The sequence below is a fragment of the Enterobacter cloacae complex sp. S2 genome, assembly GCF_015159675.1.
In the GTDB taxonomy this organism is placed as follows: Bacteria; Pseudomonadota; Gammaproteobacteria; order Enterobacterales; family Enterobacteriaceae; genus Enterobacter; species Enterobacter intestinihominis.
Map to the genome: position 1 here is coordinate 57,672 of NZ_JADDTS010000009.1, position 113,292 is coordinate 170,963.

A 113,292-nucleotide genomic window follows, 5' to 3' on the forward strand; every position below is an offset into this window, starting at 1 on the left:
TTATAGACGCCCTGGCTCAGGGCCGCTTCGTCACCGCCGCCGGTCCAGACGCGCTGGCCTTTTTTGCCCATGATGATCGCGGTGCCGGTATCCTGACAGGTTGGCAGCACGCCTTTTGCGGCGATTTCAGAGTTACGCAGGAACTGGAGGGCAACGTATTTGTCGTTCTGGCTGGCTTCCGGGTCGTTGAGAATGGCGGCAACCTGCTTCTGGTGGGAAGGGCGCAGCATAAACGCGGCATCGTGGAAGGCCTGCTGTGCCAGCAGGGTCAGGGCTTCAGGCTCCACTTTCAGGACTTCCTGACCGTCGAACTCGGCAACGGAAACGTGCTCTTTGGTCAGCAGATAGTATTCGGTGTCATCGTGCGCAAGAGGGAAGGGGTTTTGGTAGATAAACGGTTTGTTTGACATAGCGTATTGCTCCACAAAAATAAAACCGCCGGAGGAGAAGTCCGGCGGTCAGGAATCAGAACATCATGGACATCCACGGATAACCAATCAGCAGCAGGGCCGCCAGGAAGATGGCACCGAAGATGGTGCCGAGGCGCCAGTAGTCTTTGGTTGGCAGGTAGCCGCTACCGTAGTAAATCGGGCTTGGACCGGTACCGTAGGGGGTAATGATCCCCATTACGCCCAGCGAGGTCACCATCAGCAGAACGAACACTTCCATATTCATGCCCGGAATGGTGGAGGCGATGGTCAGCATCGCAGGCAGCAGCGCCGTGGTGTGCGCGGTGGTGCTGGCGAACAGGTAGTGCAGCAGGTAGAACGCCAGCAGCAGCACGATGGTGGCGACACCCGGAGAAATACCGCTCATCAGCAGGCCGCCTTCTTTACCCAGCCAGCTGATAAAACCGGTGGAGGAGAGGCCATCCGCCAGCGCCACCAGGGTGGCGAACCAGACGAAGGTATTCCACGCGGCTTTGTTACCGGTGATATCGTTCCACTCCAGCACGCCGGTCCACAGCATCAGGCCAACGATCAGCAGGGCAGCCATGGCCGGTTCAATCCACGCCGCGGCGAAGATCCACATCAGCAGCGCACAGCACACGAACACCAGCAGCAGGATCTCATTGCGCGACAGTTTGCCCAGTTTTTCCAGTTCACGGGTCGCCCACAGCGGTACTTCGTTATTCACTTTTACTTCCGGCGGGTAGAACCAGTAGGCCAGCAGCGGCATGGTCAGGATCAGCAGGATGCCCAGCGGCAGGAAGGCGAGGAACCAGGTCCCCCAGGAGATATCAATTCCAACCGTGCTTTTTACCAGCGCCAGCGCCAGCAGGTTAGGTGCCAGAGCGGAAAGGAACATCGAGCTGGTGATACAGGCCGCGGTGATGGCTACCCACATCAGATACGAACCGATTTTGCGCGCGCTTGGGTCATTGGGTTTTGAACCGTACAGCGGCGGCAGGTTGGCGATGATCGGGTAGATGGTCCCGCCGCTGCGCGCGGTGTTGGATGGGGTGAACGGGGCCAGCAGCAGGTCCGCAAACGTAATGGCGTAACCGAGCGTCAGGCTGCGACGGCCCAGGTACTTCACCAGAATCAGTGCCAGACGGCGGCCGAAGCGGGTTTTGTCGTAGCCTGCGGCGAACATAAAGGCACCGAAAATCAGCCAGACGGTGGAGTTACCAAACCCGCTGACCGCCCATTTAAAGGAGGCGCCCGCCAGCTTGAATTTTGGGTCAGCCAGCTGTTCCGGGCTAAAGAGTACCCACTGGCTGCACAGCGCAATCGCCACGACGCCGGTAAGACCGATCACGGCGCCCGGCAGCGGTTCGAAAATTAAGCCGACGATGACGCCGACAAAGATGGCGAAGTAGTGCCACGCATAAGGCGGCAGCCCTTCCGGAACGGGGACAAACAACAGCAGGACGGCAACAATGACGGGCAAAGCCATCATCAGCAGTCGTTTTGCTGTTCCATTTGATGCCAGATTCGCCGCAGGAGGCGTTACAGCAGTTTTTGTATTCATAGTTTCACGTCTTAAGTTGTCAAAAATTCGTCGCCCGGCGAAAACACAAATTCGATTGAAATATCCTTTTTGCTTTTTTTAGTTATTTAAGGTGCGGATTTGTGTTTTCACTAATAGCGATTTAACGCATTTTGGTTTGCGCTAAATAAAAAATGATGATGGTTTTATATTGCTCTTTTGAATGCCATAACTATTGATCGCGATCAAAAAAACGGAACTGAATGGCTATTTTTATATTTTTTATAATAACCACTCTGAGTAGTGTGGTTATTCGCTAATTTTACGCATCTTATGTATCAAAACTATAACATTTTAATTCTGGTGCTTTTGTTTTTCATTGTTTTGTAAGGTTTTTTGATGGGTTTGGTGTATTGGTTTGACCTTTTATAATTTAACTTTTTTTAAATTCTTGTGAACGAGTGAAACATTCCCGCTAACACCAATGTGTTATTAATGTTATCGAAGGGATTAAATAGTTTATTAACTAACGTAATGACTTTAGAAACTAAAAAAAGCTTTATATTACTATCATGACATCGGCAAAAAACACGAAATAAAAAATCATTCCGATAACGAATTCTTAATTTTTAAAGTTTGGAGTTTCTATTATGAGCACTAACGAACGTATTTTAAGCCCCTTCACATTACCGAATGGTACTGAACTGAAAAACCGTTTGTTAATGGCCCCGATGACAACCTGTACCGGTTATTACGATGGCACCGTGACCAGCGAGCTGGTGGAGTACTACCGCGCCCGTGCGGGCAGCATCGGCACCATCATCGTTGAGTGCTGTTTTGTTGACGATCTCGGCCTGGCGTTCCCGGGCGCAATTGGTATTGATAACGACGAGAAAATCGCCGGGCTGGCAAAAATCGCTGACGCCATCAAGTCCAAAGGCTCTAAAGCCCTGCTGCAAATCTACCACGGCGGCCGTATGGTCGACCCAAAACTGATTGGGGGTCGCACGCCGGTTGGCCCAAGCGCCGTTGCCGCGCCGCGTGACGGTGCCGCCACGCCGGTTGCCCTGACCGCGGAAGAGGTGGAAGGCATGATCGGCAAGTTCGGCGAAGCCGTGCGCCGCGCAATTCAGGCCGGGTTCGACGGCGTCGAAATCCACGGGGCGAATACCTATCTGATCCAGCAGTTCTTCTCCCCGAACTCTAACCAGCGCGACGACGAGTGGGGCGGCAGCCGCGAAAACCGCGCGAAATTCCCGCTGGCGGTGCTGGACATTACCCACAAGATGGTGCGCCAGTACGCGGACGACGCGTTTATCATTGGCTACCGTTTCTCTCCGGAAGAGCTTGAAGTCCCGGGCATTCGCTTCGAAGACACCCTGTATCTGCTGGAAAAACTGGCCGCGCGCGGGGTAGATTATCTCCACTTCTCCCTTGGCGCCGCCCTGCGTCCTTCTATCGTCGATACTCAGGACCCGACGCCACTTATCGAAAAATACTGCGCCATGCGCTCTGACACGCTGGCGCAGGTACCGGTAATGGGCGTTGGCGGCGTGGTGAATGCCACGGATGTGAATGAAGCGCTGGATCACGGTTACGACCTGATTGCCGTTGGCCGCGCCACCATCGCCTATCCGAACTGGACCGATCGCATCGCGGCGGGCGAAAGCCTGGAGCTGTTTATGGACAGTACCCGACGCGAAGAACTGAGCATCCCGGAACCGCTGTGGCGCTTCTCGCTGGTAGAAGCGATGATCCGCGACATGAGCATGGGCGAATCGAAATTCAAACCGGGCACCTTTATTGAAAAAGTGCAGGACGATGCTAACGAGCTGGTGATTAACGTCAGCCTCGAAACCGACCGCATCGCCGATATCGAACTGGCCTCCGGCCCGAGTGAAGACGTCGAGTTTGTCACCAGCTTCGAAGAGATCCGTACCCGTATTCTGGATGCCAACACCCCGCACGTGGACGCGATTACGGGCGCGACCAGCCAGAGCGAGGCGGTGAAAAAAGCGGTCTCGAAGGCGATGCTGAAATCCAGCAAAGCGCTGGCGGCGGAAGAGGGCGCAGACCCGAATGAGACTAAAAGCGTGGATGTGGTGGTGGTCGGCAGCGGCGGCGCCGGTCTGGCAGCGGCGATTCAGGCGCATGACGAAGGCGCGAACGTGCTGATCGTCGAGAAAATGCCCACCATCGGCGGGAACACCATTAAAGCCTCGGCCGGGATGAACGCGGCGGAGACCCGCTTCCAGCGCGTGAAAGGTATTCAGGACAGCAAAGAGCTGTTCTACCAGGAAAGTCTGAAAGGCGGTGGCAACAAGAACGACCCTGAACTGCTGCGTCGCTTTGTCGAGAACGCGCCGCAGGCCATCGAATGGCTGGCCACGCGCGGCATTATGCTGAACGACATTACCACCACCGGCGGGATGAGCATCGACCGTACGCACCGTCCGAAAGACGGTTCCGCAGTGGGCGGGTATCTGATCAGCGGCCTGGTGCGTAACGTCAACAAGCGCAACATCGAGGTGATGCTGGATACCTCCGTGAGCGACATCATTTTCGAAAACGGCGAAGTGACCGGCGTGCGTCTGACCACCGAAGAGAACGAAACCCTCACCGTGGCAACTAAAAGCGTGATTGTGGCAACGGGCGGCTTCAGCGCCAACAGCAAGATGGTGGTGAAATACCGTCCGGATCTGGCAGGGTTCGTTACCACCAACCACAAAGGGGCGACCGGAGGCGGTATCGCGCTGCTGGAGCGTATCGGTGCGGGCACCGTGGATATGGGCGAAATTCAGATCCACCCAACCGTTGAGCAGAAAACGTCGTATCTGATTTCCGAATCCATCCGCGGCGGCGGGGCGATTCTGGTAAACCAGCAGGGCAACCGCTTCTATAACGAAATGTCGACCCGCGACAAAGTCTCGGCGCAGATCATCGCGCTGCCGGAGAAATACGCTTACATCGTCTTTGACGAGCATGTTCGCGCCAAAAACAAAGCCGCGGATGAGTACATCGCAAAAGGGTTTGTTACCAGCGCCAGCTCGCCAAAAGCCCTGGCGGAAGCGCTGGGGATGGATCACCACCAGTTCCTGGCAACGCTGGAACGCTACAACGGCTTTGTGGAGAAACAGCACGACGATGATTTCGGTCGCACCACCGCGCTGCGTGCGCCAATCAACGAAGGGCCGTTCTACGCCATTCAGATTGCACCGGGCGTTCACCACACCATGGGCGGCGTGACCATTAACACAGAAACCTGCGTGCTGGACAGCAACCACAACGTATTGCCGGGAGCGTTTGCTGCGGGTGAGGTTGTCGGGGGCATCCATGGCGGTAACCGCATCGGCGGTAACGCGGTGGCAGATATCATTATTTTTGGTACGCTTGCAGGACATCAGGCGGCTATGCGTTCGAAAACACGGTAAGGCTCCTGTTTCCCCGGCGGCGCGGTGCCTGCCGGGGCTACATCTGAGGACTCATGAAATGCCTGATAGCCATCGCGTTTACAGCTACTCCGCCGTTCTGATGGGATCGCCCATCCTCCTGAAACTCTTTTCCCATGACGAAGCGCTTGCCTCTCGCGTGTTTCGCCTGATCAAACAGTACGAAGATCTGCTTACCGTTAACCGAGCGCACTCCCAGGTAATGGACATCAACCATGCGGCCGGTCAGCATCCGGTTGCCGTCAGTCGCCCGGTGTTCGAGCTGATCCGCTGCGCGAAAGCGGCCAGCCTGCTTAAAGACAGCGCCTTTAACCTGGCGATCGGCCCGCTGGTGAAATGCTGGAAAATTGGCTTTAAGGGGGACGCTGTACCGCCCGCGGACGAGATCGCCGCCTTGCTGGGCATCACGCATCCTGCGGACGTGGTGCTGGATGAAGCCAACAGCAGCGTGTTCCTTACTCGCCAGGGAATGGAGATCGATCTGGGGGCCATTGCTAAAGGCTATATCGCCGACAGGGTGCGGGATCACCTCCTTAAAGAGGGCGTTGAACTTGGGCTGATCAACCTTGGCGGCAACGTCCAGACGTTAGGCTCGCCGGAGGGCGGCTGGCGCGTCGGCCTGAAAAAACCGTTCGCCGGTGACGCGCTGATTGGCGCCATGACGGTCGAAAACCGGTCGGTGGTGACGTCAGGCACCTATGAGCGCTACTTCGAGCTGAACGGCAAACGTTATCACCACATACTTGACCCACGCACCGGCTACCCGCTGGATAACGAACTGGAGAGCGTGACGATTATTTCGCCAGACTCCCTCGACGGCGATATCTGGACCACGCTGATCTACGGCATGGGCGTGGAAAAGGGCTGCGCCGCGCTGCGTTCGCGCCCCGATATTGAAGCCATCTTTGTCACAAAAACAAAAGAAGTGGTGATCTCCTCGATGCACCACTTCCGTTTTACCCTTCTGGACGACAGCTACCGAATTACTGGCAGTACTGTTTGAGTAGGCCGACCTGTTCCGGCTGCAAACGGTAGCGATATACCGGCCGGCCGGTAGCGCCGTAGTGAATGCTGGTGAACAGGATATTAATTTGCGCCAGCCAGATCAGGTATTTGCGGCAGGAGACGCGGGAAATGTTGACCGCATTCGCCAGATCGTCGGTGGAAAACTCTATCTCCGGATGGCTGTCGATCCACTGGCAAATGGTGCGCAGCGTCTGCGGCGTCAGGCCTTTCGGTAATTTTTTGCTGTCGGCCAGCTCCGGCGCGCCGCCGTGGATCAGCCTGTCGACGTCGGCCTGTTCATAATACTGATGCGATCCCATCAGGCTGCGCTTTGCCTTCCAGCCGTTCAGCGCCTCTTCAAAACGCGGGAACTGGAACGGTTTAATCAGGTAATCCACCACGCCATAGTGCATTGAGGTCTGGATCGTTGCGGCGTCGGAGGCCGACGAGATCATGATGACATCAATCGGGCGGCCCGACGCGCGGATGATGGGCAGGAGATCCAGCCCGTTATCCTGCTGCATATAGACATCCAGCAGCACCAGATCGATCGGCTGGCCTGGGTTGGCGATCAACGCCTCGGCCTGGTTGAGCGTGGAAGCGACGCCGCAGCAGCTAAAACCCTCAACGCGGTTAACATACAGACGGTTGAGGTCGGCTACCATGGCGTCATCATCGACAATTAACACATTTATCACGCGATATTCCTCTCGCTATCCCAGGGGATCTGAACAAAAAATTGGGTAAATACGCCAGGCTCCGACTCGACGGTAATATCTCCGCCCAGATTCTGGATCTGCTGACGCGCAAGGAACAGCCCAACGCCGCGGTTTTCACCTTTTGTTGAGTAGCCCTTTGTAAAAATAGCCTCCAGCCGCTCGGGATCAATGCCGGGACCGTCATCGCTGACCTCACCGCTTAGCCAGCCGTTCTGATAATGCAGCAGCAGGCCGATCTCGCCTTCCGGCTGGCCTTCCATCGCATCCAGGGCATTTTCGATTAAATTGCCCAGCACGGTGATCAGCACCGCAACCTGCTCTTCATTGGCGGTGTCAGGAAGCTGACTTTCCTCCGCCAGCGTCAGGGTCACTCCGGCCTCTTTAGCGCGGTTAATTTTACCCAGCAGGAAGCCCGCAATGACCGGCGATTTAACTTTGCGCTGTATCGCGCCGATATCCGTCTGATAATTCTGCGCGGTCTGGATGATGTACTCCTCCAGCTTATCGTAGCGCTTCATGTGCAGCAGGCCGAGGATCACGTGCAGCTTATTCATAAACTCATGCGTATGGGAGCGCAGGGCATCAACGTAGCTGACCATGCCATCAATACGCTGCATTAACTGGCTGATTTCGGTCTTATCGCGGAACGTGCTGATCGCCCCGATCACCTGATTCTGGCTTTTCACGGGGACCATGTTGCACAGCAGCAGCCGCCCGTTACAGCCGATCTCCTGATCCTGGCGGGCAATGCCGGTTTTTGACACTTCGCGCAGGCTGGCCAGAAGCGGTTCACTGCTGCTTTCGGAGTGCTGGCCCGAGGTCAGGAGTAATATTTCTCTGGCGGTGTGGTTAATCATCGTCACGCGCCCGTGCATATCCACGGCCATCACGCCTTCGCGCAGGGACTGCAACATGGCCTGGCGCTGCTCAAAGAGGGCTGAGATTTCGTAAGGCTCCAGCCCAAAGAGGATACGTTTCAGAACCCGGACCAGACCCCAGATCGCCACTGAGCTCATCAGAACGCTGAATAAGATGGTCCACACGGCGTTGAGCCGCCCGCGGGCAATCTGATCTTCAACTTTATTCAGCGAAATACCCACCACCACCACGCCGATCTGGTCGTGCTGGTCGTCATACACGGGCGTAAAGACGCGCAGCGCTTCCGCGAGCGCGCCGCGGTTAACGGAGACATTCTCTTTCCCTTCCAGGGCGGGCGTCAGATCGTCGCCAATAAAATGCAAACCTAACAGCGCTTCGTTTGGATGGGAATAGCGGATCCCACGCAGGTCGGTGACCACGGTAAACAGCAGGTCGTTGCGCTTCGTCACCGCCTCGGCAATCGGCTGGATGATGCCAGCCTGCGGCGATTCCATCAGGCCACGCTTGATCTCCGGGCTGTCGGCCAGCGTCCGGGCGATACCCAGCGCGGTATCTTTCACGTCATCGCGCGTGGCGCGGGTGATCTGCACAGAGTACAGCGCGAAGACCACCAGCAGCACCGAGCCGATAATCGCGCACACCATCAGCGTAACCAGCGTATTCAGCTTCATAGGGCGCTTGCGCGTCGGGGGGAAGGGCTGCAAATCGCTCATTAACACTCCGCGATGAATAAGAAAGGGCTAATTATCGCTGATGACGGGCGTTTCATAAAGCCATGTAAAGAGAGGCGTTTCGTGAGCCTCCTCTCAGGTGACCTATATAAAACACTTTATAGTGTGAGGGTACTCATAATAAGGAGGCAGTTTATGAGCATTATGCTTACCGGTACGGCCAGGGAAAGACGGCACGCCAGCACCACGAACATCGACAGATTATCGACGCTGGATATGCTTAACGTCATACACCAGGATGACGCGCAAATCTCTTCTGCACTTACCCCTCACTTAAGTATGCTGGCCCGCGTGGTGGATAACGCGGCGGCGACGCTTAGCCACGGCGGACGTCTGGTACTGACCGGCGCGGGCGCGTCCGGACGCGTGGCTGAACAGGCGGCAGAAGCGTTTGCGCCGGGAAAACATCCCGTCATTGCGATGACAGCAGGCGATCACGCCGGTAGCTACGCGCGCGGCGTTGCCGACCTTCAGACGATAGAATTTGGCGAGCATGACATGATGCTGGCGCTGTCCGTCAGCGGCAAAACCCCATGGGTATGGGGCGCGATGCGTCATGCGTGGTCTCTGGGCTCAACGGTTGCGATCATTACGGAGGATGCGCAAAGTGAAGCGGCGCAGCTGGCGAGCATGGTCATTGCCCCCGATCTGGGCGCGGATGTGGTGGCCGGGTATACCAACGCTAAAGCAGGCATTGCGCAAAGCATGATCCTGCATATGATCACCACCGGTCTGGCGGTACGTTCCGGACGGGTGTACAGCAACCTGCGCGTTGATCTGGAGGCAAGCAATACCAGATGGGCCGAACGACAAATTGCCATTGTGATGGAAGCGGGGGGATGTAGCCGGGCGCAGGCGAAGGCCGCGCTGGAAAGCTGCAACCACCAGTGCAAAACGGCGGTACTGATGGTGCTGACGGGGCTGGATGCCTGGAAAGCGCACGAATTGCTGGCGCAGAATAACGGGTTTGTTCGCCTGGCCTTGCAGGAAGCGCCATAACATTTCAGCGTCAAATAAAAAAAGCCCGCATCGCGGGCTTTAATATTGATGGGAATTAGAACTGGTAGGTCATGCCTACGCCTACGATGTCATCGGTAGCAATACCGTTGTCATTGTAGAAGGCATCATCTTCGTCCAGCAGGTTGATTTTATAATCAACGTAGGTGGAGAAGTTTTTGTTGAAGCTGTAGGTCATGCCCACGTCGATGTAGTTAACCAGATCCTGGTCTACATAGTCATAGCCATTGCCTGGGTGATAATCGTTACCGCCCAAATCGATGCCTTTAGAATAGACCCACGCCAGGGATGGACGCAGACCGAAGTCAAACTGGTACTGCGCTACGGCTTCAAAGTTCTGTGTTTTGTTGGCGATGCCATCGTTGCCGTACGGAGTCATGTTACGGGTTTCCGCATACATCATGGCCAGGTAGACATCATTAGCATCGTATTTAGCACCGATTGTCCACGCTTCCGCACGTTCACCGCCAGCATATTTGCTGAAGCGGTTATAGGTGCCAGCGCCGTAAGCGACCTGGTCGTTAGTACGGTCAGAGGAAGAATAAGCCGCACCCAGCGTCAGGCCGAAATCGAAGTCATAGGTGGTAGACATACCGAAGCCGTCGCCGTTCTGGAAACGAACGTCATCATGGCCGTTTTTGGTGCCTTCCTGATTTTCGTTTGGTCCACCTTCATTATTTCCCTGATATTGCAGCGCAAAGTTCAGGCCGTCGACCAGACCAAAGAAATCATTGTTACGGTAGGTCGCCACACCGTTAGTACGGCCAACCATATAGTTATCCGTCCAGGTGTAAGAATCTCCACCAAATACCGGCAGCATATCGGTCCAGGCTTCAACGTCATACACGACGCCGTAATTACGGCCGTAATCAAATGAGCCGTAGTCGCCATATTTCAGGCCAGCGAATGCCAGACGGTTGAAAGATTTATCCCCTGCGCCTTCGGTGTCGTTAGCGTAGGTTTTATATTCCCACTGGCCATAACCTGTCAGGTCGTTCGTGATCTGCGTTTCGCCTTTGAAACCCACCTGTACATAGGTTTCATCGCCGTCGTCGCCTGGGTTGTCGGAGAAGGTATGACGCGCATCAACCTTACCGTACAGGTCAACTTTGTTGCCATTCTTGTTATACATTTCCGCCGCATTTACTGCGCCAGCCATTAATAACGCGGGTACAAGAATTGCCAGAACTTTTCTTTTCATTATATATTCCCTTTAAATATAAATTGTCTGAATATATGTAATTACCCTCCGTAACTACATGGCTGATACTATTCTATGGATTATTATTTAGGTTCAAAAATAAATGTAATTAAAGTGGTGAAAATATTACAAAATATTTCGTTTTATCTCTTTATTTTTCATATGAATTAATTCATTGAAAATATAGCGGGTAATTATTATTAAGTATTTCGTAATTCTATTTATAAAGGATTTTAATTCGGGTGTATTATAATTCACTCACTTTTGAGCAACAGGACAGGATGATGGAACTTGCGCAGTGGCAACACCGTTTTGAGCGCTGGCTCGACGAAAATCATTTTACTGATGATGCGGCGCACGATATCGCCCATTTTCACCGCGTCTGGATGACGGCGCAGGGTATTATGGCTGACGAGGATAGCGATCCGCTGGTTGTGCTGACCGCATGCTACTTCCATGACATTGTCAGCCTGCCGAAAAATCACCCGGAACGTAGCCACTCCTCGCGGCTGGCAGCGCGAAAAACGCGCGAGATCCTCAGTCGCGACTTTCCTGATTTTCCGCCGGATCGTTATGCAGCCGTTGAGCATGCTATTGAAGCGCACAGCTTCAGTGCCGGTATCGCGCCGCAAAGCCTGGAGGCCAAAATTGTGCAGGATGCCGACCGGCTGGAGGCGTTAGGCGCTATCGGCCTGGCGCGCGTCTTTGCCGTCTCCGGTGCGCTGGGCGCCGCGCTGTTTGATGCCGACGACCCGTTCGCCGGAACACGAGCGCTGGATGATAAAGCCTTCGCGCTCGACCACTTTCAGACCAAACTCCTGCGCCTGCCTGACACCATGCAAACCGCGCGGGGGCGCGAACTTGCGCGTCACAATGCCGATTTTCTGATCCAGTTTATGGCGAAGCTGAGTGCCGAATTACAGGGCGATTACCTCGGAACCGACAGCCAGATATTGACCCATTTCCGTCGCAGTGTGCGATCCTGAACTGTGGTACTCTGTTTTCTGTTTTTATTGTCCGGTTAAGAGAATGCAGGAAAATCGATCAGTGACTGTGCCCGCGCCTGAGCGGGTTGAGAAATCAACGGCAGCCGTGCAGGCACTCCTGCGTCAGCTGCTGGAAATGTATGATGCTAAAACGCTGGCAAACCAGCTGGTGGCCCATGGCGAGAGCCACTGGAGCCCGGCGATACTCAAGCGGCTGCTGATAAGCGACAGGGCAGGGCACCGCCTGAGCGACGGTGAGTTCCGCTATCTGCAAAATTTGCTGCCGCGTCCGCCTGCTGCGCATCCAAATTATGCCTTTCGCTTTATCGATCTCTTTGCCGGTATCGGCGGCATTCGCCATGGCTTTGAAGCTATTGGCGGGCAGTGTGTATTCACCAGTGAATGGAACAAACATGCCGTCCGTACCTATAAAGCCAACTGGTATTGCGATCCCGACGCGCACCAGTTCAACGCGGATATTCGGGATGTCACGCTGAGCCACAAAACCGGCGTCAGCGATGAAGAGGCCGCCGAACACATTCGCAATACCATTCCGGCGCACGATGTGCTGCTGGCGGGCTTTCCGTGTCAGCCGTTCTCGCTGGCTGGCGTGTCGAAGAAGAACGCGCTGGGACGCGCACACGGCTTTGCCTGCGATACGCAGGGCACACTGTTCTTTGATGTTGCCCGGATCATTGATGCCCGCCGCCCGGCAATTTTTGTGCTGGAGAACGTCAAGAATTTAAAGAGTCATGACGGCGGCAAAACCTTCCGCATTATCATGCAAACGCTGGATGAACTGGGTTATGACGTGGCGGATGCAGAGGACATGGGGCCGGACGATCCGAAAATTATCGACGGCAAACACTTCCTGCCGCAGCACCGCGAACGCATCGTGCTGGTGGGCTTCCGCCGCGATCTCAATCTGAAAGGCGATTTTACGCTGCGTGATTTGCCCTCGCTGTATCCGGCGCGCCGCCCGACGGTGGCCGATCTGCTGGAGCCCGCCGTCGATGCGAAATTCATTCTGACCCCGGTGCTGTGGAAATACCTCTATCGCTATGCCAAAAAGCATCAGGCCAAAGGCAATGGCTTTGGGTTTGGCATGGTCAATCCGCTTAATCCTGACAGCGTGACGCGTACGCTGTCGGCGCGCTATTACAAAGATGGTGCGGAAATTCTTATCGATCGCGGCTGGGATAAGGCGCTGGGCGAAAAAGATTTTGACGATCCCCAGAACCAACAGCACCGACCGCGGCGCTTAACGCCGCGCGAGTGCGCCCGCTTAATGGGCTTTGAGACGCCGCAGGGCTACAGTTTTCGCATCCCGGTGTCGGATACCCAGGCCTATCGTCAGTTTGGCAACTCGGTGGTGGTGCCAGCCTTTGCCGCGGTAGCTAAACTGCTGGCCTCACGCATCAGCAAGGCCGTTCAGCTTCGTCAGAGCGAGGCCGTCAATGGCGGACGTTCACAATAAGGCCACGCGCAGTAAAAACATGCGTGCCATTGGCACGCGTGATACCGCGATTGAAAAACGGATCGCGGGCCTTCTGACCGCCGCCGGGTTTGAATTCAGGGTTCAGGATGCCACGCTTGCCGGGCGTCCTGATTTCGTCATCGACGCGTACCAGTGCATCATCTTTACCCACGGCTGTTTCTGGCATCATCACGACTGCTATCTGTTTAAAGTCCCGGCGACACGCACCGACTTCTGGCTGGAGAAGATTGGCAGGAACGTCGAGCGTGATAAACGCGATGTTTCGCAGCTTTACGCTCAGGGCTGGCGGGTGCTGATTGTCTGGGAGTGCGCGCTGCGCGGAAGAATGAAGCTGAATGACGTGGAACTGACGGAGCGGCTGGAAGAGTGGATCTGCGGCGGCGGTCAGGCCGCGCAGATCGATACCCAGGGCATTCACCCGATCACGGTTTCTCCACCTCACACCTCGTGACAATCGGTTTCGCGGGCAGCAAATATTTACCCAGCGTGACCAGTACCACGGCAAAGACAATCACACCCAGCGCCAGCCATTCAATCGTCGACAGCACTTCGCCCGCAAAACCGGTACCCAGCAGCACGGCAACCACCGGGTTAACGTAGGCGTAGCTGGTGGCAACCGCCGGTGAGACGTTGCGAATCAGGTACATATAGGCGTTGATGGCGATAATCGAGCCAAACAGCGCCAGATACCCGACGGCCAGGAAACCTGAAAGGTCTGGCATCGCCGTCAGTTTTTCACCCGTCAACGCGGAGGCCATCAGCAGCACAATGCCCGCCGCGAGCATCTCAATCGCACCTGCCATCATCCCGGAGGGCAGCTCGATGCGTGAACCGTAGACCGAGCCGAAGGCCCAGCTCATGGAGCCGATCATGATCAGAACGGCAGCCCAGGGGTTCCCGCTCAGGTTACCGCCGCTGTTCAGCAGGATGATACCCACAAGCCCAATCGCGATGCCCAGCCATTCGAGCTTACGGGTGCGGATCCCGAAGAGGCGACTAAAGCAGAGCGTAAACAGCGGCACGGTTGCGACGACCACTGCGGCGATGCCCGACGGCACGTTCTGGTGTTCGGCGACGGTTACCGCGCCATTGCCCACCGCCAGCAGCAGCAGGCCAATCAGGGCGGCGTTAAGCAGGGGACGCAGCGGCGGTAGTCTGTGGCCGCGCAGCAATAAAAACGCCATCAGCAGCACGCCGGCCGTAAGGAAACGAATACCGGCCATCATCAGCGGGGGCCAGCTTTCCACGCCTATACGAATGACAAAATAGGTGGACCCCCAGATGATATACAGGGAAAAGAGTGCTCCAATGAGCGGTAATAAATGCCGGAAACGCATAGTCCCTCACGACGAAATAAAAAGTTCGCTCATAGTTAACGCCAAAACTATCAGCCTGGCGAGTGCTTTAATTGTGTTGTTGATGTGAAATTTTTGTTGACGCGAGGTGCCAGTTTCCGGGCGGTGAGTTTTGTTCCATACTATTCACTTAATTAGCAAAAAAAGAAGGAAAGAGATTTTGGCAGGAAGTAGCTTATTAACATTACTGGACGACATCGCCACCTTGCTGGATGACATTTCGGTTATGGGAAAACTGGCGGCGAAAAAGACCGCCGGGGTACTGGGAGATGATTTGTCGCTTAACGCGCAGCAGGTCAGCGGCGTGCGGGCGAACCGTGAGTTGCCGGTGGTGTGGGGCGTTGCGAAAGGGTCCTTTATTAACAAGGTGATCCTCGTTCCGCTGGCGCTGCTGATTAGCGCCTTTATACCCTGGGCCATTACGCCCCTGCTGATGATTGGCGGGGCGTTCCTGTGCTTCGAGGGTGCCGAAAAAGTGTTGCATATGTTCGCTGCACGCAAAGAGAAAGACACCCCGGAAATGCGCCAGCAGCGTCTGGAAGCGCTGGCCGCACAGGATCCAAAAACGTTTGAACGCGATAAGGTCAAAGGTGCGATCCGCACGGACTTTATCCTCTCGGCCGAGATTGTGGCGATTACGCTGGGGATCGTCTCAGATGCCCCTCTGATGAACCAGGTGCTGATCCTGTCCGGCATTGCGATCCTCGTGACGATAGGGGTTTATGGCCTGGTCGGGCTGATCGTCAAGCTGGACGATATCGGCTTCTGGCTGGAAAAAAAATCCAGCGCAATTGCGCGCGGCATTGGGAAAAGCCTGCTGGTGCTGGCGCCGTGGCTGATGAAAACCTTGTCGGTGGTGGGAACCCTGGCGATGTTCCTGGTCGGCGGCGGAATTATCGTGCACGGTGTTGCTTCGCTGCATCACATGATTGAACATTTTGCGTCAGGCCAGGGAGCGGTAGTTGCTGCAATTCTGCCCACACTGCTTAACCTCGTACTGGGCTTTATCGTCGGTCTGATTGTGGTAGCCGTTGTTAAGCTGGTTGAAAAAGTACGCGGGAAATCGCATTAATTATTGCTGACCCCGGATGCAAAAAGACCATTCCTCGTCTAAATTGAAAACGTTTCACCCTGATACAGGAGGCAGGTATGGTCTTTTTGATCAGTGATGAAGTTAAGCCCAAAAATGGTGGTCCAGGTATGATCGTCACCGGGTATTCCAGCGGAATGGTGGAGTGTCGGTGGCATGATGGATACGGCATTAAGCGGGAGGCTTTTCGCGAAGACGAGCTTCAGCCTGCTAATAAAAGGCAAAAACGCGACAAGGCTTAATCACACAACGCCCGGCCTTGCCGGGCGTTTTTACTGGCAGAAGACTTATCATATCGGATGGTGAGCGACAATCAGGGAGTGTGTGTGCAGCACGATACCTTTGTTGTAAAACAATCTTTTTTGCAGTGGCTGCATAAGCGCAGCAATCCCCGTTTGATTGTTAACTTCTGTTTTATCGTTGTCCTGATCTTTTCCACCCTCCTGACCTGGCGCGAAGTTGTGGTACTGGAAGATGCTTATATCTCCAGCCAGCGTAACCATCTGGAAACGGTTGCCAGTGCGCTGGACAGACAGCTTCAGTTCAGCGTCGATAAGATATTGTTTTTTCGCCACAGCATGCGTGATGCGCTGGAAACGCCGCTGGCGTTTGGCGTGCTGCATGATGCGGTAAAGCGTTTTGCGCATTTGCGCACGTCCCCCAGCTGGCAAATTGCGGTTGATAAACAGCGCACGTTACCGATCAACGGTGTTTCGGATGCCTTCGTTGAAAAGACGACCCTTCTGAACCGTGATGATGAGTACCTTGATAATGAACTGTCCGCCGCGCTTGAAGTGGGGTATTTGCTGCGTCTGGCATCCAGCCCTTCCCGCAACGAAGAGCGCGTGATTTATGTCTCTCGCGCCGGATTCTTTCTGGAAACGGATACGCCGGGAAATTCCAGCGATATCGTGCAGCGCTATTACCATCTGGTCACTCAGCCCTGGTTTACCCAACAGTCCGAGCGTGAAAACCGTGCGCGTGCCGTGCGCTGGTTTATCTCGCCGCCTTCCACCTTTGTCGGCAAAAAGCCGCTGATCACCGCCAGCGTGCCGGTTTATTACAATCACGTCTGGTATGGCGTGGTGGCGATGGATTTCACCTTTGCCACCCTGCGTCGCCTGCTGGTGGAAGCCGTGGGCGATAACCCGGAAGGGGAATACCAACTGTATGGCAGTCGGCTTACTCAGCTTGCAACGTCTGAATCAACTGCTGCGGACGTTAATCATTTTGACGCGCGCGAATTAGCGCAGATAGCGCACGCGATAGAATCGGATTCCGAAGGCGGCATTCGCCTGGGGAGTCGTTTTGTGAGCTGGGAGCGTCTCGACCATTTTGATGGCATCGTCCTGCGCGTGCACACCCTGGATGAAGGGGTGCGCGGTGATTTCGGCAGCATCAGCATTGTGCTGGCATTGCTTTGGGCGCTGTTCACCGCGATGCTGCTCATCTCATGGCTGGTGATCCGGCGCATGGTCAGTAATATGTATTCGATGCAGAACTCGCTGCAATGGCAGGCCTGGCACGACCCTCTGACCCGGCTGAATAATCGTGGGTCGCTGTTCGAGCAGGCGAAAATGCTGGCGAAGCAGTGTGAACAGCAGTCGCTGCCTTTCTCGGTCATTCAGATCGATCTTGATTGCTTCAAGAGCATCAATGATCGGTTCGGGCATCAGGCGGGTGATAAGGTGTTGTCCCATGCCGCAGGTCTGATTGCCAGCACCCTCCGGACTAAAGATATTGCCGGACGCGTCGGGGGCGAAGAGTTCTGTGTGGTGCTGCCGGGCATGACGCTTGAAGAGGCGGCGGAAGTCGCAGAGCAGATCCGCGAGCGTATCGACAGCAAAGAGATCCTGATTAAGAAAAGTACCACCCTGCGCGTAAGTGCGTCGTTTGGCGTCTCTGGCGCGCAGGAGAAGGGCAATTATCACTTCGAAAATCTGCAATCCACCGCCGATGCGCGTCTGTATGAGGCGAAACAGCGCGGGCGTAACCGGGTCATCTGGCAGGATCACGTCAAAAAGTAATCAAGCCCCTCGCACCAGCCGGTCGGCCCGGTGTGCTGAGTGTGATAAACCCGGGCGGGATCGTTGTTCTTAAGGCTGACGCCCTCCCGGTTGAAGCCTTTCACCACGACGGCAAAGCCTACGCTGTCCAGCAGCGGGGCATCATTCGGGCCGTCGCCCAGGCCCAGCGTCGTCGGTTCGGAACCCTCGTGCAGGCGATACTGGTCCACAAGCCAGTGAACCGCCGCGTCTTTGCCGCAGCAGGTGTCCAGGATATGCCAGAAGCGTGCTCCCTGGACAATCTTCAGCCCCTGCCGGGCGAGTTCGGCGGCAAAGCGTTCCATTTGTTCATCACTGTCACGCCAGATCAGCGTCACGGAAGCCTCGTGTTTACGCGCAAGCACTGAGCGGGGACAACTCAGCCCAGTCCATCCGGCGACCACGCGCTCATCTACGTCATCGAAGGTGGTGAATTTAAGATGCATTTCCTGACGTACCCGGGCAATACACTGCCGGATATCGTCATGCTTCTTTTCTGAGATGAACCGTGCGGCGTTTTCCCACCGTACGTCAGGCTGGATCACCGCGCCGTTTTCCGCAATATAGGGCAACCCGCCAAGCCCCAGCTCCTGCTGGATGTCATCCATCTCGGACGCGGTTTTGCTGCTGCACAGAATGACCGGTACCTGTTCATCCATTAACTTTTCCAGCCAGGGGGCCGCAGGCCGCCAGTCGAGTGTGTGAAAATCCAACAGCGTGCCGTCGAGGTCGGTAAAAACAAGCAGAGTCTCCTCAAACGAAGGCATAACGTCTCCCGGGTGATGATTTCACCTAAGATAAATCTTAAAAAAACAGGCATTGACGCGCCGTTGAAGTGGAAACGATCCCGACAAACCCACACGCGGCGCATGTTTATACTCATAACCAAAATTCACATGTATAAAATATAATATTCGCTAAGAGAATATATGCTTGTAAGACTATTCCGTTGGGGATAATGTCTTACCTGCATCAGATTTCCTGGTGTAACGAATTTACAAGTGCTTCTTGCATAAGCAAGTTTGATCCCGGTCATCCCCATGACCGGGATTTTTTTCGCCTTAGCGGTTCGTCTCCGAGACGCTAAAGTCATGGATATCCAGCTCGAATGCTTCAGCCAGTTCACGGTAGGTATGGTAATCCCTACCATTGACCACGACACGGTCGGAATTATCCTCCGCGCGATGAACTTCGGACTCACTGATTTCATTGATGGCGGCAAGCAGGGCATCGACATCCACTTCAACCTCACGCTTAATGGTGTCGCTGTACTCTTTGTCGGTCTTCATGGCGGGTTCCTCATTTAATCGTCTCAACAGTTAAGTATAGACCGCACACAAAAACGCCATTCGCGCCAGGTGGCGATGCCAGGCAATGCAATTTGTTCTACACTGGCTCAAAACCACAGGAGGAATGTATGAAGGTCAACGATCGGGTAACCGTCAAAACGGACGGTGGGCCGCGCCGCCCGGGCGTGGTGCTGGCTATAGAAGAGTTTAATGAAGGCACAATGTATCTGGTGTCGCTGGAAGATTACCCGCTCGGCATCTGGTTCTTCAACGAACTGGGGCACCCGGATGGGATCTTTGTGGAAACGGCGGAATAGGGCGGCGTCGGGGGCGTCTTCTCCCCGGCTCCGGCTACTGAAAAGCAAAATCTCTGGCCAGGCCAGAGATCAAGGTAGGGTACAACATGGCCGTGCAAATTAGCGCATATTAACGAAAATCCCATTCGTCACATTATCTGTCAGGCGTACGACATGGTATATGACTTGCTTATTATGCGTTTTAATTTTCCTTTTAATATTTCCTTTGTGTGACGATACTGTTTTTGCCTTGATATTCATCTGGTCTGAGATCTGAATTGTCCCTTGTCCAGCCATCCACATTCTTAGCATACTTGATTCAGTTCTGCTTAATGATAGGGTGGGTAAGTTAACCGCCCCTACATTCTTAACTTCTTTATTCAAATAATCGCCCAGGATATCATCAAGCGACTCTGGTTTAATCGATTTCGAACTGATTAATAAGTTTTTACGCACCAACAAATACTCATCGAAATGAATATTGGCGATCGCCATAAAAACAATAAACAGGGTCTTAGGATGCTGATTAATGATCTGCTTAATGTGCTGACTGTTAGCGGGGTCGTGAATGAAACAGTCCTCATTAATAAACACCACGCCGGGCTTGTGGGCGTCACAAGCGGCTGCGAGTTCTTCAACGGTGTGTGCATCGTTGATGTCTCTCTTTCTTACCCCTCTGCTTGCTAAGTACCCGGTTAACCCTAGCCGGGTGTAGCTGCATAAATCCATAATGATCGTTGACATGGCATACCCTCACTCAATGCGTAACGATAATTCACCACCTGCCTGAGAGCTCATAAACAGCCATACGGGATGGAAAAAATCTAATAAAACCTGTGAGCATCACAAAGACTTTCAGGCGAACTCACTATCCCGTAAAGTTACGTATAATTTGCCAGGAATCATCTTAAAGTAAAGTAAATATTAAGTATTGTGAGGTGGTTAGAAACATTTAAACCGCGTCAGATATATCCTGGTAGATGTTTTTCGAGATTATTTTTAGGAATATCCTCAGAAAGACATTGCAAACACTGCGGGTTATTATTTGCGTGGAAGTTCGCTGACAATATCCGCTAACAGATTGAATATCTCACTGAATAAATGCTCGCAGAAGGGGGCGATAAGTGGCATCAATAATGACATTAATAAAAGGCCAACCGTCAAAGTCACCGGAAAGCCGATGACGAATACCGACAGCTGCGGAGCCATTCGGTTGAGTAAACCTAATGCGAGGTTAACGGTGAGCAGCAGGGTAATGATCGGCAGCGCCAGCATCAGCCCGTTGAGGAAGATCAGCCCGGCAGCCCGCACCAGCGCCAGAAACGCGTTGCTGTTTACCGGGTTGTCGCCAATCGGCAGCGTGTGGAAGGTGTCCACCAGCATCGAGATGAGCCACAGGTGGCCGTTGAACGAGAGAAACAACAGCATCGCCAGCAGGTCGATAATACGCGCCAGCACGGGCATATTCAGATGGCTGCCCGGGTCAACGAACGTCGCGAAAGACAGGCCCATCTGCAAACCGATAAGTTCACCCGCCGTTCGTACCGCGGCGAAGGCGAGCTGCATCGTAAACCCGACCGCCACGCCAATCATCACCTGTTGCAGGGCAATCCAGATCGCATTCGGGGAAAAGATCGGGATATCCACCGCTGGCAGGGTAGGGGCAACGATAATCGTGATAACGATGCCCAGCCCAATTTTGACGCGTTTAGGCACCGACTTTTCACTGAGTATGGGGGCGGTGGAGATCAGCGCCATGATGCGCAGCATCGGCCAGAAATAGATCCCGAGCCACTGAACAAACTGATCGCTGGTGAAATGCAGCATCGTCCGTCAGCCGATGATGTAAGGCAGATTGGTGAACAGGTTGCGCATATAGTCCAGCAGCAAATTGAGCATCCATGGCCCGGCAACGATAATTGCCACGAAGACGGCAATGATCTTCGGGATGAACGACAGGGTCATTTCGTTAATCTGCGTGGCGGCCTGGAGAATACTGATAATCAGACCGGTGACCAGCGCAACCAGCAGCAGGGGCGCGGCGACGGCAATCGCGACTTTCATCGCCTCCGTGCCCATCATCATGACCGACTCAGGCGTCATTGCGCGCTCCTCAACTGTAGAAACTCTGCGCCAGCGAGCTGACCAGCAGCTGCCAGCCGTCGACCAGCACGAACAGCATGATCTTAAAGGGCAGGGCAATGGTTGCGGGCGGGACCATCATCATCCCGAGCGCCATCAGGACGCTGGCGATCACCAGGTCAATAATCAGGAACGGAATGAAAATGGTGAAGCCAATCTGGAACGCCGTTTTCAGCTCACTGGTCACATACGCCGGGAGCAGAATGCGCATCGGCACCGCTTCCGGCCCCTGTAACTCACCGGTGTTAGCGAGACGGGCAAACAGGGCCAGATCCGCTTCGCGCGTCTGGCGAAGCATAAATTCACGTAATGGCTGCGCGCCCTTTTCCAGGGCAACCTGCATGGAAATTTTATCTTCGCTGAACGGCTGGTAGGCCTCGGTGTAAATCTTGTCGATCACCGGCGACATAATGAAAAAGGTCAGGAACAGGGCTAAACCCAGCAGCACCTGATTGGGCGGCGCGGACGGCGTGCCGAGCGCGTTGCGCAGCAGGCCAAACACAATGATGATGCGGGTGAAGCTGGTCATCATTAGCAGGATCGCCGGAATAAAGGTCAGCGAGGTGATGAATACCAGCGTCTGCACGGACAGGGACCAGCTTTGTCCCCCGTTCGCCAGCGGCGTGGAAACCAGCCCCGGCAGTTGCGCATACACAGAGGGCGCGAACAGGCCCAGGCCTGTCAGCGTAAGGAATAACAAACGGCGCATCAGGATCTCCCGGGACGCTTGAGCAAACTCTTCATTACGGACTGGAAATCCGCAGGGGCCTGGGCGTTAGCCTCCACCGTGACAGGCGCAGGGGGGAGCGTGTGAAGGACGTTAATGCTGGAGGCGGTCACGCCCAGCACCAGTCGTGCATCTTCCACCTCCACAATGACCACGCGCTCGCGCGGTCCTAGCGGGGTGCTGGCGCTGACCTTCAACCCGCGGGTACCGGCCGTTTTCCCCGCCAGACCGAAACGCTTTGCCAGCCAGGCGGCGATAAGGATAAAGGCAATAATACCGAACAGCGCGCCGCTCACCTGGAGCAGCGGTGAGCCGGGTACGGCGGAGGGCGCGGACAGTGTTGCCTGGGTTTTCATACTTAACGACTCAGACGACGCATGCGTTCGGAAGGGGTAATGATGTCGGTGATACGTACGCCGTATTTATCGGCCACCACCACTACTTCGCCCTGTGCAATCAGGTAGCCGTTGATCAGAATATCCAGCGGCTCACCCGCTAAACCGTCAAGCGCCACCACGGAACCCTGCGTCAGGCGCAGCAGCTCTTTAATGGTCATGCGGGTGCGACCCAGCTCAACGGTCAGCTTGACCGGAATGTCCATAATCAGGTCGATGTCCTGCAACGTGCCGCTGACGTCGCCGCCGCCTAACTGCTGAAAGACCGCGTCTGCCGCGCTTTTCGTCGGCGTCGTTTTCTGCTCGTTTAACGCGTCAGCCCACAGATCGTCCAGTGCTCCGCTGTTTTCATCGGACGGATTGTTCATGTCACTCATTTGGGCTGTTCCTCATTCAGCGAATTCAAAATCGGGTTGATCAAGTGCTCAACGCGTAACGCATACTGGCCGTTAATCGTGCCGTACTGGCTTGTCAGCACGGGTACGCCATCCACATGGGCAATAATGCGGTCAGGTTTATCTATCGGCAAAACGTCGCCGGGTTGTAATTTCAGGATCTGCGATAACCGCATGGAGATGTCGGCGAAGTTGGCCACCAGCTCCAGCTGCGAATGCTGCACCTGACGCACCAGGTTTTCACGCCAGTTCTGATCTTCGTGACGTGAGTTCTCCAACGGCGGGTTCACCAGCAGTTCGCGCAGCGGTTCAATCATGCTGAACGGCAGGCAGATGTTGAACTCGCCCGTCAGGTTGCCGATCTCGACGTGGAACGGGGTGTTCACGACGATGTCATTCGGGGAGGTGGTGATGTTGGTAAACTTCACCTGCATCTCGGAACGCACGTACTCCACTTCCAGCGGGTTAATCGCTTTCCACGCGTCACTGTAGGATTCCAGCGCCAGCTTCAGCATGCGGTTAATCACGCGCTGTTCGGTATGGGTAAACTCGCGGCCTTCCACTTTGGTCGGGAAACGGCCATCGCCACCGAACAGGTTATCCACCGCGATGAACACCAGGCTTGGCGAGAACACAACCAGGCCGGTACCGCGCAGCGGTTTCAGATGGATCAGGTTAAGGTTGGTTGGCACCGGCAGGTTGCGGGCAAACTCATGATACGGCTGAATGCGGATCGCACCGACGGTAATATCCGGGCTACGACGCAGCAGGTTAAACAGCCCCATACGGAACTGACGTGCGAAACGTTCGTTGATGATCTCCAGCGCTTGTAAACGCTCGCGCACCACGCGACGCTGGGTATTGGGATCGTAGGGACGAATATTATCGTCGCCGGTCAGACCCGGCTTCGGTTCGTCACTTTTATCGCTGTCGCCGTTGAGCAGCGCATCGATTTCTGCCTGAGAAAGAATACTGTCGCCCATGTCGTTACCGCAGAATGAAGGCTGTATACAGAACGTCAGTGACTTCCTGCTTAGGTTGGCCGTTTACCAGCGGGGTCGCCAGCGTCTGTTTAATGGCATCGACCAGCTTTTGCTTGCCCACATCGGTGGCGAGCGCGGAGGCATCCTGACGAGAAAACAGCAGCAGCAGACGGCTACGCACTTCTGGCAGGTAGTCGTTCAGGCGTGCACGGGTCGCTTCATCTTTCAGACGCAGCGTAATACCCACGTAAAGCACGCGATCCGCATCGCCCAGGTTCACGGTGAACGTATCCAGCGGGTAGAAGACCGGCGCCGGTGGAGGCGGCGCTTCAGCTTTGGCGGCCGCGCTGGAGGGTTCCTGCTGCATACGCCAGTAACTGTAGCCTGCGGTGGCGCAGGCCGCGAGGGTAATCAACACCAGCAGCGGGATCCAGATGGAACGCTTGCTTTTTTTGGTGATAGCGGAGTCTGTCATCTGATACGAGCTTCCTGTTTCGGTACAGCTTAATACGGTGATTATCCCGTGTCCGGCTTAGGTCAAAGCGTGGAAAAGACGGGGATAATCACGTTACCTCTGGCGTTTAGGCAAAGATGTCTACGGCACGGCTGCCGCGCGCGGCGGATTGCAGGGCGGCAGGGGCAGGCAATAACTCTTCGCTCTCATCGTTAAACCCGCCATGCTGGCCGGAACGCGAAGTGTGCTGTTGCTGCCCGGATGAGGACTGCTGTTGCCCGGCAAAGCCCTCGCTGCTGACGCTGCTTTGGGAAAGCTGAATGCCGTTTTCCGCAAGCTGCGTGCGCAGGATCGGCAGGGCCGCTTCCAGCGCCGCGCGGACGTGGCTGTGGGGCGAAACCATCTGCAACTGCGCCTGGTTGTCATCCAGCTTAAGCGAAATTTGCACCTGACCCAGATCCTCCGGGTGCAGACGCAGCTCTGCGGTCTGCTGTCCCTGCTTTGTGAACAGGGTGATGTGCTGGCTCAGATTCTGCTGCCATTCGTGCGTGCCCAGCGGCTGGCTTAACACCGGCGCTGTCGCAACGGTAGCGGCAGGCTGTGAAGGCGCCAGGTGACTGACGATCGGCGCCAGCGTCGCGGTTGGGCTGGCGGCAGACGACGCCGCGCTCGCTACGTCCTGCTTCTCCGTGACGGCGGCGACGGCTGGCGTAACGGCTGCCGTGGCGGGCAGCGATGTGTCGCTGTCCTGAACCGGCATTTTTTCCTGACCCGTTAACGCATGGCTAAGCGGCTGATGCTGGCCGTTGTCCGTCTGGGCTAGCGCAGAGGGGAGGGCAGTTCGGGGGGCGATCTCCCCGGTGCTCGCAGGCTGCGTCGCTACCGGGGTGGTGGTCTGCTGGTGCGGTAACATCGCCATCAGCGCGCTTAACCCGGCCAACTCCTCTTCTTCAGTCGTGGTCTCGCTGTTTGTTTTCGCCTCCGGCTGGGTCAGCGTCTTCAGCGCATCCGTATTCGCGGCGGGTTTCAGGCCGGAGACGAGGCTTTGCAGGGAGACGGCGGTATCTTCACCAGTCAGGGTCTCCTGACGGGAGAGCAGTTCGGCGATTTTGGCCTGGAGCGTGGTATCACCGTTTTTTTCCTTTGCCGCTGTCGACAGCTTGTTGCCCGCCGCTTTCAGATCCGCCAGCGTCAGCGGGGCATCTTTGCCTTTGCCGGTGGTCTCGGTCAGCGCGCCCGCCAGCAGAGAAAGAAAATCTTGCGCGCCCTCAGCGCCTTTCCCGGTCAGCGTGCCGCCGGACGGGTCGCTGTCGGTCATCAGCAGTTGTTGCAGTGTGATCATTCTGGTTTCCTCATTGATGCGCGCTGGGCAAACTCATCCATTTTTTTCTGATCCAGACGGTTTTCCGCCAGGGTCGAGGCTGCAATCTGTCGGTCCTGTAAGGTTTGCCAGGCCTGCAACCGCTGTTTTTTCTCGCGCCAGAAATTCAGCGCGGTATCGACTTTTTGCGTCCACTGGTTGAGCTGCTGGCGATGCTGCTCAATCGCCTTTTCCAGCGTCTGGATAAACTGCTGATAGTTAATCCAGCGCTGGCTACCAATGCCTTGCGCCATGTCGGTGTTAAGGTTGGTGCGATATTCATGCTGATAGTCGATTAACATCTTCAACTGTTCTTCAGCCTGCTGGCACCCGCGTCGCATTGCGCCAAGCTGCAATGCGGCATCATCAACTTCTTTTTCAGCCAGATCTTTCAGCGTTGATAACGCGCTGTTCTGCGCCATGACCTTCGCCCTCCACCTGTGTTACACCTGCGGGAAAATCAGCTCCAGTGCCTGGAGGGAATCTTCCCAGTCGGCGCGTTCAAAAATACCCTGTTGCAGAAATGCCTCCAGCTGCGGCCACAGGGCAATCGCTTTATCGAGCATCGGGTCGCTGCCTTTGGCGTACGCCCCGACGCTTACCAGATCGCGGTTGCGCTGGAAGCTGGAGAGCAGTTGTTTGAAGTTACGCACGCGGGCGTAGTGTTGCTCGGTGATCAAGGCCGTCATCGCACGGCTGATCGAGGCTTCAATATCAATTGCCGGATAGTGCCCGGCTTCGGCCAGACGGCGCGACAGCACGATATGGCCGTCGAGGATCGCGCGCGCGGAGTCGGCAATCGGGTCCTGCTGGTCATCGCCTTCGGTCAGTACCGTATAGAACGCGGTGATGGAGCCGCCGCCGCTGATGCCGTTCCCCGCGCGCTCAACCAACGCCGGGAGCTTGGCGAAGACCGACGGCGGGTAGCCTTTGGTCGCGGGCGGCTCGCCGATGGCCAGCGCAATCTCACGCTGCGCCATCGCGTAGCGGGTCAGGGAGTCCATAATCAGCAGCACGTGCTGGCCCCGGTCGCGGAAATCTTCCGCAATACGCGTGGCGTAGGCGGCACCCTGCATACGCAGTAGCGGCGACACGTCCGCAGGCGCGGCGATCACCACCGAGCGGGCGCGGCCCTCCGCACCCAGAATGTTTTCGATGAAATCTTTGACTTCGCGACCACGCTCACCAATCAGGCCAACCACGATAACGTCCGCCTGGGTATAACGCGCCATCATGCCGAGCAGGACCGATTTACCCACGCCGGAGCCGGCAAACAGCCCCATACGCTGGCCGCGTCCCACGGTGAGCAGGGCGTTAATCGGCCGCACGCCGGTATCCAGTACGTGCTCGATTGGGGTGCGTTGCAGCGGGTTGAAGGGTTGGGTGATCAGCGCGCCGGTTTCGGTGGTATCAGGGGAGGGCAGGCCATCGAGCGGTTTGCCGCTTCCGTCCAGCACGCGGCCCAGCAGCGCCGGACCGAGCGGAAGCTGTTTGCCGCTTTGCAGGCCGTCACCGCTGATGTTTTTCGCGTAGACGCGGGCGCCGGGCAAAATCCCTTCCACTTCTTCAAGGGGCATCAGAAACAGGCGCTGACCGTTGAACCCGACCACTTCGCTTTCCACTTCACGCGTCTCCCCCCCGTCCTGACGCTCAATCACGCAGGTGGCGCCGAGCGGAAGTTGCAGCCCCGTGGCTTCCAGGACCAGACCGGTGGCGCGCGTCAGGCGTCCATAACGACGAACGGATGGCAGCTGCGCCATCTTCGTTTCAAAATTATCGAGCGTGTTAAGCCAGCGCGTAAGGCGAGCGGTCATCAGACGACTCCCGGTGCCGCCAGGCGGCACAGTTCCTGCCAGCGGGTCGCGACGCTGGCATCCAGATCGCCCTCATCCGCCGAGACCTTACAGCCTCCGTGATGGAGCGACGGATCGCCGCGCAGCCGCCAGCCGTGCAGGCTCAGCGTCGCGCCGAGGCTCTCTTCCACGCGCTGCAAATCATCAGGATGAACGCGCAGCTGCGGTTTGCCGCTGAACAGCGGCTCCTGCTGGAGCAGGGCCTGGATCTGCTTAATCAGCGCGGCGTTATCCACTACCGGCGTCTGGCCGATCACCTGACGGGCCGCCTCCAGCGCCATCTGCATCAGGCGCGAGGCAATCACGCTGTCGAGCGCATCCAGCGTGTGCTGAAACTCGCTCACCAGTTGCTGCATGCGGGCATGCAGCGGCGCCTGCTGCTGGCGCGCCTGCTCGATGCCCTGCTCTAAACCTTTCGCCAGCCCTTCCTGATAACCCTGTGCGTGCCCGGTCTGACGGCCTTCGTTCATCCCGGCGTTGAAGCCCTGCTCGTGCGCCTGCATTTGCATCTGGGCCAGCATCTGGGCGCGCTGTTCCTCTTCACTCAGCTCGGGGATGCCCGCCCCGGCGTCGCCCTCGTCGGACGACACAACGGCAGGGGTGAACTCTGCGGTGGGAGGGGAGAGGTCGTCAGGCGTCCAGCGCTTCCACGACAGTTCATCAGACATAGGTGTCGTCTCCGCTGCCAATCACCATCTCGCCGGTTTCTGCCAGACGACGAACAATAAGCAGGATCGCCTTCTGTTCGTTTTCCACCTGAGACAAACGCACCGGGCCACGGTTGGCCAGGTCGTCGCGCAGGATATCGGCCGCACGCTGGGACATGTTGCGCAGGAATTTCTCGCGCAGCGGCTGCTCGGCGCCTTTGAGGGCGATAAGCAGCGATTCGGAGTCCACCTCCTGGAGCAGGCGCTGGATGCTGCGATCGTCCACTTCGACCAGGTTTTCGAACAGGAACATCTCGTCGATAATTTTCTGCGCCAGCTCGCCGTCGAACTCGCGTACCGCCGTAATAACCGCCTCTTCCTGCTGCGTTTTCATCAGGTTGATGATTTCCGCTGCCGTTCTCACGCCACCCATTTTGCTGCGCTTGAGGTTCTGGCCGTCGAGCAGGTTGTTCAGCACTTCGGTCAGCTCCGCCAGCGCGGCTGGCTGGACGCCGCCGAAGGTGGCGATACGCAGCATCACGTCGTGGCGCAGGCGCTCGTCGAACAGCGCCAGAATATCGGCCGCCTGGCCCCGTTTGAGGTGGACCAGAATGGTGGCGATAATCTGCGGGTGTTCGTCGCGAATAAGATCGGCGGCGCTTTGCGGCTCCATAAAGTTGAGCGTTTCGATCCCGCTGGCGGTGTCGCGCGTTTCGAGAATATCTTCCAGCAGGCTGGCGGCGCGCTCTTCGCCCAGCGCCTTAACCAGCACGGAGCGCAGGTATTCGTTGGCGTTGACGTTGAGCGCGGCAAACTGCTCGGCTTCCTGCTCAAACTCCGCCAGCACTTCTGTCAGCTGCTTGTTGGAGATCTGGCGCACGTTGGCCATCGCCGCGCTGAGGATCTGCACTTCTCGCTGGGAGAGGTGTTTAAACACTTCCGCCGCGCGATCTTCGCCAATGGTCATCAGCAGGATGACGCTCTTATCGGTGCCTGTAAGCGTATTACTCATGTTCGTTACCCATCCAACCGCGGATGACCAGCGCGACGACGCGCGGATCGTTATCTGACATTTCGCGAATGCGCTGGCTCATCACCTCTGCGCCCATACGCTGGTTAGCACGGCGCTGCTGCATCTGTTCATCTTTGCTGAGACGAACTTCAACCGCTTCTTCCTCGTCCGGACGCGCGTTCTTCTGTTCCAGCGCGGCTTTCTCGGCTTCAGCACGGCGCTGTAGCTGAGGACGAACGCCCTTACGCCACAGCAGCCACGCGACAATCAGCACCAGCAGCCAGCGGCCTGCGGACATCAGCTGATCGAAGAACGCCTGCTGTTGCCAGAACGGCAGTTCGCCACCGGTCTCATCCACCGGGTTGAACGGTGAGTTCACAACGTTGAGGGTATCGCCACGTTTTTCAGAGAAGCCCATCGCTTCGCGGGTTAAATCTTCGATCTGCTTCATCTGCTCCGCTGTGAGCGGCAGCGGTTTACCGTCCGGCAGCGTTTTGTAGTTCACCACCACGGCAACAGAGAGACGCTGAATATCGCCCGTGTTCAGTTTGGTATGGCGGATAGTCCGGTCGACTTCGTAGTTGGTCGTTTCGTTACGGCTGCTGTTACGCGGGCCGGTACTGTTCGCGGTCGAGGTCGTCTGCTGATTCGTTTGCTGACCGTTCTGCGGGTTTGCCGGCGGGGTGGAGATTGGCGCGGCGTTGGCAGGCGCAGGCTGGTTAGAGAGCGCGCCCGGCACACCGCCAGGATACTGTCCGCCGACCTGTTCCGTCTCATTGATCTGACGCGAGCGTAACACGGCGCGGGAGGCATCCCCGTTCGGGGCGTACTGCTCTTCGGTCTGTTCTTTATTCGAGAAATCAATCTGCGCTGTGACCTGCGCGTGTACGTTGCTGCTGCCGACCACCGGGCCCAGAATCGCTTCGATGCGACGCTGGAGACGGCCTTCCACATCCGCGGCGTATTTCAGCTGAGCGTCGTTGAGATCGCGCCCTGCGGTGTTGGACTGCGTCAGCAGATGACCACTCTGATCCACCAGCGTAACGTTACCCGGCGGCAGGCCGGCCACCGCACTGGAGACCAGGTGCGTGACGGCGCTGATCTGCCCTTCATCCAGCGCACGGCCAGGTTCGAGGTTAACGGTCACAGAGGCCGAAGGGGACTTTTGTTCACGGACAAACAGGGACGGCTTAGGCATCGCCAGGTGCACGCGGGCACTTTTCACCGGGCCTAAGGTTTCAATCGTACGGGCCAGCTCACCTTCCAGTGCGCGCTGATAGTTAACCTGCTCGCTGAACTGACTGATGCCGAATTTTTCCTGATCCAGCAGCTCAAACCCAACCGCGCCGCCTTTTGGCAGCCCCTGCTGGGCGAGGCGCAGGCGAAGCTCGTGCACTTTATCTGCCGGTACTTCAAGCGCACCACCGTTATCGGCAAAGCGATACGGGATGTTCATCTGGGTTAACTGGGTGACGATGGCACCGCCATCCTGGTCGGAAAGGTTGCTGTAGAGCGTGCGGTAATCCGGGCTTTTTGCCCATAAGACCATCGCGACAACGATCGCAATGGCGGCAGCGCCTGCCACAATCAACGGGATCTTAGGGTTGGCGCGAAGGCGGTTCATCCACTCGAGTGATTTATTCTGTGGCGCTGTCGATGCTGCTGTCGCACTCATTGCGCACCTCTTAAATCCTGGTGGTTTACGTTATTCGTGTAGAGAAACAAAACTGACTCCCGGGTCGGCAAACACGACAAAAGTTCCATACTGATGGCCCTGCCATTATTTGATGATTCGGGATTTTCTATGCGTCAAATAACCTGGTTTTTTAACGCTATTTACCGCCATTATCTTATTGACAAGCTGTTAGTCTTGACCTCGTAAAAAACCATCCAGGGGAGAGTCATGGCTATACAGGGCATTGAAGGGGTACTCAGTCAGTTACAGGCAACGGCGATGACCGCCCGTAATCAGAGCGTGGCTGACCAGCCGCCGGGCGTTAGCTTCGCCGGTCAACTGCATGCGGCGCTGGACCGGATCAGCGACAAGCAAAACGCGGCCCGTACCCAGGCTGAGAGATTTACCCTTGGCGAACCCGGCGTGGCGCTCAACGATGTGATGGCCGATCTGCAAAAAGCGTCGGTGTCATTGCAGATGGGGTTGCAGGTGCGTAACAAGCTGGTGTCGGCATACCAGGAAGTGATGGGGATGCAGGTTTAATCAATACCTATCTTACGCTGGCAGCCTGATGGCTTTAATGCCACAATATTTTTTTCTTCGCATGCAGGAAAGATGATGAAAAAAGTAGCAATTGTGGCTGCGATGCTGACGTTAGCGGGATGTGTTCAGGTCGATAACTACCAGGAAGTGATTAAGCACCCGGTACCTTCGCAACTGGCAGGTTACTGGCAGTCGAAAGGGCCGCAGAGCGCGATGGTGAGCCCGGAAGCGATTGCCACGCTGGTGGTGACGCCAGAAGGAGATACGCTGGATTGCCGTCAGTGGCAGCGCGTTATCGCGGTGCCGGGTAAGATCATGCTGCGTTCAGATGATTATTACAACGTGACCCGTAAGCTGGATGTCTATCCGCTGGAGCGTGATGGGGCGGCGCTGGAGTATGACGGTATGGAACTGTACAAGGTTGACCGTCCAACGGTGGAATGCGCAGATTACCTGAGCAAGAATCCGCTGGAGAGTAAGCTTCCGTAGCGGTAAAAGCAAAACGGCAATCATATTGCCGTTTTTAGGGTTTGCTCCCTCTCCCGGTGGGAGAGGGTCGGGGTGAGGGCATCAGGCCGCACTTTCCCAGCACTACAGCGCGTCCTCAATCACCCAGACGCTGACGCTTCCCCCGTTACAGAAGAACGTCCCTTCGCCATCCGCCGCCGTGGTCACGGTTTCCTCGCGATTGCCCAAAAAATCACGCCAGTTTTTATTGCCGTAATTCTCACCGAGACAGATGGTCTTCTCGCCGTCATCACCGTTCGACAGCACCACCACGCAGCCAGGGTTATCCTCCGTTCCGCTGCGGCTGAAGGCAATGCAGTTTGGATGGTCGAAAAAGAGCGTCTGCACGCCGTGGGCGAAGCGCTGTCGGGCGAGGATCAGCTCGTGGAGCTGCTCGATCACTGGCATATCAATGTGATACGTCTCGCCATCCCCGCCGGTGTCGTCATAGCTGGCGCCAAAAAGATCCGGGTAGAATACGCTCGGCACGCCGTTTTCACGCAGCAGGATGAGCGCGTAGGCCAGCGGTTTGAACCAGGCTTCAACAGGGGCTTCCAGCGCCTGCAAGGGTTGGGTATCGTGGTTGGCTACCAGGGTCACGGCATGGAACGGATCGGCTTCCACCAGCGTACCGGTGAAAATCTGGCTCATATCGTAGTCGCGTCCCTGGCGTGACGCTTCGTGAAATTTCATTTGCAGCGGCGCATCAAACAGCATCGTTTTGCCGTCCACCTGATTGATGTAGTGCTGCAATTTATCCACTTCGTGAGACCAGTATTCCGCCACAATAAACAGCGGCTGCGGGGCCACCTCCTGGACGTGCTCAATCCACTCTTTATAGAACCAGGCCGGGATGTGTTTTACCGCGTCCAGGCGGAAGCCGTCGCAGTGGGTTTGCTCCATCACCCAGCGCGCCCAGTATTTGATCTCCTCCGTCACCGCGTGGTTGCGAAAATCAATGTTTTCACCCATCAGGTAATCGAAATTGCCCATCTCGTCGTCGACCTGATCGTTCCAGCCTTCGCCGGTGTAGTCGTTCACGATTTTGAAGATACCGTCCTCATTGGGGTTTTCAATGTGGTCGATACCGCTGAAGCATTTGTAATCCCAGATGAACTGCGAATACTGCCCGGCCCGAACGGGGAAGGTGTAGCGCGTCCAGGCTTCGCATTCGATGATCTCATCGCTGATTTGGGTGCGATCCTGAGCATCCACGCGCTGCACGCGGACGGGTTCCTTTTCATCGGCCCCCATTTTATGGTTGACCACCACGTCCAGAAGCACCGCAATCTGGTTGCTTTTTAAGGCGTTGATGGCCTCCAGCAGCTGGGCTTTATCGCCGTATTTGGTGGCGACGCTGCCTTTCTGGTCAAACTCACCGAGGTCGAAAAGGTCATAAGAGTCATACCCGACGGAATAGCCGCCGGATGCCCCCTTATATGCCGGCGGTAACCAGACCATATTGATGCCGATTTCGTTCAGGTTGGGGGCTAATGCCGTGACTTCTCGCCACAGTTCACCGCCGGTGGGGTAGTACCAGTGAAAACATTGTAAAAGTGTTGGGTTGCGCATGCACCATCTCCATGAGGTCGCGAAACTCAAGTATGGAGCAGGTTTGGCAGAAATGCCTGGCGAACGAAACGGTTAATGCTCGAACGCCAGTTAAATGGCTAATTAATATCGCTATTACTTTGCGGAACCAGGACATGACCGCCCTGGTTACCGTAGGTGGAGAGAACGGTTTTCTGGATGGAGGATTGCCCAACCAGCTTCGCCAGTTCATCCATTCTGGCTTGCAGCAACGTTTTTACCTGGCCTTCGTTGTCCAGGATCACCCGCAGCGTCGGGCGAAGCTGCTCCTGAATCTGCATCGAAGGTTCACTTTCCTGAGTGAGACGAGCCAGTGAGTGCACCGCATTAACATAGTCGGTTTCACAGATGATCAGATCATCCCATAGTCCCTGCCGGGCCAGTCGCAACATCAACTGGCTCTGCTCAAGGAGTTGCTGATAAAGGGCATAAAGTTGCGGTGCGTTACTCATTAGACGGCGTCCTGCATCAGTTGTGGCGTACCGGCAACCTCCTTCCACCCGTCAGCGATATTGCGCAGCAAGTTTTCCACCTCTTCGATGGCGCTGGCGTCGTTATTCACGTTGGCGTGCAGGAGGCGACGTACCATATAGGCATAAAGGGCAATCAGGTTTTGCGTAAGCTCATCACCGTTATTTTCCACCAGGCCAACCTTCAGCCCGTTTTCGATAATGTTGATGGCTTTTGAGAGCGCCAGCCCTTTTGCCGGGATATTACCGTCTGCCAGGAACAGACGCGCGCGTACCAGCGCGCTGAGGGCTCCATCAAATAGCATGATAACCAGCTGCTGCTGGCTGGCGCTCATCACCGCGCTTTCAACTTCTATCTTTGCGTAGGCTTGCGTGCCTTTTGCGCCGTACATGTTATCCCCCTCGGGTCTGATTAGCGTTTACTACTTGTTGCTGGACGTATTTTCGAACTGCTGCGTCAGGTAGCTGCTGGTGTTGTTCAGCGAGGTCATCAGTACGTCCAGCTGGGTAAACTGGGCTTTGTACTGCGCCACTCTCGCGTCAATACGTTCGCTCACGGCGTTATATTGATCCGTTAACTTGTTCAGCGTTTTGCTGACGCCATCTTTGGCCGCCTGGATAATGCCTTTACTGGAAAGCCAGTCAGTCAGATGGGTGGCCATGGTGGTAGTGATCCCGGTGGTTTTACCGTCACCCACAACCAAATCTTTCACGGCAGACGGGTTATCCGTCAGCGCTTTTTTCAGCTTGTCGCTGTCCAGCTCCAGCTTACCCGTACTTGGATCGGAGGTAATGCCGACCTGAGACAGCGTTTTATAGGCGGTTCCGCCGACGGAGTTGCCCAGCATGGTTTTCAGCTGCGTCTGGATAGTACGCAGCGTACTGTCTCCGAGCAGGGCACCGTTGCTGGAATCCTGCGCATCTGTACCCGCATCAACCGCCGTATATTTGGTTAATGATGCAAAGCTGTCCTGAAGGGTGTTGTAGGCATCCACCCAGGCTTTCATCGCCGTTTCCGCTTTCGATGTATCTTTAGCGATCGTCAGCGTCTGGTTACCGGTGGTGACATCGTTCAGGTTCAGGGTGATATCTTCCAGCGCATCGCTGATGGTGTTGCTGCTGTTTTCGATATCGACGTTATTCACCTTCAGCTTGGCGTTCTGCGCGGTGACGCTTTCTGTCATGCCGTTGCTGGCGTCGGTGCTGGTGCCGTTGTAACCCATAAAGGATTGCAGGGCGCTGTCGCCGCTCACGCTGATGCTGACCGCGTTGTCCGCCCCGGTTTCGGTGGAGGTGATGGACAGACGATACTGACCATTACCGACGTTAATAATACTGGCGGTCACGCCGGCGTCAGCTTTGTTAATCGCATCGCGAATGCCGGTCAGCGAGGAGTTTGCCGCGCTGATATCGACGGTCACCGGATCTTTACCGTTACCGGCGGTAAAGGTGATCTTGCTGTCAGCCGTGGCAATGGCCGTTTTGCTGTCCGGCTGCGCATTTTTGGTCGTCAGGGTTTGCGCCTGCGCCAGCTGCGACACGCTGATGGTGTATTTACCGGCAATCGCGCTGCCGGTGGTGGTGGCGCTGAATGCCGTGGTGCTGCTCGACGTGCTGGTCGCCGTAAACAGATCGGCTTTATTCAGCGCGGTGTTGGCAGTCTGAAACGCTTCCAGTGAACTTTTCAACGTGCCGTAAGCGCTCAGCTTGGCGGTATAAGATGACTGTTGTTTGGAAATCGGCGTCAGCTGCGCTTTTTCGGCCGTGGTCAGACTATCCAGAATGTCTGCTAACTTAAGACCCGATCCAATCCCCAATGATGAAATACTTGCCATATTTATTCCTTAATCTATCGACACGTAGAACGAATAGTGGGGTTATCGGCCTTTATGGGGGAAAGTTTACGGTTAATTTCTTTTTTTTAATGGCGGGAATAACGCTAATAGAGAAGAGCTTTTCCGTGGCTAAAAAAATTAACGCGATCCTGAAAAAAAATCTAAAGGTTGTTTTGGACCAGACGATAACACCTTTGACGGCGATGAAGCCGAAGGGTGGAAACCCAAATCTAACCAAACAGATTTGATGAACAACAGGAATCGAAATCATGGCACAGTACATTAATACCAACAGCCTCTCGCTGATCACTCAGAACAACATCAACAAGAACCAGTCCGCTCTGTCTTCTTCTATCGAGCGTCTGTCTTCTGGTCTGCGTATCAACAGCGCGAAAGATGACGCTGCGGGCCAGGCGATTGCTAACCGCTTCACCTCTAACATCAAAGGCCTGACTCAGGCTGCACGTAACGCTAACGACGGTATCTCTGTTGCTCAGACCACTGAAGGCGCACTGTCTGAAATCAACAACAACTTGCAGCGTATCCGTGAACTGACCGTTCAGTCTCAGACTGGTACTAACTCCGATTCCGACCTGTCTTCAATCCAGGACGAAATCAAATCCCGTCTGGACGAAATTGACCGCGTATCCGGTCAGACCCAGTTCAACGGCGTGAACGTGCTGGCTAAAGATGGCAAAATGAATATTCAGGTCGGTGCAAATGATGGCGAGACTATCACTATCGATCTGAAGAAAATTGATTCCAAAACACTGGGTCTGGATAGCTTCAACGTTAATGGTCCTAAAGATGCGAAAGGTACCTTAGGGACTGCTGTAAACACCGATTTTACCTCCTATTACGGTTCAACGACACAGGTTACCAAAGCGTCTGTTGCGGAAACTGATGGTGATGATACTCTGTCGACCCGTCTTGGCCTTGCAGCTGGTGGGGCTAAAATTGATAAAACTGGTGTTTATAAAGATGATAATGGCAACTTGTTTGCTAAAGTAACAATTGGTCCAACTACTGACGCTGAAGTTAACAACCTTAAAGCGAATGGTTTTGATATTGCAAAAGGTGATACCAAAGATTTCTTCATCGCACTTGATCCTCAATCTGCTGACACCAAAACAACAGCAGATACAGCTGCGTTCTCTCTGGATACCAAGAACCTTAGCCTTAGCAGCCTGACTACTGGCTCATCGTCCGATCCGCTGGCTAAACTGGACGAAGCGATCGCTTCTGTTGACCAGTTCCGTTCTTCACTGGGTGCGGTTCAGAACCGTCTGAGCTCTGCGGTAACCAACCTGAACAACACCACCACCAACCTGTCTGAAGCGCAGTCCCGTATTCAGGACGCCGACTATGCGACCGAAGTGTCCAACATGTCTAAAGCGCAGATCGTTCAGCAGGCCGGTAACTCCGTGCTGTCCAAAGCTAACCAGGTTCCTCAGCAGGTTCTGTCTCTGCTGCAAGGCTAATCGCCTGATTACGCTTAAACCCCGCTTCGGCGGGGTTTTTTCTGTCCGCATTTACGCGTAACCCCCCAAATAACCCCTCATTTCACCCACTATTCACCCGATTAAAACCCCTCCAGAATCGGATAATCATGCCGATAACTCAACTAACGCAGGGCTGTTTATCGTGAATTCACTCTATACCGCTGAAGGTGTAATGGATAAACACTCGCTGTGGCAGCGTTATGTTCCGCTGGTGCGTCACGAAGCATTGCGCCTCCAGGTGCGTTTGCCGGCGAGCGTGGAACTGGACGATCTGCTACAGGCGGGCGGTATCGGGTTATTGAATGCAGTTGACCGGTACGACGCTCTGCAAGGAACGGCATTTACGACTTACGCAGTGCAGCGTATTCGTGGTGCGATGCTGGACGAGCTGCGCAGCCGCGACTGGGTGCCGCGCAGCGTTCGCCGCAACGCGCGCGAAGTGGCGCATGCGATGGGACAGCTGGAGCAGGAACTGGGGCGCAACGCGACGGAAACCGAAGTAGCGGAGCGTCTGGGCATTCCTGTTGAAGAGTATCGCCAGATGTTGCTCGATACCAATAACAGCCAACTCTTCTCTTATGATGAGTGGCGCGAAGAGCATGGCGATAGCATCGAGCTGGTGACCGATGAACATCAGCAAGAAAACCCGTTACACCATTTACTGGAAGGGAATTTACGCCAGCGCGTGATGGAAGCGATCGAAGCTTTACCGGAACGTGAGCAACTGGTGTTAACCCTCTATTACCAGGAAGAGCTCAATCTCAAAGAGATTGGCGCCGTGCTGGAGGTGGGCGAGTCTCGGGTGAGCCAGCTGCACAGCCAGGCCATTAAACGCCTGCGCACAAAACTGGGTAAGTTATAGGTGAGTTATTCGCCTTGGAAATGCCGCACAACGTATTGACAACCAGGAGTTATCATGACGGTGCAGCAATCTAAAAGACGGCCTTTAAGCCGCTACCTGAAAGACTTTAAACACAGCCAGACGCATTGCGCCCACTGTAAAAAATTACTCGACCGCATCACGCTGGTTCGTCGCGGTGAAATCGTGAATAAGATTGCGATTTCCCGCCTCGACACGCTGATGGATGAAGCCGCCTGGCTTGAAGAGCAAAAAGAGTGGGTAGCGCTTTGCCGTTTCTGTGGCGATCTCCATTGCAAAGAGCAAAGCGACTTCTTCGATATTATCGGCTTCAAGCAATTCCTGTTTGAACAAACGGAGATGAGTCACGGCACCGTGCGTGAATACGTGGTTCGCCTGCGCCGCCTGGGTCAGCATTTGACCATGCAAAATATCTCCCGCGATCTGCTGACGACCGGATACCTGGATGAAAATCTGGAACCCTGGTTGCCCGCCACCAGTACCAATAATTACCGCATCGCGCTGCGAAAGTACGCGCAATATAAAGTCCAGATGCCGGGCGTCATAAAGCAGAAAGTCCGCGCCGGAACAACTTCTGATATATATTAAAAAAGAATAAGATGTAGCGCAGCCGCCTTTGACGTTGCAGGCGATTTCTCTACACTACTCAAAAATTCCACTGTATCGGGGTACTTATGAAATTAGCACTTCTGGGTCGTCAGGCGCTGATGGGGATGATGGCCGTTGCGCTGGTCGCGGGGATGAGCGTGAAAACGTTCGCGGCAGAGAATCTGCTCAACAAAGTTAAAGAGCGCGGCACGCTGCTGGTTGGGCTGGAAGGAACCTATCCTCCGTTCAGCTTCCAGGGCGACGACGGTAAACTGACCGGTTTTGAAGTGGAGTTTGCGCAGGAGCTGGCAAAACACCTCGGCGTTAAAGCCTCCCTGAAACCCACCAAATGGGACGGGATGCTGGCGTCACTGGATTCCAAACGTATTGACGTGGTGATTAACCAGGTAACCATTTCTGACGAGCGTAAGAAGAAGTATGACTTCTCCACGCCGTACACCGTGTCCGGTATTCAGGCGCTGGTGAAGAAAGGTAACGAAGGCAGTATCAAATCCGCAGCGGATCTGAAAGGTAAGAAAGTCGGCGTCGGTCTGGGCACCAACTACGAGGAGTGGCTGCGCCAGAACGTGCAGGGCGTGGACATCCGTACCTACGATGATGACCCGACGAAATACCAGGATCTGCGCGTAGGCCGTATTGACGCCATTCTGGTTGACCGCCTGGCAGCGCTGGATCTGGTGAAGAAAACCAACAATACCCTGGCTGTCGCGGGTGATGCGTTCTCCCGTCAGGAGTCCGGCGTGGCGGTGCGTAAAGGTAACGAGGATCTGCTGAAAGCCATCGACGGCGCCATTGCTGAGATGCAGAAAGACGGCAGCCTGAAGGCGCTTTCTGAGAAGTGGTTCGGCGCAGACGTGACGAAATAAGTCTCTGACTGACAAAAAAAGGCGCTTTTAAAAGCGCCTTTTTTATTTCTCGCGCGTCTGCGTGCATAATGAAATAACAATTGTTTGCGTGACCGGAGGAACCATGTCACTACAGAATTTAACGCGCTTTCCCCGTCTGGAATTTATCGGCGCACCCACGCCGCTGGAGTATCTGCCGCGATTTTCTGACTATCTGGGGCGCGATATTTTCATTAAGCGTGACGATGTGACGCCCATGGCGATGGGCGGAAATAAGCTGCGCAAGCTGGAGTTTCTCGCCGCCGATGCCCTGCGCGAAGGCGCGGACACGCTGATCACCGCCGGGGCAATTCAGTCTAACCACGTTCGCCAGACGGCGGCAGTGGCGGCGAAGCTGGGACTCCACTGCGTTGCCCTGCTGGAGAACCCGATCGGGACGCAGGCAGAGAATTACCTGACAAACGGTAACCGTTTGCTGCTGGATCTGTTCAACGTGCAGGTTGAAATGGTCGACGCGTTGACCGACCCGGCTGCACAGCTCGACGAGCTGGCGACGCGTCTGGAAGCGCAGGGTTTTCGTCCGTACGTGATCCCGGTTGGCGGCTCGAATGCGCTGGGTGCCCTCGGCTATGTTGAGAGCGCGCTGGAAATCGCTCAGCAGTGCGAAGGCGCGGTGAGTTTATCCTCGGTGGTGGTGGCGTCCGGCAGTGCGGGGACCCATGCTGGTTTAGCGGTCGGGCTTGAGCAACTGATGCCGGAGGTCGAGCTGATTGGCGTGACGGTTTCCAGAAGCGTTGCGGACCAGAAGCCGAAAGTCGTCACCCTGCAACAGGCGGTGGCTGAACAGCTTGCGCTTCAGGCGAAGGCGGAGATACTGCTGTGGGATGACTATTTCGCGCCGGGCTATGGCACCCCCAATGATGAAGGGATGGAGGCGGTTAAGCTGCTGGCCCGTCTCGAAGGTATTCTGCTCGACCCGGTCTATACCGGCAAGGCAATGGCGGGTCTGATCGACGGCATCGCCCGCAAGCGCTTTAAGGATGAAGGACCCATTTTGTTTGTTCATACTGGCGGGGCGCCTGCGCTGTTTGCCTATCATCCTCATGTCTAAAAATCAGGTAGAAAAATAATAATGCAAGAAAGTATTCAACTGGTTATTGATTCGCTGCCGTTCTTGCTTAAGGGCGCGGTGTTTACTTTACAGCTCAGTATCGGCGGGATGTTCTTCGGGCTGGTGCTCGGGTTTGTGCTGGCACTGATGCGCATGTCGAACATCTGGCCGGTGCGGTGGCTGGCGCGGTTTTACATCTCCGTGTTCCGCGGAACGCCGCTTATCGCCCAGCTGTTTATGATTTACTACGGGCTGCCACAGTTTGGTATTGAGCTGGATCCGATCCCGGCGGCGATGATTGGCCTGTCGCTGAATACGGCGGCGTACACCTCTGAAACGCTGCGTGCGGCGATCTCCTCCATCGATAAAGGACAGTGGGAAGCGGCGGCCAGTATCGGGATGACCCCGTGGCAGACGCTGCGCCGGGCGATCCTGCCCCAGGCGGCGCGCGTGGCGCTGCCGCCGCTGAGCAACAGCTTTATCAGCCTGGTGAAAGACACCTCGCTTGCGGCGACCATTCAGGTGCCGGAGCTGTTCCGTCAGGCGCAGCTGATCACCTCGCGCACGCTGGAAGTGTTTACCATGTATCTGGCGGCCTCGCTGATTTACTGGGTGATGGCGACGGTGCTGTCCGCTCTGCAAAACTATTTTGAAAACCAGCTTAACCGCCAGGAGCGTGATCCAAAATGAGTGCAATTGACGTCAAAAACCTGGTGAAAAAATTCCACGGGCAAACGGTGCTGCATGGCATTGATCTTGAGGTTGAGCAGGGCGAAGTGGTAGCAATTATCGGCCCGAGCGGGTCAGGCAAAACCACGCTGCTGCGCAGCATCAATTTACTGGAGCAGCCCGAAGGCGGGACGATCCGCGTGGGTGATATCACCATTGATACCGGGAAACCCATCAGCCAGCAAAAAGGGCTGATTCGCCGCCTGCGCCAGCATGTCGGCTTCGTGTTCCAGAGCTTTAATCTCTTTCCGCACCGCACGGTGCTGGAAAACATTATTGAAGGGCCGGTCATCGTCAAGGGGGAACCTAAGGAAGACGCGACGGTCCGCGCCCGCGAGCTGCTGGCGAAGGTTGGGCTGGCAGGGAAGGAGACGAGCTATCCGCGTCGCTTATCTGGCGGGCAGCAGCAGCGTGTCGCCATTGCGCGCGCGCTGGCGATGCGCCCGGATGTGATCCTGTTTGACGAACCCACATCCGCGCTCGATCCTGAGCTGGTCGGGGAAGTACTGAACACGATCCGACAGCTGGCGCAGGAGAAACGCACGATGGTGATTGTGACGCATGAAATGAGCTTCGCTCGCGACGTTGCCGATCGGGCTATTTTCATGGATCAGGGGAGAATAGTTGAGCAGGGGCCGGCTAAAGCGCTGTTTGCCAATCCGCAGCAGCCCCGTACCCGTCAGTTCCTTGAAAAATTCTTAATGCAGTAGCATTTTAGCGTTCAATTTGCTCCAGATGCCGCTTCTGGAGCAAATTATCCTCCCTTAAACTCCGTTCTGTTGCTTTTTTATTCCGCCTGATGTGGATAAGCCATCGCCAAATTAAAGATAATCTGCCTGTGGCCGATATTTTATATAAATAATCATGCTTTATGTGTTAGGTTATATTCACCATAATAATGATTATCTTTATCAGAGGCTTCATTCAGTAAGTATGAGGGATATAGACTTTTTCACCTGGCGACGGGAATGCTTCCTCCGGTTTCAGGAAATGACCTGTGCCGAAGAGGTATATCAGGAACTTCAGCGACAAACGCAGGCGCTTGAATTCGATTATTATGCGCTTTGTGTTCGACACCCTGTGCCATTTACCCGCCCGCGAACCTCCGTCCATTCCAGTTATCCGCAACAATGGATGGCGCAATATCAGTCCGAGAATTATTTCGCCATTGACCCGGTGCTGAAGCCGGAGAATTTCATTCAGGGACATTTGCCCTGGACGGATGAATTATTCACGGATGCCCAGCAATTATGGGACGGCGCGCGGGACCACGGTTTACGCAAGGGAATAACGCAGTGTCTGATGATGCCAAATCATGCGCTCGGTTTCCTCTCCGTGTCATGTACCAGCTTACAGGCACACTCGATATCCAGTGAAGAAGTTGAGCTGCGTTTACAAATGCTGGTCCAGATGGCGCTCACCACACTGTTGCGCTTTGAACATGAGACGGTGATGCCGCCTGAAATGAAATTCAGCAAGCGTGAGCGGGAAATTCTGAAGTGGACCGCAGAAGGGAAGACGTCGGCAGAAATCGCCATCATTCTCTCCATCTCGGAAAATACCGTCAATTTCCATCAAAAGAATATGCAGAAGAAATTCAACGCACCGAATAAGATCCAGATAGCGTGTTATGCCGCGGCGACGGGGCTTATCTGACTGATATCACGTTCTGCGTGTCAGACGAGAAAACGGCTGAATGCTTTGCATCCAGCCGTTTTTGTTACTGGCGGTAGGCTTGTTTAATTTGCTTAACCGTATTGGCAAAAACAGCGGATTCCGCCTGGTCTTCCATCTGCGCGATCTGTTTTTCCATTTTAATGATCACACGACCAGCATCAGCCTGGCCCATCGCCTGTAGCATAAGCGTCAGCAGCGACTTCAGGCAGTTTACTTCCTGTGCCAGTTCCTGGTTATTCTCGGCAGTGGCAAATTCAGGTGTGCTCATTTATTTTCCTCATTATAAAACAGCGCATGAGCGCGACGATGAAAGTTAAGGCGGCGGAGTATACCACAAGCTACGGCAAAAAATGCAGTGGTTGTTTTTTATACTTATCGCGCAGTGATTATTGGGCGGCGCGGATTATGAAGGTACCCTGTCCAATATGTTAGCGACAATTAAATGTTTATCCCCGGTTCGCTATTCGTTAATTGTTGTTACAAAAAATCGCGCGCTCTTTTTCGTTTGAGTTAACAACTGTTTTAGTAACTTTTCGAATGTCGATGCTAAAAAATAGCGGTAAAAGCCCGGCGGGCAAGGGTTTTCTTTCCACTTACTGTACAGCTTAATTTCCAAAAACGAGACCAGAATCGAATAGCCGATTTTTTAGCGTTTTAATCTTGCATGGAAAACCGTTAATATAAACCCAATTAGCAGTCAGTAGCGTTATCCCTATTCTGGAGACATTTCCTTTGATCAACGTCCTTCTTGTTGATGACCACGAACTGGTGCGCGCAGGGATACGACGCATTCTTGAAGATATAAAGGGTATTAAAGTTGCCGGCGAGGCGTGTTGTGGCGAAGATGCCGTCAAATGGTGTCGCGCTAACTCCGCAGACGTGGTGCTGATGGATATGAACATGCCCGGTATTGGCGGGCTTGAAGCCACGCGCAAAATCGCGCGCATGTTCGTTGATACCAAAGTTATCATGCTGACCGTCCATACCGAAAATCCGCTGCCCGCCAGGGTTATGCAGGCGGGTGCTGCCGGGTATCTCAGTAAAGGCGCCGCGCCGCAGGAAGTCGTCAATGCGATCCGCACCGTACACGCCGGGCAGCGCTACATCGCTTCTGATATTGCTCAACAGATGGCGCTGAGTCAGATTGAACCGGAAAAAACGGAATCTCCGTTTGCCAGTTTGTCTGAGCGCGAATTGCAGATTATGCTGATGATCACTAAAGGTCAGAAGGTGAATGAGATCTCAGAGCAGCTGAATCTCAGCCCGAAAACGGTCAACAGCTATCGCTATCGAATGTTCAGTAAACTGAACATTCACGGTGATGTCGAACTGACTCACCTGGCCATTCGCCATGGTTTGTGCAATGCGGAGTCGTTAATAAGTCAGTGAGTGAAGCGTTCGATTCAAAAGCATTTCTGAAAACCGTCACCAGCCAGCCAGGCGTCTACCGTATGTACGATGCTGGCGGTACGGTTATCTATGTCGGTAAGGCGAAAGATCTGAAGAAACGCCTTTCCAGCTATTTCCGCAGCAACCTTGCCTCCCGTAAAACCGAAGCGCTGGTCGCACTTATACACAACATTGATGTCACCGTAACGCATACGGAAACGGAAGCGCTGCTCCTTGAGCACAACTACATTAAGTTGTATCAGCCGCGCTACAACGTTCTGCTGCGCGATGACAAATCCTATCCGTTTATCTTCCTGAGCGGCGACACGCACCCGCGGCTGGCGATGCATCGTGGCGCTAAGCATGCGAAAGGTGAATATTTCGGCCCGTTCCCGAACGGTTATGCCGTGCGGGAAACGCTGGCGCTTTTGCAAAAAATCTTTCCTGTTCGCCAGTGCGAAAATAGCGTTTATCGCAACCGCTCCCGGCCATGCCTGCAATATCAGATTGGCCGCTGCCTGGGGCCGTGCGTTGAAGGGCTGGTGAGCGAAGAAGAGTACGCGCAGCAGGTGGAATATGTCCGCCTGTTTTTAGCCGGGAAAGACGATCAGGTGCTGACGCAACTGATTGCCCGTATGGAAAAAGCCAGCGCGGCGCTGGAATTTGAGGAGGCCGCACGCATCCGCGACCAGATTCAGGCGGTGCGCAGGGTGACCGAGAAGCAGTTTGTTTCCAATACGGGCGACGACCTCGATGTTATCGGCGTAGCCTTTGACGCCGGTCTGGCCTGCGTTCATGTGCTTTTTATTCGTCAGGGCAAAGTGCTCGGCAGCCGCAGCTACTTCCCGAAAGTGCCGGGCGGCACTGAGCTGGGTGAAGTGGTGGAGACCTTCGTCGGCCAGTTTTATTTGCAGGGCAGCCAGATGCGTACGCTGCCCTCGGAGATCCTGCTCGACTTCACGCTCGATGATAAAACCCTGCTGGCGGAGTCGCTTTCAGAGCTGGCAGGCCGCCGGGTGAATGTTCAGACGAAACCGCGCGGCGATCGCGCGCGTTATCTGAAGCTGGCGCGAACCAATGCCGCCACGGCGCTGACCACCAAACTGTCCCAGCAGTCGACCGTCAGCCAGCGTTTAACCGCGCTTGCTACGCTGCTTAAGCTGCCGGAAGTGAAACGCATGGAATGCTTCGACATCAGCCATACGATGGGTGAGCAGACCGTGGCGTCGTGTGTGGTCTTTGATGCCAACGGTCCGCTGCGGGCAGAGTATCGTCGCTATAACATCACTGGCATTACGCCCGGTGACGATTATGCCGCCATGAACCAGGTGCTGCGCCGTCGCTATGGTAAAGCGATTGAAGAGAGCAAAATCCCGGACGTTATCCTTATCGACGGCGGGAAAGGGCAGTTGGGGCAGGCGAAGGCGGTATTTGAATCGCTCGACGTGGAGTGGGATAAGAACCATCCGCTGCTGCTAGGGGTAGCGAAAGGGGCAGATCGTAAGGCTGGCCTGGAAACGCTGTTCTTTGAGCCGGAAGGCGAGGGCTTTAGCCTGCCGCCGGATTCCCCTGCGCTGCACGTGATCCAGCATATCCGCGATGAGTCGCACGATCACGCCATCAGTGGGCACCGTAAAAAACGGGCGAAAGTGAAAAATACCAGTACCCTTGAGACGATTGAAGGCGTCGGGCCAAAACGTCGCCAGATGCTGTTGAAGTATATGGGCGGATTGCAAGGATTACTCAACGCCAGTATGGAAGAAATTGCAAAAGTGCCGGGTATTTCGCAAGGGCTGGCAGAAAAGATCTACTACTCGTTGAAACATTGAGGGCTCTGTAGCAACATAGAGCTAAATTTTACTGACAACAGACAGTTACCGTCATCATGCGATTTAATATCCCTACGTTGCTCACTCTTTTTCGCGTTGTGCTCATTCCGTTCTTCGTCCTGGCATTTTACCTGCCGGTCGTCTGGGCGCCTTTTGCCTGTGCGCTGATTTTCCTGATCGCTGCCGTTACGGACTGGTTTGATGGTTATCTGGCGCGTCGCTGGAACCAGAGTACCCGCTTTGGCGCGTTCCTCGATCCGGTTGCGGATAAGGTGATGGTGGCAATCGCGATGGTGCTGGTGGCGGAACATTATCATACCTGGTGGGTAACGCTGCCTGCCGCGACCATGATTGGCCGTGAGATTATTATCTCTGCCCTGCGCGAGTGGATGGCGGAGCTGGGTAAACGCAGCAGCGTGGCGGTGTCCTGGATCGGTAAAGTTAAAACCACCGCACAGATGGCGGCGCTGGTATGGATGCTGTGGCGTCCGAATGCCTGGGTAGAGTGGGCCGGCATTGGTCTGCTGTGGGTTGCGGCGGTGCTGACGCTGTGGTCAATGCTGCAATATTTGAACGCTGCGCGCGGTGATTTGCTTGAACAGTGATCGTTTCGGCTTAATTTTCAGCAAACGATCCTGAGATGCAAAAAATAACGTTGACTCAAAACGTCATATCAGTAGAATGCAACGCATCGAACGGCGGCACAGTTAGCCGGACGACAATGAAATCAAGTGGTTAGGAAGTAGTTAAATAGTTACTTGATGACATGCGGGAATAGCTCAGTTGGTAGAGCACGACCTTGCCAAGGTCGGGGTCGCGAGTTCGAGTCTCGTTTCCCGCTCCAGATTAGTGCATCGGCAGTTTGCGGGTGCAGGTCGAAAGACAACAGATTTAAGGCGCGTTAGCAAAGCGGTTATGTAGCGGATTGCAAATCCGTCTAGTCCGGTTCGACTCCGGAACGCGCCTCCACTTTCTTCCCTGGCCGGATGGTGGAATCGGTAGACACAAGGGATTTAAAATCCCTCGGCGTTCGCGCTGTGTGGGTTCAAGTCCCACTCCGGCTACCATGGGAAAAAGCAGAATAATCAAAGCAATAAGCAGTGTCGTGAAACCACCGAAAGGTGGTTTTTTTGTGCCTGCCATTCTGCTAATCAACAACCTTCATTTCTGACCCTCACGTAATAAAACAACGATCCTTTTCAACGGAATTAAACAGATACCCATTATGCTATCGTGTAGCTGGCGCGATTTGCAGTGTGAAGATTTGCAGGTTTGCGATCCTGATTCCCCATGCCATCACCTCATTTAAGGGACGCTATGTCTTTACCGCCATTGTATGCTCTGCGTGCGTTTGAAGTTGCTGCGCGGTTGAACTCCTTCAGTAAAGCCGCTGAAACGCTCAATATTACGCCGGGCGCGGTCAGCAGACATGTTCGTACCCTTGAACTGTGGTTCGACTGCGAGCTTTTCAAAAGGCAAGGTCCTCGGGTGGAGGTCACTGAAGCCGGGCGAGTGCTTGCCGGGCAGCTGAACGAAAGCTTCACGAGCATTGAATGGGCCTGCCGGGTATTTCGTAGTGAAAACCACCTGCTGCGGCTTAAAGCACCCAGTACCCTGACCATGAGATGGCTTCTCGACGTGCTGCGATCTTTTCGCAACAACCATGCAAAACCACAGGTTGAGATTGCCAGCGTCTGGATGGACATTGACACCGTTGATTTCAATCTTGAGCCCTACGATTGCGCCATTCTTCTCGGCAATGGGCGTTTTGGTGACACAACGGAAAGCCAACTGCTATTTCATGAATGGCTTATCCCGGTTTGTACTCCATCGCTTATCGAACCGGCCCGGCAGCGGCTTCCGCAATGCGATCTGATCCATCCTTCACCGGACAGACGTGACTGGCGGCGCTGGCTGCGAAGAACAGGATTGTTCCCGGGGCTCGATATGAGCAGCGGTATGGTGTTCGATACCCTTGAACAGGGAAGTATTGCCGCGATGAACGGGCACGGCATCGCTATCGCCGACCTGCATCTCACGCTTGATGCCCTGAAAAGTGGCCTGCTGGGCCTGCCTTTCAGGGAAGCTATCGCGACGGGGGATGGCTACTACCTCGTCTGGCCAAAAAATTCACTCAAAAGAGAGAGCATTCAGCATCTTCTGGCCTGGCTGCAAAACCATACCCCGGTCGTTCCGGCGCTGGATATCGATTATCTGGAATACGATGACAGTCGGATTTATTAATACCGTTATTAATAAGATATATTTGCCATCTTTTTATAACGTTCTGGCAAAGCGCTGTTCAGGTTGAGCACCTTATCCAGAATATAAAATGCTGGCGTGTTTTTCTGTTGCTCAGCGTCAATAATTGCCGCACGTAATAGCGTGGCGGCAGACGAAATCTTGTGAAAATAGTCCTCAGACTCGGGCGTCTGTAATTCACCAGAAGTGGCGTAACGCACGTCCGGCCAGCCAGAGAAGTTGAGCAGCGGGAGAGGGTTGCCTGCTTCGGGCTGACAGGATGAAAGCAACGCAGCTGCTTTTTGGGGATCGCGATAGGCAACTGAAAGCATATACGCGCGCTGCGAAAACGGTAACAGGGCGTCAGAATGATTTTTGGTGGAGATAAGCAGGGTCATAAAATTCGCTAAATCGCCATCTGATGGAATTTCAGATGTCGATATAATTTTCATTAACTTAAATAAAGCATCAAGTGTCATGTTTGCCCCGGTTCCTCTCATTATGACTATTCAGTTTGCGCCTGAATGTTTTAATTGGCCCACCGTCAGGGTAGGTCGAGAGGATAATATTGGAAGGCGTGCGTTTTTGAAAAACGATTAATAATCGCAATCACTGTGAGTTTTTCTCACTATAGCCTTTTCGTTTCACACGCCACCCAGATACGCCTTCCTCACCTCCGGATCCTTCAGCAACGCCTCGCCGCTGCCGCTTAACCGAATCTGCCCGTTAACCATCACATAGCCGCGGTCGGACAACTTCAGCGCGTGGTGCGCATTCTGCTCGACCAGAAAAATCGTCATTCCGTTACGGGCCAGTTCGCGCAGCGTCTGGAAAATCTGTTTAACCACGATTGGCGCGAGGCCGAGGCTGGGTTCATCCAGCAGCAGAAGTTTAGGACGGCTCATCAGCGCGCGGGCGATAGCCAGCATCTGCTGTTCACCGCCGGAGAGCGTCATCGCCCGCTGGTAACGTCGCTCCTTGAGGCGGGGGAAGAGGTCGAACATGCTTTGCATATCTTCCGCTGCATGCTGATTGCCGACGGGGATTGTCCCCATCAGCAGGTTCTCTTCTACAGACATATCCGGGAAAATGCGTCGTCCCTCAGGTGCCTGCGCGATGCCGCCGGTGGCAACATAGTGGGTGGATTTGTGGCTGATATCCTCGCCGCAGAAGAGGATCTGCCCGTTGCGGATCCGGGGCTGACCAAAGACAGACATCAGTAATGTTGACTTCCCCGCGCCGTTAGCGCCAATCAGGGCCACGGTTTCCCCTTTGTTAACCTCAAGCGAAACCTGCTTCAACGCCTGGATCACCCCGTAGAAAACATCCACATCCTGAAACTGAAGCATCGGTTCGCTCACAGATTTACCTCGCTTTCGTCGGTGCCCAGATACGCGGCAATCACTTTTTCATTGTGCTGGATTTCAGCCGGTTTACCTCTGGCAATCACATCGCCATGATCGAGCACAATGATGTCATCTGAAATGCCCATCACCATCCCCATATCATGCTCGATCAGCAGAACCGTGATGTCATGGTGGTCGCGCAGGAACCGGATGATCTCACTCAGCTTGTGCGTTTCCACCGGGTTCAGGCCGGCAGCAGGTTCATCGAGACAAATCATCTCCGGGCCGGTACACATGGCGCGGGCGATTTCGAGGCGTCGTTGCTGGCCATAGGACATTTCCCCGGCCAGACGGTTCGCGCAATCCACCAGATCCACCACCTCCAGCCAGTAAAACGCCCGGTCCAGCGCATCGTTCTCTGAGCGACGATACGCAGGGGTGTTCAGCACCCCCGCCAGCAGATTGCGGTTGACGCGCATGTGCTGTGCCACCAGCAGGTTTTCCACAACGGACATCTCGCGGAACAGGCGGATGTTCTGAAACGTGCGCGCAAGACCCGCGCGGTTCACCAGATGCGTGCCGCCAAACATCTTATAGAACAGGCGTTGACCAAGCTGCGCCGGGTTGAGCCAGTCGCCCGGCTGGAATTTCTGGCCGAGCACCTGAATGACATTGGTGGTTTTATTTCGTGCATTGAACAGAATGTTGCCGCCGGAGGCCCGGTAGAAACCGGTCAGGCAGTTAAAGACGGTCGTTTTTCCCGCGCCGTTAGGCCCAATGAGTGCGGTAATGGAGCCGCGCTGCACCTCAAGATTGACGTCGTTTAAGGCCTTGATCCCGCCGAAGTGCATCATCAGATGTTCTACACGTAAAATCGTTGCGTTCATGGCGCCACTCCTTTACGCACGGCAAATCCGCTGCGGTTGATGCGGATCAGACCGCGAGGACGCCAGATCATCATCACCACCATCAGCATGCCAAACAGCAGCACGCGATATTCCGCAAAGCTGCGCAGCAGTTCCGGCGTGACGGTCAGCACAAAGGCGGCCAGTACGACGCCGACGGTGGAGCCCATCCCGCCCAGGACCACAATGGCGAGGATCAGGGCCGATTCAAAAAAGGTGAAAGAGGTCGGGTTTACAAACCCCTGGTAGGTGGCAAAAAACACCCCGGCGATACCTGCCGTCGATGCGCCCAGGGTGAAGGCCGAGAGTTTGACCAGAACGTGATTTAGCCCCATTGAACGGCAGGCAATCTCATCCTCACGGAGCGCTTCCCACGCCCGTCCAATGGGCATTCGGGTCAGCCGGTGTTTAATGTACAGCACCAGCATGACTACCAGGAACAGCACCGCATAGATGAAGATAAACTTCAAGTTGGGGTTATAGGTCAGGCCGAAGAACTCGTGGAAGGGGACGCCGCCTTCTTTGGCGCGTCGGCCAAACTCCAGGCCAAAAAAGGTCGGGGCAGGGGCTGAAACGCCGTTAGGCCCGCCGGTGAAGGTGAGCCAGTTGTTCAGCACCAGGCGGATGATCTCGCCAAACCCGAGCGTGACGATGGCGAGATAATCCCCGTGCATGCGCAGCACCGGAAAGCCGAGCAGGGCGCCCGCGCCCGCGGCCATTAGCGCCGCCAGCGGCAGCATGCTCCAGAACCCAAGCCCCAGATACTGATACCCGAGCGCCAGCCCGTAAGCGCCGATGGCATAGAAGGCGACATAACCCAGATCCAGCAGCCCTGCCAGGCCAACAACAATGTTCAGCCCAAGACCGAGCAGGACGTAGATCAGTCCGAGAATGGCAACCGTCAGAACGTATTTAGTGGCCACAAACGGGAAGCAGATCGCCAGCGTGACAATCAGCGGAATGATCCAGCGCATGCGGCTTTTATACGCCGGCGGCCGGACATACACCCCCGCATTGTCGGATTCAAACCGTGCCTGTAAACGTCTTCCGGCCGCCGTAGCTGAAAAGGCGCTCAGCAAAAAGCGTCCCACCATCACCGTGCCTACAATCCACGCCAGCCGCTGGCCGTCAAAGGTAAAGCTGTAACCATCCAGTATCACGCCCGCAATCGGGCCGAAAATAATCAGGGCGATCATTCCGGAAAAAATCGAGTCCAGAATGCAGCGCTTCAGGGAAAAACCGTCAGAGGTCATCGCGTTGTTCCTTACACTTTAGCCACGACAGGGCGGCCCAGCAGCCCCTGAGGACGGAAGATCAGAATTAAGACCAGCAATCCAAACGAGAACACGTCTTTATAATCCGAGTTCACCATCCCGGAGAATTGCGCTTCTGCGACGCCCAGAATCAGCCCGCCAAGCATCGCGCCGGGCAGAGAGCCGATGCCGCCCAGCACCGCCGCAGTAAAGGCCTTGATGCCGATAACGAACCCGACGTAAAAATCAAAGGTGCCGTAATTCATGGTGATCAGCACGCCCGCCAGCCCGGCCATGGCTGCGCCGATAACAAACACCAGCGAAATAATTCTGTCGGTGTTGATACCCAGAATGGAGGCCATCTTACGATCCTGCTGCACCGCACGGCACATGCGTCCTAAGCGGGTACGGTTGATAATCCAGGTCAGCACCAGCATGCCCGCGAACGAGGCGATGAGAATAAAGACTTTGGTATAGGTTATCTGGACAAACCCTTCGCCAAGGTGAAAACGCAGCACGCCATCCAGCATGGTAGGCACGCCCTGCTGGCGCGGGCCCTGGCTGAGCTGGACGTAGTTTTGCAGTATCAACGACATCCCGATGGCCGAAATCAGCGGCGCCAGACGCGTCGAGTTGCGTAGCGGCTTATAGGCGATGCGCTCAATCGTCCAGCCATAAACGCCGGTGACCACGATGGTGAAAACCAGCGTCCCCAGGATCAGCAGCGGAAAGGAGTGGAGTCCAAAAAACGCCAGCAGGGCCAGGCCAATGGCCGAGAGATAGGCGGAGATCATATACACTTCGCCATGGGCGAAATTGATCATACCGATGATGCCGTACACCATGGTGTAGCCGATGGCGATAAGACCGTAGACCGAACCCAGCGTTAAGCCATTAATTAATTGTTGCAGGAAGAATGTACTCATGGTCGCGCACCTGAATAAAGGGTTACGCCGACAGTCAGACCTGCCGGCGCTGAGCAGATTCCGTCCCGTTATGGCACTTCTTTATATTTGCCTTTGTCATCCCACTGGTAGACCACGTAGTCAGAGACTTTGAGGTCACCTTTGCTGTCCCAGGCTTTTTTACCCATCACCGTGTCGACAGGGTTGGCCTTCAGCCACTCGCTGGCTTTTGCGGAATCCGTCCCTTTCGTGGCCTTGAATGCCGCCGCGATAGCCTGCACAGACGCGTAGGCGTAGAGGGTGTATCCTTCAGGTTCAAATTTACCGGTGCGGAATTTCTCGATGACGGCTTTTCCGTCCGGGATCAGGCGCGGATCTTTACCGAAGGTCATGTAAATACCGTTGGTGTACTGCGCCCCACCGGCGGCGGTGACCATCTCTTCATTGACGATACAGTCTCCCGAGAAGAACTTCGCCTGCACGCCCTGTTCACGCATCTGGCGAACCAGCGGACCCGCTTCCGGGTGACAGCCCCCGAAGAACACCACGTCCGGTTTTTGTGCGCCAATTTTGGTCACCAGCGCGTTAAAGTCTTTCTCCCCGCGGGATAACCCTTCGTACATCACCTCCTTCACGCCGCGTTTCGCCAGCGCCGCCTTAGTGGCGTCCGCCAGCCCCTGGCCGTAGGTGTCTTTATCGTGGATGATGACCACCCGTTTGGCTTTCAGCTTATCAAGAATGAAATCGCTGGCGACCTGGCCCTGCTGGTCGTCACGTCCGCACATGCGAAATATATCGCTCATGCCACGTTCGGTAATAAGCGGGTTCGTTGAGCCGGGGGTGATGGAGAGGATCCCGGCATCGCTGTAGACCTCGGAGGCGGGCATGGTCGACGAGGAGCAGAAGTGGCCGACGACCGCTTTCACCTTATCCTGATCGACTAAGCGGTTGGCAACGGCGACGGCCTGTTTGGGCTCGCAGGCGTCGTCGCCCTGAACCAGTTTGATTTTCTCACCGTTGATCCCGCCGGCGGCGTTAATGTCTTCTGCCGCCTGCGTAGCGCCATGCCAGTATTGATCGCCGTAGGTTGCGTTCGGGCCTGTGAACGGCCCGGCCACGCCGATGACGATATCGGCCTGCGCGGAAAAGGCCGTCACCAGACAACCGGCCAGCACCAGGGAGAGGGGAGTTTTGGTAAATTTCAGCGACATTATTATGTTCCTTAGCAAAGAGGTTTTTGCACCAGGTAGAAACCCGAACGCCTGATGGCATCGTAAATCCAAAAACAAGAGCGAGAACAAAATGCACTTTAGAAGCAATCTCATGCTTAATACGGCGAGGATCCCACGCACCGCGAAGCGCGCAGAACATTAAGCAAAAAGGTTGCCAGAATGGTTAATCCCTTGACCGGGTCACAACACGTTGAGTATAGAGCGCCGTTTTATGCGCCTTTGCGGGATGAGATGAATTTACAGCGGAGATCACATCTCCTTAACAACAAAGCCCATAAGTTGTGCAACGGTCACGATTTGCACGTTTTTGCAGCAATAAAGACCTAAACTTCAGATAGGCACGCGCGGCGATATATGTCAGGATCGTTTTTTTTATCAGGAGTATCAGCAATGGCTGAAGGCCCATTAAATGAAAGCGAGATGGCGTGGCTGGAAGAGACATTAATCTCTTACGGTCACGACGATGCATCCGTGATTGACGTGTCCGAACTGGACGGCATGCTTACCGCAGTACTTTCCGGTCCCGTTGTGGTGGAGCCCGACACCTGGCTGGTGGCGGTCTGGGGTGGTGAGAAATATATTCCGCGCTGGAAAAACGATCGTGAGATGAACCGTTTTATCGATCTCTGCTTTAAGCACATGAACGATATTGCCGAGCGTTTGAGCGAATACCCGGATCAGTTTGAACCGCTGTTTGGCTATAACGACGTTGACGGTCAGAGCTATACCGTGGTGGAAGAGTGGTGCTATGGCTACATGCGCGGCGTGGCGCTGACGGACTGGTCATCCCTGCCGGAAGCGCTGGAAGCGGACCTGGCGGTGATTGCCCTGCACGGGACGGAAGAGAACAGCGAGAAGCTGGATGCGCTGACCGAAGAGGAGTACATGGCCAGCATCGAAAGCATTCAGCCTGCGGCGCTGCGTTTGTATAATTACTGGGTGGCTAACCCGCAGCAGCCGGAAGCGAAAAAGCCGATCGTGAACGGGTCGAAGGTGGGGCGTAACGATCCGTGCCCGTGCGGGAGTGGGAAGAAGTTTAAAAGCTGCTGCATGCATTAAATCATTAATTACTGTGGCCTGAATGGGGCACGGGTGTTGAGTCCCCGCTAAAATCGGCGAACCGGAGACCAGATGACAAGGGCTGGACGCCATGGATGGCGGCCAGAGGCGAATCGAGACAGGATGTCGAGTTGAGCCGACCGCAGGCAGATGGTCGGGAGGTGAGCGCAGTGCGAAGCACCGATTTTCCGCGGGGCCGCGGGGATTGATAAGGGGGCCGCGGCGGCCCCCTTATCCCGTTCACATGCTGTGAAAAAATTATATTCTGTTGATCTTAAGGTGAACGGAACAGTACCTCAGGACCTGTATAAATAAGTTATCCCACTTCCGGCAGCATCCCCGCTGCAATCAAAGTCTGCACCAGAATAATCACCACCCCACAACCAAACACCGCGCAAAGCATTGGCGTACCGCCCGCTACGCGATACCCCTGCTGCGGATGTTGCTGGCGGCTCTTCCACGCCAGCAGGGAAGGCAGCAGCAGGGCCAGTACCGATAACGCCACGCCAGCATACCCCAGCGCCATCACAAACCCGCGCGGGTAAAAGAGCGCGAAGGCCAGCGGCGGCAGGAAGGTCATCGCCCCCGTCTGCAAGCGTCCGGCAACGGTATTGCGACGCTGGAACAGATCCGCCATATAGTCAAACAGGCCAAGCGCCACGCCGAGGAAGGACGTTGCCAGCGCCAGGTCTGCAAACAGATGTACCGCCAGCTCCACGTGTGAAGAGGCCACCACGTTACGCAGGGCAACCAGGAATCCATTCAGACCAGAATGCTCTGCCATCAGGCCGATAAAGGTATTGGAATCAATACTGCCCAGCGTCACCAGCTGCCAGAACAGGTAAGCAATCAACGGAATGGCGCTGCCGATAACAAAGACGCGGCGCAGCTTGCGAATATCACCGTTCATATAGCTCACGATGCTCGGCACGCTGCCGTGAAAACCGAAGGAGGTGAAAATAACCGGGATGGCCGAAAGCGCCAGACCTTTCTCCAGCGGGAGGGAGAGCAGGTTAATCTTGTGAACATGCGGTGCCAGCAGCACCAGCATCACAATCAGGAAGAGAATTTTGGCGCTGAACAAAAAACGGTTAAACAGATCGACCAGCGATGTGCCCGCACAAACCACGCCGCCACCGATCAGCGTAAAGACAATGGCGCCTGTTTCCGGTGAAAGTGACGCACCGAAGCCGTCATTGATACTTGACGCAATCAGCTCCCCGGCGCCGCTGATGTAAGCGGCAGTCAGGGCGTACATCAGGAACATCATGCTGAAACCGGTGATCCACTGCCCGTAGCGTCCAAGATAGCGTGCAGCCAGGGAGCCTAAGCCAGTATCGGCAGGGACATGCTGATAAACCTCCAGCAATAATAGCGCGGTGTAACACATCAGGGCCCACAGACCACCCAGCAGCACTACGGTAACCCCAAACCCGACGCCGGCGGCAGCCAACGGCATGGCCAACATTCCTGCGCCAATTGTCGTTCCGGCGACGATAAAAATACTTCCCAGAGTTCTGTTCTTCACGCTTTCCTCTATAACGCTTCCATACCGCGACTCATTCTGCGGCGCAGAGTAAGGGAAAAGCACCATCTCGTCAAATCACCGTTACATGGGGTGTAATGATTAATTTACAAAAAGAAAAGGGTAACCTGAGCCAGCGCAAAGCGTGCCGTGGAGGGAACGTTTAGTCTGCTTTTTATTTGCGAGAGGTAACCATGTCAATTCACGGACACGACGTGCTGAATATGATGATTGAGTCAGGTGAGCGCTATACGGAGGAGAGTCTGGTTGAGGCGATACATGCCCGCTTTGGCGAAGCGGTGCGTTTCCATACCTGTTTAGCTTCAGAGATGACAGCCGCGGAGCTGGTGGCGTTTTTGGCGGCGCGCGGAAAATTCATTCCAGCAGCAGACGGATTTTCCACTCACGAAAGTAAAATCTGCCGCCATTAAATAATGCGGTGCTGAAAACTCAGCACCGCTTTTCTGTTAATTCTGGGTATCGAGCGTCGACAGCTCTTTATCAATGAAGTACAGACCTTCCCCGGATTTACCTGCCAGAGATAATTTATCCAGCACGGATTTAAACAGCTTCTCTTCTTCGTGCTGTTCAGCCACATACCACTGAAGGAAATTAAAGGTTGGATAATCCTGGCTGGTCATGGCGGCATGAGCCAGTTCATTAATTTTCTGGGTGATCAGCTGTTCATGCTCATAGGTGGCGCGGAACAGTTCATCAAGAGAGCCGTATTCGGCAAAAGGCGATGCCACGTTATCAATGCGCGGCAGGCTGCCGGTGTCCGTCAGGTAATCAAACAGACGCTGCATGTGCGTCATCTCTTCCTGGGCATGACGACGCAGGAAGGCGGCCGCCCCTTCAAAGCTGTGATAGCTGCACCAGGCGCTCATCTGCTGATAAAGCAGGGAAGAAAAAAGCTCAAGATTCATTTGCGCATTGAGCTTGTCGATCATTTCAGTTTTTAACATGGTGCAGCTCCGGTTTATTAATTCTGGTTCACGATGAGCGACACTATAATTTGTTATTTAATTATTTGCAAAAAGTAAAATAAATATTTCTTTATTAAAAATACGAATGGGAATAAAACGCATTGCCGCCATTTATATTTATTAATGAGAATTGTTTTAGTTCTTATTAAATAAACTGCCAGCGTGACTGGCAGTAGCGGTTAATACCACGGATTCTGGCTGGAAGAGGTAACAGCATATCCCTGACATTTATACTGAATGGTCACACTTTCGTTCAGACAGAGTGAACCGCTGATCAGGGTGCAGGTTTTAATTGGCTGCCCGTAGGCTGACGCAGTGGCGTAGCCCATATGTTGACAGGCTTTGGTTGCCGTACCGTTATTAACATACTCATCAGACCAGGCGTTTTGCAGCATGGCCTGGCCATAGTCGAGGCGCACAATTCCGTTTGGGGCATCCGTACTGCTGACTTCTGCCTGACGGTTGATACTGCACCCGGCGAGCAACAGGATCGTTCCGGCTATGATTACACGTTTCATGGTTCACTCTGCGTGACGGGAAATACGCCATTGTAACCAACGCGATGGTACGCAATGGCTGGAATAGCCGGAGGATCTGCCCTCTCACTGTGCAACGAGCCGGGCCACCGCGCGAAATTGTGAGCGCATCTTTGTTTTTTAAAACAAGTTTTCACTTAATTTGAAAGTGCGTTTGTTTGATAGTAAGGTTAAGTTGAAAAGGTATCCACAGCGGGATCGCCCGCCATGCATTCAGGAGAGACAAGATGAAAATTGCACTGATGATGGAAAACAGCCAGGCCGCTAAGAATCCCATCATCCTTAATGAGCTGAAAGCCGTTGCTGATGAGAAAGGTTTTCCGGTCTATAACGTCGGTATGAGTGATGAGAACGATCATCATCTCACCTATATTCACCTGGGCATCATGGCGAGCATTCTGCTTAACGCTAAAGCCGTTGATTTTGTTGTTACCGGCTGCGGTACCGGGCAGGGCGCGCTGATGTCCTTGAACATCCATCCGGGTGTGATTTGCGGTTACTGCATCGATCCTGCGGATGCTTTCCTGTTTGCGCAAATCAACAACGGTAACGCGCTTTCTCTGCCGTTTGCGAAGGGCTTCGGCTGGGGGGCAGAACTGAACGTACGCTTTATCTTTGAGAAAGCGTTTACCGGACGCAATGGCGAAGGCTATCCACCAGAGCGTAAAGAGCCGCAGGTGCGTAACGCCGGGATCCTGAACCAGGTGAAAGCGGCGGTGGTGAAAGAAAACTATCTGGATACCCTGCGAGCAATCGATCCTGAGCTGGTTAAAACAGCCGTATCAGGCCAGCGCTTCCAGCAGTGCTTCTTCGAGAACTGCCAGGACAAAGAGATTGAAGCCTTCGTGCGCGGTATTGTTGGCTGATTTACTTTGCCGGGCGGTGCGTTGCCTGCCCGGCAGATAGTGTTACTTTTTCGATGAGACCGCGCTGCCCGCATCTTTAGTCAGACGCAGCGTGTCAACCATTCCCACCAGGCAGATCAGCGCGATTGCCACAAATGCCAGCCGGAAGCTCATTCCCGGCATACCGGCAACCCCCATCGCCTCACTGACTTTTTCCCCGATACGAATACCAATCGCCCCGAGCGTGATCCCAAGCCCCACGGCAAGCTGCGTTGCGGTTGAAAACAGAGTATTGGCATAGCTCATCTGCGCCGATGGCACATCCGCAAAAGCCAACGTACTGATGGCTGTAAACTGAATCGAACGGAAAACGCCGCCCAGATAAAGGATCAGCATGATGAGCCACGCGGGCGTCTGCGGCGTAAGAAACGCGCAGGCCAGCAACGCCAGGACATTCAACGCACCGTTAATCAGCAACAGCCGCTTAAACCCCAGGCTGCGGATAAGCGGCGTCGTCGCCGGTTTAATGGTGAGATTGCCAACGAAAACCGCCAGCACCAGCAGGCCAGAATGGAACGCGTCCATGCCAAAGCCGACCTGGAACATCAGCGGTAACAGGAACGGAACCGCGCTGATGGAGGCGCGAAACAGCGATCCGCCGTACAGGGTGACGCGAAACGTCGGCACCTGCATCGCATCGAGCCTGATCATCGGCCAGGTTGCCCGCTTAAAGTGACGCAGCGCCAGGCTTAAGGCGACGACACCGACGATAAACAGCGTGGCGGTTAATCCTGTTCGCAGAGGCTCTGCGCCCATCAACTCCATCGCATAAACCAGGCTCACCATGGCAAGGGTGGTGACAACAAAACCCGGTAAATCAAACGGTCGGCGCGTATCTTCATGCAGGTCTGGAATGATGCGCAGTGCCAGCAAAATGGCGATTATCCCCAGCGGCACGTTAATAAAGAAGATCCAGCGCCAGTCGGCATAGCTGGTAATGAACCCACCCAGCGGCGGGCCGATGATCGGCGCGACCAGCGCAGGCCACGTCAGGGTGGCGATTGCCGTGATGAGCTGATGTTTTGGCGTGGTGCGTAGCACGGCCAGGCGACCTACGGGCACCATCAGCGCACCACCCATGCCCTGGAGGACGCGCATCGCAACGAACTGATCGAGCGTGGTGGACAGGCCGCAAAATACCGAGGCCAGCGTGAAGATCGCCAGCGCGAGGGCAAACACTTTTCGCGCGCCGAAGCGGTCGGCGATCCAGCCGCTGGCGGGGATCAGCACGGCCAGGGTGATCAGATAGGCGCTGATGCCGATATTCAGATCCACCGCCTGGTCGCCGAAGCTTTTTGCCATATCCGGTAACGCGGTGGCGATCACCGTCCCATCCAGAAACTCCATAAAGAAAGCACCGGCCACCAGCAGCGCCGCAGGCGATAATCCACGGCTCTCTTTGCCGGATACGTTTTCACTCATTCTCTTCCTGCCCGCTCAAAAAATTTTATAAACATTTACTGGAATTTATAAGCCTGTAACGTGCGGATTTATCATGGCTTTTTTTAACAAACCAGCAGCACTGAGGGTTTAATAACCGTGATGCAGGTCACAAAATGGTTGATTTTTGTGATGGTGGTCATATTATAAGCGTATTGACAATAACACCTGCATAACACGTTACTGGAGCAACATAATGAAACTGCGCAAAATCCTGAAAAGCATGTGGGCAAACTACTGCACAACGTTTAAAGACGTCCCACCGGGTGCGATGTTCTGATAAAAAAACCTGCTTCGGCAGGTTTTTTTATGTCTGCGGACGACGAGAGGGAGATGGAAGGGCGTCTGTTTTGCTACTATGGCGCCCTTTGAATAAGGAGAACCCCATGTCACAAAACCTGAGCGCCGATCAGGAACTGGTATCTGACGTCGTCGCCTGCCAGCTGGTTATCAAACAAATCCTTGATGTGATTGACGTTATCGCGCCGGTTGAGGTACGCGAAAAGATGTCGACCCAGCTGAAAAACATCGATTTCACCAACCATCCTGCTGCGGCGGACCCGGTTACGCTCCGCGCGATCCAGAAAGCGATTGCGCTGATTGAACTCCGCTTCACACCGCAGGGTGAGTCTCACTAAAATAAACCGATGTTTTAAAATTAGAAACTCTTTTCTGCTTTTACGTCGAAGGGCGACAGAGCCTGTCGCCCGCAGAAGGATCAGAAGAACGTCTGCACCAGCAGATAGCTCACCACGCAGGCACAGCTGACGCCAATCAGCCCCGGCAGAATAAAGCTGTGGTTGATGATGAATTTACCGATGCGGGTGGTGCCGGAGCGATCGAACCCGATACAGGCCAGATCGCTCGGATAGGTGGGCAGCACAAAGTAGCCGTAGGATGCCGGGAAGAAGGCCACCAGCATTTTCGGATCGATGCCCAGCATCAACCCCATCGGGGCGACCGCGGTCAAGGCCGCAGCCTGGCTGTTGACCAGTTTTGATACCAGGAACAGCACGATGGCATACGTCCAGGGATGACTTTTCACCACCCCCTCCAGCGCCATTTTCAGCTCGTCGAGATGCGCCTGAAAAAAGGTATCGCTCATCCACGCCACTCCAAACACCGAGAAAATCGCGACCATCCCCGCCTTAAATACCGCCCCGTTTGAAATGGCCGACGCATTCACCTTGCAGGTCATCAGCATGATGGCCCCGGCGATCAGCATCATCATTTGAATGACAAGGTTCATCGACAGGGCTGTCATTTTCCCTTTGATCTCAAACGCCGGACGCAGCTCGGGCAGCGCACCCAGCAGGACCACTATGGCAATCCCGGCGAAGAAGATCCACGTGGACCAGTAGGCCTGTTTCGGGAAACGTTGATCCATCAACGTCTCCGTTCCTCCATAGATAAACTCCCGCTGTTTCAGATCTTTCAGCTTTTCCTGAAATTCAGGATCGTCTGCGAGGTTTTTCCCGCGACGCAAGCTCCACAGTGCCGCAATGGCGACGCCAGACAGTGAGGCCGGTACGGAGACCGCAAGAATTTCGAGGATCCCCCACGCGTGGCCGATACCGTGCTGCGCACCAAGAATCGAGACCAGCGAAACGACGGCCACGGAAACGGGGGAGGCGGTGATCGCCATCTGAGATGCCACCGAGGCCACCGCCATCGGCCGTTCCGGGCGTATGCCTTTTTTCAGGGCGATATCCGCGATAATGGGAAACATGGTGTAGACGACGTGCCCGGTCCCGCACAGGAAGGTCAACATCCAGGTGGTAAACGGTGCGAGAAGGGTGATGTGCTGGGGATGTTTACGCAGCAGGCGCTCTGCAAACTGCATCATTACATTCAGGCCACCGGCGGTCTGTAGCGTGGCCGCACAGCCGATGACGGCGAGGATCGTGAGCATCACGTCAACCGGCGGTTTACCGGGTTGCAGACCAAAGACAAAACTCAAAACAAACAGGCCGATGCCGCTTATCAGCCCCAGGCCCATCCCGCCGAAGCGGGTGCCTATCAGCAGGCAGAGAATAATGACAATAAACTCAATGGTGATCATGATGCTCCCTCGTTAATGAATGTAATTAAACAAATCATTACACGATGTATGGTTATTCATTGGGAGCAAGATCTGATTTGTTAAATGTCAGTAAAAGCAGGGAGTTGGTACCCACTCCCTGACGGGCTGAGGGATCCCCAGTAATTTGAAAGCAAAAGCGATAACGTTGCCTTCAGAATAACTGAAGGCTTTCAGCGATGCCTCGGTCCGGCTGTAAATCGCTGAGGCGTTTCCTGTAGGCCGGGGCGAGGCGCAGGGATGCGCCGAGAGGGCGGGCTTTACAGGGATGTTACCTCCGCCCGTCCCCGATAAGCCGGAAGGAATAAGCCGAAGGTACCGCGAAGCGGCGATTTTCCGCCGGAAGCCCGGGTCGCCAGGGTGGTGGCGACTGAGCCACCCTGGCACGTTCACCGGTTATGCCGTGACAGAGTAGCAAGGAACATAAAGTGAACGGAATGACCACCAGAGCCGTATGTTCCCCCTCACCCCAGCCCTCTCCCTCAAGGGAGAGGGGGCCGTCTGTGCAGGCATTATTTTGTGGGGAACTCTCAGCCCTGACGGGAGCGGGTGAAGGACCTAGTGGTGTTGCACGGTAGCAATGTCGAGAAGATGGCGGTCCGTCTGCTCCAGACAAATCCCCGCGCGTTTCGCGTTGCGGATTTCATCTGCGAGCGTCTTCAGCAGCATGCCATCCTGCTGCTGCTCTCTGTCCATATCACGTAAAAACTTGAGGGTAATGATGTCCCGTTGCGCTTTGGCTTCATCAGCCAGTTTGCTCAGCTTCGCACAGCGTTGCTCATACTCTTCGAGCGTTTTCTGAAACAGTTCTTCCAGAGAAGTGTAATTATCTTCAATCGTTTCAAGCTCTTTGACGGTAGGGTTTGCCCCGACAGCTTTCAAAAAATTAAAGACGCGCATCATGTGCGTGACGTTACTTTGCGCCTGAGTACGAAAGAAGGTGGCAGTGCCGTTGAGGCTTTTTCTGGAACACCACGCGCTCAAATGCAGATGCAGATTTGAAGCATAAAACTCCAGGTTCATCTGGGCATTCAGTTTTTGCATCATCGTTTGGGTAGTCATTCTCATATCCTTATTGACTGTGGGACTTGATGTCCGCTACTTAACCTGACCCGGCAGGTATTGACGATTGAATGGCAGAAATAGATTTCTGCAAGGTAAAAAACTCGAAAATTCACTTCCTGTGTTCGATTTAAATAAGCATACGCTTCTCTTTGACTTAAGAAAACTCTTAATAAGGCTGTGTTTACCATACATTACAAATTTAAATATAGCCCAGAATAGAAAGAGGGTTAAGAGATTGTATTTAATATAACTTGTTGATTTTAATGGGTGTGAAATTAATATCGCTCATTTTTATCGTTTCAGGAAACGTTCTTTGGCGGGAAATTCTGTAAAAGTGTTAAATCAGAAATAATATCTGCAAATATATCCTGTCGTATCAAATTTGAGCTAAATCAATTTTCACTCAATATACGGTTCTGTGATCGCGTCGCAAGATTGTGATCTGATAAAGAGTGAAAATGAAACACTGTTTTACATCTTTTCATTCGTTGAGGTTTATGATGGCTAACGTTGCGGTGCTGCTGGCACCCGGTTTTGAAGAAGCAGAAGCGATTATCACGATTGATATTCTGCGGCGTTTACAGATTGAGGTGGAGACGCTGGCCTGTGCGGAGTCCCGTGCGGTAGTGAGTTACCACAATATCCCCATGGTGGCTGACAGTACGTTAACGGAGCGCATTAATACGCTGTATGACGCAGTCGTGTTGCCCGGTGGGCCGCAGGGGAGCGTCAATCTTGCGGCTAGCCAGGAGGTGCTCCGCTTTGTTTCCGCCCATGACGAGCAGGGCAAACTCATCTGCCCGATCTGCTCTGCGGCCGCGCGGGTGCTGGGCGGTAACGGGCTACTGAAGGGGCGTCGCTACGTCTGTTCCGGCGATCTCTGGCAGAGCGTTGATGATGGAGTATATGTAGATGCGCCGGTCGTGGTGGATAATAACCTCATCAGCGGCAAGGGGCTGGGGCACGCTTTTGACTTTGCGCTGGCGCTCTCTGCTCGTCTGTTGGGTGACGACGCCCCCGTGCGCGATCATGCTGAACACATCTATTACCGCTGGTAATTTTTCTGCCGGGCGCTAAGGCGTCCGGGTTACAGGGATTTCTTAGCTGACCTTATGGATAATCCTGCTTAACTCCCTTCCATTTGTAGGACAATTAGGTCCTTTTTTATGTCATTTTTCGCTGAATTTATGTACGCAATTACTGTAATTCTGCGGTGTGATGTCGCTCTCTTATGGATGATTAATTTCCCGCTAAAACTATCTCCAGCAATAACGCTTATGACGAGGTAAGCGCTAATGCCTTGTTTTAAGTCCGATTAAATAAGTTGTTCGCCATTATTCCCTACAGATAAGAATGCTAAAGCTGGAGTTTACCATGCACAAATTTACTAAAGCGCTGGCGGCCATCGGCCTGGCTGCCGTTATGTCACAATCCGCTATCGCTGAAAATTTAAAGCTCGGTTTTCTGGTTAAACAGCCGGAAGAGCCGTGGTTCCAGACCGAATGGAAATTTGCTGATAAAGCCGGAAAAGATTTGGGATTTGAGGTAATTAAAATCGCCGTACCTGACGGTGAGAAAACGCTGAACGCCATTGATAGCCTGGCGGCCAGCGGCGCGAAAGGTTTCGTTATCTGTACGCCGGATCCAAAACTGGGGTCAGCGATTGCCGCGAAAGCGCGCGGTTACGACATGAAAGTGATTGCGGTGGACGATCAGTTCGTGAACGCCAAAGGTAAACCGATGGATACCGTTCCGCTGGTAATGATGGCGGCCACTAAAATCGGTGAGCGTCAGGGCCAGGAGCTCTACAAAGAGATGCAAAAACGCGGCTGGGATGTCAAAGAGACCGCCGTGATGGCCATTACCGCTGACGAGCTGGACACCGCCCGTCGTCGTACCACCGGGTCCATGGACGCCCTGAAAGCGGCTGGCTTCCCGGAAAAACAGATCTACAAAGTTCCGACCAAATCCAACGATATTCCGGGCGCCTTTGATGCGGCGAATTCCATGCTCGTCCAGCATCCGGAAGTGAAGCACTGGCTGGTGGTGGGGATGAACGACAACACCGTACTGGGCGGCGTGCGTGCAACGGAAGGCCAGGGCTTTAAAGCACCGGACGTGATCGGGATCGGCATCAACGGCGTTGACGCCGTGAGCGAACTGTCTAAAGCGCAGGCGACCGGTTTCTACGGCTCTCTGCTGCCAAGCCCGGATGTCCACGGCTATAAATCCAGCGAAATGCTCTACAACTGGGTGACCAAAGGGGTTGAGCCGCCGAAATTCACCGAAGTGACCGATGTGGTGCTGATCACCCGCGATAACTTCAAAGAGGAGCTGGCGAAAAAAGGACTGGGCGGTAAGTAATACGCTGTGATTGCGCCCCTCACTCACCGTGAGGGGCCAGACGTACACACTACAGGAATCACGGAGTCGTTATGCAACAGTCTGATCCGTATCTCTCTTTCCGCGGCATCGGTAAAACGTTCCCCGGTGTAAACGCGTTGACCGATATCAGCTTCGACTGCTATGCCGGCCAGGTTCACGCCCTGATGGGGGAGAATGGCGCGGGAAAATCCACGCTGCTAAAAATTCTCAGCGGCAACTACACGCCCACCACCGGCACGCTGGCTATTCGCGGCGAAGAGGTGGCCTTTGCCGACACCACGGCAGCGTTAAATGCGGGCGTCGCTATCATCTATCAGGAGCTGCATCTCATTCCTGAAATGACCGTGGCGGAGAACATCTATCTGGGCCAGCTTCCGCATAAAAGCGGCGTGGTCAACCGCTCGCTGCTCAACTATGAAGCGGGCTTGCAGCTCAAGCACCTTGGGCTGGATGTCGATCCGCAAACGCCCCTTAAGTATCTCTCCATCGGCCAGTGGCAGATGGTGGAAATTGCCAAAGCGCTGGCACGTAACGCCAAAATTATCGCTTTTGACGAGCCAACCAGCTCGCTCTCGGCGCGTGAAATAGAAAATCTCTTTCGCGTGATCCGCGAGCTGCGCAAAGAGGGCCGCATCATTCTGTACGTTTCTCACCGAATGGAAGAGATTTTTGCCTTAAGCGATGCCATCACCGTGTTTAAAGATGGCCGCTACGTGCGCACCTTCACCGATATGCAGCAGGTCAACCATGACCAACTGGTGCAGGCGATGGTCGGACGCGATCTCGGGGATATTTACCACTGGAAACCGCGCGAGTATGGCCCTGAGCGTCTGCGTCTGGATAACGTCAAAGCCCCGGGCGTGCGCACGCCCATTTCACTCTCGGTGCGCAGCGGCGAAATCGTCGGGCTGTTTGGCCTTGTGGGGGCAGGGCGCAGCGAGCTGATGAAAGGGCTGTTTGGCGGCACCCGAATAACCCAGGGCCAGGTTTTCGTCGACGGGAAAAAGGTCGATATTCAGAAGCCTGCGCAGGCGATTAACGCGGGGATTATGCTCTGCCCGGAGGATCGAAAGGCCGAGGGCATCATTCCGGTGCACTCGGTGCGCGACAACATCAACATCTCTGCCCGGCGCAAGTTCATCCGCGCGGGATGTCTGATTAACGACGGCTGGGAGGCGAGCAACGCGGATCACCATATCCGTTCGCTGAACATCAAAACCCCCGGGGCTGAACAGCTGATCATGAACCTGTCCGGCGGCAATCAGCAAAAAGCCATTCTGGGGCGCTGGCTGTCGGAAGATATGAAGGTCATTTTGCTGGATGAGCCAACGCGCGGTATCGACGTGGGGGCGAAACACGAAATCTATAACGTCATCTATGAACTGGCAAAACGCGGTGTGGCGGTCCTGTTCGCCTCCAGCGATCTGCCTGAGGTGCTGGGCGTTGCCGACCGCATTGTTGTGATGCGTGAAGGTGAAATTGCCGGTGAATTGCTGCATGAACAGGCGAATGAACAACAGGCGTTGAGTCTCGCCATGCCTAAAGTTAGCCAGGCTGTCGCCTGAGTAAGGAGTCAATGATGTCTTCTGTTACTACATCCGGAGCGCCGAAGTCGGCTTTCAGTTTTGGCCGCATCTGGGACCAGTACGGCATGCTGGTGGTCTTTGCTGCCCTGTTCGTCGCCTGCGCGATTTTTGTGCCGAATTTCGCCACGTTCATCAATATGAAGGGGCTGGGGCTGGCTATCTCCATGTCCGGCATGGTGGCCTGCGGAATGCTGTTCTGCCTGGCCTCCGGCGATTTTGACCTGTCGGTTGCCTCGGTGATTGCCTGTGCTGGCGTCACCACTGCCGTGGTGATCAACATGACCGAAAGCCTGTGGATCGGCGTGCTGGCCGGGCTGCTGCTCGGCGTGCTGAGCGGCCTGGTGAACGGGTTTGTCATTGCGCGCCTGAAGATTAACGCCCTGATTACGACGCTGGCGACCATGCAAATCGTGCGCGGTCTGGCCTATATCATCTCCGACGGGAAAGCCGTGGGGATTGAAGACGAGCGTTTCTTCACGCTGGGCTATGCCAACTGGCTGGGGCTGCCTGCGCCAATCTGGCTGACGGTAGGCTGTTTGATCCTGTTCGGTTTCCTGCTTAACCGCACCACGTTTGGCCGTAACACGCTGGCGATTGGCGGCAATGAAGAGGCGGCGCGTCTGGCGGGTGTTCCGGTCGTACGGACCAAGATCATTATCTTCGTGCTTTCCGGGCTGGTATCGGCGGCGGCGGGGATTATTCTGGCGTCGCGTATGACCAGCGGCCAGCCAATGACCTCCATTGGTTATGAGCTGATCGTCATCTCAGCCTGCGTTTTAGGGGGCGTTTCCCTCAAGGGCGGCATCGGAAAAATCTCATATGTGGTGGCGGGGATCCTGATTCTGGGGACCGTGGAGAACGCCATGAACCTGCTTAATATTTCTCCGTTCTCTCAGTACGTCGTACGCGGCCTGATCCTGCTGGCAGCGGTGATCTTCGACCGTTACAAGCAAAAAGCGAAGCGTACCGTCTGATTTATTTTTAGCCATCAATATGCTCAACTATTAACCATAGTTGACCCCCTGACCGGCCCGCCAGTTTTGATGACGGGCCGGTTGCCAAATGGCGAGCACCGTCACACTGTCTATACTTACATGGCTGTTTTGTTCACTGTAAGGAGGATTAGGGTGGCTGACTTGTTAACCGCACCGCCTGTACTGCCCGGAAAATTTGCTTTCTTTTTTGACCTCGACGGGACGCTCGCCGGGATTGAACCGCATCCGGATGACGTCGTTGTACCGGACACGGTGTTAGAGAATTTGCAGCAGCTCTCCCGACAGAACGAGGGGGCACTGGCATTGATTTCAGGGCGCTCAATGGCCGAGCTGGACGTGCTCGCCAGTCCTTATCACTTTCCGCTGGCCGGTGTGCACGGAGCGGAGCGCCGCGATATCCATGATCAACTGCATATAGTTTCACTCCCCGACACGCTGATTCAGGCGCTGCATGCGCAACTCTCTTCGGCTCTGGAAATGCTTCCCGGTACGGAACTGGAAGCCAAAGGCATGGCCTTTGCGCTGCACTACCGTCAGGCGCCCCATCATGAGGCGGCGATATTTGCGGTGGCAAGAAGCGTGGCGGAAGCCCATCCGGAGCTGGCGTTACAGCCGGGTAAATGTGTGGTCGAGATTAAACCGGCAGGAATTAATAAAGGCGCTGCCATTGCAGCGTTTATGGCGGAAGCGCCGTTCAAAGGGCGTACGCCAGTCTTTTTTGGGGATGACCTTACCGACGAGGCCGGGTTCAGGGTGGTAAACCAGGCCCAGGGCATGTCTGTCAAGGTGGGATCTGGTGAAACCATTGCCGGATGGCGGCTGGAAAATGTCGCCAGCGTCTGGCAGTGGATATCTGACGTCGCTAACCAGCAACAACAACAAATAGCGCAAAACAACGGGAGAAATCATTATGGGTCGCTTAGTCGTCGTCTCTAATCGCATCGCACCGCCGGATGATAAAAAAGCCAGTGCCGGTGGCCTGGCGGTCGGGGTATTAGGTGCCCTCAAAGCCGCGGGTGGTCTCTGGTTTGGCTGGAGCGGGGAAATCAGTAATGATGAGAAACCGCTAAAAAAGGTGTCACGGGGCAATATCACGTGGGCCTCCTTCGCCCTTAGTGAGAAGGACTACGATGAATATTATTCCGAGTTCTCAAACGCCGTGCTGTGGCCAGCGTTCCACTATCGTCTGGATTTGGTGAAATTCCAGCGTGAATCCTATGAAGGCTACATGCGCGTTAACGCGCTGCTGGCAGATAAACTGCTGCCGCTAATCGAAGAAGACGATATTTTATGGATCCACGATTACCATCTGCTGCCCTTCGCCAGGGAGCTGCGTAAACGGGGTGTGAAGAACCGGATCGGCTTCTTCCTGCATATTCCGTTCCCGACCCCGGAGATCTTTACGGCGCTGCCGCAGCATGATGAAATTCTTGAAGCATTGTCTGATTACGACCTGCTCGGTTTCCAGACGGAAAATGACAGGCTGGCGTTCCTCGACAGCGTGTCGGGTAAAACCCGGCTGGTCACTCACGGCGGCAAATCTCACACCGCGTGGGGACGAAATTTCCATACCGAAGTCTACCCGATTGGTATTGAGCCAGACGAAATCGCCGAGCAGGCCTCTGGTCCGCTGCCGCCGAAGCTTGCCCAGCTCAAGGACGAACTCAAGCACGTTAAGAATATCTTTTCGGTTGAACGACTGGATTATTCCAAAGGGTTGCCGGAGCGATTCCTCGCTTATGAAACCCTGCTGGATAAATTCCCGCAGCATCACGGCAAGATCCGCTATACCCAGATAGCGCCGACCTCGCGCGGTGAGGTTCAGGCTTACCAGGATATTCGTCACCAGCTGGAGACCGAAGCAGGGCGCATCAACGGGCGCTATGGTCAGCTCGGCTGGACTCCACTTTTCTATCTGAATCAGCACTTTGAGCGCAAAATCCTGATGAAAGTGTTCCGCTATGCGGACGTCGGGCTGGTCACCCCGCTGCGCGACGGGATGAATCTGGTGGCAAAAGAGTATGTAGCAGCACAAGATCCTGCTGACCCGGGCGTGCTGGTGCTGTCCCAATTTGCCGGTGCGGCAAACGAGTTAACCTCGGCGCTGATTGTGAACCCTTACGATCGCGATGATGTGGCAAATGCCCTGAACCGCGCGTTAACCATGCCGCTTGCGGAACGTATTTCACGTCATTCAGAAATGATGGAGACCATCGTTAAGAATGATATCAACCGCTGGCAGGCGCGTTTTATTGACGATTTGCGCGCGATCCAGCCGCAAACTCAGGAAGGTGATCTGCAAAAAAAGATCGCGACCTTCCCTAAACTCGCCTGATTTTCTCCGGGGGCATTAATTGCCCCCGAGAGGCACCAGCAGGACATCCACCTGGCTTGACGAAACGATGGATTTTGCCGAGCATGCCGCCCGGGAAAAAAAGCTCTGGTTATGATTTCCGCAAATGACCAGGTCAACATTCTGTTTCTGACAAATGTCCAGAATATGTCCACTTAACTCGCCGGTGGCAATCACCGTCTGGTGGACAGGATATTTTGCCCGCTCAACCAGCTCGCGCAGAAATTGCTGCGTTTCCTCCTGAAGAACCTCACGAATATCTTCCAGCATTGGCGCTGCCAGTTGATTATACATTTCGGGTTCAGCAGCCAGGGTAATCAGACTTATGCGGGCATTATTCGGGCGGGCAATGGAAACGGCACGGGCGACGAGTTGATGACTTTCGGGGGAAACCGCAACAGAAACAAGAAGATGGGAGTAACTCATCACACACTCCTTTTATGTCAGAATGACACCTTTCTCAAGCTTTACCGCGAATCTGCCGCTTCTGCAAGAGGCACATGCGACAATAGTGTGAAGCTTATCATAATTATTCATTAATTATTCTTATAAGAAGAATAACGAAATGGGGACGCTAAATGAAAGTAATTAACAACTTAACGTAAATCACACATTTAGCCTTCCGTGCTGTTAAATCGCGTTAACCGATCGTCAACGCAAGCGTGATGGTTACCCATGGAAACTTTTTTCTCGAAAGGAAAACTTAAGCTGCTGTTTTTACTTAATTAACTCCGCCTCTTCTCTGGCGTTCGCGCCCGTTGTGACGCGAAAGGGCAGTGCTTCTTCGACGTAGCAATTTTCATACCCGATCCCCTCATCCCTCTGCATGAGTATTCGTTCCATAAGAATATAAACAAGGTTCAGTTGCTCAATAAATAGTCAAATTACAAGTCACGCTGATGGATTTATGGGTTACATTCGCGTAAATTATGTGACAGAGATCACATTTTTTTTAAATTCCAGGGGGGGCTGCATTGTATGTGTCAAAACTGACGAGTAGAGTTTGCGTCGAATTAGGAAAAATCTTAGTTATTTGTAAGAAAAGATAAAATGTGTAACCGACATTTTGGCCATGTTAACCGGTCACGCGCTTTACGACGTACAAACCTAAATTCAACTATGCATTTGGCCTTTTCTTTTTATACCGGGTGATTTCCCGGCGACATCACGGGGTGCGGTCTTTCCGCATAAAAATAATAGTTGGTTATTCGGGATGGGAAAAATGCATACATCCGAGTTGCTAAAACATATTTATGACATCAATTTGTCGTATTTATTGCTCGCGCAGCGTTTGATTAGTCAGGACAAACCGTCAGCGATGTTTCGTCTGGGTGTTAACGAAGAGATGGCAACCATGCTGGGTGGATTAACCCTCCCGCAAATGGTCAAGCTGGCTGAAACCAATCAACTTGTCTGCCAGTTCCGTTTTGATAACCCGCAGACCATTACGCGTCTGACTCAGGAATCCCGCGTGGACGATCTGCAACAGATCCACACCGGTATTCTTCTCTCCACCCGCCTGCTCAACGAAATCAGCCAGCCTGATGACGTAGCCCGGAAGAAAAGGGCTTAACAATGAGCGAAAAAAGCATTGTTCAGGAAGCCCGTGATATCCAGCTGGCAATGGAACTCATCACGCTCGGTGCGCGTTTACAAATGCTGGAAAGCGAGACGCAGCTGAGCCGTGGTCGTCTGATCAAGCTGTACAAAGAATTGCGTGGTAGCCCGCCGCCAAAAGGCATGCTGCCGTTTTCGACTGACTGGTTCATGACCTGGGAGCAGAACATTCATGCTTCCATGTTCTGTAACGCCTGGCAGTACCTGCTTAAAACGGGCTTATGCAGCGGCGTTGATGCCGTGATCAAAGCCTACAAACTTTACCTTGAGCAATGCCCGCAGCAGGAAGAGGGACCCCTGCTGGCGCTGACCCGCGCCTGGACGCTGGTGCGTTTTGTTGAAAGCGGAATGCTTGAATTGTCCCGCTGCAACTGCTGTGACGGCAATTTCATTACCCACGCGCACCAGCCTGCGGGCAGCTTCGCCTGTAGTTTGTGCCAGCCTCCATCCCGAGCCGTAAAAAGACGTAAACTTTCCCGGGATGCTGCCGATATTATTCCACAACTGCTGGATGAACAGATCGAACACGCTGTTTAACCCGAACCTGTGGGCAAGATTCCAGCAGCGGTAAGCGATTACCGCTGCTTTTTTTTACCCTGCGTTCAGGTCATGCGCTCGAAATGAACGTCCTGCCATAGTCACTAGCGGAAGGATGATGTCGTGCTTATCTTATTAGGTTACCTGGTAGTTCTCGGTACAGTTTTCGGCGGTTACATGATGACCGGCGGGCACCTTGGAGCACTCTATCAACCGGCTGAACTTGTCATCATCGGCGGTGCAGGGGTAGGGGCTTTTATCGTTGGTAACAACGGCAAATCGATCAAGGGCACGCTGAAGGCGATTCCGCTGCTGTTTCGTCGCTCGAAATACACCAAAAGCATGTATATGGATCTGCTGGCGCTGCTCTATCGCCTGATGGCGAAGTCACGTCAGCAGGGGATGTTCTCGCTGGAGCGGGACATCGAAAACCCGAAAGAGAGCGAAATTTTCGCCAGCTACCCGCGTATTCTGGCCGACGCGATGATGCTCGATTTTATCGTCGATTACCTGCGACTGATCATCAGCGGCAACATGAACACCTTCGAAATTGAAGCCCTGATGGACGAAGAGATCGAAACCCACGAGAGCGAGTCCGAAGTACCGGCCAACAGCCTGGCGCTGGTGGGCGACTCGCTTCCGGCGTTCGGCATCGTGGCGGCGGTCATGGGCGTCGTTCATGCCCTGGCCTCGGCGGATCGCCCGGCGGCTGAACTGGGGGCGCTGATTGCCCACGCGATGGTGGGGACGTTCCTCGGTATTTTACTGGCCTACGGCTTTATCTCCCCGCTGGCGAGCGTGCTGCGCCAGAAGAGCGCCGAAACCACCAAAATGATGCAGTGCGTGAAAATTACGCTGCTCTCAAACCTCAACGGCTATGCGCCACCGATTGCCGTCGAATTTGGTCGTAAGACGCTTTACTCCAGCGAACGTCCGTCGTTTATCGAACTGGAAGAGCACGTGCGCGCGGTGAAAAACCCTAACCAACAGACGACAACTGAGGACGCATGAAAAACCAGTCCCATCCGATCGTCATCGTAAAAAAGCGCAAGCATAAGGGGCACGGGCACGGTTCTCACGGCTCCTGGAAGATCGCGTACGCCGACTTTATGACCGCCATGATGGCCTTCTTTCTGGTGATGTGGCTAATCTCCATCTCCAGCCCGAAAGAGCTTATTCAGATTGCGGAATATTTCAGAACGCCGCTGGCGACGGCGGTTACCGGCGGGCCGCGCATTTCTAACAGCGACAGCCCGATCCCCGGCGGCGGTGACGATTATACCCAGCAGCAGGGCGAAGTGAAAAAACAGCCTAACATCGACGAGCTGAAAAAAAGGATGGAGCAGGCTCGCCTGAAAAAACTGCGCGGTGACCTGGATCAGCTGATTGAAGCGGACCCTAAGCTGCGCGCGCTGCGTCCGCATCTGAAAATTGACCTGGTACAGGAAGGGCTGCGTATTCAGATCATCGACAGCCAGAACCGGCCTATGTTTAAAACCGGCAGCGCCGACGTGGAGCCCTACATGCGCGATATTCTGCGTGCGATTGCACCGGTGCTGAACGGTATTCCAAACCGCATTAGCCTGTCCGGACACACGGATGATTTCCCGTACGCCACGGGAGAGAAAGGATACAGCAACTGGGAGCTTTCTGCCGATCGCGCCAACGCCTCGCGTCGCGAGCTGGTGGCGGGTGGGCTTGATGATGGCAAGGTCCTGCGCGTGGTCGGCATGGCTGCAACCATGCGCCTTACCGACCGCGGACCGGATGACGCCATCAACCGTCGTATCAGTCTTTTAGTGCTGAACCAGCAGGCGGAGCAGGCCATCCTGCATGAAAACGCCGAAAGTCAGAATGAGTCACTGGACGATTTAAAACAGCCTGGGGCCGTCCCTTCGGCTGCCGTTCCAACATCGCCACCAGCCAATCCGAGGTGATAGCGTGAGCATGGATATTACCGATTTTTACCAGACATTTTTTGATGAAGCCGACGAATTGTTGGCCGATATGGAGCAACATTTGCTGGATCTGGTGCCCGAGGCACCGGACTCAGAACAGCTCAATGCCATCTTCCGTGCGGCGCATTCCATTAAAGGCGGTGCCGGAACGTTTGGATTTACCATTTTGCAGGAAACCACCCATTTAATGGAAAACCTGCTGGATGAAGCACGACGCGGTGAGATGCAGCTCAATACCGACATTATCAACCTGTTTTTGGAAACGAAAGATATTATGCAGGAACAGCTCGACGCCTATAAAAGTTCGGCAGAGCCTGATGCCGCCAGCTTTGAATACATCTGCAACGCGCTGCGTCAGTTAGCGCTGGAAGCCAAAGGTGAGGCGTCTGCGCCCGCTGTCCCTGCGGCAAAACTGAGCGTTGTTGACGCCGTGGCCGAACCCGATACGGCGCCTGACGCGCCCGCAGGAAAACTGCGCGTGGTGCTGTCACGTCTGAAGGAGAACGAGGTCAACCTGCTGGAAGAGGAGCTGGGGAACCTGGCGACGCTCAGCAACGTGGTGAAGGGCAAAGACAGCCTGGCCGCGACGCTTGACGATGGGATTGGCCAGGATGACATCGTGGCGGTGCTCTGCTTCGTGATTGAAGCGGATCAGATTGCGTTTGAAACCGAGGCGGCGGCCGTTGAAGCGCCTGCTCCGGCAGAGAATACCCCTGCGGTAGTTGCCGCTGCCCCGGCCCTGAAAGCCGTGCCAAAAGAGACGGCCGCTCCGGCCCGCGGTGAAAAACCGGCGGCGCGTTCCAGCGAGTCCACGAGCATTCGCGTGGCGGTGGAGAAAGTGGATCAGCTGATCAACCTGGTGGGTGAACTGGTCATCACCCAGTCGATGCTGGCCCAGCGCTCCAACGAGCTGGACCCGGTGACCCATGGCGATCTCATCACCAGCATGGGCCAGTTACAACGTAACGCCCGCGATTTACAGGAATCGGTGATGTCCATCCGCATGATGCCGATGGAATATGTCTTCAGCCGCTTCCCGCGCCTGGTGCGCGACCTGGCCGGCAAGCTCAACAAACAGATCGAACTCACGCTGATGGGCAGCTCCACCGAGCTGGACAAGAGCCTGATTGAACGCATTATCGATCCGTTAACGCACCTGGTGCGTAACAGCCTCGACCACGGCATCGAGCTGCCGGAAAACCGCGTAGCAGCTGGAAAATCGCCCGTGGGCAACCTGATCCTGTCAGCGGAACATCAGGGCGGCAACATCTGCATCGAAGTGACCGATGATGGCGCCGGCCTGAACCGCGAGCGCATTCTGGCGAAGGCGATTTCGCAGGGAATGGCGGTTAACGAAAACATGACCGACGAAGAAGTGGGCATGCTGATTTTTGCCCCGGGCTTCTCAACCGCAGAGCAGGTCACCGACGTTTCCGGCCGCGGCGTGGGCATGGACGTGGTGAAACGTAACATTCAGGAGATGGGCGGTCACGTTGAGATCCAGTCTAAGCAGGGCGCGGGCACCACGATTCGTATCCTGTTGCCGCTGACGCTGGCCATTCTTGACGGCATGTCCGTTAAAGTGGCGGACGAAGTCTTTATTCTGCCGCTGAACGCGGTGATGGAGTCCCTCCAGCCGCGTGAAGAAGATCTGCATCCGCTGGCGGGCGGCGAGCGCGTGCTCGAAGTGCGCGGCGAGTACCTGCCGCTGGTGGAACTGTGGAAAGTGTTTGAAGTGGACGGGGCAAAAACCGAGGCCACGCAGGGTATCGTTGTGATCCTGCAAAGCGCCGGACGCCGCTACGCGCTGCTGGTCGATCAGCTGATTGGTCAGCATCAGGTGGTGGTTAAGAACCTGGAAAGTAACTACCGCAAAGTGCCGGGGATCTCTGCTGCCACCATCCTGGGTGATGGTAGCGTCGCGCTGATCGTCGATGTATCGGCACTTCAGGGATTAAATCGTGAACAACGTGTGGCGAACACAGCCGCCTGATTAAGTAAAAGGTAATAACATGACCGGTATGAGTAACGTAACGAAACTGGCGGGCGAGCCATCTGGACAGGAATTCCTGGTTTTCACTTTAGGGGATGAAGAGTACGGTATCGACATCCTGAAAGTGCAGGAAATTCGCGGTTACGACCAGGTAACGCGCATTGCGAACACGCCAGCGTTTATCAAGGGTGTGACCAACCTGCGCGGTGTGATTGTGCCTATCGTGGACCTGCGCGTGAAGTTTAGCCAGGGCGATGTGGAGTACAACGATAACACGGTGGTGATCGTCCTGAATCTGGGGCAGCGCGTGGTGGGGATCGTGGTGGATGGCGTGTCTGATGTGCTGTCGCTGACCGCCGATCAAATCCGTCCTGCGCCGGAGTTTGCGGTCACGCTGTCGACGGAATACCTGACGGGGCTGGGTGCGCTCGGCGAGCGTATGCTGATTCTGGTGAATATTGAGAAGCTGCTGAACAGCGAAGAGATGGCGCTGCTGGATATTGCGGCGAATCACGTGGCATAAAATAAAGCCGGGTGGCGGCTTCGCCTTACCCGGCCTACAAATGGCTCGAACACGTAGGCCGGGTAAGCGTCAGCGCCACCCGGCTCTTTTGTAACCTTACGCCTCCTGCTCCACCAGCGCTGATTCCGCTTCCCGCGCCCCTTCATTCTGCGACAGCATCGCCGTCGCAATCCCGTTCCCCAGCACGTTAATGGCCGATCGTCCCATATCCAGGAAATGGTCAATCCCCATCAGCAGCAAGATCCCGGCCACCGGAATGTTAAAGCTCGGAATAGTTGCCGCCAGCACCACCAGCGACGAGCGCGGTACGCCCGCAATCCCTTTCGAGGCCAGCATCAACGTTAACATTAGCACCGTCACCTCGGTGAAACTCAGGTGAATGTTGTATGCCTGGGCGATAAACATCGAGGCGAACGAGCAGTACACCATGGAGCCGACCAGGTTAAACGAGTAGCCGATCGGCAGGACGAAAGAGGCGATATTACGTGAACAGCCGAAGCGCGCTAACTGCTCCAGCGTTTTCGGGTATGCCGCTTCTGAGCTGCTGGTGGTAAACGCGACCAGCACCGGATCTTTCAGCATCGCCACCAGACGGAAAATCTCTTTTTTCAGTACCATGTAACCTACCGCCAGCAATACCAGACAGGTCAGAAGGATCGCCACATAGTAACCGCCAATGAACGAGGCATAGTTCAGCAAAATGCCCAGACCCTGAGTGGCAATCACGGACGAAATCGCGGCAAAAATGGCCAGCGGCGCAACGTACATCACATAGCCCGTCACTTTCAGCATAATGTGGGAGACCACATCCAGCGCCGCCACCAGCGGGGCGTTGAATTTTTGACCTAATGACGCGCCGCCGATGCCGAAGAACATCGAGAAGACCACAATTTGCAGGATCTCATTGTTCGCCATCGCGCCGGCAATGCTGGTTGGAATAGTGTGTGACAGGAAGGCTTTCAGCGACATCCCGCTAACGGCCAGGCCGGTATCAACCGTCTCTGTCGGAATGCTCAGGTTCAGACCGCTGCCGGGTTGTTCAAGGGTAACAATAAACAGCCCCACCAGAATGGAAAGTACGGATGAGCTGATAAACCACACCATCGCTTTACCCCCGACGCGCCCAATCGTCGACGTTTCACCCAGCTTCATAATGCCCACCGTCAGGGTGCTGAACACCAGCGGGGCAATCACCATCTTAATCAGCCGCAGGAAAATATCGGTCAGCAGGGTGATGTTCTCCGACCAGGCCTGTATCGCGTCGGGCGAAGCATACTCATGGATTGCCGCACCTGAAAGAATGCCCGCCAGCATGAAAATCACGATGAAGAGCGTGAGTTTGTTTGCACTTGCCACAAAAAGATCCTCTATGCGCTAAAAGAGTTTCCTGCGTCAATGCATACAAAATTTTTATTTAAGCGCAGGAAAATATTCGGGGCATAAATTGAAGTAAAGCTGCGTGAGTTACAACTTGTTTTTAATTTTTATGAAATTCGTTGTTTTTATGATGACGATATATTGTGACGCGGATCACGTTACAGGCGATATATCCTCAAATTAAGCAAATATAATGCCCGTTTTATTTTGCTAACTCTTTGTAATGTTTGTTAATAGCCTGTTAATTGGAGGGCGGGTGTCTCACCTTCGCTGAAAGTGGTTGAAGCGTGAACCATAAACTAAATTCTCAGTAACCGCGCCGGGGAATGTTTAAGCGGGGCTAACATACTGAACAGTATGAATAAAATAGGGTAAGCGGACCATTATTTCTTCTGGAGGGTGGTAAATGAAAAGAACACTTCTTTTTATCTGCGCGGGTACACTGCTGACGGCGGCGACTGTCGGTCAGGCGCTGGCAGTCACCAGTAGCGGTACTATCGGGGCGACGCTGACGCTGACGAACGGTTGTTTGATCAACGGCTCGCCAACGCAAAACGGCATTAACTTCGGGACACTCGATTTCGGGACCCATCCTGCGACATTCTCCACCCTGTCAACCCAGTTAACCGGGGCCAGCGGCGGAAACACCTTTACCATTCAATGTACCACTGCCAGTTACACGGTGGCGATCACCGGCAACACCAACGCGACCGCACCCGGAACCGTTGTCGGCACCCCCGGCACACCCGCCCGCTATCTGGTGAACACTGCCAATGCGGCACAGGGCGTGGCATACAGCCTCTATAGCGACAGCGGGTACAACAACGTGATCGCTAACAACGCCGCGTTGCCCGTTGCCTCCACGGCGGGCGGGGTGGACAGCTATACCCTCTACGGACGCATAACGGGCGGTGGCAATAGCGTAACGGTTGTACCGGGAACCTATACCGACACGATTAACGTCAGCGTCACCTACTGATTCAGCCATGAAGGCATTGTGTTTATGTCTGCGCGAAAGCGCAGAGGGCGTCGTGCAACCTTTTTTGGCCCTGATCGTCGGGCTGATGATGAACTGCGACGCCAGAGCGGTGACCTCCCAGTCCTTCAGGGTGAGCGCGACGGTAGTACCAGGGTGCTCGGTGAGTACCGGCACGGGCGGGCGCTTTGGGACGCTGGATTTTGGAACCCGTAACGGCGTGGACAACACGCCGGTCAGCACCAGCTTTGTCGCCGACGGTGCGTTGTCCATCGCCTGCACGCCGGGCGTGGCGCTGAGCATGAGCATTGACGGCGGCCAGAATTACAGCTCGGTGCGACGGATGACGCGTTCAGGTGGGACCGAAGTTGTTGGTTACCGGCTTTACAGCAGCAGCTCTCTGGCGGCGAACAGCGAAATTGGGGTTAACCAGGCCATACCGATTACCTATACCAACAGCAATAACATCGCGCTGCCTCTTTTTGGCGTCGCGCTCCTGACGGGGTTTAGCCTGCCGGGAACATATTCAGATCAACTCACCGTGACCTTGTCATGGTAGGAAAGGGAGAACATCGATGAAGCCATTTTTCAGGCGATCAGGCCTGGTGGGTCTGTTGGGGGCAACGGCTCTGGCAGCGAGCCAGGCGCAGGCAGCGGCAACCATTCTTTTGTGGCCCATCGATCCGTGGCTTTCGGCAGAGGCCAGAGCAACTGAATTGTGGATCCAGAATCAGGGCAACAGCGCCACGACAATGCAGGTGCGTATTGTGCGCTGGAAGCAGGAGGGAGGATATGAGCGTTACACCGCCCAGCAGGATGTGGTCGCCAGCCCGCCGATCGTGACCATCGCCAAAGGCAGTAAACAGCTTATTCGCCTGATCAAGCAGGGGACAATCCCGTCGGGGGTTGAGCAGGCCTACCGCATTATTGTGGATGAAATTCCCCAGCCGGATGCCAAAGCGGAACCGTCCATGGGCCTCAAACTGCAAATGCGCTATTCCATTCCCTTATTTGTTTATGGGCAGGGGATCCCCACCCTCAACGAAGGGGCGCACCACGCGCTGGCGAATACTCAACAGCTGAGCTGGCGGGTCGTTCAGGAAGGGGGGAAACCCGCGCTTCAGGTCCGTAATCAGGGGGATGTGCACGTCCGGCTCAGCCAGGTTACGGTTGAGCAGGGCGGGCAAAAACGCACGGTTGCCGAGGGGCTGTTGGGTTATGTGCTGCCAGGCAGCACCCGAAGCTGGCCGCTTCCGGCAGGGATTTATCAGCCGAACCGGATGAGCGCGCAAATTAATGCCAGGGATACGCAATGGCAATCGACGCCCGTCAACTGAAACCGGCGATGATGATCCTGCTTTGCGTCAGTACCAGCGCCTTTGCCGAAACCGGCGACGACAGTTTACCGCCGCCGCCGGATGCACGGACGATGAACGGCGAAGCAGTATTTCAGCTCGTCCTGGTGCTGAACCACTATGACACGGGTCTGGTGGTGCCGGTGACGCAGCGCGAGGGAGCCTGGTTTATTTCGGGCGCGGATTTGCTCCGCGCCGGGCTGCCGCCCGCGCATGTGCCAGCCGGAGAGGTGAATCTCTCGACGCTTACGTCGGTACACGCAGAGTACGACAGTACGGCCCAGCGCCTGTTGCTGACGGTCCCCCGGGACTGGGTCGCGGCGCGGATCACGCCGTTCAGCGAACAGAGCATGCAAAGCAAGCCGCACTATGGCCGCGGCGCGCTGCTCAATTACGACGTTTATACCAACCATTCCGAACACACGGGCGGTCAGGCATCGGTCTGGCACGAGTTCCGCTATTTCAATGAGGATTATTCATTTTCATCGACGGGTTACGCCCGGCAGAATTTCACCGGTAACAGCGGGCAGCAGGAAGGGTACGTGCGTTATGACTCTACCTTACTGATCACCAACGAAGAGGATGCCACCACCTGGTCCGCCGGGGACGTCATCAGCGATGCGCTGAGCTGGAGCACCAGCGTGCGCATGGGCGGGATCAGCTACGGGCGCGACTTCTCCCTGCGTCCGGATCTGGTGACCTGGCCGCTGCCGGCGTTTTCCGGCGAGGCGGCTGTCCCGACCTCGGTCGATCTCTTTATTAATGGCTACCGTTCCGGCTCCACCCGCCTTCAGCCGGGGCCGTTTACCCTCACCAATCTGCCGTATATCAACGGTGCTGGCGATGCAGTACTGGTTACCACTGATGCGCTGGGTCGTCAGGTGAGTACCACGCTGCCGTTTTATGTCAGCAGCGATCTGCTTAAGCAGGGGTTAAGCGACGGCGCCGTGACGCTGGGCAGCCTGCGGCGTAACTACGGTATTGAGAATTTTGACTATGGCCCGGCGGCGGGCAGCGGATCGTACCGCTACGGGGTGACCGACTGGCTGACGCTGGAGGGGCATGCGGAAGGGGCGGAGTCGCTGGCGCTTGGCGGCGCGGGCACGGTACTGAAGCTCGGGCGTTTTGGCGTGGTAAATACCTCGTGGACCCAAAGCCGCATGCGCGGCGATAGCGGCGGCCAGATAAACTGGGGCTATCAATACAACACCAGCGAGTTTAGCGTAGCGACCCAGCATACCCGACGTGATCGTGGTTTTGGCAATCTCGCCCTGTACGATCAGCCCACCGTTTATGATGAAAATGATAACCCCGTTGCCAGCCTGAGCCGCAATACCGACCAGTATTCTTTAACCTTTAACCTCGGCGGATACGGCAATATCGGCGCGGCGTGGATCGGCGTTGAGAGTTTTGACAGCCAGAAAACTGAGCTGCTCAACCTCTCCTGGAGCCGTAATCTGTGGGGCTCAAGCAGTATTTATCTGGCTGCCAGCCGTGACCAGCAGCGGGGCGACTGGACGGTTGCGCTGTCGTTGCAGGTTCCCCTCGGCGAACGTGACAGCGCCGCCGTCACCTTTGAAAACACCCCTGACGCAGGCAGCACTCAACGCATTAACTACAACCACTCGATGCCTTCAGACGGCGGCTTTAGCTGGAACATGGCCTGGGCCAACCAGTCGCGGTCGAGTAACTATCAGCAGGCCACGCTCGGCTGGCGGAATAACAACGTGGAGCTACAGGGCGGCGGCTATGGTGAGAAGGGCATGATGACCTGGTGGGGCGAGGCGATGGGTTCTGTCGTGCTGATGGACGGTGAACTGTTTGCGGCGAACAAAATCAACGATGCGTTTGTGGTGATCAGCACCGACGGTCATCCGGATGTTCCCGTCAGCTACGAAAACCAGCCGGTCGGAAAAACCAATAACAAAGGCTATCTGCTGGTGAGCGGCGTTTCGGCCTATTACCCGGCAAGTTACCGCATCGATACCCTGAACTTACCCGCGGATACCCGGCTGAAAGAGACCGAGCGTCGGGTGGCGATTCGTCGGCATAACGGTTATCTGGTGGATTTTCCGATGGAGCAGGAGCGGGTTGCCAGCGTGATCCTGCACGATGCGCAGGGCAATGCGATCCCGGTAGGAAGCCAGGTCAGACGCGCGTCGCGCAGCAGCGCGGTTGTCGGCTACGACGGCCTCGCCTGGCTGGAAAACCTCAACGACGTGAATCCGCTCGAGGTCATCACCCCGGAGGGTAAACGCTGTACGGCAACGCTGACCGTTGGCGCAAACCCTGCACATAAGCTGCAAACCTACGGTCCGCTGACCTGTCGGGAGGCGCCGTGAGACGCCTGTTAATCGCGCTCCTGCTGCTGTGCTCCGGCGGCAGCTGGGCGGCCTGTACCGTCAGTACGGTGAATGCCTCGTTTGGCAGCGTCACCTCGTTCGCACTCAGCGGCACCGGGGAAGTGGAAACGACGGGCACGCTGGTGGTGACCTGCGATACCGTTCTCAACCTGTTAACCAACGACTCGGTGACGCTGAATTACACCTCGGCATCCGTCTTCGCGAATAGCCGGGCGACCATGAAGCGTACGGACAACGCGGCTATTACCGATGTCATCCCTGCGCGGCTGTGCGGGGCGTCCGGCTGCGGCGGAAACAGTGAAATACAAATCAGCAAAGCCTATACCTGGAGCGGAAACACGCTGCTCGGGCTGCTGGGTTCAAGGCGCTACAACATTCCCCTTTATTTCCGGACCGTAATGGGGCAGAACGTCACCGCCGGGCCGTATCAGGTGTTGTTAACGTTCAGTATTAACTACAACGTGTGCGCCGTTGGCGCGGTCGGAGCGTGCCTGACCCCGCAAACCGGTACGGCAACCACCTCGATCCTCCTCAACATGACCGTCACCAACGATTGCAGCACCATGACCACGCCGGACGTGAATTTTAACAGCGCGCCGCTGGTGCAAAATTTTCCCACCGTTTCACAGTCGGTTGCCGTCACCTGCACCAAAGGCAGCACCTACACCATAGGCATTAATAATGGGGCAAATGCCCTGAACAACGTGCGTCGTATGGTCAGCGGCAGCAACTTCATGAGTTACGACATCTACAAAGAGGCGACCAGCAACCGCTGGGGTAGCAGCGGCAGCGAGCGCTGGGCCAGCGCCAGCTCATCGCAGGTCAGTACGGACGGGCTTTTACGTACCTACAACTACACCGCCAAAGTTCTGACCAGCCAGGCCACGCCGCCTGCCGGAACCTACACCGACACGCTGATTGTCGACGTCGCATTCTGACTCCCGCGCTTTTCCCTTTCGCAAATGTAAAGTTCCTGTGGCCTGTGCCGATAACACCGTTAATAAATCTATGAGAAGGTGTTGTATGTTGAACCGTATCCGCGTTGTCACAATGCTTATGATGGTGCTGGTCATTTTCGCACTTCTTCAGCTTACTTCTGGCGGCCTCTTTTTCTCGTCGTTAAAACAGAACCAGGACAGCTTCGCGGCCTCGAACGATTTGCGAATGCAGCAAAGCGAACTGACCACGACCTGGGATCTGATGTTGCAGACGCGTATCAACCTGAGCCGCTCGTCTGCCCGCATGATGATGGACCCAAATAACCAGCAGAGCAGCGCAAAAACGGAACTGCTGAAGAATGCGCGCGCCACGCTGGCAGACGCGGCGAAACATTACGACGCCTTCAAAAAAATCGCCCCTCAGCCAGCAATGGCGCAGGCGAGCGCGAACATAGATGAAAAATATCAGGCCTACTTCGCCGGCCTCACGGAGCTGGTGCAGTTCCTGGAAAAGGGCAATATGGACGCCTATTTCGCGCAGCCGACCCAGGGAATGCAGAACGCCCTCGGCGCGGCGCTCGGCGAGTACGCCAAAGCCAGCGGCGAGCTTTATCACTCCGCGTTCACGCAAAGCCAGAACGACTACCGTTTCGCGAAATGGCAGATGGCGGTTCTCGCCCTCGCGCTGGTCATCGTGCTGGTGGCCGTGTGGTACGGCATTCGTCATATCCTGCTTAACCCGCTTGGCCGCGTCATTGCCCATATCCGTGATATTGGCCGGGGCGATCTCACGAAAACGCTGACTGTTTCTGGCCGCAATGAGATCACCGAGCTGGCAACCAGCGTCGACCATATGCAGCGTTCGCTGATTGATACCGTCGCCAACGTTCGCGAGGGGGCGGATGCCATCTATACCGGCACGAGTGAAATCGCGACGGGCAACAACGATCTCTCGTCCCGTACCGAACAGCAGGCATCCGCTCTGGAAGAGACGGCGGCCAGCATGGAGCAGCTCACCGCGACCGTGAAGCAGAATGCCGACAACGCCCGCCAGGCGTCGCAGCTTGCAGAAAGCGCGTCCGACACCGCCCAGCGCGGAGGGCGGGTGGTCGACGGCGTGGTGAAAACCATGCATGACATTGCAGACAGCTCGAAGAAAATCGCCGACATCATCAGCGTTATCGACGGCATCGCTTTCCAGACCAATATCCTGGCGCTGAACGCGGCCGTTGAAGCGGCGCGTGCGGGCGAGCAGGGGCGCGGGTTTGCCGTGGTCGCTGGCGAAGTGCGTAACCTCGCCAGCCGCAGCGCCAATGCGGCGAAAGAGATCAAAGCCCTGATTGAAGACTCTGTTTCACGCGTGGATACCGGCTCGGTGCTGGTGGAAAGTGCGGGTGAAACCATGAATGACATCGTGAATGCCGTGACGCGCGTGACGGACATCATGGGTGAAATCGCCTCTGCATCGGATGAGCAGAGTCGTGGTATTGACCAGGTCGCCCTGGCGGTATCGGAAATGGATCGTGTGACGCAGCAAAACGCCGCCCTGGTGCAGGAGTCCGCTGCCGCGGCCGCTGCGCTGGAGGACCAGGCGAGCCGCCTGAAAATGGCCGTCTCGGCGTTCCGTCTTACTTCAAAAACGACAAATACGGTCAGCTCGCGGTCGGCGTACAGCGAAGCAACCCCGGCGCCCGTGACAACACGTACGCGCGCAGCGGTGACCGGACAAGATGAAAACTGGGAAACATTTTGACTGACAATTAAACCGCGGCTGCTTGCCGCTTGATGGGAGCGTGGATGTTAAATCGTATTCGTATCTCGACCACACTGTTTTTGATTCTGATCCTGTGTGGGGTTTTGCAGGTTGGCAGTAACGGGTTGTCTTTCTGGGCGTTTCGCGATGGCTATCAGAATTTGCAGGAAGTTGAGACGAGTAATCAGCAGCGCTCCGCACTGGCACAAACGCGTGCCGTGCTGTTGCAGGCAAGCACTGCGCTGAACAAAGCAGGGACGTTAACCGCGCTGAGCTATCCGCCGGAGGATATTAAGGCGCTGATGGTCGTGGCCCGCAGCAGCCTGAAGCAGGCCGACGCGCAGTTTAAGGCCTTTACGGCGCAGGAGGCGGTCAGTGAGAAAGAGAAAGCGCTGAAAGTCGCCATGAAAAAGACCTTTGATGTGTGGTACGGCGATCTCGACCATCAGGCGACGTGGCTGGAGAACAACCAGCTTTCCGACTTCCTGACCGCGCCGGTGCAGGCGTCTCAGGCGGCGTTCGACGGCAGCTTTAACGCCTGGCAGCAGGATATTAACCAGTTTGTGGCGCGTGCCGGTGCGGACAGCCGTACCAGCTACCGCATGTCAGGGGCGATTTTCCTTACCATGGTGATCCTGGCCGCCCTGCTGACCGGCGGCTCGCTGTGGTGGTCGCGCAAAATGATCGTCCAGCCGCTGGCCATCGTCAGCAGCCACTTCGACAGTATGGCGAAGGGCGATCTGGCGCGTCCGGTGGCCGTGTATGGCAGGAATGAAATATCAGCGATTTTCGCCAGCCTGAAGGCGATGCAGGGGGCGTTGCGGGAAACGGTAAGCAACGTTCGCCAGGGCAGTTACGCCATGCATACCGGGATCTCCGAGATTGCGGCAGGCAATAACGATCTCTCATCCCGCACCGAACAGCAGGCGGCATCGCTGGCGCAGACGGCGGCCAGCATGGAGCAGCTGACCGCGACGGTAAGCCAGAACGCCGATAACGCGCGTCAGGCGTCCGACTTGTCAAAACAGGCGGCGATGACGGCGAAACGTGGGGGCGATCAGGCCTCTCACGTCGCCAGCACGATGCAGGAGATTGCCGCCAGCTCGCAGAAAATTGGCGACATTATCAGCGTCATCGACGGTATCGCGTTCCAGACCAATATTCTGGCGCTTAACGCGGCCGTTGAAGCGGCGCGTGCCGGGGAGCAGGGGCGCGGGTTCGCGGTGGTTGCCGGTGAAGTCCGAAACCTCGCCAGCCGCAGCGCCAATGCGGCGAAAGAGATCAAAGGGCTGATAGAAGAGTCGGTCTCCCGCGTTCAGCAGGGCTCCGCGCTGGTGGATACCGCCGCGCAGACCATGCACGAGATTGTCACCTCCGTGACGCGGGTTAACGACATTATGGGCGAGATTTCCTCGGCGTCTGATGAACAACGCCGTGGTATTGAGCAGGTGGCGCAGGCCGTTACACAGATGGATCAGGTTACGCAGCAGAACGCCTCACTGGTGGAAGAGGCGGCGGCGGCTACCGATCAGCTGGCAAACCAGGCGGATCACCTTACCGGGTTGGTCGCCGTATTTAATGTGAAAGAGCACGTTGAAGCAGTAACAGAAGTCGGACGGTCACAGGCCGTGCCCGTTGTATCCTGAATGTGATTAAGAAGGCGCTATGACATCACCCATGCCCTCAGGGCAAACGTCATTATTGTTGCAGATGACACAGCGCCTCGCGCTGTCCGACGCGCATTTTCGTCGGATATGTCAGTTAATCTACCAGCGTGCGGGGATCGTGCTTGCGGACCATAAGCGAGACATGGTCTACAACCGGCTGGTGCGGCGCTTGCGTACGCTGGGGCTGGATGATTTTGGCCGCTATCTGAGCATGCTCGAAGCGAACCAGAACAGCGCCGAATGGCAGGCATTTATCAACTCATTAACCACCAACCTGACCGCGTTTTTCCGCGAGGCGCATCACTTCCCGGTGCTGGCGGAACACGCCCGTCGCCGTAGCGGAGAGTATCGCGTCTGGAGCGCGGCGGCCTCTACCGGGGAAGAGCCGTACTCGCTGGCCATCACCCTGGCGGACACCCTGGGCATGGCGCCGGGCCGCTGGAAAGTGTACGCCAGCGACATCGATACCGAAGTGCTGGAAAAAGCCCGTAACGGCGTTTATCGCCAGGATGAGCTTAAAACGCTGTCTCCTCAGCAGCTACAGCGTTACTTCATGCGCGGTACCGGCCCGCATGAAGGACTGGTGCGCGTACGCCAGGAGCTGGCGAACTGCGTGGAATTTGCTCCCGTTAATTTACTGGATAAGCAGTACAACGTGCCGGGGCCATTCGACGCCATTTTTTGCCGTAACGTGATGATCTATTTTGATAAAACGACGCAGCAGGACATCCTGCGTCGCTTTGTTCCGTTGCTCAAGCCTGACGGTTTACTGTTTGCCGGGCACTCGGAAAACTTCAGCAACCTCGTGCGTGAGTTTAGCCTGCGTGGGCAAACGGTTTATGCGCTGAGTAAGGAAAAAGCATGAGTAAAATCAGGGTATTGTCTGTCGATGATTCGGCGCTGATGCGTCAGATCATGACCGAAATCATCAATAGCCACAGCGATATGGAGATGGTGGCGACAGCACCCGATCCGCTGGTCGCGCGGGATTTAATCAAAAAATATAACCCCGACGTGCTGACGCTGGATGTTGAAATGCCGCGCATGGATGGCATCGATTTCCTGGAAAAATTAATGCGCCTGCGCCCGATGCCGGTGGTGATGGTGTCATCTCTGACCGGTAAAGGTTCAGAAATCACCCTGCGCGCGCTGGAGCTGGGGGCGGTGGATTTTGTCACCAAGCCGCAGCTCGGCATTCGCGAGGGGATGCTGGCGTACAGCGAGATGATCGCCGAGAAAATCCGTACCGCGTCGCGCGCAAAACTCGCGGCCCACAAGCCGATGGCAGCTCCGGCAACCCTGAAGGCAGGGCCGTTACTCAGCTCGGAAAAGTTGCTGGTCATTGGGGCGTCAACCGGAGGAACAGAGGCAATTCGCCATGTACTCCAGCCATTGCCGCTCTCAAGCCCGGGTATCCTGATTACGCAACATATGCCGCCAGGGTTTACCCGTTCGTTCGCGGAGCGCCTGAATAAGCTGTGTCAGATCAGCGTGAAAGAGGCGGAAGATGGCGAGCGCGTGCTGCCGGGTCACGCCTATATCGCCCCGGGTGACAAGCACATGGAGCTGGCGCGCAGCGGGGCGAACTATCAAATCAAAATTCATGACGGGCCGCCGGTTAACCGGCACCGTCCGTCGGTGGATGTGCTGTTTCATTCGGTGGCGAAACATGCGGGGCGCAACGCCGTTGGGGTGATCCTGACGGGGATGGGCAACGACGGCGCCGCCGGAATGCTTGCGATGCACCAGGCTGGTGCCTGGACGATTGCGCAGAATGAAGCAAGTTGTGTGGTGTTCGGCATGCCGCGCGAGGCCATCAATATGGGTGGCGTAAGCGAAGTGGTCGATCTTAGCCAGGTAAGCCAGCAGATGCTGGCGAAAATCAGTGCCGGACAGGCAATACGTATTTGACTCAGGAGTATTATTTTATGGCGGATAAAGAGCTTAAGTTTTTGGTTGTGGATGACTTTTCCACCATGCGTCGCATTGTGCGCAACCTGCTGAAAGAGCTGGGCTTCAACAATGTTGAAGAAGCAGAAGACGGGGTGGATGCGCTGAACAAACTCCAGGCTGGCGGGTTTGGTTTTGTGATTTCCGACTGGAACATGCCGAACATGGACGGTCTCGAACTGCTGAAAACCATCCGCGCGGATGCGGGCATGGCCTCTCTGCCGGTGCTGATGGTGACCGCAGAAGCGAAGAAAGAGAACATTATTGCCGCTGCACAGGCGGGCGCAAGCGGCTACGTGGTGAAGCCATTCACCGCGGCGACTCTGGAAGAGAAGCTCGGGAAGATCTTCGAGAAACTCGGCATGTGAGGTGATGGATATGTTGCAACCTGCTATGAAACCCGTTGAAGAACATTCGCCGAGCGACATTATTGCCCGCATTGGTAGCCTGACCCGCATGCTGCGCGACAGCCTGCGCGAGCTGGGGCTGGACCAGGCTATCGCCGAAGCGGCGGAAGCCATCCCTGACGCGCGCGACCGTCTGGACTACGTCGTGCAGATGACCGCGCAGGCGGCGGAGCGTGCGCTGAACAGCGTTGAAGCCTCGCAGCCGCACCAGGATGCGATGGAGAAGGGGGCGAAAGCGCTGAGCAAACGCTGGGATGAGTGGTTTGAGAACCCTATTGAGCTGGCGGATGCCCGCGAACTGGTAACGGATACCCGTCAGTACCTGGGTGACGTGCCGGGGCACACCAGCTTCACCAATGCCCAGCTGCTGGACATCATGATGGCACAGGATTTCCAGGACCTCACCGGCCAGGTGATCAAGCGCATGATGGATGTGATTCAGGAGATTGAACGTCAGCTGCTGATGGTGCTGCTGGAGAACATACCGGAACCGGCTGCCCGTCCGAAACGCGAGAACGAAAGCCTGCTCAATGGTCCACAGCTTGACACCAGCAAAGCGGGCGTGGTGGCAAGCCAGGATCAGGTGGACGATCTGCTGGACAGTCTTGGTTTCTGATTGCGCGTTCTGCCTCAGGTCGTTAACGCGGCCTGAGGCAGCTCAGAATAAAAACAGCGAAAAGAGCCCGAATAAACGGGCTTTTCCCGCCATTGGATTTTCTCTGCGCTGGCATGATACCCGTGAATTAATGGGCTGCGAGCAGGCACAGTGGCAGAAGAGAACGACGACAAAACAGAAGCCCCCACACCCCACCGACTTGAAAAAGCCCGTGAGGATGGGCAGATCCCCCGATCCCGAGAGCTGACATCCCTGCTGATCCTGGTGGTGGGCGTCTGCATAATCTGGTGGGGCGGGGAGATGCTTGCCCGCAGACTGGCGGGAATGCTCTCGGCTGGCTTACGTTTTGATCACAGCATGGTCAATGACCCCAATCTGATCCTCATTCAGATCATCAACCTTGTGAAAAGCGCGATGCTCGCCTTGCTGCCGCTGATCGCGGGCGTGGTCATCGTGGCCCTGGTTTCGCCGGTCATGCTCGGTGGCCTGGTGTTCAGCGGAAAATCGCTGCAACCGAAATTCTCTAAGCTCAATCCGTTCCCCGGCATTGCGAAAATGTTTTCCGCGCAAACCGGGGCTGAGCTTCTTAAAGCGATCCTGAAATCGCTTCTTATGGGCAGTACCGCCGGGTTTTTTCTGTGGCACCACTGGCCGGAGATGATGCGCCTCATCAGCGAGTCCCCGATGACGGCGATGAAAAATGCCCTGAACCTGGTCGGGTTATGCTCGCTGCTGGTGGTACTCAGCATTATTCCGATGGTGGCGTTCGACGTTATCTTCCAGATCTATTCCCATATCAAAAAGCTGCGAATGTCGCGTCAGGACATCCGCGATGAATATAAGCAGATGGAAGGCGACCCGCACGTTAAGGGCCGTATCCGCCAGATGCAGCGCGCCGCCGCGCGTCGGCGCATGATGGAAGATGTGCCGAAAGCCGACGTCATCGTCACCAACCCGACTCACTACTCCGTGGCGCTTCAGTACGACGAAAACAAAATGAGCGCGCCGAAAGTGGTGGCGAAAGGGGCCGGGCTGATTGCGCTGCGCATTCGTGAAATCGCCACGGAAAACCGTGTGCCGATCCTGGAAGCACCGCCGCTGGCTCGCGCGCTGTATCGCCACGCGGAAATTGGACAACAGATCCCGGGCCAGCTCTACGCCGCTGTCGCAGAGGTGCTGGCCTGGGTGTGGCAACTGAAACGCTGGCGTTTAGCGGGCGGTCAACGACCTGTAAAACCTGAGAACCTGCCGGTGCCTGAAGCACTGGATTTTTTGAACGAGAAGGACACTGATGGCTAATCTGGTGGCAATGTTGCGCCTGCCCGGCAACCTGAAATCGACGCAATGGCAGATCCTTGCCGGACCGATTCTGATCCTGCTAATTCTGTCGATGATGGTGCTGCCGTTACCGGCATTTATCCTCGACCTGCTTTTCACCTTCAACATTGCGTTGTCCATCATGGTGTTGCTGGTGGCGATGTTCACCCAGCGCACGCTGGAGTTCGCCGCGTTTCCAACGATCCTGCTGTTCACCACGCTGCTGCGCCTGGCGCTGAACGTTGCCTCCACGCGTATCATCCTGATGGAAGGGCACACCGGCGCGGCGGCGGCGGGCAAGGTGGTCGAAGCCTTCGGTCACTTCCTGGTGGGCGGCAACTTCGCCATCGGTATCGTGGTGTTCGTCATTCTGGTGATTATCAACTTCATGGTTATCACTAAAGGGGCGGGACGTATCGCTGAAGTGGGCGCGCGCTTCGTGCTCGACGGGATGCCGGGCAAGCAGATGGCCATCGACGCCGACCTGAATGCCGGGCTGATCGCGGAAGATGAAGCGAAAAAACGCCGTGCCGAAGTGACCCAGGAGGCAGATTTCTACGGCTCCATGGACGGTGCGAGTAAGTTTGTGCGCGGTGACGCCATCGCGGGCATTCTGATCATGGTGATTAACGTCGTCGGCGGCCTGCTCGTCGGCGTGCTGCAACACGGCATGGACATGGGCCACGCGGCGGAAAGCTATACGCTGCTGACCATTGGTGACGGTCTGGTGGCGCAGATCCCGGCGCTGGTGATCTCCACCGCGGCGGGCGTGATTGTGACTCGCGTCAGTACCGATCAGGACGTGGGCGAGCAGATGGTGGGGCAGCTCTTCAGCAACCCGCGCGTTATGCTGCTCTCCGCGGCGGTGCTGGGCCTGCTCGGTATGGTGCCGGGCATGCCAAACCTGGTATTCCTGCTGTTCACCGCTGCGCTGCTGGGGCTTGCCTGGTGGATGCGTGGCCGGGAAACGCAGCCTAAGGCAGAGCCTGCGCCGGTCAAAATGCCTGAGAACACCCAGGCGGTGGAAGCCACCTGGAACGACGTACAGCTCGAAGATTCGCTGGGGATGGAAGTGGGGTACCGCCTGATCCCGATGGTGGATTTCCAGCAGGATGGTGAGCTGCTTGGCCGTATCCGCAGCATTCGTAAAAAATTCGCCCAGGATATGGGCTTCCTGCCGCCGGTGGTCCACATCCGGGACAATATGGATCTCCCGCCCGCGCGCTACCGCATCCTGATGAAAGGGGTGGAAATCGGCAGCGGTGATGCGTACCCCGGCCGCTGGCTGGCGATTAACCCGGGCACCGCCGCAGGCACGCTGCCGGGTGAGCAGACGACCGACCCGGCCTTTGGTCTGGCGGCAATCTGGATTGAGAGCGCCCTGAAAGAGCAGGCGCAGATTCAGGGTTACACGGTCGTTGAGGCCAGTACCGTGGTGGCGACGCACCTCAACCACCTGATTGGCCAGTTCTCCGCGGAACTGTTTGGACGTCAGGAGGCGCAGCAGCTGCTCGACCGCGTAACGCAGGAGATGCCGAAGCTGACCGAAGATTTGGTGCCGGGCGTGCTGACATTAACCACCCTGCACAAAGTGCTGCAAAATCTGCTCGATGAGAAGGTGCCCATTCGCGATATGCGTACCATCCTTGAGACGCTGGCCGAACATGCGCCGCTGCAAAGCGATCCGCACGAACTGACGGCGGTGGTGCGCGTGGCGCTTGGACGCGCCATTACCCAGCAATGGTTCCCGGGAACCGGCGAAGTGCAGGTCATTGGCCTGGACACGCCGCTGGAACGTCTGCTGCTTCAGGCGTTGCAGGGCGGTGGCGGGCTGGAGCCGGGTCTGGCGGACAGATTACTGGCGCAAACCCAGGAGGCGCTGGCGCGTCAGGAGATGCTGGGCGCGCCGCCGGTGCTGCTGGTAAATCACGCGCTGCGTCCGTTGCTGTCGCGCTTCCTGCGCCGGAGCCTGAACCAGCTGGTAGTGCTGTCGAATATGGAGCTGTCCGATAACCGCAATATTCGCATGACGGCGACCATAGGAGGGAAATAATGCGTAAGTGGCTGTGGATCTTACTTTTCCCGCTGGCGGCGCAGGCCGCAGGCGAGGGGGCATGGCAGGCCAGCAGTATCGGCTTGACGCTCAACCATCGGGGTGAGTCGATCTCCTCCCGTCCGCTGTCCGCCTCTGAGCCCGTGTCCGGGCAGATGACGCTGGTGGCCTGGAATTACACCCTGACGGGACCCACACCGGCCGGGTTGCGGGTGCGGCTGTGCTCGCTGACCCGCTGCGCGGAAATTGAGGGTCAACGTGGCACTACCCAGGCCTTCAACGGGGTGTCTGCTCAGGAGCCTTTACGCTTTATCTGGGAAGTGCCAGGCGGTGGACGTCTGATCCCGGCGCTGAAGGTTCAGCGCAACGAGGTGCTCGTCAACTACCGCTAACTGCCCGCCTTTTCGCCAGTCTCCAGGCATTTCTGAAGGCTGGCTCGCAAAAATGACCTTCCCTTTTGATACAAAAGAAACGCTGTTTTATAAATCAGTGACACGCGTATTGACACTCTTTGCGTTTTTGCCATTCACCACTTTGTGATGGCAGAAACAGAAAGGTATCAACAGGTCGATACTTTTACTGTAGCCGTGTAAAAACTCCCGGACGAGGTTGCTTACAGGGAGTCTCCCAAAACTGATTAGGGTTGACGGCAATGAAAACACGTAAAATTGGACTCGCAAATTATTTTGCTTACGGGTCAGGGGACTTCCTCGGGGCGGGGACTACCGCCCTGACGGCCGCCTGGCTTTTGTATTTTTATACCACCTTCTGTGGACTCACACCGATTGAAGCAACCTTTATCTTCGCTGCCGCAAGGGTGCTGGATGCGGTTGTCAGCCCGTTAATGGGCTTTTTAACCGATAACTTTGGCACCACCTGGCTGGGCAAGCGTTTTGGCCGTCGTAAGTTCTTCATCCTGCTCGGTATTCCCTGCGTTTTCAGCTACTCGCTGATGTGGGTAGGGGACATGAGTTTCTGGTACTACCTGCTGACCTATCTGATCTTTGATATCGTCTACACCATGATCCTGGTGCCGTACGAAACGCTGGTGCCGGAGATGACGGACGATTTCAAACAGAAAACAAAATTCTCCGGGGCGCGTATCTCTATGGCGCAGATGTCCGCCATTCTGGCCTCCTTCCTGCCGGGGATCCTGCTCACGCATTTCGGCAAAGACAACGCGATCTCCTTCTTCTATGCAAGCCTGGTCTTCTCCGTACTCTGCGCGCTGATGCTTACTTTCGTCTGGTTCTTCACCTGGGAGCGTCCGCGGGAAGAGTGGTCTGAAGCGGCTCTGCGTGCCGAGGAAGAGAAGAAAAAGCTGACCCTGGGCCAGAGCCTGAACCGTCTTTTTGTCGAATTAAGTTCGACGCTGCGCATCAAGATTTTCCGCCAGCATCTGGGGATGTACCTTGGCGGCTACATCGCCCAGGACGTCTTTAATGCGGTGTTCACCTATTACGTGGTATTTGTGCTGATGCAGGAGGCGTCAATGGCGTCCAACCTGCTGGGCACGATGGCCATCTTCCAGTTCCTCGCCGTGATCGGCATGATCCCGCTGTGCATTCGCTTCGGACCTGCGCCGTCTTACCGCATGGTGGTCGTGCTGTTTGGTCTGGCCTCGCTCTCTTACGCGGTGCTTTATTACGCGGGCCTGAGCGACGTTTACGCTCTGCTGCTGCTGATCTCTGCGGTTGCCGGTCTTGGCCGCGGGGGTATCAACTACGTACCGTGGAATACCTACACCTACATTGCTGACGTGGACGAAGTGATCACCGGTCAGCGTCGCGAAGGGATCTTCGCGGGCATCATGACGCTGACCCGTAAAGCGTCTCAGGCCGGTGCGGTGATGCTGGTGGGGATCGTGATGCAGATGTCGGGCTTTGTCAGCGGGCAAAAAGTGCAGCCTGCGGAAGTGAGCCACACCATTCTGATGATCCTGAGCGTTGGCACTATTCTGGTGCTGTTCTGCGGCTTCCTTGTCTCCCTGCGCTTCAAACTCAATTTGCAGACTCACAGCACCCTGCGTGAAGAGACCGCGAAAATGCGCGAGTCCGGCCATGCGATGCCAGAGGCGGTGACCCCGCAGGCCCGCGCTACCGTGGAGATGCTGGCGGGAATGCCGTATGAATCCCTGTGGGGCAACAACAACATCGGTTATCTGAATCGCAATAAGCCGGCGGCCCCTTCGCTGAAGGATCGCGCGGTACTGAATTCGACATACAACAGAGGTTAAGATGATGAAAGTTTGGCCTGTCAAACATAGCCCGTTACTGCGTCAGCCTGAGCGCTTTATCGCCAGGGATGAGCTGAAATCGCTGATTCAAAAGGTGACGCATAACCTGGTCAATATCCACGACAAAACGGGTGAGTTTTTGCTGCGGCTGGACGACGGGCGCGTGATCGACACCAAAGGCTGGGCCGGATGGGAATGGACCCACGGCGTCGGTTTATACGGTATCTGGCAGTATTACTGCCAGACCGGTGACGAAGGCATGCGCGAGATTATCGACAGCTGGTTTGCTGACCGTTTCGCTGAAGGCGCAACCACCAAAAACGTGAATACCATGTCGCCGTTCCTGACGCTGGCGTATCGCTACGAAGAGACCAAAAACCCTGCCTGGCTGCCGTGGCTGGAAAGCTGGGCGGAATGGGCGATGAATGAGATGCCGCGCACCGAACATGGCGGCATGCAGCACATCACCCTGGCGGAAGAGAACCATCAGCAGATGTGGGATGACACGCTGATGATGACGGTGCTGCCGCTGGCGAAAATCGGCAAGCTGCTGAACAAGCCGGAGTACGTCGAGGAGGCGATCTATCAGTTCCTGCTCCACGTACAGAATCTGATGGATCGGGAGACCGGGCTGTGGTTCCACGGCTGGAATTACGACGGCAATCACAACTTTGCCCGGGCCCGCTGGGCGCGCGGCAACAGCTGGCTGACCATCGTCATCCCGGATTTCCTCGAGCTGGTGGATCTGCCGGAAAACAACGCCGTTCGTCGCTATCTGGTGCAGGTACTGAACGCGCAGATCGTCGCACTGGCAAAATGTCAGGACGAGAGCGGATTGTGGCATACGCTGCTGGACGATCCTGATTCTTATCTGGAGGCGTCGGCCACGGCAGGGTTTGCCTACGGCATTCTGAAAGCCGTGCGCAAGCGTTATGTCGGCGCAGAGTACGCAGAGGTGGCGGAGAAAGCGATTCGCGGCATCGTGCAAAACATCTCGCCGGAAGGGGAGCTGCTGCAAACGTCCTTCGGGACGGGGATGGGAAGCGATCTGGCGTTTTACCGCCAGATACCGCTGACCTCGATGCCGTATGGCCAGGCAATGGCGATTCTGTGTCTGACGGAATATTTGCGGAAATATTTCTGATAATAAAAAACCCGGCGCTCGCCGGGTTTCTTTTTTACATACGTTCTACGGTTTCGATACCCAGGGTATCCAGACCGAGCTTCAGTGTCTTCGCCGTCAGCTGCGCCAGCTTCAGGCGGCTGTGACGCACCGCTTCGCTCTCGGCAGAGAGGATAGGGCAGTGTTCGTAGAAGCCAGAGAACAGACCGGCCAGATCGTACAGGTAAGCACACATAACATGCGGCGTACCGTCACGCGCGACCACGGAGAGCGTCTCTTCGAACTGAAGCAGGCGGGCAGCCAGCTGTGCTTCACGATCTTCGGTAAGGGTCACCGTGGCATTCGCCAGCACGCTTTCGTCGATATTGGCTTTACGGAAGACGGAGAGTACGCGGGTATAAGCGTACTGCATATATGGCGCCGTGTTGCCTTCAAACGCCAGCATGTTGTCCCAGTCGAAGATATAGTCGGTGGTACGGTTCTTGGAGAGATCCGCGTATTTCACCGCGCCGATCCCAACCGCGTTAGCCAGTTTCTCCAGCTCGTCAGCAGGCATATCCGGGTTCTTCTCGGCCACCAGGCGACGCGCGCGTTCCAGCGCTTCATCCAGCAGATCGGAAAGCTTCACGGTGCCGCCCGCACGGGTTTTGAACGGCTTACCGTCTTTACCCAGCATCATGCCGAACATGTGATGTTCCAGCGGCACGGAATCCGGCACATAACCCGCTTTACGCACGATAGTCCACGCCTGCATCAGGTGCTGGTGCTGACGGGAGTCGATGTAATACAGCACGCGATCCGCATGCAGGGTTTCGTAACGGTATTTCGCACAGGCGATGTCGGTGGTGGTGTAGAGATAGCCGCCATCCTTTTTCTGGACGATCACACCCATCGGTTCGCCTTCCTTGTTTTTATACTCATCAAGGAACACCACCGTTGCGCCTTCGCTTTCCACCGCCAGATTTTTAGCTTTCAGGTCCGCCACAATGCCTGGCAGCATCGGGTTATACAGGCTTTCACCCATCACGTCGTCACGGGTCAGGGTCACGTTCAGACGGTTATAGGTGAGCTGATTCTGGGACATGGTAATGTCCACCAGCTTGCGCCACATCTCGAGGAAGTACGGGTCGCCGCCTTGAAGTTTCACCACGTAGCTGCGCGCGCGCTCGGCGAAGGCTTCATCTTCGTCATAGTGCTTTTTGGCTTCACGGTAGAAACCTTCCAGGTCTGCCAGCGCCATTTCGCCTGCGTTTTCCTGCTGCTGCTTTTCCAGATACGCGATCAGCATGCCGAACTGCGTGCCCCAGTCGCCTACGTGGTTAGCGCGGATCACCTTGTGACCAAGGAACTCCAGGGTACGCACCGCCGCGTCACCGATGATGGTGGAGCGCAGGTGACCGACGTGCATCTCTTTCGCCACGTTTGGCGCGGAGTAGTCAACCACCACGGTCTGCGCTTCTGGCTGAGCCACGCCCAGACGGTCAGACTTCAGCGCCGCGTCAACGTGGCTTGCGAGGAATGCAGGCTCAAGGAAAATGTTGATAAAGCCTGGACCGGCGATTTCGGTTTTGCTGGCGATGCCGGTGAGATCCAGATGCGTCAGTACCTGCTCAGCGAGCTGTCGCGGCGGCATGCCCAGTTTTTTAGCCACTGCCATCACGCCATTAGCCTGATAGTCGCCAAACTGTACTTTCGCTGACTGACGAACCTGTGGTTCGCAATCCGCAGGCGCACCTGCGGCAATCAGTGCCTGACTGACTTTTTCTGAGAGAAGAGCCTGAATATTCACCTGGATACCTTACGTTTTTGATGCGGGTAAAAAACACCCACGCCAGTTTAAGAATTTAGGGCGGGAGTATACTGCAAATGCCTTCGGGCGTCAGCCCTGCGGGGGGCGAAGATCGCTCAGAATCCAGGCGAAGACGGTATGCATAATCATGCAGTCGAAAAAACCGTGATTCTGCGGTTGGTCGCCAGAGGGCAACAGAGTAAATTAGCGGCTTTGCGACACGAAACGAGACTGACCTATGGCGAACTGGCATACCATTGACGAACTGCATGATATTTCCGCAGATTTACCGCGCTTCACTCAGGCGTTCACAGAACTTGCCACCCGTCTCGGGCTGGATATCGCGCCGCTTGAGGCCGATCACATCTCTTTGCGCTGCCACCAGAATGCCACCGCCGAACGCTGGCGGCGTGGCTTTGAGCAGTGCGGAGAACTGCTGTCGGAGAATATCATTAACGGTCGCCCGATCTGCCTGTTCAAACTTCACGCGCCGGTAACGGTGGCGCACTGGCAATTCACCGTTGTGGAACTGCCCTGGCCAGGAGAGAAGCGTTATCCGCACGAAGGCTGGGAGCATATCGAAATTGTTCTGCCTGGGGAGCCCGAGACGCTGAACGCCCGTGCGCTGGCGCTGCTTTCCGACGAGGGGTTAAGCCAGCCGGGTATTTTCGTCAAAACCAGCTCGCCAAAAGGGGAGCGCGAACGCTTACCGAACCCTACGCTTGCCGTAACGGACGGCAACGTGACGGTGAAATTCCATCCCTGGACTATCGAGCAGATCGTCGCCAGCGAAGCGTAAGCATTGTGAGCGTCGATCCAGACATCAATCGGGCAACGTGCCACGATGGTACGTTGAGTGAAATTTAAGGAGGATGACATGGCGCTGCTGGAAATTTGTTGTTACAGCGTGGAGTGTGCCGTCACTGCGCAACGGCAGGGGGCCGATCGCATCGAGCTTTGCGCGGCACCTAAAGAAGGGGGATTAACCCCGTCCTTTGGCGTGCTGAAATCAGCCCGTCAGGCCATCACTATTCCGGTGCACCCGATTATTCGCCCGCGCGGCGGTGATTTTTGTTATACGGCGGGTGAGTTCAGTGCCATGCTTGAGGATATCGCCCTCGTCCGTGATTCCGGTTTTCCGGGGCTGGTGATCGGTGTGCTGGACGAAGACGGCAACATCGATCTTCCGCGTATGCGTCAGGTCATGCGCGCCGCCCGGGGGATGGCGGTCACTTTTCATCGTGCGTTCGATATGTGTCAGGATCCGATACAAGCCTTTGATACGCTGGCAGAACTGGGCGTGGCGCGCGTTCTGACGTCGGGCCAGCAGTCCTCGGCTGAAAAAGGACTGAAATTAATTACGGAACTAAAAGCACATTCCGGTGTTCCAATAATCATGGCGGGCGCAGGAGTACGCGCCAGCAATCTGGAACTGTTTTTAAACGCAGGGGTGGAAGAGCTGCACAGCTCGGCGGGTAAATGGATACCTTCACCCATGCGTTATCGCAATACAGGGTTGTCAATGTCGACGGATGCTGAAGCGGATGAGTACTCACGCTACGGTGTGGATGGAGAGTCGGTTGCGGTAATGAAATCGTTGATTGAACGTCATCACGTGTAGCAACGTACCGATTTTTACCGCGCATCATGTCGCCCAATATGATGCTTGCTTGTACCAGGCCCCTGCAAATTACACAGGGGCCTTTTTTTCTTTTTTGCCCGGTGGCGCTGCGCTTACCGGGCCTACGAAATCACGCGTAGGCCGGGTAAGGCGCAGCCGCCACCCGGCTAAAGGCTACGGCTTGGTCGCAATCAATACCGCACGCATCGGGGCCGGATAGCCTTCTATGGTTTTACTGTGATCGTCCGGGTCGAGGAATTGCTCCAGTGATTCGGTGATCATCCAGTCGGTGCGGCGCTGTTCCTCAACCGACGTCACGCACACATCGGCGATGCGTACATCGACAAATCCACATTTCTCCAGCCAGTTCTTCAGCGCCAGCGCGGAAGGGATGAAGTAAACGTTGCGCATCTGCGCATAGCGATCGCCCGGCACCAGAACGGCATGTTCATCGCCTTCGATGACCAGCGTTTCCAGCACTAGTTCGCCGCCGCTGACCAGCTGATCTTTCAGTTGCCACAGATGCTCCAGCGGGGAACGACGGTGGTACAGCACGCCCATCGAGAAAACGGTATCAAACGCTTTCAGGGCAGGGAGTTGCTCGATACCCAGCGGCAGCAGGTGCGCACGCTGGTCGTTACCCAGCAGCTTACGCACCGCTTCAAACTGGCACAGGAACAGCTGCATCGGATCGATACCGACGGCCAGATGCGCGCCTGCGCCGATCATGCGCCACATGTGATAGCCGCTACCGCAGCCCACGTCCAGAATGGTGCGCCCGGTCAGGTCGGATAAATGCGGCAGAACGCGATCCCACTTCCAGTCGGAACGCCACTCGGTGTTGATGTTTACGCCGTACAGCGAGAACGGCCCTTTGCGCCACGGCATCAGGTTACGCATCAGCGTTTCGATGCGGTTGATCTGCCCGGCCGGGAGCGGCTCTTCGCTCTCCGCCGTCACGCTGTGCAGTAAATCCAGACGATGAGGCGTCAGTTCAGGCAGAAACTCCACGGCGTTGGACCACTGCTTCAACAGACCATGCTGCTGATCGCGCTGCCAGGTGGCAATTTGTGCAGGCAGGGTTTCCAGCCAGTGGGAAAGGTGGTTTTTGGCAATCAGCTGATAGAAATTACCGAACTCGATCATGCTGCGTCTCCGGCTTTAAGCGCCACCAGAGAACCAAAGTTAAAGCACTGGAACCACAGTTCGCTGTGTTCAAATCCGGCTTTGCGCAGGCGCGCTTTGTGGGTTTCTACGGAATCCGTCAGCATGACGTTTTCAAGCATGCTGCGCTTCTGGCTGATCTCCAGCTCGCTGTAGCCATTTGCACGCTTGAAATCATGGTGCATGTTGAACAGCAGTTCGCCCACGCTGGCGTCTTCAAAGCTGAATTTCTCAGACAACACCAGCGCGCCGCCCGGGTTCAGGCCCTGATAAATTTTATCCAGCAACCGCTGACGATCGTCCGGCACCAGGAACTGAAGGGTAAAGTTCAGTACCACCATCGAGGCGTTCTGGATGTCGATATCGCGGATATCGCCTTCTACCACCTCCACAGGCGTAGGGGCTTTATACGCGTCAATGTGGCGACGGCAGCGTTCGACCATGGCCGGTGAGTTATCGACAGCCACAATCTTGCAGCCTTCGTGATGAACGTTACGACGAATGGACAGCGTTGCCGCTCCCAGCGAACAGCCCAGGTCATAGACCTGCGTGCCGGGTTGAACAAAACGCTCCGCCAGCATGCCGATCATGGAGATAATATTGGAATAACCGGGAACAGAGCGCTGGATCATATCCGGGAAGACTTCGGCTACCCGTTCATCAAAGGTCCAGTCGCCCAGGCTGGCGATAGGCGCGGAAAAAAGCGTGTCGCGATCTGACATAACGTAAAAATCCGGGAAAAATAAAGGGGCATATTGTGCGCTAATGGAAGGAGAAAACCAACTCCCACGGCATATACCAAAGGTTAGCCAGCACCATCAGCAAAAGCGAGCACCAGGTCGCGCTCATGCCAGAACGACGCCAGCGGATCAGGCGGTGGTGAAAACCATAATAATGCATCAAACGCCCAGCTATCAGCAGCAGCCCACAGACGTGCACCATCCAGGTTTCTGCGCCATCCATCTCCATTAACAGCAGTAAAATTAACGCGACGGGAATGTACTCGACCGCGTTGCCGTGGATGCGGATTGCGCTTTGTAGCTCAGAAAAGCCCCCGTCACCGTACGAGACGCGGTACTGCATTCTCAGGCGCACAACATCAAATGAAAACTTAATCAGCAGTAATGCACCTAACACCGCATACAGCGCGCTGACCATACTAACTCCCTGTTTTTGGCAGATGGCACGTCTCTATGATAGGGGGTGATTTCAGAAAAGAGAAGATTGTTGTGGGATGGACGGCGCGGGGCCAACCGACGGAACCGCCTGCTGCAAGGCCTGCCAGAGAGCATCGACCAGTTCAGGCGCCTGTGCGATATCCGGCGTATGTAAAAAAAGGTACGGCGTGGTGGTGTGCTCCCATTTCGCCAGCGTTTGCAGCCAGACGGCGAACATCTCCTCATTTTGCTGCATGTTATCGCTGCCGATAAACCGGACCATCGGGTTCTGTGCCGTTACGATCGCGTGGACGGGCACTTTCGGTTTTTTTCGCTGGGCATCAACAACGGCTTCGCTGTGCGGGATTGCGCTATGTACGGGGCGGCTGTCGAGGATCACGCGGTTGACCGATCGTTCATGCAGGCCGCGATTGAGCGCTTTCTCCACGTCGCCCTTGGCAAAGAATTCCGGATGCCTTACTTCTACGCCGTAGGTGAAGCCATGCGGCAGGGCGTCGAGAAACTGCCAGAGGGCAGGCAGGTCGCGCGGGCCAAACGTGGCGGGAAGCTGGAGCCAGTACTGGCCAATACGGTTGGCCAGAGGCGACATCCGGGTGAAAAACTCGTGGGTTAAATCATCGCAGTTGCGCAGCGCGGCGTTGTGGGAGATGGTCGCCGGGAATTTAAAGCAAAAGCGGAAGTCGTCGGTGGTTTGCTCGCGCCAGCGTTCGACGATCTCCGCGCGGGGCAGGGCGTACAGCGTGGTATTGCCCTCAACGCAGTTAAAGTGTCGGGCATACTCTTCAAGGCTGGTAATACCCAGGCGCACCCATTTCGGGTGCGACCACTGGGGCAGGCCCACGTACATCATAGCGCGCTGAGGATCTCATCCGTGCTGCGCACGCGACCGATACGCGGGAAGATATGGGTCATGCTGCCCTGGTGCTGATCCGCAGAGGCTGCGCTGCACGCATCTTCCGCGATCACCAGGTTAAAGCCCAGCTCCCAGGCGTTACGGGCGGTGGATTCCACACCGATGTTGGTGGAGATCCCGCACAGAATAATAGTGTCGATCCCGCGACGGCGCAGCTGGAGCTCCAGGTCGGTGCCGTAGAATGCGCCCCACTGGCGTTTGGTGACTTCTATATCGCTGTCGCGTTTACCGAGCGAGACAGGATATGTCCACCAGTTGTCCGGCAGCGCCTGCGCCGGGGCCTTGGCATCAACCGGCTGCTTTAACGCTTCGGCGAAATCAGCGGACCAGCCGACGCGCACCATAACAACAGGCGAGCCGCTGGCGCGGCATTTTTCTGCCAGGCGCGCAGCGCGGCTGACCACATCGTCAGCGGTGTGCGGACCACCGGCAAAAGGCAGAATGCCTTCCTGTAAATCAATGACCACAAGGGCGGTTTTGGTGGCATCAAGTGTAAACATCGTCACTCCCGTCAAATGATTGCTTTTCTACACCTTACGACGTGATGGCCTGTTATCGGTCGGATAATTTTGTTAATTTTTGTGAGAATAGGCAATAAGAGTTCAGCAAACGCGCGTCAGGCCGTGCTTCGCTCTTATCGTGCGGCAGAATTTCCAGTATAATAGCCGCCTTTTTTCATCCAGTTGTGACATACAGAAAGCTGCGACATCGTAGCCTGCGAGACAGGCGACAATCAGCCTGCGGCTAATTAAGGGATATCTCATGCGTACAGAATATTGCGGGCAGCTGCGTCAGTCCCACGTCGGGCAGCAGGTCACCCTGTGTGGTTGGGTCAATCGTCGTCGCGATCTTGGTAGCCTTATCTTTATTGATATGCGTGACCGCGAAGGTATCGTTCAGGTGTTCTTCGATCCGGATCGCGCTGATGCGTTGAAGCTGGCTTCTGAGCTGCGCAATGAGTTCTGCATTCAGGTGACGGGCACCGTGCGTGCGCGTGACGAGAAAAACGTCAACGCCGACATGGCGACCGGCGCTATCGAAGTGCTGGCGTCCGATCTGACGATCATCAACCGCGCGGAAGCGTTGCCGCTGGACTCCAACCACGTCAACACCGAAGAAGCGCGTCTGAAATACCGCTACCTGGATCTGCGTCGTCCGGAAATGGCTCAGCGCCTGAAAACCCGTGCGAAAATCACCAGCCTGGTGCGCCGTTTTATGGATGACCACGGTTTCCTTGATATCGAAACCCCGATGCTGACCAAAGCCACGCCGGAAGGCGCGCGCGACTACCTGGTGCCATCCCGCGTCCATAAAGGCAAATTCTACGCGCTGCCGCAGTCACCACAGCTTTTCAAACAGCTGCTGATGATGTCCGGCTTCGATCGCTACTATCAGATCGTGAAATGCTTCCGCGACGAAGACCTGCGCGCTGACCGTCAGCCAGAATTTACCCAGATCGATGTGGAAACCTCCTTCATGACCGCTGAGCAGGTGCGTGAGGTGATGGAAGCCCTGGTGCGTAGCCTGTGGAACGACGTGAAAGGCGTTGAGCTGGGCGATTTCCCTGTCATGACCTTCGCGGAAGCCGAGCGTCGCTACGGTTCTGACAAACCAGACCTGCGTAACCCGATGGAGCTGGTGGACGTGGCAGACCTGGTGAAAGCCGTTGAGTTCGCGGTCTTTGCTGGCCCGGCTAACGATCCGAAAGGCCGCGTGGCTGCCCTGCGCGTTCCGGGCGGTGCTGCCCTGAGCCGTAAGCAGATTGACGACTACGGCAACTTCATCAAGATCTACGGCGCGAAAGGTCTGGCCTATATTAAAGTAACCGAGCGTGCAAAAGGTCTGGAAGGCATCACCAGCCCGGTGGCGAAATTCCTGAATGCGGACATCGTGGAAGCGATCCTTGAGCGCACCGGCGCGCAGGACGGCGACATGATCTTCTTCGGCGCAGACAACAAGAAAGTGGTTGCGGATGCGATGGGCGCGCTGCGTCTGAAGCTTGGCAAAGACCTGAACCTGACCGACGAAAGCAAATGGGCGCCGCTGTGGGTAATCGACTTCCCGATGTTTGAAGACGACGGTGAAGGCGGCCTGACCGCGATGCACCACCCGTTCACCTCGCCAAAAGAGATGACGGCGGCAGAGCTGAAAGCGGCGCCGGAAGACGCGGTGGCAAACGCCTACGATATGGTCATCAACGGCTACGAAGTGGGCGGCGGTTCCGTGCGTATTCACAGCGGTGAAATGCAGCAGACCGTGTTCGGCATTCTGGGCATTAACGAGCAGGAGCAGCGCGAGAAGTTTGGCTTCCTGCTGGACGCCCTGAAGTACGGTACCCCTCCGCATGCGGGTCTGGCCTTCGGTCTTGACCGTCTGACCATGCTGCTGACCGGCACCGACAACATCCGTGATGTGATCGCCTTCCCGAAAACCACCGCAGCGGCGTGTCTGATGACTGAAGCGCCAAGCTTTGCCAACCCGGCCGCGCTGGCTGAGCTGGGCATTGAGGTGGTGAAGAAGGAAGAGAAAAACTGATATGGCATATAAGCGTCCCGTTTCGGTTCTGGTGGTCATTTATGCAGAAGACACGAAGCGGGTGCTGATGTTGCAGCGGCGCGACGATCCGGATTTCTGGCAGTCGGTTACCGGCAGCCTGGAAGAGGGGGAGACCGCGCCGCAGGCCGCCGCGCGTGAAGTAAAGGAAGAGGTCGCCATTGACGTTGCTCGCGAGCAACTGACCCTGAAGGACTGTCAGCGCACGGTGGAGTTTGAAATTTTTAGCCATTTACGTCATCGCTATGCACCGGGCATTGAGCGCAATACGGAATCGTGGTTCTGCCTTGCGCTTCCCCATGAGCGGGAGATCGTGTTCACGGAACACCTGACCTACCGCTGGGTGAATGCGGCGGATGCCGCCGCACTGACCAAGTCGTGGAGCAACCGGCAGGCGATTGAAGAATTTGTAATTAACGCTGCCTGAGAAGGCGCGATTTTTGGAGAACTTTTTATGGCAGGTCATAGTAAGTGGGCCAACACCAAACACCGCAAAGCGGCACAGGATGCCAAACGCGGTAAAATCTTTACCAAAATCATTCGTGAGCTGGTGACAGCGGCGCGTCTGGGCGGCGGCGATCCGGCTTCTAACCCACGTCTGCGCGCAGCGGTGGATAAAGCCCTGTCCAACAACATGACGCGTGACACCCTGAACCGTGCCATCGCACGTGGCGTGGGCGGTGATGAAGACGCGAACATGGAAACCATCATTTATGAAGGTTACGGTCCTGGCGGTACGGCGGTGATGGTTGAGTGTCTGTCCGACAACCGTAACCGTACCGTTGCGGAAGTGCGTCACGCGTTCACCAAAACCGGTGGTAACCTGGGCACTGACGGTTCTGTAGCGTACCTGTTCAGCAAAAAAGGCGTCATCTCCTTCGAGAAAGGCGACGAAGATGCGATCATGGAAGCGGCGCTGGAAGCCGGTGCGGAAGACGTGGTGACCTACGACGACGGCGCTATTGATGTTTACACCGCATGGGAAGAGATGGGTGCCGTGCGCGATGCGCTGGAAGCGGCTGGCCTGAAGGCGGATAACGCTGAAGTCTCAATGATCCCGTCTACCAAAGCGGACATGGATGCGGAAACCGCACCGAAACTGCTGCGTCTGATCGACATGCTCGAAGACTGCGACGACGTGCAGGAAGTGTATCACAACGGTGAAATCTCTGATGAGGTTGCAGCGACTCTCTGATGAGAGCCTGTAAACCGTTTACGGGAGACGCGTGATGTCGATTATTCTCGGGATTGACCCCGGCTCACGCGTCACCGGCTATGGCGTTATCCGTCAGGTGGGACGCCAGCTAACCTACCTCGGCAGCGGCTGTATTCGCACCAAAGTGGACGATCTGCCATCGCGCCTGAAGCTCATCTATGCGGGCGTGTCGGAGATCATCACCCAGTTCCAGCCGGACTATTTCGCCATCGAGCAGGTCTTTATGGCGAAAAACGCTGACTCGGCGTTAAAGCTCGGTCAGGCGCGCGGCGTGGCGATTGTTGCCGCCGTGAACCAGGATCTGCCGGTGTTTGAGTACGCGGCCCGTCAGGTTAAGCAGACGGTGGTGGGCATTGGTAGCGCGGAGAAAAGCCAGGTGCAGCACATGGTGCGTACCCTGCTGAAGCTCCCTGCGAACCCGCAGGCCGACGCCGCGGATGCGCTGGCCATTGCGATTACCCACTGTCACGTCAGCCAGAATGCGATGCAAATGAGCGAGTCGCGGCTCAATCTGGCGCGAGGCAGGTTACGATAATGACAAATCAGGCTGGATGTTTATCCAGCCTTTTTTTATTATGTCGGCAGTTAATTTCTTCCAGAACGCAGGAGCGTCACGTGATAGGCAGACTCAGAGGCATCATCATTGAAAAACAACCCCCGTTAGTACTGCTGGAAGTGGGTGGCGTGGGCTATGAAGTCCATATGCCAATGACCTGCTTCTATGAGCTGCCGGAGGCGGGCAAAGAAGCGGTTGTCTTTACCCAGTTTGTGGTGCGTGAAGACGCTCAGCTGCTGTACGGCTTCAATAACAAACAGGAACGCACCCTGTTCCGCGAATTGATTAAAACCAACGGCGTCGGGCCGAAGCTGGCCCTGGCGATTCTGTCCGGTATGTCAGCGCCACAGTTTGTGAACGCCGTTGAGCGTGAAGATCCAGCTGCGTTAATTAAACTTCCGGGCATCGGGAAGAAAACCGCCGAGCGTTTGATTGTCGAGATGAAGGACCGCTTCAAAGGTCTGCATGGCGATCTGTTCACGCCGGCAGCCGATCTGGTGCTGACTTCCCCGGGCGCGCCTGCATCGGATGATGATGCCGAGCAGGAAGCGGTTGCCGCGCTGGTGGCGCTGGGCTATAAACCTCAGGAGGCCAGCCGGATGGTAAGCAAAATTGCTAAACCGGATGCCAGCAGTGAAACTCTGATTCGTGAAGCGCTGCGCGCTGCATTGTGAGGTAAAGGATGATTGAAGCAGACCGCCTGGTATCGGCAGGCACTATTCAGCCAGATGACGTGGTGGATCGCGCGATCCGTCCCAAACTGCTGGATGAGTACATCGGCCAGCCGCAGGTTCGTTCTCAGATGGAGATTTTCATCCAGGCGGCAAAGCTGCGCGGCGATGCGCTCGATCACCTGCTGATTTTTGGTCCGCCGGGGTTAGGTAAAACCACCCTGGCGAATATCGTCGCCAATGAAATGGGCGTTAACCTGCGTACCACCTCCGGCCCGGTACTGGAGAAAGCAGGGGACCTGGCGGCGATGCTGACCAACCTCGAACCGCATGACGTGCTGTTTATCGATGAGATCCACCGTCTTTCACCGGTGGTGGAGGAAGTGCTCTATCCGGCAATGGAGGATTACCAGCTGGATATCATGATCGGTGAAGGTCCGGCCGCGCGCTCGATCAAAATCGATCTGCCACCGTTTACCCTGATTGGCGCCACGACCCGCGCCGGCTCGCTGACCTCTCCACTACGCGACCGTTTTGGTATCGTGCAGCGTCTGGAGTTTTATCAGGTGCCCGACCTTCAGCATATTGTAGGGCGCAGCGCGCGCTACATGGGGCTGGATATGAGCGAAGAGGGGGCGTTTGAAGTGGCGAAGCGCTCCCGCGGTACGCCGCGTATTGCCAACCGCCTGCTGCGCCGGGTGCGTGACTTTGCCGAGGTGAAGCACGACGGCACCATATCGGCCGAGATCGCCGCCCAGGCGCTGGATATGCTGAATGTCGATGCCGAAGGCTTTGACTATATGGACCGTAAGCTGCTGCTGGCGGTGCTGGATAAGTTCTTTGGCGGGCCGGTAGGGCTGGATAACCTGGCGGCGGCAATTGGCGAAGAGCGTGAGACTATCGAGGACGTGCTGGAGCCGTATCTGATCCAGCAGGGCTTCTTGCAGCGTACCCCGCGTGGTCGTATGGCAACGGTGCGGGCGTGGAATCATTTCGGCATTACGCCGCCCGCGATGCCGTAAGCAGCGATAAATTGTAGCCCCGGTAAGCGAAGCGCCACCGGGGACATGCTGACTACTGCGCGGTCTTTTTCATCATACTGAAAATAAACAACACCGCCGCGCACAGTACCACCGACGGCCCCGCTGGCGTGTCATAAAACGCCGAGAAGGTTAACCCGCCCGTCACCGCAATCATTCCGATAATCACCGCGATACCGGCCATTTGCTCCGGCGTACGCGCAAAACGGCGCGCCGTGGCGGCAGGGATTATCAGCAGCGACGTGATGATCAGCGCGCCGACAAACTTCATCGCCACGCCGATGGTTAACGCCGTCACCAGCATCAACAGCAGCTTCACGCGCTGAAGCTTCACGCCATCGACAAAGGCCAGATCCGGACTGACGGTCATAGCCAGTAAATTTCGCCACTGCCACAGCAGGATCCCGAGCACCACTGCCACGCCAATGGCAATAGATATCAGATCTTCGGGCGTGACGGCCAGCAGATCGCCGAACAGATAGGCCATCAGGTCCACGCGGATGTTTGACATCAGGCTCACTACCACCAGGCCCAGCGACAGGGCGCTGTGCGCCATAATGCCGAGCAGGGTATCAATTGCCAGATGAGGGCGTTTTTCCAGCCAGACCAGACCGGCAGCCAGCAGCAGCGTGACGACAATCACCGCATAAAACGGGTTCACGTCCAGTAACAAACCAAACGCCACACCCAGCAATGAAGCATGGGCCAGCGTATCGCCGAAATAGGACATTCTGCGCCAGACGACAAACGAGCCGAGTGGACCCGCGGCGCAGGCAAGCATAATCCCGGCCAGCCAGCCGGGCAGTAACAGTTCAATCATGAGTGTCCATTTCCCCGACGCAGGACGATTCGTCCCTGTAAATCATGGCGGTGATTGTGATTATGACGATAGATGCCCAGCTGCTCGGCGCCACGATGGCCAAACATAGAGATAAATTCCGGATGCATTGACACCACTTCCGGCGTGCCGGAACAACAAATGTGATGGTTCAGGCACAGCACTTCGTCGGTTTTGGCCATCACCAGATGCAGATCATGGGACACCATCAGCACCGCGCAGTTTAGCTCCCGACGGAGCTGGTCAATCAGATCGTACAGCGCAACCTGACCGTTGACGTCAACACCCTGCGTCGGCTCGTCCAGGACCAGCAGCTGAGGGCTGCTGAGCAGGGCGCGGGCAAGTAATACGCGCTGGGTTTCACCGCCCGACAGCTTTTGCAAGGGCGCCTCAACAAGATGTCCCGCCTGAACGCGTTTCAGCGCCGGGAGGATATCCGCTTTACGCGTACCGGGACGAAGGCGCAGGAAGCGGCTCACCGTCAGGGGCAGGGTGGCATCGAGGTGTAATTTTTGCGGCACATAGCCGATACGCAACTTGTCTTGGCGGACGATAACACCTGCATCAGGGGCTACCAGGCCTAATACGACGCGTACCAGCGTCGACTTGCCTGCACCGTTAGGGCCGAGCAGCGTGAGTATCTTGCCGGGCTTCAGATTCAGCGACACGTCAGAAAGGACGCGGCGCTGGCCGAATGAGACCGAAACATTTTCAAGAGAAACTAAAGTCGTCATGTCAATTTAAGCTTGCAGAAGTCATCGAATGTTATAATATCACATTCCACGCATTCATTACGATGATTAGTCGCATTATGTTACAGAAAAATACGCTTCTTTTCGCAGCTTTATCCGCTGCTCTTTGGGGTACAACAGCACAAGATGTTAACGCCGCCGTTGTCGCTTCGCTTAAACCGCTTGGATTTATCGCCTCTGCCATCGCGGATGGGGTCACTGAGACCCAGGTTCTGCTGCCTGATGGTGCTTCCGAGCATGATTATTCCCTGCGTCCATCTGATGTAAAACGCTTACAGAACGCGGACTTAGTGGTCTGGATTGGTCCTGAGATGGAAGCGTTCATGCAGAAGTCAGCCAGTCAGCTTCCCGCTGAGAAACAGGTGACGATTGCCGGGCTGTCCGGCGTGAAACCGTTACTCATGAAAGGAGCTGAGGACGAGGGTGACGAACACGACCACGACCATGCTCACGGTGAAAAAGGTGACGACCATCACCATCACGGCGAATACAACATGCATCTCTGGCTCTCCCCAGAGATAGCGCGGCTTACAGCGGTTGCAATCCACGACAAATTAGTGGAACTTATGCCGCAAAGTCGAATCAAACTCGACGCCAACCTGAAGGATTTTGAGGCTCAATTAGCCGCAACCGACAAACAGGTGGGTAACGAGCTCGCACCGCTTAAAGGAAAAGGGTACTTCGTTTTTCATGATGCCTACGGGTATTACGAGAAACATTACGGTCTGACCCCGCTGGGGCATTTTACCGTCAACCCTGAAATTCAGCCTGGTGCGCAGCGTTTACATGAAATC

At 55.6% G+C, this 113,292-nt stretch carries 114 protein-coding genes, 3 tRNA genes and 1 pseudogene (2 of these 118 running past the window's edge); 69 read left to right on the forward strand and 49 right to left on the reverse strand.

Annotation, left to right across the window (positions count from 1 at the left end):
* Both fumA and IPZ49_RS05825 read right to left on the reverse strand, forming a co-directional pair.
* On the reverse strand, positions 1 to 410 hold the beginning of the coding sequence (gene fumA / locus IPZ49_RS05820) for a class I fumarate hydratase FumA (RefSeq protein WP_045906578.1). Its footprint begins 1,240 nt before the window's first position; 410 of the gene's 1,650 nt are visible here — the first part of the coding sequence; its start codon is at positions 408 to 410; the stop codon falls past the left edge of the window.
* Positions 411 to 465: 55 nt separating this feature from the next.
* Positions 466 to 1,974, reverse strand: a complete 1,509-nt coding sequence (locus tag IPZ49_RS05825; RefSeq protein WP_017383327.1) for an anion permease — start codon at positions 1,972 to 1,974, stop codon at positions 466 to 468.
* Between the two features lie 608 nt (positions 1,975 to 2,582).
* Here IPZ49_RS05825 and IPZ49_RS05830 point away from each other — a divergent pair.
* Positions 2,583 to 5,363, forward strand: coding sequence for a flavocytochrome c (locus tag IPZ49_RS05830; RefSeq protein WP_033486929.1), 2,781 nt, complete (start codon positions 2,583 to 2,585; stop codon positions 5,361 to 5,363).
* A gap of 58 nt (positions 5,364 to 5,421) precedes the next feature.
* Positions 5,422 to 6,384: an FAD:protein FMN transferase gene (locus tag IPZ49_RS05835; protein WP_033486931.1), complete on the forward strand. Its 963-nt coding sequence runs from the start codon at positions 5,422 to 5,424 to the stop codon at positions 6,382 to 6,384.
* Here the strand turns inward: IPZ49_RS05835 and dcuR are convergent.
* Positions 6,365 to 7,084: a two-component system response regulator DcuR gene (dcuR, locus tag IPZ49_RS05840; RefSeq protein WP_003859556.1), complete on the reverse strand. Its 720-nt coding sequence runs from the start codon at positions 7,082 to 7,084 to the stop codon at positions 6,365 to 6,367. The two genes, IPZ49_RS05835 and dcuR, sit on opposite strands and share 20 nt — an antisense overlap.
* A complete protein-coding gene (locus IPZ49_RS05845) occupies positions 7,081 to 8,697 on the reverse strand; it encodes a sensor histidine kinase (protein WP_017383330.1) in 1,617 nt (538 codons plus the stop codon). The genes dcuR and IPZ49_RS05845 overlap by 4 nt, the downstream gene beginning before the upstream one ends.
* A gap of 153 nt (positions 8,698 to 8,850) precedes the next feature.
* On the opposite strand from IPZ49_RS05845, the gene IPZ49_RS05850 reads away from it, so the two are divergent.
* Positions 8,851 to 9,714, forward strand: a complete 864-nt coding sequence (locus IPZ49_RS05850) for an N-acetylmuramic acid 6-phosphate etherase (RefSeq protein WP_032671692.1) — start codon at positions 8,851 to 8,853, stop codon at positions 9,712 to 9,714.
* 55 nt (positions 9,715 to 9,769) lie between these two features.
* Here IPZ49_RS05850 and ompC read toward each other — a convergent pair whose 3' ends face one another.
* Positions 9,770 to 10,933, reverse strand: a complete 1,164-nt coding sequence (ompC, locus tag IPZ49_RS05855) for a porin OmpC (RefSeq protein ID WP_033486932.1) — start codon at positions 10,931 to 10,933, stop codon at positions 9,770 to 9,772.
* A gap of 284 nt (positions 10,934 to 11,217) precedes the next feature.
* Here ompC and IPZ49_RS05860 point away from each other — a divergent pair, with 284 nt between their 5' ends.
* From IPZ49_RS05860 to IPZ49_RS05870, 3 genes are read left to right on the forward strand one after another with little or no spacing between them, the layout of a single operon-like run.
* Positions 11,218 to 11,919, forward strand: a complete 702-nt coding sequence (locus tag IPZ49_RS05860; protein ID WP_033486933.1) for a phosphohydrolase — start codon at positions 11,218 to 11,220, stop codon at positions 11,917 to 11,919.
* A gap of 43 nt (positions 11,920 to 11,962) precedes the next feature.
* Positions 11,963 to 13,396 (forward strand): DNA cytosine methyltransferase, encoded by a 1,434-nt coding sequence (locus IPZ49_RS05865; RefSeq protein ID WP_094058366.1) that lies wholly within the window; start codon positions 11,963 to 11,965, stop codon positions 13,394 to 13,396.
* Positions 13,377 to 13,868 (forward strand): very short patch repair endonuclease, encoded by a 492-nt coding sequence (locus IPZ49_RS05870; RefSeq protein ID WP_017383335.1) that lies wholly within the window; start codon positions 13,377 to 13,379, stop codon positions 13,866 to 13,868. Before IPZ49_RS05865 ends, IPZ49_RS05870 begins: the two co-directional genes overlap by 20 nt.
* On the opposite strand, the gene yedA is transcribed toward IPZ49_RS05870, so the two are convergent.
* Positions 13,840 to 14,754 carry a drug/metabolite exporter YedA gene (gene yedA, locus IPZ49_RS05875; protein WP_023303927.1) on the reverse strand — a complete coding sequence of 305 codons (915 nt, stop codon included), beginning with the start codon at positions 14,752 to 14,754 and terminating at the stop codon, positions 13,840 to 13,842. The genes IPZ49_RS05870 and yedA overlap by 29 nt on opposite strands.
* A 178-nt stretch (positions 14,755 to 14,932) precedes the next feature.
* Here yedA and IPZ49_RS05880 point away from each other — a divergent pair, with 178 nt between their 5' ends.
* The 3 genes from IPZ49_RS05880 to dgcQ all read left to right on the forward strand — a co-directional run bounded on the left by IPZ49_RS05880 (position 14,933) and on the right by dgcQ (position 17,889).
* On the forward strand, positions 14,933 to 15,844 hold the full coding sequence (locus IPZ49_RS05880; protein WP_017383336.1) for a DUF808 domain-containing protein: 912 nt from the start codon (positions 14,933 to 14,935) through the stop codon (positions 15,842 to 15,844).
* 77 nt (positions 15,845 to 15,921) lie between these two features.
* A complete protein-coding gene (locus tag IPZ49_RS05885; RefSeq protein ID WP_003859574.1) occupies positions 15,922 to 16,104 on the forward strand; it encodes a YodC family protein in 183 nt (60 codons plus the stop codon).
* An 84-nt stretch (positions 16,105 to 16,188) separates the two neighbouring features.
* A complete protein-coding gene (gene dgcQ, locus IPZ49_RS05890; RefSeq protein ID WP_032671690.1) occupies positions 16,189 to 17,889 on the forward strand; it encodes a cellulose biosynthesis regulator diguanylate cyclase DgcQ in 1,701 nt (566 codons plus the stop codon).
* Here dgcQ and IPZ49_RS05895 read toward each other — a convergent pair.
* Positions 17,874 to 18,674, reverse strand: coding sequence for a mannosyl-3-phosphoglycerate phosphatase-related protein (locus IPZ49_RS05895; RefSeq protein WP_023303925.1), 801 nt, complete (start codon positions 18,672 to 18,674; stop codon positions 17,874 to 17,876). The two genes, dgcQ and IPZ49_RS05895, sit on opposite strands and share 16 nt — an antisense overlap.
* 294 nt (positions 18,675 to 18,968) lie before the next feature.
* Positions 18,969 to 19,196, reverse strand: a complete 228-nt coding sequence (gene yodD, locus IPZ49_RS05900; RefSeq protein WP_017383339.1) for a YodD family peroxide/acid resistance protein — start codon at positions 19,194 to 19,196, stop codon at positions 18,969 to 18,971.
* Between the two features lie 128 nt (positions 19,197 to 19,324).
* Here yodD and dsrB point away from each other — a divergent pair, with 128 nt between their 5' ends.
* A complete protein-coding gene (dsrB, locus tag IPZ49_RS05905) occupies positions 19,325 to 19,513 on the forward strand; it encodes a protein DsrB (protein WP_003859583.1) in 189 nt (62 codons plus the stop codon).
* Positions 19,514 to 19,612: 99 nt separating this feature from the next.
* Here dsrB and rcsA read toward each other — a convergent pair whose 3' ends face one another.
* From rcsA to fliF, 14 genes and pseudogenes are all read right to left on the reverse strand, one after another.
* Positions 19,613 to 20,236: a transcriptional regulator RcsA gene (gene rcsA / locus IPZ49_RS05910; RefSeq protein ID WP_017383340.1), complete on the reverse strand. Its 624-nt coding sequence runs from the start codon at positions 20,234 to 20,236 to the stop codon at positions 19,613 to 19,615.
* Positions 20,237 to 20,526: 290 nt separating this feature from the next.
* Positions 20,527 to 21,319, reverse strand: a pseudogene (gene fliR, locus IPZ49_RS05915) (flagellar biosynthetic protein FliR); the annotation flags it as partial.
* Positions 21,320 to 21,325: 6 nt separating this feature from the next.
* A complete protein-coding gene (gene fliQ / locus IPZ49_RS05920; protein ID WP_003859587.1) occupies positions 21,326 to 21,595 on the reverse strand; it encodes a flagellar biosynthesis protein FliQ in 270 nt (89 codons plus the stop codon).
* Positions 21,596 to 21,605: 10 nt separating this feature from the next.
* Positions 21,606 to 22,343 (reverse strand): flagellar type III secretion system pore protein FliP, encoded by a 738-nt coding sequence (gene fliP / locus IPZ49_RS05925; protein ID WP_015572437.1) that lies wholly within the window; start codon positions 22,341 to 22,343, stop codon positions 21,606 to 21,608.
* The gene (gene fliO / locus IPZ49_RS05930; protein ID WP_015572438.1) at positions 22,343 to 22,717 is read right to left on the reverse strand and encodes a flagellar biosynthetic protein FliO; all 375 of its coding nucleotides are present in this window, start codon (positions 22,715 to 22,717) and stop codon (positions 22,343 to 22,345) included. Before fliO ends, fliP begins: the two co-directional genes overlap by 1 nt.
* A 2-nt stretch (positions 22,718 to 22,719) precedes the next feature.
* Positions 22,720 to 23,133 carry a flagellar motor switch protein FliN gene (fliN, locus tag IPZ49_RS05935; RefSeq protein WP_003859592.1) on the reverse strand — a complete coding sequence of 138 codons (414 nt, stop codon included), beginning with the start codon at positions 23,131 to 23,133 and terminating at the stop codon, positions 22,720 to 22,722.
* On the reverse strand, positions 23,130 to 24,134 hold the full coding sequence (fliM, locus tag IPZ49_RS05940; protein ID WP_003859594.1) for a flagellar motor switch protein FliM: 1,005 nt from the start codon (positions 24,132 to 24,134) through the stop codon (positions 23,130 to 23,132). Before fliM ends, fliN begins: the two co-directional genes overlap by 4 nt.
* 4 nt (positions 24,135 to 24,138) lie before the next feature.
* Positions 24,139 to 24,609, reverse strand: a complete 471-nt coding sequence (gene fliL, locus IPZ49_RS05945) for a flagellar basal body-associated protein FliL (protein WP_003859598.1) — start codon at positions 24,607 to 24,609, stop codon at positions 24,139 to 24,141.
* Between the two features lie 106 nt (positions 24,610 to 24,715).
* Entirely contained in the window at positions 24,716 to 25,930 is a 1,215-nt protein-coding gene (gene fliK, locus IPZ49_RS05950; protein WP_047740851.1) for a flagellar hook length control protein FliK, read from the reverse strand.
* Complete coding sequence (gene fliJ / locus IPZ49_RS05955; RefSeq protein WP_017383343.1) at positions 25,927 to 26,370, reverse strand: flagellar export protein FliJ; 444 nt, start codon at positions 26,368 to 26,370, stop codon at positions 25,927 to 25,929. Before fliJ ends, fliK begins: the two co-directional genes overlap by 4 nt.
* A gap of 21 nt (positions 26,371 to 26,391) precedes the next feature.
* Complete coding sequence (fliI, locus tag IPZ49_RS05960) at positions 26,392 to 27,762, reverse strand: flagellar protein export ATPase FliI (RefSeq protein WP_017693144.1); 1,371 nt, start codon at positions 27,760 to 27,762, stop codon at positions 26,392 to 26,394.
* Positions 27,762 to 28,469, reverse strand: a complete 708-nt coding sequence (fliH, locus tag IPZ49_RS05965; RefSeq protein ID WP_045333365.1) for a flagellar assembly protein FliH — start codon at positions 28,467 to 28,469, stop codon at positions 27,762 to 27,764. The genes fliI and fliH overlap by 1 nt, the downstream gene beginning before the upstream one ends.
* Positions 28,462 to 29,460 (reverse strand): flagellar motor switch protein FliG, encoded by a 999-nt coding sequence (gene fliG / locus IPZ49_RS05970; RefSeq protein WP_003859608.1) that lies wholly within the window; start codon positions 29,458 to 29,460, stop codon positions 28,462 to 28,464. The genes fliH and fliG overlap by 8 nt, the downstream gene beginning before the upstream one ends.
* Positions 29,453 to 31,135, reverse strand: a complete 1,683-nt coding sequence (fliF, locus tag IPZ49_RS05975) for a flagellar basal-body MS-ring/collar protein FliF (protein ID WP_017383346.1) — start codon at positions 31,133 to 31,135, stop codon at positions 29,453 to 29,455. The genes fliG and fliF overlap by 8 nt, the downstream gene beginning before the upstream one ends.
* A gap of 228 nt (positions 31,136 to 31,363) precedes the next feature.
* Between fliF and fliE the strand changes: the two genes are divergently transcribed.
* Positions 31,364 to 31,678, forward strand: a complete 315-nt coding sequence (gene fliE, locus IPZ49_RS05980) for a flagellar hook-basal body complex protein FliE (RefSeq protein ID WP_003859612.1) — start codon at positions 31,364 to 31,366, stop codon at positions 31,676 to 31,678.
* A 75-nt stretch (positions 31,679 to 31,753) separates the two neighbouring features.
* Positions 31,754 to 32,167 (forward strand): lipoprotein YedD, encoded by a 414-nt coding sequence (gene yedD / locus IPZ49_RS05985; protein ID WP_003859613.1) that lies wholly within the window; start codon positions 31,754 to 31,756, stop codon positions 32,165 to 32,167.
* A gap of 102 nt (positions 32,168 to 32,269) precedes the next feature.
* On the opposite strand, the gene amyA is transcribed toward yedD, so the two are convergent.
* From amyA to fliD, 4 genes are all read right to left on the reverse strand, one after another.
* On the reverse strand, positions 32,270 to 33,757 hold the full coding sequence (gene amyA, locus IPZ49_RS05990) for an alpha-amylase (protein ID WP_032671684.1): 1,488 nt from the start codon (positions 33,755 to 33,757) through the stop codon (positions 32,270 to 32,272).
* Between the two features lie 98 nt (positions 33,758 to 33,855).
* On the reverse strand, positions 33,856 to 34,227 hold the full coding sequence (gene fliT, locus IPZ49_RS05995) for a flagella biosynthesis regulatory protein FliT (protein ID WP_006811148.1): 372 nt from the start codon (positions 34,225 to 34,227) through the stop codon (positions 33,856 to 33,858).
* Positions 34,227 to 34,637, reverse strand: a complete 411-nt coding sequence (gene fliS, locus IPZ49_RS06000) for a flagellar export chaperone FliS (RefSeq protein WP_003859616.1) — start codon at positions 34,635 to 34,637, stop codon at positions 34,227 to 34,229. The genes fliT and fliS overlap by 1 nt, the downstream gene beginning before the upstream one ends.
* A gap of 30 nt (positions 34,638 to 34,667) precedes the next feature.
* Positions 34,668 to 36,080, reverse strand: a complete 1,413-nt coding sequence (fliD, locus tag IPZ49_RS06005; RefSeq protein ID WP_063932730.1) for a flagellar filament capping protein FliD — start codon at positions 36,078 to 36,080, stop codon at positions 34,668 to 34,670.
* A 269-nt stretch (positions 36,081 to 36,349) separates the two neighbouring features.
* Here fliD and IPZ49_RS06010 point away from each other — a divergent pair, with 269 nt between their 5' ends.
* The 8 genes from IPZ49_RS06010 (at position 36,350) to sdiA (ending at position 43,412) form a co-directional block, all read left to right on the forward strand.
* Entirely contained in the window at positions 36,350 to 37,561 is a 1,212-nt protein-coding gene (locus IPZ49_RS06010) for a FliC/FljB family flagellin (RefSeq protein WP_032671682.1), read from the forward strand.
* A gap of 163 nt (positions 37,562 to 37,724) precedes the next feature.
* Positions 37,725 to 38,444, forward strand: a complete 720-nt coding sequence (locus IPZ49_RS06015) for an RNA polymerase sigma factor FliA (protein ID WP_003859623.1) — start codon at positions 37,725 to 37,727, stop codon at positions 38,442 to 38,444.
* Positions 38,445 to 38,498: 54 nt separating this feature from the next.
* On the forward strand, positions 38,499 to 39,050 hold the full coding sequence (gene fliZ, locus IPZ49_RS06020) for a flagella biosynthesis regulatory protein FliZ (protein WP_015570235.1): 552 nt from the start codon (positions 38,499 to 38,501) through the stop codon (positions 39,048 to 39,050).
* A gap of 86 nt (positions 39,051 to 39,136) precedes the next feature.
* Positions 39,137 to 39,937: a cystine ABC transporter substrate-binding protein gene (gene tcyJ / locus IPZ49_RS06025; protein ID WP_003859627.1), complete on the forward strand. Its 801-nt coding sequence runs from the start codon at positions 39,137 to 39,139 to the stop codon at positions 39,935 to 39,937.
* Between the two features lie 103 nt (positions 39,938 to 40,040).
* Positions 40,041 to 41,027, forward strand: coding sequence for a D-cysteine desulfhydrase (gene dcyD / locus IPZ49_RS06030; RefSeq protein ID WP_017693220.1), 987 nt, complete (start codon positions 40,041 to 40,043; stop codon positions 41,025 to 41,027).
* A 21-nt stretch (positions 41,028 to 41,048) separates the two neighbouring features.
* Positions 41,049 to 41,717, forward strand: coding sequence for a cystine ABC transporter permease (gene tcyL / locus IPZ49_RS06035; protein WP_003859632.1), 669 nt, complete (start codon positions 41,049 to 41,051; stop codon positions 41,715 to 41,717).
* Positions 41,714 to 42,466, forward strand: coding sequence for an L-cystine ABC transporter ATP-binding protein TcyN (tcyN, locus tag IPZ49_RS06040; RefSeq protein ID WP_003859634.1), 753 nt, complete (start codon positions 41,714 to 41,716; stop codon positions 42,464 to 42,466). The genes tcyL and tcyN overlap by 4 nt, the downstream gene beginning before the upstream one ends.
* A 223-nt stretch (positions 42,467 to 42,689) precedes the next feature.
* The gene (gene sdiA, locus IPZ49_RS06045; protein WP_017384479.1) at positions 42,690 to 43,412 is read left to right on the forward strand and encodes a transcriptional regulator SdiA; all 723 of its coding nucleotides are present in this window, start codon (positions 42,690 to 42,692) and stop codon (positions 43,410 to 43,412) included.
* Between the two features lie 64 nt (positions 43,413 to 43,476).
* Here sdiA and IPZ49_RS06050 read toward each other — a convergent pair whose 3' ends face one another.
* Entirely contained in the window at positions 43,477 to 43,701 is a 225-nt protein-coding gene (locus IPZ49_RS06050) for a DUF2594 family protein (RefSeq protein WP_003859644.1), read from the reverse strand.
* A 464-nt stretch (positions 43,702 to 44,165) separates the two neighbouring features.
* Here IPZ49_RS06050 and uvrY point away from each other — a divergent pair, with 464 nt between their 5' ends.
* The 7 genes from uvrY (at position 44,166) to IPZ49_RS06085 (ending at position 48,895) form a co-directional block, all read left to right on the forward strand.
* Positions 44,166 to 44,822 carry a UvrY/SirA/GacA family response regulator transcription factor gene (gene uvrY, locus IPZ49_RS06055; protein ID WP_017384478.1) on the forward strand — a complete coding sequence of 219 codons (657 nt, stop codon included), beginning with the start codon at positions 44,166 to 44,168 and terminating at the stop codon, positions 44,820 to 44,822.
* Entirely contained in the window at positions 44,819 to 46,651 is a 1,833-nt protein-coding gene (uvrC, locus tag IPZ49_RS06060) for an excinuclease ABC subunit UvrC (protein WP_017384477.1), read from the forward strand. Before uvrY ends, uvrC begins: the two co-directional genes overlap by 4 nt.
* Before the next feature lie 56 nt (positions 46,652 to 46,707).
* Positions 46,708 to 47,256, forward strand: coding sequence for a CDP-diacylglycerol--glycerol-3-phosphate 3-phosphatidyltransferase (gene pgsA / locus IPZ49_RS06065; RefSeq protein WP_003859652.1), 549 nt, complete (start codon positions 46,708 to 46,710; stop codon positions 47,254 to 47,256).
* 163 nt (positions 47,257 to 47,419) lie between these two features.
* Positions 47,420 to 47,495: transfer RNA gene (locus IPZ49_RS06070), tRNA-Gly, on the forward strand.
* 51 nt (positions 47,496 to 47,546) lie between these two features.
* Positions 47,547 to 47,620 (forward strand) — tRNA-Cys (locus IPZ49_RS06075).
* 11 nt (positions 47,621 to 47,631) lie between these two features.
* Positions 47,632 to 47,718, forward strand: a tRNA-Leu gene (locus IPZ49_RS06080).
* Positions 47,719 to 47,968: 250 nt separating this feature from the next.
* The gene (locus IPZ49_RS06085) at positions 47,969 to 48,895 is read left to right on the forward strand and encodes a LysR substrate-binding domain-containing protein (RefSeq protein ID WP_045910791.1); all 927 of its coding nucleotides are present in this window, start codon (positions 47,969 to 47,971) and stop codon (positions 48,893 to 48,895) included.
* Between the two features lie 8 nt (positions 48,896 to 48,903).
* Here the strand turns inward: IPZ49_RS06085 and IPZ49_RS06090 are convergent, their stop codons facing one another.
* The 6 genes from IPZ49_RS06090 to IPZ49_RS06115 all read right to left on the reverse strand — a co-directional run bounded on the left by IPZ49_RS06090 (position 48,904) and on the right by IPZ49_RS06115 (position 54,512).
* Positions 48,904 to 49,371, reverse strand: a complete 468-nt coding sequence (locus IPZ49_RS06090) for a hypothetical protein (protein ID WP_063932731.1) — start codon at positions 49,369 to 49,371, stop codon at positions 48,904 to 48,906.
* Between the two features lie 165 nt (positions 49,372 to 49,536).
* Positions 49,537 to 50,253: an ABC transporter ATP-binding protein gene (locus tag IPZ49_RS06095; protein ID WP_058688579.1), complete on the reverse strand. Its 717-nt coding sequence runs from the start codon at positions 50,251 to 50,253 to the stop codon at positions 49,537 to 49,539.
* Positions 50,250 to 51,125, reverse strand: a complete 876-nt coding sequence (locus tag IPZ49_RS06100; protein ID WP_015570244.1) for an ABC transporter ATP-binding protein — start codon at positions 51,123 to 51,125, stop codon at positions 50,250 to 50,252. The genes IPZ49_RS06095 and IPZ49_RS06100 overlap by 4 nt, the downstream gene beginning before the upstream one ends.
* The gene (gene livM / locus IPZ49_RS06105) at positions 51,122 to 52,396 is read right to left on the reverse strand and encodes a high-affinity branched-chain amino acid ABC transporter permease LivM (protein ID WP_015570245.1); all 1,275 of its coding nucleotides are present in this window, start codon (positions 52,394 to 52,396) and stop codon (positions 51,122 to 51,124) included. The genes IPZ49_RS06100 and livM overlap by 4 nt, the downstream gene beginning before the upstream one ends.
* 11 nt (positions 52,397 to 52,407) lie before the next feature.
* Complete coding sequence (locus tag IPZ49_RS06110) at positions 52,408 to 53,322, reverse strand: branched-chain amino acid ABC transporter permease (protein ID WP_003859667.1); 915 nt, start codon at positions 53,320 to 53,322, stop codon at positions 52,408 to 52,410.
* A gap of 68 nt (positions 53,323 to 53,390) precedes the next feature.
* Positions 53,391 to 54,512, reverse strand: coding sequence for a branched-chain amino acid ABC transporter substrate-binding protein (locus IPZ49_RS06115; RefSeq protein WP_003859669.1), 1,122 nt, complete (start codon positions 54,510 to 54,512; stop codon positions 53,391 to 53,393).
* 411 nt (positions 54,513 to 54,923) lie between these two features.
* On the opposite strand from IPZ49_RS06115, the gene IPZ49_RS06120 reads away from it, so the two are divergent.
* Positions 54,924 to 55,592, forward strand: coding sequence for a YecA family protein (locus IPZ49_RS06120; protein WP_058688581.1), 669 nt, complete (start codon positions 54,924 to 54,926; stop codon positions 55,590 to 55,592).
* 316 nt (positions 55,593 to 55,908) lie between these two features.
* Here the strand turns inward: IPZ49_RS06120 and tyrP are convergent, their stop codons facing one another.
* Positions 55,909 to 57,120: a tyrosine transporter TyrP gene (gene tyrP / locus IPZ49_RS06125; RefSeq protein WP_058688692.1), complete on the reverse strand. Its 1,212-nt coding sequence runs from the start codon at positions 57,118 to 57,120 to the stop codon at positions 55,909 to 55,911.
* A gap of 191 nt (positions 57,121 to 57,311) precedes the next feature.
* Between tyrP and IPZ49_RS06130 the strand changes: the two genes are divergently transcribed.
* Positions 57,312 to 57,548, forward strand: a complete 237-nt coding sequence (locus tag IPZ49_RS06130; protein ID WP_063932732.1) for a YecH family metal-binding protein — start codon at positions 57,312 to 57,314, stop codon at positions 57,546 to 57,548.
* A 36-nt stretch (positions 57,549 to 57,584) separates the two neighbouring features.
* Here IPZ49_RS06130 and ftnA read toward each other — a convergent pair whose 3' ends face one another.
* Both ftnA and yecR read right to left on the reverse strand, forming a co-directional pair.
* Positions 57,585 to 58,082, reverse strand: coding sequence for a non-heme ferritin (gene ftnA / locus IPZ49_RS06135; RefSeq protein WP_003859676.1), 498 nt, complete (start codon positions 58,080 to 58,082; stop codon positions 57,585 to 57,587).
* Positions 58,083 to 58,282: 200 nt separating this feature from the next.
* On the reverse strand, positions 58,283 to 58,621 hold the full coding sequence (gene yecR / locus IPZ49_RS06140; RefSeq protein WP_015570249.1) for a YecR family lipoprotein: 339 nt from the start codon (positions 58,619 to 58,621) through the stop codon (positions 58,283 to 58,285).
* A gap of 245 nt (positions 58,622 to 58,866) precedes the next feature.
* Between yecR and IPZ49_RS06145 the strand changes: the two genes are divergently transcribed.
* Entirely contained in the window at positions 58,867 to 59,505 is a 639-nt protein-coding gene (locus IPZ49_RS06145) for an RpiB/LacA/LacB family sugar-phosphate isomerase (protein WP_003859680.1), read from the forward strand.
* Between the two features lie 42 nt (positions 59,506 to 59,547).
* Here the strand turns inward: IPZ49_RS06145 and IPZ49_RS06150 are convergent, their stop codons facing one another.
* Positions 59,548 to 60,966, reverse strand: a complete 1,419-nt coding sequence (locus IPZ49_RS06150) for an MFS transporter (protein WP_058688583.1) — start codon at positions 60,964 to 60,966, stop codon at positions 59,548 to 59,550.
* Positions 60,967 to 61,180: 214 nt separating this feature from the next.
* Here IPZ49_RS06150 and azuC point away from each other — a divergent pair, with 214 nt between their 5' ends.
* Both azuC and IPZ49_RS06160 read left to right on the forward strand, forming a co-directional pair.
* Positions 61,181 to 61,264, forward strand: a complete 84-nt coding sequence (gene azuC, locus IPZ49_RS06155; protein ID WP_003859682.1) for a stress response protein AzuC — start codon at positions 61,181 to 61,183, stop codon at positions 61,262 to 61,264.
* A 106-nt stretch (positions 61,265 to 61,370) separates the two neighbouring features.
* On the forward strand, positions 61,371 to 61,622 hold the full coding sequence (locus IPZ49_RS06160) for a DUF2766 family protein (RefSeq protein ID WP_003859683.1): 252 nt from the start codon (positions 61,371 to 61,373) through the stop codon (positions 61,620 to 61,622).
* An 80-nt stretch (positions 61,623 to 61,702) separates the two neighbouring features.
* Here the strand turns inward: IPZ49_RS06160 and IPZ49_RS06165 are convergent, their stop codons facing one another.
* A complete protein-coding gene (locus IPZ49_RS06165; protein ID WP_063932733.1) occupies positions 61,703 to 63,046 on the reverse strand; it encodes an anaerobic C4-dicarboxylate transporter in 1,344 nt (447 codons plus the stop codon).
* Positions 63,047 to 63,622: 576 nt separating this feature from the next.
* Positions 63,623 to 64,126, reverse strand: coding sequence for a non-heme ferritin-like protein (locus IPZ49_RS06170; RefSeq protein WP_017384424.1), 504 nt, complete (start codon positions 64,124 to 64,126; stop codon positions 63,623 to 63,625).
* Positions 64,127 to 64,629: 503 nt separating this feature from the next.
* On the opposite strand from IPZ49_RS06170, the gene IPZ49_RS06175 reads away from it, so the two are divergent.
* The 6 genes from IPZ49_RS06175 (at position 64,630) to otsA (ending at position 71,430) form a co-directional block, all read left to right on the forward strand.
* Positions 64,630 to 65,187 carry a DJ-1 family glyoxalase III gene (locus tag IPZ49_RS06175; RefSeq protein WP_063932805.1) on the forward strand — a complete coding sequence of 186 codons (558 nt, stop codon included), beginning with the start codon at positions 64,630 to 64,632 and terminating at the stop codon, positions 65,185 to 65,187.
* Between the two features lie 316 nt (positions 65,188 to 65,503).
* Positions 65,504 to 66,493, forward strand: coding sequence for an arabinose ABC transporter substrate-binding protein AraF (gene araF / locus IPZ49_RS06180; protein ID WP_017384422.1), 990 nt, complete (start codon positions 65,504 to 65,506; stop codon positions 66,491 to 66,493).
* 71 nt (positions 66,494 to 66,564) lie between these two features.
* On the forward strand, positions 66,565 to 68,079 hold the full coding sequence (gene araG / locus IPZ49_RS06185; protein WP_003859688.1) for an L-arabinose ABC transporter ATP-binding protein AraG: 1,515 nt from the start codon (positions 66,565 to 66,567) through the stop codon (positions 68,077 to 68,079).
* A gap of 14 nt (positions 68,080 to 68,093) precedes the next feature.
* Positions 68,094 to 69,074 (forward strand): arabinose ABC transporter permease AraH, encoded by a 981-nt coding sequence (gene araH, locus IPZ49_RS06190; protein ID WP_003859689.1) that lies wholly within the window; start codon positions 68,094 to 68,096, stop codon positions 69,072 to 69,074.
* Between the two features lie 153 nt (positions 69,075 to 69,227).
* Positions 69,228 to 70,031 carry a trehalose-phosphatase gene (gene otsB, locus IPZ49_RS06195; RefSeq protein ID WP_033486793.1) on the forward strand — a complete coding sequence of 268 codons (804 nt, stop codon included), beginning with the start codon at positions 69,228 to 69,230 and terminating at the stop codon, positions 70,029 to 70,031.
* Positions 70,006 to 71,430 (forward strand): alpha,alpha-trehalose-phosphate synthase, encoded by a 1,425-nt coding sequence (otsA, locus tag IPZ49_RS06200; RefSeq protein WP_015570257.1) that lies wholly within the window; start codon positions 70,006 to 70,008, stop codon positions 71,428 to 71,430. The genes otsB and otsA overlap by 26 nt, the downstream gene beginning before the upstream one ends.
* 15 nt (positions 71,431 to 71,445) lie before the next feature.
* On the opposite strand, the gene uspC is transcribed toward otsA, so the two are convergent.
* Positions 71,446 to 71,874 (reverse strand): universal stress protein UspC, encoded by a 429-nt coding sequence (uspC, locus tag IPZ49_RS06205; RefSeq protein ID WP_017384418.1) that lies wholly within the window; start codon positions 71,872 to 71,874, stop codon positions 71,446 to 71,448.
* 796 nt (positions 71,875 to 72,670) lie between these two features.
* On the opposite strand from uspC, the gene flhD reads away from it, so the two are divergent.
* The 6 genes from flhD to cheW all read left to right on the forward strand — a co-directional run bounded on the left by flhD (position 72,671) and on the right by cheW (position 78,076).
* Positions 72,671 to 73,021, forward strand: coding sequence for a flagellar transcriptional regulator FlhD (gene flhD, locus IPZ49_RS06210; protein ID WP_003859693.1), 351 nt, complete (start codon positions 72,671 to 72,673; stop codon positions 73,019 to 73,021).
* A 2-nt stretch (positions 73,022 to 73,023) separates the two neighbouring features.
* Positions 73,024 to 73,602 carry a flagellar transcriptional regulator FlhC gene (flhC, locus tag IPZ49_RS06215; RefSeq protein ID WP_003859695.1) on the forward strand — a complete coding sequence of 193 codons (579 nt, stop codon included), beginning with the start codon at positions 73,024 to 73,026 and terminating at the stop codon, positions 73,600 to 73,602.
* A 123-nt stretch (positions 73,603 to 73,725) separates the two neighbouring features.
* Entirely contained in the window at positions 73,726 to 74,613 is an 888-nt protein-coding gene (motA, locus tag IPZ49_RS06220; protein WP_003859696.1) for a flagellar motor stator protein MotA, read from the forward strand.
* Positions 74,610 to 75,539 (forward strand): flagellar motor protein MotB, encoded by a 930-nt coding sequence (motB, locus tag IPZ49_RS06225; protein ID WP_003859697.1) that lies wholly within the window; start codon positions 74,610 to 74,612, stop codon positions 75,537 to 75,539. The genes motA and motB overlap by 4 nt, the downstream gene beginning before the upstream one ends.
* A 4-nt stretch (positions 75,540 to 75,543) precedes the next feature.
* The gene (gene cheA / locus IPZ49_RS06230) at positions 75,544 to 77,553 is read left to right on the forward strand and encodes a chemotaxis protein CheA (RefSeq protein ID WP_032669618.1); all 2,010 of its coding nucleotides are present in this window, start codon (positions 75,544 to 75,546) and stop codon (positions 77,551 to 77,553) included.
* Between the two features lie 19 nt (positions 77,554 to 77,572).
* Entirely contained in the window at positions 77,573 to 78,076 is a 504-nt protein-coding gene (gene cheW, locus IPZ49_RS06235) for a chemotaxis protein CheW (protein WP_003859699.1), read from the forward strand.
* Between the two features lie 96 nt (positions 78,077 to 78,172).
* On the opposite strand, the gene IPZ49_RS06240 is transcribed toward cheW, so the two are convergent.
* Positions 78,173 to 79,432: a dicarboxylate/amino acid:cation symporter gene (locus IPZ49_RS06240; protein ID WP_017384415.1), complete on the reverse strand. Its 1,260-nt coding sequence runs from the start codon at positions 79,430 to 79,432 to the stop codon at positions 78,173 to 78,175.
* A gap of 427 nt (positions 79,433 to 79,859) precedes the next feature.
* Between IPZ49_RS06240 and IPZ49_RS06245 the strand changes: the two genes are divergently transcribed.
* The 16 genes from IPZ49_RS06245 (at position 79,860) to IPZ49_RS06320 (ending at position 98,228) form a co-directional block, all read left to right on the forward strand.
* Positions 79,860 to 80,432, forward strand: coding sequence for a spore coat protein U domain-containing protein (locus IPZ49_RS06245; RefSeq protein ID WP_058686686.1), 573 nt, complete (start codon positions 79,860 to 79,862; stop codon positions 80,430 to 80,432).
* 7 nt (positions 80,433 to 80,439) lie between these two features.
* Positions 80,440 to 80,988 (forward strand): spore coat U domain-containing protein, encoded by a 549-nt coding sequence (locus tag IPZ49_RS06250; RefSeq protein WP_033486795.1) that lies wholly within the window; start codon positions 80,440 to 80,442, stop codon positions 80,986 to 80,988.
* 16 nt (positions 80,989 to 81,004) lie between these two features.
* Positions 81,005 to 81,766, forward strand: coding sequence for a molecular chaperone (locus tag IPZ49_RS06255; RefSeq protein WP_032671661.1), 762 nt, complete (start codon positions 81,005 to 81,007; stop codon positions 81,764 to 81,766).
* Positions 81,742 to 84,126, forward strand: coding sequence for a fimbria/pilus outer membrane usher protein (locus tag IPZ49_RS06260; RefSeq protein WP_033486796.1), 2,385 nt, complete (start codon positions 81,742 to 81,744; stop codon positions 84,124 to 84,126). Before IPZ49_RS06255 ends, IPZ49_RS06260 begins: the two co-directional genes overlap by 25 nt.
* Complete coding sequence (locus tag IPZ49_RS06265; RefSeq protein WP_017384412.1) at positions 84,123 to 85,085, forward strand: spore coat U domain-containing protein; 963 nt, start codon at positions 84,123 to 84,125, stop codon at positions 85,083 to 85,085. Before IPZ49_RS06260 ends, IPZ49_RS06265 begins: the two co-directional genes overlap by 4 nt.
* An 85-nt stretch (positions 85,086 to 85,170) precedes the next feature.
* Positions 85,171 to 86,838 carry a methyl-accepting chemotaxis protein II gene (tar, locus tag IPZ49_RS06270; protein ID WP_047057158.1) on the forward strand — a complete coding sequence of 556 codons (1,668 nt, stop codon included), beginning with the start codon at positions 85,171 to 85,173 and terminating at the stop codon, positions 86,836 to 86,838.
* Between the two features lie 44 nt (positions 86,839 to 86,882).
* Positions 86,883 to 88,484 (forward strand): methyl-accepting chemotaxis protein IV, encoded by a 1,602-nt coding sequence (gene tap, locus IPZ49_RS06275; protein WP_063932734.1) that lies wholly within the window; start codon positions 86,883 to 86,885, stop codon positions 88,482 to 88,484.
* Between the two features lie 19 nt (positions 88,485 to 88,503).
* Positions 88,504 to 89,370, forward strand: a complete 867-nt coding sequence (gene cheR, locus IPZ49_RS06280; protein ID WP_017384409.1) for a protein-glutamate O-methyltransferase CheR — start codon at positions 88,504 to 88,506, stop codon at positions 89,368 to 89,370.
* Complete coding sequence (locus IPZ49_RS06285) at positions 89,367 to 90,416, forward strand: chemotaxis response regulator protein-glutamate methylesterase (protein WP_014884341.1); 1,050 nt, start codon at positions 89,367 to 89,369, stop codon at positions 90,414 to 90,416. The genes cheR and IPZ49_RS06285 overlap by 4 nt, the downstream gene beginning before the upstream one ends.
* A gap of 17 nt (positions 90,417 to 90,433) precedes the next feature.
* Complete coding sequence (gene cheY, locus IPZ49_RS06290; protein WP_000763862.1) at positions 90,434 to 90,823, forward strand: chemotaxis response regulator CheY; 390 nt, start codon at positions 90,434 to 90,436, stop codon at positions 90,821 to 90,823.
* Between the two features lie 10 nt (positions 90,824 to 90,833).
* Positions 90,834 to 91,478: a protein phosphatase CheZ gene (cheZ, locus tag IPZ49_RS06295; RefSeq protein ID WP_003859718.1), complete on the forward strand. Its 645-nt coding sequence runs from the start codon at positions 90,834 to 90,836 to the stop codon at positions 91,476 to 91,478.
* Between the two features lie 150 nt (positions 91,479 to 91,628).
* Positions 91,629 to 92,777, forward strand: a complete 1,149-nt coding sequence (gene flhB, locus IPZ49_RS06300; protein WP_017693236.1) for a flagellar biosynthesis protein FlhB — start codon at positions 91,629 to 91,631, stop codon at positions 92,775 to 92,777.
* Positions 92,770 to 94,848: a flagellar biosynthesis protein FlhA gene (gene flhA, locus IPZ49_RS06305; protein WP_003859723.1), complete on the forward strand. Its 2,079-nt coding sequence runs from the start codon at positions 92,770 to 92,772 to the stop codon at positions 94,846 to 94,848. The genes flhB and flhA overlap by 8 nt, the downstream gene beginning before the upstream one ends.
* Complete coding sequence (locus IPZ49_RS06310) at positions 94,848 to 95,240, forward strand: flagellar protein FlhE (protein ID WP_023303901.1); 393 nt, start codon at positions 94,848 to 94,850, stop codon at positions 95,238 to 95,240. The genes flhA and IPZ49_RS06310 overlap by 1 nt, the downstream gene beginning before the upstream one ends.
* Positions 95,241 to 95,500: 260 nt before the next feature.
* Entirely contained in the window at positions 95,501 to 97,084 is a 1,584-nt protein-coding gene (locus tag IPZ49_RS06315; RefSeq protein WP_017693238.1) for an MFS transporter, read from the forward strand.
* 4 nt (positions 97,085 to 97,088) lie between these two features.
* Complete coding sequence (locus IPZ49_RS06320) at positions 97,089 to 98,228, forward strand: glycoside hydrolase family 105 protein (protein WP_058688693.1); 1,140 nt, start codon at positions 97,089 to 97,091, stop codon at positions 98,226 to 98,228.
* Positions 98,229 to 98,262: 34 nt separating this feature from the next.
* Here the strand turns inward: IPZ49_RS06320 and argS are convergent, their stop codons facing one another.
* A complete protein-coding gene (argS, locus tag IPZ49_RS06325) occupies positions 98,263 to 99,996 on the reverse strand; it encodes an arginine--tRNA ligase (RefSeq protein ID WP_023294934.1) in 1,734 nt (577 codons plus the stop codon).
* A 238-nt stretch (positions 99,997 to 100,234) separates the two neighbouring features.
* On the opposite strand from argS, the gene IPZ49_RS06330 reads away from it, so the two are divergent.
* Complete coding sequence (locus IPZ49_RS06330; RefSeq protein ID WP_015570274.1) at positions 100,235 to 100,795, forward strand: VOC family protein; 561 nt, start codon at positions 100,235 to 100,237, stop codon at positions 100,793 to 100,795.
* A gap of 78 nt (positions 100,796 to 100,873) precedes the next feature.
* Positions 100,874 to 101,617, forward strand: coding sequence for a copper homeostasis protein CutC (gene cutC / locus IPZ49_RS06335; protein WP_032669628.1), 744 nt, complete (start codon positions 100,874 to 100,876; stop codon positions 101,615 to 101,617).
* A gap of 174 nt (positions 101,618 to 101,791) precedes the next feature.
* Here the strand turns inward: cutC and cmoB are convergent, their stop codons facing one another.
* From cmoB to IPZ49_RS06360, 5 genes are read right to left on the reverse strand one after another with little or no spacing between them, the layout of a single operon-like run.
* The gene (gene cmoB, locus IPZ49_RS06340; protein ID WP_015570275.1) at positions 101,792 to 102,763 is read right to left on the reverse strand and encodes a tRNA 5-methoxyuridine(34)/uridine 5-oxyacetic acid(34) synthase CmoB; all 972 of its coding nucleotides are present in this window, start codon (positions 102,761 to 102,763) and stop codon (positions 101,792 to 101,794) included.
* Positions 102,760 to 103,503 (reverse strand): carboxy-S-adenosyl-L-methionine synthase CmoA, encoded by a 744-nt coding sequence (cmoA, locus tag IPZ49_RS06345; RefSeq protein ID WP_003859735.1) that lies wholly within the window; start codon positions 103,501 to 103,503, stop codon positions 102,760 to 102,762. Before cmoA ends, cmoB begins: the two co-directional genes overlap by 4 nt.
* A gap of 40 nt (positions 103,504 to 103,543) precedes the next feature.
* Positions 103,544 to 103,939, reverse strand: coding sequence for an MAPEG family protein (locus tag IPZ49_RS06350; RefSeq protein WP_003859737.1), 396 nt, complete (start codon positions 103,937 to 103,939; stop codon positions 103,544 to 103,546).
* Between the two features lie 51 nt (positions 103,940 to 103,990).
* Positions 103,991 to 104,809 (reverse strand): DUF72 domain-containing protein, encoded by an 819-nt coding sequence (locus IPZ49_RS06355; RefSeq protein ID WP_032669630.1) that lies wholly within the window; start codon positions 104,807 to 104,809, stop codon positions 103,991 to 103,993.
* Positions 104,806 to 105,372 carry a hydrolase gene (locus IPZ49_RS06360; RefSeq protein WP_015570278.1) on the reverse strand — a complete coding sequence of 189 codons (567 nt, stop codon included), beginning with the start codon at positions 105,370 to 105,372 and terminating at the stop codon, positions 104,806 to 104,808. Before IPZ49_RS06360 ends, IPZ49_RS06355 begins: the two co-directional genes overlap by 4 nt.
* A 262-nt stretch (positions 105,373 to 105,634) precedes the next feature.
* On the opposite strand from IPZ49_RS06360, the gene aspS reads away from it, so the two are divergent.
* The 6 genes from aspS (at position 105,635) to ruvB (ending at position 110,890) form a co-directional block, all read left to right on the forward strand.
* On the forward strand, positions 105,635 to 107,407 hold the full coding sequence (aspS, locus tag IPZ49_RS06365) for an aspartate--tRNA ligase (protein WP_017384352.1): 1,773 nt from the start codon (positions 105,635 to 105,637) through the stop codon (positions 107,405 to 107,407).
* A 1-nt stretch (position 107,408) separates the two neighbouring features.
* The gene (nudB, locus tag IPZ49_RS06370; RefSeq protein ID WP_006811037.1) at positions 107,409 to 107,852 is read left to right on the forward strand and encodes a dihydroneopterin triphosphate diphosphatase; all 444 of its coding nucleotides are present in this window, start codon (positions 107,409 to 107,411) and stop codon (positions 107,850 to 107,852) included.
* A 27-nt stretch (positions 107,853 to 107,879) separates the two neighbouring features.
* A complete protein-coding gene (locus IPZ49_RS06375) occupies positions 107,880 to 108,620 on the forward strand; it encodes a YebC/PmpR family DNA-binding transcriptional regulator (RefSeq protein WP_003859747.1) in 741 nt (246 codons plus the stop codon).
* A 34-nt stretch (positions 108,621 to 108,654) separates the two neighbouring features.
* On the forward strand, positions 108,655 to 109,176 hold the full coding sequence (gene ruvC, locus IPZ49_RS06380; protein ID WP_003859749.1) for a crossover junction endodeoxyribonuclease RuvC: 522 nt from the start codon (positions 108,655 to 108,657) through the stop codon (positions 109,174 to 109,176).
* A gap of 80 nt (positions 109,177 to 109,256) precedes the next feature.
* A complete protein-coding gene (gene ruvA / locus IPZ49_RS06385; protein ID WP_003859751.1) occupies positions 109,257 to 109,871 on the forward strand; it encodes a Holliday junction branch migration protein RuvA in 615 nt (204 codons plus the stop codon).
* A gap of 8 nt (positions 109,872 to 109,879) precedes the next feature.
* A complete protein-coding gene (ruvB, locus tag IPZ49_RS06390; RefSeq protein WP_003859753.1) occupies positions 109,880 to 110,890 on the forward strand; it encodes a Holliday junction branch migration DNA helicase RuvB in 1,011 nt (336 codons plus the stop codon).
* Positions 110,891 to 110,942: 52 nt separating this feature from the next.
* On the opposite strand, the gene znuB is transcribed toward ruvB, so the two are convergent.
* Positions 110,943 to 111,728, reverse strand: coding sequence for a zinc ABC transporter permease subunit ZnuB (gene znuB / locus IPZ49_RS06395; RefSeq protein ID WP_015570280.1), 786 nt, complete (start codon positions 111,726 to 111,728; stop codon positions 110,943 to 110,945).
* Complete coding sequence (gene znuC, locus IPZ49_RS06400; protein ID WP_017384350.1) at positions 111,725 to 112,480, reverse strand: zinc ABC transporter ATP-binding protein ZnuC; 756 nt, start codon at positions 112,478 to 112,480, stop codon at positions 111,725 to 111,727. Before znuC ends, znuB begins: the two co-directional genes overlap by 4 nt.
* A 77-nt stretch (positions 112,481 to 112,557) precedes the next feature.
* Here znuC and znuA point away from each other — a divergent pair, with 77 nt between their 5' ends.
* Positions 112,558 to 113,292 carry the 5' portion of a zinc ABC transporter substrate-binding protein ZnuA gene (gene znuA / locus IPZ49_RS06405; RefSeq protein WP_032103662.1) on the forward strand. 210 nt of this gene lie beyond the right edge of the window, so 735 of the gene's 945 nt are visible here — the first part of the coding sequence; it begins with the start codon at positions 112,558 to 112,560; its stop codon lies beyond the right edge, outside the window.

Coding starts and splice junctions, on each gene's coding strand:
- tcyJ (WP_003859627.1), top strand. CDS start 39,137: ATGAAATTAGCACTTCTGGGTCGTCAGGCGCTGATGGGGATGATGGCC.
- IPZ49_RS06110 (WP_003859667.1), bottom strand. CDS start 53,322: ATGAGTACATTCTTCCTGCAACAATTAATTAATGGCTTAACGCTGGGT.
- fliZ (WP_015570235.1), top strand. CDS start 38,499: ATGACGGTGCAGCAATCTAAAAGACGGCCTTTAAGCCGCTACCTGAAA.
- flhD (WP_003859693.1), top strand. CDS start 72,671: ATGCATACATCCGAGTTGCTAAAACATATTTATGACATCAATTTGTCG.
- fliH (WP_045333365.1), bottom strand. CDS start 28,469: ATGTCTGATGAACTGTCGTGGAAGCGCTGGACGCCTGACGACCTCTCC.
- cheR (WP_017384409.1), top strand. CDS start 88,504: ATGACATCACCCATGCCCTCAGGGCAAACGTCATTATTGTTGCAGATG.
- fliE (WP_003859612.1), top strand. CDS start 31,364: ATGGCTATACAGGGCATTGAAGGGGTACTCAGTCAGTTACAGGCAACG.
- araG (WP_003859688.1), top strand. CDS start 66,565: ATGCAACAGTCTGATCCGTATCTCTCTTTCCGCGGCATCGGTAAAACG.
- IPZ49_RS05895 (WP_023303925.1), bottom strand. CDS start 18,674: ATGCCTTCGTTTGAGGAGACTCTGCTTGTTTTTACCGACCTCGACGGC.
- tcyL (WP_003859632.1), top strand. CDS start 41,049: ATGCAAGAAAGTATTCAACTGGTTATTGATTCGCTGCCGTTCTTGCTT.
- IPZ49_RS05865 (WP_094058366.1), top strand. CDS start 11,963: ATGCAGGAAAATCGATCAGTGACTGTGCCCGCGCCTGAGCGGGTTGAG.
- fliM (WP_003859594.1), bottom strand. CDS start 24,134: ATGGGCGACAGTATTCTTTCTCAGGCAGAAATCGATGCGCTGCTCAAC.
- dcyD (WP_017693220.1), top strand. CDS start 40,041: ATGTCACTACAGAATTTAACGCGCTTTCCCCGTCTGGAATTTATCGGC.
- IPZ49_RS05860 (WP_033486933.1), top strand. CDS start 11,218: ATGGAACTTGCGCAGTGGCAACACCGTTTTGAGCGCTGGCTCGACGAA.
- flhC (WP_003859695.1), top strand. CDS start 73,024: ATGAGCGAAAAAAGCATTGTTCAGGAAGCCCGTGATATCCAGCTGGCA.
- IPZ49_RS06130 (WP_063932732.1), top strand. CDS start 57,312: ATGTCAATTCACGGACACGACGTGCTGAATATGATGATTGAGTCAGGT.
- azuC (WP_003859682.1), top strand. CDS start 61,181: ATGAAACTGCGCAAAATCCTGAAAAGCATGTGGGCAAACTACTGCACA.
- IPZ49_RS06255 (WP_032671661.1), top strand. CDS start 81,005: ATGAAGCCATTTTTCAGGCGATCAGGCCTGGTGGGTCTGTTGGGGGCA.
- IPZ49_RS06115 (WP_003859669.1), bottom strand. CDS start 54,512: ATGTCGCTGAAATTTACCAAAACTCCCCTCTCCCTGGTGCTGGCCGGT.
- fliD (WP_063932730.1), bottom strand. CDS start 36,080: ATGGCAAGTATTTCATCATTGGGGATTGGATCGGGTCTTAAGTTAGCA.
- IPZ49_RS06120 (WP_058688581.1), top strand. CDS start 54,924: ATGGCTGAAGGCCCATTAAATGAAAGCGAGATGGCGTGGCTGGAAGAG.
- yedD (WP_003859613.1), top strand. CDS start 31,754: ATGAAAAAAGTAGCAATTGTGGCTGCGATGCTGACGTTAGCGGGATGT.
- fliN (WP_003859592.1), bottom strand. CDS start 23,133: ATGAGTGACATGAACAATCCGTCCGATGAAAACAGCGGAGCACTGGAC.
- IPZ49_RS05845 (WP_017383330.1), bottom strand. CDS start 8,697: ATGAGCGATTTGCAGCCCTTCCCCCCGACGCGCAAGCGCCCTATGAAG.
- ompC (WP_033486932.1), bottom strand. CDS start 10,933: ATGAAAAGAAAAGTTCTGGCAATTCTTGTACCCGCGTTATTAATGGCT.
- fliK (WP_047740851.1), bottom strand. CDS start 25,930: ATGATCACACTGCAACAACTGCTGATGACCGACAGCGACCCGTCCGGC.
- IPZ49_RS06085 (WP_045910791.1), top strand. CDS start 47,969: ATGTCTTTACCGCCATTGTATGCTCTGCGTGCGTTTGAAGTTGCTGCG.
- cheW (WP_003859699.1), top strand. CDS start 77,573: ATGACCGGTATGAGTAACGTAACGAAACTGGCGGGCGAGCCATCTGGA.
- ftnA (WP_003859676.1), bottom strand. CDS start 58,082: ATGTTAAAAACTGAAATGATCGACAAGCTCAATGCGCAAATGAATCTT.
- IPZ49_RS06175 (WP_063932805.1), top strand. CDS start 64,630: ATGGCTAACGTTGCGGTGCTGCTGGCACCCGGTTTTGAAGAAGCAGAA.
- aspS (WP_017384352.1), top strand. CDS start 105,635: ATGCGTACAGAATATTGCGGGCAGCTGCGTCAGTCCCACGTCGGGCAG.
- IPZ49_RS06245 (WP_058686686.1), top strand. CDS start 79,860: ATGAAAAGAACACTTCTTTTTATCTGCGCGGGTACACTGCTGACGGCG.
- IPZ49_RS06350 (WP_003859737.1), bottom strand. CDS start 103,939: ATGGTCAGCGCGCTGTATGCGGTGTTAGGTGCATTACTGCTGATTAAG.
- IPZ49_RS05850 (WP_032671692.1), top strand. CDS start 8,851: ATGAGCATTATGCTTACCGGTACGGCCAGGGAAAGACGGCACGCCAGC.
- fliG (WP_003859608.1), bottom strand. CDS start 29,460: ATGAGTAATACGCTTACAGGCACCGATAAGAGCGTCATCCTGCTGATG.
- fliF (WP_017383346.1), bottom strand. CDS start 31,135: ATGAGTGCGACAGCAGCATCGACAGCGCCACAGAATAAATCACTCGAG.
- ruvB (WP_003859753.1), top strand. CDS start 109,880: ATGATTGAAGCAGACCGCCTGGTATCGGCAGGCACTATTCAGCCAGAT.
- yedA (WP_023303927.1), bottom strand. CDS start 14,754: ATGCGTTTCCGGCATTTATTACCGCTCATTGGAGCACTCTTTTCCCTG.
- fliL (WP_003859598.1), bottom strand. CDS start 24,609: ATGACAGACTCCGCTATCACCAAAAAAAGCAAGCGTTCCATCTGGATC.
- sdiA (WP_017384479.1), top strand. CDS start 42,690: ATGAGGGATATAGACTTTTTCACCTGGCGACGGGAATGCTTCCTCCGG.
- IPZ49_RS06010 (WP_032671682.1), top strand. CDS start 36,350: ATGGCACAGTACATTAATACCAACAGCCTCTCGCTGATCACTCAGAAC.
- znuC (WP_017384350.1), bottom strand. CDS start 112,480: ATGACGACTTTAGTTTCTCTTGAAAATGTTTCGGTCTCATTCGGCCAG.
- amyA (WP_032671684.1), bottom strand. CDS start 33,757: ATGCGCAACCCAACACTTTTACAATGTTTTCACTGGTACTACCCCACC.
- yecR (WP_015570249.1), bottom strand. CDS start 58,621: ATGAAACGTGTAATCATAGCCGGAACGATCCTGTTGCTCGCCGGGTGC.
- IPZ49_RS05885 (WP_003859574.1), top strand. CDS start 15,922: ATGGTCTTTTTGATCAGTGATGAAGTTAAGCCCAAAAATGGTGGTCCA.
- fliT (WP_006811148.1), bottom strand. CDS start 34,227: ATGAGTAACGCACCGCAACTTTATGCCCTTTATCAGCAACTCCTTGAG.
- cheZ (WP_003859718.1), top strand. CDS start 90,834: ATGTTGCAACCTGCTATGAAACCCGTTGAAGAACATTCGCCGAGCGAC.
- IPZ49_RS05835 (WP_033486931.1), top strand. CDS start 5,422: ATGCCTGATAGCCATCGCGTTTACAGCTACTCCGCCGTTCTGATGGGA.
- fliQ (WP_003859587.1), bottom strand. CDS start 21,595: ATGACGCCTGAGTCGGTCATGATGATGGGCACGGAGGCGATGAAAGTC.
- tar (WP_047057158.1), top strand. CDS start 85,171: ATGTTGAACCGTATCCGCGTTGTCACAATGCTTATGATGGTGCTGGTC.
- znuB (WP_015570280.1), bottom strand. CDS start 111,728: ATGATTGAACTGTTACTGCCCGGCTGGCTGGCCGGGATTATGCTTGCC.
- rcsA (WP_017383340.1), bottom strand. CDS start 20,236: ATGTCAACGATCATTATGGATTTATGCAGCTACACCCGGCTAGGGTTA.
- fliS (WP_003859616.1), bottom strand. CDS start 34,637: ATGTACGGCGCAAAAGGCACGCAAGCCTACGCAAAGATAGAAGTTGAA.
- motB (WP_003859697.1), top strand. CDS start 74,610: ATGAAAAACCAGTCCCATCCGATCGTCATCGTAAAAAAGCGCAAGCAT.
- fliP (WP_015572437.1), bottom strand. CDS start 22,343: ATGCGCCGTTTGTTATTCCTTACGCTGACAGGCCTGGGCCTGTTCGCG.
- IPZ49_RS05830 (WP_033486929.1), top strand. CDS start 2,583: ATGAGCACTAACGAACGTATTTTAAGCCCCTTCACATTACCGAATGGT.
- dsrB (WP_003859583.1), top strand. CDS start 19,325: ATGAAGGTCAACGATCGGGTAACCGTCAAAACGGACGGTGGGCCGCGC.
- yodD (WP_017383339.1), bottom strand. CDS start 19,196: ATGAAGACCGACAAAGAGTACAGCGACACCATTAAGCGTGAGGTTGAA.
- IPZ49_RS06050 (WP_003859644.1), bottom strand. CDS start 43,701: ATGAGCACACCTGAATTTGCCACTGCCGAGAATAACCAGGAACTGGCA.
- uspC (WP_017384418.1), bottom strand. CDS start 71,874: ATGAGTTACTCCCATCTTCTTGTTTCTGTTGCGGTTTCCCCCGAAAGT.
- fliI (WP_017693144.1), bottom strand. CDS start 27,762: ATGACCGCTCGCCTTACGCGCTGGCTTAACACGCTCGATAATTTTGAA.
- cutC (WP_032669628.1), top strand. CDS start 100,874: ATGGCGCTGCTGGAAATTTGTTGTTACAGCGTGGAGTGTGCCGTCACT.
- IPZ49_RS06330 (WP_015570274.1), top strand. CDS start 100,235: ATGGCGAACTGGCATACCATTGACGAACTGCATGATATTTCCGCAGAT.
- IPZ49_RS05825 (WP_017383327.1), bottom strand. CDS start 1,974: ATGAATACAAAAACTGCTGTAACGCCTCCTGCGGCGAATCTGGCATCA.
- tcyN (WP_003859634.1), top strand. CDS start 41,714: ATGAGTGCAATTGACGTCAAAAACCTGGTGAAAAAATTCCACGGGCAA.
- IPZ49_RS06285 (WP_014884341.1), top strand. CDS start 89,367: ATGAGTAAAATCAGGGTATTGTCTGTCGATGATTCGGCGCTGATGCGT.
- otsA (WP_015570257.1), top strand. CDS start 70,006: ATGGGTCGCTTAGTCGTCGTCTCTAATCGCATCGCACCGCCGGATGAT.
- IPZ49_RS06090 (WP_063932731.1), bottom strand. CDS start 49,371: ATGACACTTGATGCTTTATTTAAGTTAATGAAAATTATATCGACATCT.
- IPZ49_RS05870 (WP_017383335.1), top strand. CDS start 13,377: ATGGCGGACGTTCACAATAAGGCCACGCGCAGTAAAAACATGCGTGCC.
- ruvC (WP_003859749.1), top strand. CDS start 108,655: ATGTCGATTATTCTCGGGATTGACCCCGGCTCACGCGTCACCGGCTAT.
- IPZ49_RS06260 (WP_033486796.1), top strand. CDS start 81,742: ATGGCAATCGACGCCCGTCAACTGAAACCGGCGATGATGATCCTGCTT.
- IPZ49_RS06360 (WP_015570278.1), bottom strand. CDS start 105,372: ATGTTTACACTTGATGCCACCAAAACCGCCCTTGTGGTCATTGATTTA.
- tap (WP_063932734.1), top strand. CDS start 86,883: ATGTTAAATCGTATTCGTATCTCGACCACACTGTTTTTGATTCTGATC.
- cmoA (WP_003859735.1), bottom strand. CDS start 103,503: ATGTCAGATCGCGACACGCTTTTTTCCGCGCCTATCGCCAGCCTGGGC.
- flhA (WP_003859723.1), top strand. CDS start 92,770: ATGGCTAATCTGGTGGCAATGTTGCGCCTGCCCGGCAACCTGAAATCG.
- IPZ49_RS06100 (WP_015570244.1), bottom strand. CDS start 51,125: ATGAACGCAACGATTTTACGTGTAGAACATCTGATGATGCACTTCGGC.
- livM (WP_015570245.1), bottom strand. CDS start 52,396: ATGACCTCTGACGGTTTTTCCCTGAAGCGCTGCATTCTGGACTCGATT.
- IPZ49_RS06150 (WP_058688583.1), bottom strand. CDS start 60,966: ATGAGTGAAAACGTATCCGGCAAAGAGAGCCGTGGATTATCGCCTGCG.
- IPZ49_RS06315 (WP_017693238.1), top strand. CDS start 95,501: ATGAAAACACGTAAAATTGGACTCGCAAATTATTTTGCTTACGGGTCA.
- IPZ49_RS06310 (WP_023303901.1), top strand. CDS start 94,848: ATGCGTAAGTGGCTGTGGATCTTACTTTTCCCGCTGGCGGCGCAGGCC.
- fliJ (WP_017383343.1), bottom strand. CDS start 26,370: ATGGCGCAGAACAGCGCGTTATCAACGCTGAAAGATCTGGCTGAAAAA.
- nudB (WP_006811037.1), top strand. CDS start 107,409: ATGGCATATAAGCGTCCCGTTTCGGTTCTGGTGGTCATTTATGCAGAA.
- IPZ49_RS06160 (WP_003859683.1), top strand. CDS start 61,371: ATGTCACAAAACCTGAGCGCCGATCAGGAACTGGTATCTGACGTCGTC.
- IPZ49_RS06320 (WP_058688693.1), top strand. CDS start 97,089: ATGAAAGTTTGGCCTGTCAAACATAGCCCGTTACTGCGTCAGCCTGAG.
- IPZ49_RS06165 (WP_063932733.1), bottom strand. CDS start 63,046: ATGATCACCATTGAGTTTATTGTCATTATTCTCTGCCTGCTGATAGGC.
- IPZ49_RS06170 (WP_017384424.1), bottom strand. CDS start 64,126: ATGACTACCCAAACGATGATGCAAAAACTGAATGCCCAGATGAACCTG.
- araF (WP_017384422.1), top strand. CDS start 65,504: ATGCACAAATTTACTAAAGCGCTGGCGGCCATCGGCCTGGCTGCCGTT.
- IPZ49_RS06355 (WP_032669630.1), bottom strand. CDS start 104,809: ATGATGTACGTGGGCCTGCCCCAGTGGTCGCACCCGAAATGGGTGCGC.
- cmoB (WP_015570275.1), bottom strand. CDS start 102,763: ATGATCGAGTTCGGTAATTTCTATCAGCTGATTGCCAAAAACCACCTT.
- cheY (WP_000763862.1), top strand. CDS start 90,434: ATGGCGGATAAAGAGCTTAAGTTTTTGGTTGTGGATGACTTTTCCACC.
- IPZ49_RS06145 (WP_003859680.1), top strand. CDS start 58,867: ATGAAAATTGCACTGATGATGGAAAACAGCCAGGCCGCTAAGAATCCC.
- araH (WP_003859689.1), top strand. CDS start 68,094: ATGTCTTCTGTTACTACATCCGGAGCGCCGAAGTCGGCTTTCAGTTTT.
- pgsA (WP_003859652.1), top strand. CDS start 46,708: ATGCGATTTAATATCCCTACGTTGCTCACTCTTTTTCGCGTTGTGCTC.
- fliO (WP_015572438.1), bottom strand. CDS start 22,717: ATGAAAACCCAGGCAACACTGTCCGCGCCCTCCGCCGTACCCGGCTCA.
- IPZ49_RS06375 (WP_003859747.1), top strand. CDS start 107,880: ATGGCAGGTCATAGTAAGTGGGCCAACACCAAACACCGCAAAGCGGCA.
- IPZ49_RS06250 (WP_033486795.1), top strand. CDS start 80,440: ATGAAGGCATTGTGTTTATGTCTGCGCGAAAGCGCAGAGGGCGTCGTG.